Source organism: Bradyrhizobium sp. SBR1B, assembly GCF_014198205.1.
Taxonomy (GTDB): domain Bacteria; phylum Pseudomonadota; class Alphaproteobacteria; order Rhizobiales; family Xanthobacteraceae; genus Bradyrhizobium.
In genome coordinates, this window is record NZ_JACIHC010000012.1 from 27,529 (window position 1) to 142,871 (window position 115,343).

The following is a 115,343-nucleotide window of genomic DNA, read 5'->3' on the forward strand; positions in this document are numbered from 1 at the left end:
TTCTATGCCAGGGCACAATTTCGGCAACGACAACGAGCGTCATTTCCCGGCTTCGGACGCTTCGCCAGGTTCAGCGAAGACGGCTGAAGCAGATGGTGTGGAGCACGGCAATTCGGGGCAGTCAGCCTCTGCAAACGCGCCGGAAGCAGCCGACCCCGGTGAGCCAGGCCCCGGTAGCCAGGGCCGCGGTAACTCACAGCACAATTCGGAGCCAGGGTCTGCAAAGGCGGCAGTCACGGAGTTAGCCGAAGCTGGTTCTATGCCAGGGCACAATTTCGGCAACGACAACGAGCGTCATTTCCCGGCTTCGGACGCTTCGCCAGGTTCAGCGAAGACGGCTGAAGCAGATGGCGTGGAACGCGGCAATTCAAGGCACTCAAATTTTTCAGACGCACCTGGAGCAGCCGAGATGATCGAACCAAGCGTCGCAAATGGCAGTAACGCCGGAAACTGGCCGCAGGCTGCGCAACCTGCTGCAACCGCGTTGGAACCCGTACAGCCGGCTAAAGTTGCATCCGAGATTGGCGGCGCGGAATTGGCGTTTCGCTTCGATAGCTATGCGACTCCTCCCACATTCGGCGCGGTAGTCGAGCTTGGTGGCTCGCTCGGTCCGCACGTTTCGCCCGGTCAGGAAGAGGACCTCCACGTCATCGGCAAATCGATTCCCAATGCAATGGACGAACACGCGGTCGCCCACGTTCATAACGTTCCGCATCACGCCGCGCCTCATGACTTCCTGATTTGAAGCGCTCCATCGTTATTGATCGATGCAATCTTCGTGATTCACGCAACCGACCTTCTTTGAAAGCTCAGACCATTGCTCGAGAGCGGGCGCCGCCCCGTTGCGTGCTTCCGGCTCGGAAAGTGATCAGTGACATATCCTTGTCAAGAAACGTTCGTATATTGAGAACTTCTTGTGGCATCCAGGCAAGGGTTCGGGACGATCGTCATTCGCCTCTCGCGGTGCTGATGGCTTGCCGGAGCAATTGATCGGTGTCACGTCGCGTGCCGTATCTGGCTGTGTGTTTGATGTTTGCGGCCGTTGCAGCCGAAGCGGAGCCAAACGGTGCAACAATCGGGTCGCCGCGCGCGAGCTCGGAAATGTCCGCGCCTATGTCGTTCGACATTCCGGCCCAGCAGCTTGCCTCCGCACTCGAGCGATACGGCGATGCGACCGGTCGCGAAGTCCTCTACAGTCCGGCGCTTGCGCAGGGCCGCACCTCAGGAGCCGTCAAGGGCAGCTTTGAACCGGAGACGGCGCTGCAGCTGCTGCTTGCGGGCACCGGCCTTACCGCCCGCTTCCTGAAAGACGGCTCGTTCGTTCTAGCCCCGGCGCCCGAAGCCGCCGGACCGCCGGAAGGCAGTGCTGCTGCTCTCGCGCGCCAATACTATGGTGTCGTTCAGGCGCGGCTGCGCGATGCTCTGTGCCGGACCAACGGGGCGCGGCCTGGAAGCTATCGCATCGCGGCCCTGGTCTGGATCGCGCCGTCAGGGGCCGTAGCCAGGTTCGAACGACTTGGATCGGCCGGCACGGCCGAGCTGGACCGCGGCATCGACAGCGCGCTTCGACAGTTCAGTGTGGGTGCCCCGGTGCCCTCCGGCTTTGCACAGCCGGTATTGATCGTGGTCCTGCCGCAGACCTCGGGCGTCACAATGAGTTGTGGTGCGACGGTGTTGCCGCAGGCGGCCGGAGGCGTGCGGTGACTGAAGCCTCCGTGGCGATGCTGCGCCGGCTGCTGCTCGACCGATATGACGATCTCAAGCGGGGCTTGACCCGCCGCCTGGGTTCGTCCGAGATGGCGGGTGACGTCCTGCACGACACTTGGCTGCGCCTTGCCCGCACGGATACGACGATTGGCACCTTGCACAATCCGGTCAGCTATCTGCTGCGCATACTCTTCAACGTCGCACATGACCATCGTCGCGCTGAAAAGCGCCGTTTGACGAAGATCGACATCGAGCATCTGCTCGAGGTCGCCGACGAGACGCCTGGTCCCGCCGAAGTCGCGGAGGCACGGTCGGATCTGGATGCGATGGCCGCCATACTCGCTGAGCTGCCGCCGCGCCGTCGCACCATCCTGCTCGCGGCCAGGGTGGACAACATGGCGCGGCAGGAGATCGCGGATCGGCTTGGCGTATCCTTGCGCCTTGTCTCAAAGGAGCTGCAACTCGCCCATGAGTATTGTCTGGCGCGGCAAAGGCAAATGGGTGACGCGGATTGCGCACCGGACCCGCGAAATTCGTCATTGAACCGTGACCTGTCGCCGCCGCGCGGTGATCGCGACCATGACCAGGCTGAATGACTCCATGATTCAGGGACAGACGCAAAGGCTCGACCTGCTGCAACGCGAGGCGATCGCGTGGGTCCAGCGCATCGATTCCGGCCATGCGACGTCTGCTGATGCCGAGACCTTGCAACGATGGTGTGCCGCGAGCCCGGAGCATGCGGCTGCCTTCGCTGCGGCGAGCGGTGTATGGCGCGACATCCGCCGGGCCGGCGCGAGCATTCCGCGCAACCAAATCGAGGCGTTGCCGGTCCACCAGACGCCACGTCCGGTGCTCGATCGCCGGCTCCTTCTCGGTGGCGGGCTGGCCGCCGCAGCCGCCTATGTCGCTGTTACCAACCCGCCGCTGGGCCTGTGGCCGTCCCTCCGTGAACTGAATGCCGACTACAGAACGGCCGTTGGCGAGCAGCGGCAAGTCCGGCCGGCGGAGAACGTCGCGGTCCGGTTAAATACGCAGACCAGCATTGCGGTCCACCCCGCTGGCGGGGAGGGCGATCGCCTGGAACTGCTTGCAGGGCAGGCGCTCTTCGAGTCGGTCGAGAGCGTACGTCCGCTCGTCGTGTTGGCGGCGGATGGGCGTTCGATCGGCCGCCATGCACGCTTTGACGTGCGTTGCATGAGCGGTCCGGCCGGCACGGTGGTGAGCGTCGCCTGCTTCGACGGACAGGTGCGCATCGAGCGCAACGGCAGTTCTGCCGTCATCGGCCCGGCGCAGAGCTTGCGGTACGACGCCAGCGGGCTCGGTCGGGTTGCCGCGATTGACGCAGAGGCGGAATCCGCCTGGCAGCGCGGAATCGTCCTGTTCCGAGCTACCCCGCTCGCGGATGTGGTGGACGAGGTCAATCGTTATCGCGCCGGCCGAATTCTCCTTGTCAATCCAGGCCTCGCGCAGAGGCCGGTCAATGGCCGTTTCCGCATCGATCAGATGGATGAAATCCTCGTGCGCCTCGAACAGGCCTTCGATGTCAAGGCCCGAAAGCTGCCGGGCGGCCTGGTTCTGCTGGGCTGACGCCCCGCTGACAAGAAACTTTCACACAGAAACCGTGCGCGTTCGCCTACAGGCTTCCGTCTTAGAGCTAGATCGTTATCGCTCTGAATGACGAGGCACGACCCTTCATCGGGTTTAGCCGTGCTGCCAGAAGGAATGCCGTCTTGTCCCACCGCACCGTCCGTTTTCGCTCGTCCCGGTCCGTCAGACACGCGATGTTTCTCAGCGGTGCCAGTGTGGCTGCATTGCTGGTGGGGTCAGCTGCGGCCGATGCGCGCAACCTCGGCAGCGGCAGCGCGAGCCCGGTGGCAAACGTCGCCGTGACGACCAACACGGCGGGGCAGGCGGCATCGATCGCATCAGCGCAGGCGATGAGCCGGATCAACGCGTCGCTCCGTGCGATGCGCGACGTGCAGGCGGCGGCGAGAGCCGGCGCGTTGATCGGTCCGAATAATCTCGGCCTGAACAAAAATCATCCCGGAAATCTGCTTCCGAATGTGCCGAATGGTTTGGCTCCCGGAGGTCTCAATCCGACCAGCAATCCAACCGCGGTGATCGACGGCCAACCGGCCTGGACCGGCGCCGCTCAGCCGACCCAATCGACAGGCTCAAATGGGCGGGTCCAGGTCGAGGTCGTGCAGAACCAGCAGAAGGCGATCCTGACCTGGAACAAGTTCAATGTCGGACGCGAGACCGACTTGTACTTCAACCAGTCCGCCGGAGGCGGTGGCGCCGCCAACTGGATCGCGCTCAACCGTGTCCTCGACCCGAGCCTCGTTCCCAGCCAGATTCTCGGCACCATCAGGAGCGAAGGGCAGGTTTATATCATCAACAAGAACGGTATCATCTTCGGTGGCTCCAGCCAGGTGGATGTCGGCACCCTCGTGGCCACATCTCTCGCCTTGTCGAACGCGCAGTTCCTGGCTGGGATCAACACTTCCATAGTGCTCACCAACGACATACACCTGCCGACCTTCGGCGAATACAATCCGCGGCTGGCCAATTCGCAAAAGCCGGCCACCGATCCGAGCCAGCCTGCGCGCTTCACGCCGGATGGCGTGCCGGGTGACGTCACCATCCAGGCTGGAGCTCAAATCAGCGCGAAGACCGGCGGCAAGGCAATGCTGTTCGCGCCGATCGTTTCCAATGCCGGCCAAATCAGCGTCCCCGACGGCCAGATCATCATGGCTGCCGGCGAACAGGTCTATCTGAGAACCAATCCGAACGACGTACGCGGCGTGGACGTCGCCGTGACGGCCCCGATGCCCTGGCTGTTCAACTACAACCATTTGATGGGTGCGATCGCCGGCTGGGATCTCTTCACGGAGAAACCCTGGGGCGAAAGCGTTCGCGACATCCTGCTGCCCGAGATGTACGCGCGCGCGGCGTCGGTCGGCTACAAGGTCGTGAACACCGGCGTCGTGCAATCCGATCGCGGCAACATCACCGTGATGGGGCGCGAGATCTTCCAGGGCGGCGTGATGCTGGCGGCAACCGCGCTCAACAACCGCGAAGGATCGATCCGACTGGATGCCTACAGCAACGGCATGATGGCCTCGAGCGGCAGCCTCGACGCCCAGCTCGTGTATTGGAAGACGGGTGACCTGCATCTTTCGCCGGGCAGCGTCACCGCCGTTCTGCCTGATGCCACCGACACGAGTGAGATCGAGGAGACGGCGAAGGCCACGCGCTACAAGCCGGGGCGCGTCGAATTACGCGGTAACCTGATCGATATCGGGGCGCAGGCGAACATTCTGGTTCCCGCCGGCACCATCAGCATCGTGGCCAGCACCCTGCCCGCGCCCACCGAGGAGGCCCATCAACGGCGAGACGCCGGTCCGCGACGGTAGCCGGATCTATATCGGCGAGGATGCCTATGTCAGCGCCGCCGGCGTGCAGGACGTCCTGATCCCGATGTCGCGGAGATTTGTGCAGGCCGAATTGCGCATCAACGAGCTGCGTGATTCACCGCTGCTGCGGAATTCGTGGCTGCGGGGCCAGAAGATCACGGTCGATCGCAGCGCCAGCGGCGTCTTCGCCGATGGAGCTATGGCCGGCGTGAACTGGGGAGGGGCCGCGGGCGAATGGATCGGGACGCCGCTGGGCGACGTCTCGGCCTGGATCGGCAACAGCAAGACGAATCTCGCCGAGCTGTCGACCATTGGCGGCAACATCACCCTCAAATCGGCCGGCTCGATCATTACCCGTCAGGGCTCGTTGCTCGATGTCTCGGGCGGGTCGTTCCGCTATCAGGACGGAATGGTCAACTCGACGAAGTTGCTCGGCGCCGATGGAAAAATCTACGACATCGCCTCGGCGACGCCGGACAGGATCTATGTCGGTTTCGCCGGCGGGTTCAATCGCACGCACAACAATTGGGGTAAATCGGAGTCCTGGAGCACGCCGTGGTCGACGAGCCACTTCGAACGTGGCTTCACCGAGGGACGCGACGCCGGCGCCATCCAGTTCTATGCCACCGAAGGTGTTGCGCTGGAGGGCGGCTACTGGGGCGGCGTGATCGTCGGCGAGCGTCAAGCCGTAAGCGGCAAGACCGCCAAGGCCGGCTCGCTGACGTTCGGCGGCGACGGCGACGAAGATCGGCTCTGGCTGCTCGGCAAGCTCGTGATCTCCAAGGATCCCACACAGCTGCCGACGAATTTCACGGCCACGTCGCAGCTTCCGTCCACCTGGTATTCGGGCGCTCCCGGCAACCAGGATTCGTTCCGGTTGCGAACGACCTATCTCGACTCGGATGCGCTTGCAGATGCCGGACTGGGGAAGATCGAGCTCTACGTCTCCAATAACGTCACGATCGAGAAGGGCACGACGCTCGAGCTGACGCCGGGCAGCACGTTTTCGATCAAGGCCAATTCCACCGTTGCATATAGCCAGGATTTCAAGATCGACGGGGTGATCCACGCACCCGGCGGCAATGTCAACCTCTTGGGCGCGGAGAACGTATCATTCGGAGCCGGTGCGGCCATCGACGTCAGCGGCCAATGGGTCAACCAAGTGAAAGGCGGCGCTGCCTCCGCTCTGCCGCCGGTCGTCAATGGCGGCAGCATCACGCTCGACCAGGCCCACTATCAGCCGGGCGTCGTGCTCGACGTATCCGGCGGTGGCTGGTACAGGCTGCGCGGCGGCAAGCCGCAAGTGAAATTCGGCGATGCCGGCAAGATTACGCTGAACACGACCGAAGTGGCGGAATTGGCGAACGCCGATATGCGGGCCTATGCGGCTGGCTCCGGCGGCAGTATGGCCATGAATCTGACTACGGAGTCGCTGCAGATCGGAGGCGGTACGCCGACGTCCCCCAACACCGTTCGCCTGTCGGAAACCCTGTTCTCGGAGCGTGGTTTCCGTTCGCTCCAGATCTCCACGGGCGGCGATATCACGATCGCCGAAGGAGCAAGCGTCACGCAGCTCCCATACAACGTTGATCTCAGGGGCGTCGACGTCTCGGGCTTCAGCACGGGCACGTCGATCAGCGAGATGGGCCCGCTCGCCGTGTTGTCGCCGTCGCAGCGCCTGGCGCTCGAGCCGACGTCGCTCTCGCTCAGCGGCAGGTCCGTGACGGTCGGCGCGGGAGCGACGGTGCGGACGGACACCGGCGGCACGATCGCGCTGTCCCTGCTCGGTTCTTCGACCGGTACACTGTCTGTTGCCGGCAGGGTGGAGGCCCTGGCTGGCACGATCAATCTTGCTGCAAGCACGGGATCGATCGTTGTGGCAAATACTGGCGCAATCGTCGCGCGCGGTACGGCAGTCAGCGAAATCGACGTCAAGGGACACCGCAGCGGCGTCGTACGCAATGGCGGCTCGGTTGCGTTTGAGGCGGCCACGGTCGCACTCGAAGCCGGCTCGCTGGTCGACGTCGCGGGTGTCAGTGGCGAATTCGACATCGAGTCGAATGACCACCAGTTCGCGCCAGTCACCCTCGCCAGCAATGGCGGTTCGATCAGTGTCAAAGCCCAGCAGGGCTTGGTGCAGGGAGCCTGGCGCGGCCAGAGCGGGGGCAGTGGCGCACGTGGCGGCAAGGTGACGTTGGCGTCTGCGCTGTCGACCGTAATCCTGTCCGAAACGGCGGCTTCCCAGTCCGGTCTGGTCGTGCGCAGCTCGAGCCTGCAGGGGGCTGGCTTCGCCGATCTCGTTCTCCCGTCGACGACACGGCTGGATGGTGTCGACCTCGCCTTCAGCGGCTCGATTTCGATCACCGGATCCCTGATCAACGGCAACGGCGCCAGCTCGCGGTTCTTTGCGCCTTACATCTCGTTGTTCAGCCTGGCGCCGAGCAATCCGGTGCGCGCAGGCACGCTGACGCTGGCCGGGTCCGTGATCGACATCGTGCAGGCAAACATCCGTGGCTTCGAACGAACGGTGCTCGAGGCAAACGACATCCGGCTGACGCACAGCAATGTCAGCCAGCCCGCGTTCCTGGACGTCGACGGCACGCTGATCGTGAAGGCCGGTCAGATCTATCCCACCTCGCAGATCAACGCGACGATCATGGCCAGCGACAAACTCATCGTGCAGCAGAACGGAACTCCCGGTCTGGCACTGTCGGCCGGCGGGACCCTGACGCTCGAAGCGCCGACGATCGAGCAGAACGGCACCCTGCGCGCGCCGTTCGGCCAGATCACGCTCAAGGCCAGCCAGCGCCTCACCCTCGGCGCCGGCAGCGTCACCTCGGTGACCGGCGACGGCCTCGTGCTGCCTTACGGTGCTCTCAGCAACAACGAAAACTGGACGGTGACGACCGGGCCGTTGCCGACAACCATTGCCAGCCTGCCGGAAAAGCGCGTGACGCTCGAGGCGCCGACGGTCGAGCTCGCCCCCGGATCGGTGGTGAACATCAAGGGTGGCGGCGACTTGATGGCATGGGAGCACGTGCCGGGACCGGGCGGCTCGCACGACATGCTGGCGCTTCCGGGCCTGTTCGCGGTCATGCCGGCTTTCGCGGGTGCGACAGCGCCCAGCTCGGCGTCGATCCGCAGCGGAGATCGCATCTGGCTCGACGCCGGCAGCGGATTGCCGGCAGGCTGGTACACGCTGCTGCCGGCCTCCTACGCGATGCTTCCGGGCGCTTATGCGATCCAGGCAGTCGCCGGTTCGACAGGCCGGGCGACGACGTCCGCGGTAATGGCCGACGGCACGGCGGTCGTGTCCGGCTATCGCGCCAATGCGCTCGACGGCAGCCGCGACCAGCAGTCGTCCGCGTGGCGCGTGATGTCGGGCTCTGTGCTAAGGCAATACAGCGAGTACAATGAAGCCTTCGCCAACACCTTCTTCGCCTCCGATGCGTTCAAGCTGACGCAGTATCGGCTCACGGGTCAGCAGATCGTCACGCCGCGTCTGCCGGTCGACGGCGGCTCGGTTGTGTTCAAGGCGACACAGGACCTGATCTTGAAGGGCGAGTTGCATTCTCAGGCCGCAGCGGGTGCCCGCGGCGGCCTGGTCGATATCGCCGCCAACAAGATCGCAATCCTGGGTGCCGACCAGAGCGCCGGCACTTTGCGGGCCGATGGTTATCTGGTCATCGATGCCGCTGCTCTGTCCGGCTTCGGCGCCGGCAGCCTGCTGGTCGGTGGTTTCCGCAGCGGCGACGTCGGCGGTCTGCGTGTTGATGTGCAGGCTCACGACATCGTCGTGCGCAACAGTGCAAATTCGGCGTTGACGGGACCGGAGATCATCCTGGCCGCAAGCGACACGATCGATGTCTCCGCAGGCAGCGTCATCGTCGCGCGCGGCGAGGCGCCGACCGGCGCCGGCGATCTCGTGATGGCCCCGCAGGCGTCCGATCGCGACTGGGGTGCTTTGATCCGCCTGTCCAACGGCGACGCGGTTCGGGTCCGCCGCAAGAACGTCGATACGACCGTCGGCGGCCGGGTAACGATCGGTGCCGGTGCCACCCTCGACGGCGGCAAGAGTCTTCTGATCGACGCGACGGGGAACGCGCTCGTCACCCAGGCCAGCCTGACGGGCGCAGCGCTGTCCCTGGCTTCGGGCCGGATTGGCTTCGGCGGCGGCAGCGGGCTGGTGCTCGATGCCGCGGCACTGGCCGCGCTCAACAAAACCCAGCACCTGACCTTGCGCAGCTATTCAACCATCGATTTCCACAGCGCGGTGGACCTGTCGGGCCTCAAGGCCGTGACGCTCGATGCCGCAGGGCTGGTGGGCCGCGGCAACAGCGAGATCGCGGTGAACGGCAATCGGGTTGTGCTGGAAAATACGGCGAGCACGTTCAGCGAGCCGGTTGGCGCCGGTCATGGCAGTTTGAAGCTCACGGCAACCGAGCTGACCCTGGGTGAGGGCGCCAAGGCACTGCGTGGTTTCGACACCATCGTGCTGACGGGAACGACACGCATTACCGGCGAAGGCAAGGGCTCGCTCGATGTCGCCGGCGCGGCGGTGACTCTGTCAGCGCCGGTCATGACCGGCCGGAGCGGCAGCCAGCAGTCGGTCACCACGACCGGAATCGTCACGGTTGCCGCTTACGGGACGGCTAGCCCTGCGCGCGACCAGGACAGCCTTGGCTCCCGCTGGACGCTCACCGGCCGCGCCGTCGATTTCGCCGGACGGATCGACGCGCTGGGCGGAACAGTCAAGCTGAACGCCACCAATGGCAACGTCAATCTCGCGGCAGGTTCGCGGATCGACGTCGGGGGCTTCGAGAAGGAGTTCTTCGACGTGTCTCATCTCGCTGGGTGCCCGCGGCGGCTCGGTGCTGCTCGCGTCCGGCGCGACCCTCGATCTCGGCTCGGCCCGCGACTCCGAAGGACGTCCCATCGGTGGCGGTGCGGGCACGCTTGCGATCGAACAGGACAGCAGCCAGGTCACGCTGGAAGGCACGATCAATGCCAGGGCCGCGGCGGGCAAACGCGGCGGCTCCTTCTCGCTCGACATCGCCGCGTTGTCGGATTTCGGCGGGCTCAACCAGCGCCTGAATGGCGCCGGCTTCACCAAATCGCGCAGCTTCTGGATTCGTTCCGGCGACGTCACGCTCGACGGCGCGACCACGGCCGAGGAATTCGCGCTGGCTGCCGATCAGGGTACGGTGACCGTCGCAGGCTCGATCGACGCGCGTGCGACCTATGGCGGCTCGATCTCGATCTATGGCGGCCAGGGTCTGACCGTGACGAATGCGGCGCTGCTGCGGGCGGGTGCGACCGACACGGTGAATGGGCTCGGCTCCGGCCGGGTCACACTCGGAATCTCGAACGGCGTGCTGCGGGTACTGGGCGGCGTGATCGACGTGGCGGGCGGCGAAGGCGGCAAGGTCACCCTGCGTGCGCCCGTCATCGAGCAGCCAGGGGCCGACAAGGTGAATGTCAGCTTTGCCGGCACGATCAACGGCGCGCGCGAGATCGTGCTGGAGGGCTACAAACGCTTCGACCTTGCGACGCTTGCATCCGATCCGCGCTTCGTCGGCGTCACCGTCAATAGCGGCGGCCAGGCCGAACTCGATCTCACGAAGGCCGCGGCCGGCAAGCTCAACGTGCTGGCAGATTACGGCGCCGGCACGCTGGTCGAATTCGTGCGCGACTTCGACGTCAGTGCCGGCTATGCGGATCTTGGCTCACTGACGAGCCAGTCGAACTTCCACGCGCGCGCGGGCATAGAGCTCAATTTTTCCGGCGACATCGTGCTCAAGAGTAACTGGAATCTCGGCGCAGGCGTGGTCAATCAGGCCTCGGCGCTCGCGGCTGGCGTGATGGCGATCGAGCCGGTACTGGGCAAGGCCTATGTGGTTGCCGGCAAGGAAAGCGCTTTGCTCCGTGACCATACGACCATGGCTTATCGCACCGGCGGCAGCATTCTCGGAGAGCCGGGCGTCCTGACCATGCGCGCCGGAGGGAATATCGATCTGAAGGGCAGCGTGACGGACGGCTTCTTCCAGTTCGCCAACCCGCTGGATTCGACATACGTCGCCGCCAAAGGCACCATCTCGACGAACCTGAGCATGGTGTTCAACGTCGGTCGCACCAGTACCACGTCCAATCTCTCGCCCTACGACAGCGCGAGCACAACCAACCCTTCAGTCTATGCCGGTATCACCTTTGCGACGGTCGGCACGAGGAAAACCGAAACCGTGACGGCGCCGCCCACGCTGGTCGGTGTTCCCTATAGCGCAGAGGCCAACTCGCCGGGCGCAAGTGCGCCGAATGCGCTCGCTTATTCGGTCCTGTTCCCCTCCATCACCGAGCCGGACGGCTCGAGGGTGGCGGTGCCTTCCTGGAGCTTGGGGCTCGTCGCGGGCGCCACGCCGATGGGCGAAAGCGCCGACCCGACGCGCCTCGCCAGCGGCGCGACGGGCAAGATCACGCTCAGCGAGCAGGCGGGTTACACCTATGTCAGCGGCCTGAATTCCGTCGCCGCGACCGCTCTTGTCGACTCGGTTGCCAGCTTTGGCGCGGGCAGTGCGCCTGGTTCGACGACGATGAATCCCGCCGATTGGCCTGCGAGCCTGGAGTCCACCTCTGGCACCCGTCTCAACAGCAATTCCAGCGCGCAGATTTCTTTCGGTCTGCCGACGGATCCAGCCTACGGCTACGTGCTCGACCTCTGGAATGACTATGCCGCCGCGAAGGGCCTGAACACCAATCCGGCGCAACCGCAGGCCGACTTCAGATGGACCAGCACGGCCGCGAGCGGCGGTAGCCGCCTCAACGTCATCACGAAATACTCGACCTTCAAGGACTTCTACCTGACGAAGATCGTCCCCAATCTTGCGACCATCACTTCGCTCTATGCGACGACCAAGCCCGGGCCGACCACGACCACCGTCAATCCGATCACCATGGTTCGCACCGGCACCGGCGACGTCAGCATCGCGGCGCGTGGTGATCTGCAGCTCAAGGGCGGCGCCTCGATCTATACCGCTGGCCGGCGCGATCTCGCCACGTTCAACGATTTCACCACCGCGCCGGCGAACGCGACCTACGGAGTGGGCGGCGGCCATCTCGCCGTTGCGGTCGGCGGCAATATCGACGTGGCCCTGCCGGCGGACCGCTCGCAGATGCAGCACTATTCGGAGTGGCTAAACCGGCAGGGTGCGACGGATAACGCCTACGTCTTCGGTCCCTGGGCTCATTCCGCATACGGCCAGATGCCGGCTCAACAAAGCTCCTGGTGGATTGACTACGCCAACTTCCTGCGCGGGGTCGGCGCGCTGGGCGGCGGCAATGTCGAGGTCCGCGCCGATGGCGATCTCAACAATCTGACGGTCGCGCTGCCGACCAATGGCCGTGTGCGGGGCGGGCGCTCCACGACGGAGGCAAAGTTCCTGGAACTGCGCAACGGCGGCGCGATGACCGTTGAGGCGGGCGGCGCCGTTCGCGCCGGCTATTACTACATCGGGCGCGGCGCCGGAACGATTACCGCTGGTGAATTTGCGGTCGGGCGCGATGTCAAGGCGCTGGTAGGGACGCAAATCGTCACCTATCCGATCGCCCCGATCCTGTCGCTCGGTGACGCAACCCTGGACGTGCGAACCGCAGGCGACCTGCGGCTGCAAACGGTCCTCGATCCGCTTCTGGTCGGCAAGGGGATGTCCCACGAACTGACGTTCATGAGCAGTCAAAGCGAGCGCACCGCGCTCAACCTGACATCGACGGGCGGAGACGTGATCCTGGTCGGGCAGGCGACATATCTGTCCAAGGACATAACGACGCCGGCCTTGCAGGTGTTTGCGAATGTGAACTCGTTGGCCGCAAATATCTATCCGCCGAAAACGCGCGTCACGGCGCTGAACGGCTCCGTGCTGAACAGCACGCTGTACACGATGCCGAGCAGAAATCCGGAGCTGCGGCTTCTCGCCGCAAACGACGTCCTCGTCGGCGAGATCGTTATGTCCCGCGCTGCGCTCGAGATGATTCCGTCACCGTTCGAGCCTGTGGGAGGCACCGTTTCCTCTCCGGTCAACCTCGGCGGTTCCTCGCCGGACACCCTGAGCGGGCTCCACAACGTCTTGGTCAATCCCTTCTCCGCGCCGGCCAGCAATATCGCCGGCCACACGCTGCATCTGTACAACCTTCGCAATCCCGACCATCTGCCGAACGAGGCAGACTACGAGCCGAGCCGTGTCTATGCCTTGAACGGATCGATCGTTGGAACGCTAATAACCCAGAGCGGCTCGATCCTCACGGCCGGCGTCATGGCCAACGAGCAGACCTGGTTCCGTGCCGGCACGGATATCCGCAACATCAACTACTCACTGCGCAACGTTCATCCGACCGACGTGTCGTTACTCGAGGCTGGCAACGACATCATCGGCGGCCCGGTGCGAGGCTCGATCTTTGTCCAGGGACCGGGCGCAATGCAGGTGAGCGCGGGCCGTGACGTATACGCGCCGGAATTGGCGATCTTCAGCACAGGCAATCAGGAATATGATTCCAACAACCGGCCAAAGGATTTCACGCAGATCCTCGGCCTGCCTCAGCAGAGCGCGGCGATCACCGTGATGGCGGGCCTCAAGGGCAAGCAACCATCCTATGATGCGTTCCTGGCGGTCTATCTCGATCCGGCAAACATCGGGAAGATGCCCGATTATCTCAAGACCACGTTGGCGGACGGCACGGTGGTACCGCTCTATCTCACCGACGCATTCGAGCAACGTTCCTCCGGGCCGCACAGGACCCGCACCGGCATCGTCTCCTTCGTGGAGGACGTGACCGGCGAGAAGCTGTCTCCGCTTGATGCCTGGACCAAATTCCAGACCCTGCCGATGCTGGTGCGCGAACGCTTCGTTCGGCAGGTCTACATGCAGGAGCTACGGGCCGCAGGCGATGACCAGAACACACCCGACACGAGCGGTAAGCCACGCAATGGCGGTTATAATCGCGGTTATGCCGCGATCGAGACGCTGTTCCCGGGCAGCGACTGGGCGGGCGACGTCAGGACCGGAAATGCCAAGTTCCGCACCATGTCGGGCGGCAGCATCGAGGTCTTGACCCCCGGTGGCGGCCTGCAAGTTGCTGCGCTCGGCAAGCCGGCGCCGGTGGAGTTCGGCCTCGTCACACTGGGACCGGGCGACATCAACCTCTTTGCGCGCGACAGCGTCACCGTGAACCGCTCGCGTATCCTGACCTTTGCCGGCGGCAACGAGATCATCTGGTCGACGCAGGGCGACATCGACGCCGGCCGCGGCGCCAAGACCGCGCGCGTGCCCTCGGCGCCGGAGATCCTGACCGATATCGATGCCGTCACGCGCGTGCTCGAGAAGGCCGATATTTCCGGAAGCGGCATCGGAACGATCATCGGCTTCACCGGGGTGACGGAAGGTGACGTCAACCTGATCGCTCCCCAGGGTACCGTGAATGCCGGCGACGCCGGCATCCGCGTCAGCGGCGACATCCTCATTGCGGCGCGCTTCGTCGTCAACGTGGACAACATCCAGGTGTCGGGCCAGAGCAAAGGAGTGCCGAAGGCGGAGGTCAAAACTGCGCCGCTCGCGATCGATACCAAGGACAAGGCTGCAAATGACGCCGTGAAGGACGTGACCAAGCAGGGATCTTCGGATCGGCCGTCGGTGATCATCGTCGAAGTTCTCGGGTACGGCGGTGGCGGCGGCGGTCAGTTTCCTCAGCCCGATGCCGGCGACGATGAGAGGCGGCGGGCGCCCGACAAGCAGAGCTACGATCCGAACGGCATGTTCCGCGTGCTCGGCAATGGCGAGTTCACGGCCGAGCAGTTGAAGAACCTGACGGAGGACGAGCGAGCCGTGCTGTTGCAGCGGCTGGGGCGCAAGGCGTCGCTCTAGGGCAGGGCCCGGGCAGGCATCCGGGTCCGACGTCCGGTCGTGCCGGTTCGTATCGATCGGCCGGGTGGGGCCCCACCCGGCCGATTGCACCGGTTAGATCACTGTCATGCAAACGATATAGAGGAGGCATCGCCCGCGCTTCAACGATCCAAACAGCCGAAGTGCGGTTTCTGGTCGACAAGAGCAGCACGATGAAAGCAGTTACATTGCATGGCGTCGCGGCGTCGGATGCCGACGGTCCTCGAGGCGGTCGCCGCGCCGCGTTCCGCTTGCTGGTGCTATTGCCCGCCTGGCTGATGACGGTCATCCTCGGCGCCAATGCCGCTGAAGAAGACCGGGTGGCGCGTGCGGAAAGGCCGATCGCATTCCGCATTCCGGCACAGTCCCTGGCTGGTGCGCTGCAAGCCTATGGACAGATCACCGGCATTCAAGTGCTCTATGAAAGCAACTCCGCGGTCGGTCGAACGTCGGTCGCGGTTGAAGGAACGTATGCCGCCGATGAAGCGCTGAACCTGCTGCTCGCGGGCACGGAGCTGAAGGTGCGCTATATTCGTCCCGACGCCATCACGCTTGCTCTTCCCAGCGCAGAAGGTGTCGGCTATGCACCTCCGGCGGCTCCGCTCGCAACATCGGACCTGTTCCTGGGAAGATTGCGCGTGCGTCAGACCGGCGATGCCGACGACGCCGCCAGATTGCAGGATTATAGCCAAAGAGTGCAGATGGACATTCAGAATGCACTTCGAAAGAACGCAAGGACGCGCGATGGCAATTATCGCGCGGTGCTGGATATCTGGATCGATCCCGCGCGCACGATCGAACGCACCGAGTTATTCCGCTCGACCGGGGACCATGAACGGGATCTTGCGGTGTCGGCGGCGCTTCGGGGCTTGACGATCAGCAAGCCGGCGCCAGCGAATACGCCACAGCCGGTCCGCGTCGTCATCATGGTGAAGTCCCTGCAATGAGCGACAGCGATGTCCGCCCTGGAAACGAGAAGGGACGAGCGGCGGTCTTTGGACCCTATCGAGACGACGACCTGGATGCCGCCTCGCCATCGGGAGAGTTCTATCGCCTGCTGGGTATTCCCGCCCTGGCGGCCGTTCTTTTCGTTGGTGGCGTTTACTGGATCAGGATGCAAGTGCCAGCCGGCTCTCCGGGGCAACAGTCGGCTGCGATCGTGCAGGTTCAGCTGCTTCCGCGGCCCGATGCCGTTCCGATAGCAGTCGCTTCGGATTCTCAACCGGAAAAGGAGAATGTCGCCAGCAGCGCCGATACGCCATTGAAGGACCCAAATCCGACGCCATCCGACGATCCCGTTCCGGTCCCGAAAGCGAGAAGCTTCACGCCCGGAGACGCTCCGCCCTCAAATGTCATGTCGGCGCCGTCCGCCGTGAGCGGACCTGCCAGCAGTGCCGCCATCAAATTTCAGCAGTCGCTGCTTCGGCACGTTTCGCGCTATCAGCGCTATCCCAACGCGGCGCGCGCGATGCACCTTGAAGGAACGGTCGTCACGCAGTTCGCCATGGCCAGGGATGGTACGCTACTCGGCGTCTGGGTTCGGACGAGCTCGGGTCAATTGCTGCTCGACAAGGAGGCAATCGAGACCATCCGGCGAGCCCAGCCGCTGCCGCCGATTCCGCCCGAGCTGCCGGATCGGCTCAATATTCATCTGGAGCTCGAGTTTTGACCCGCCATGAAGTCCGTGCTTGGGCGATGGACAGGCATTCGTGCAGTGGCGGGCCGGACGCGATGTCGTCGCTCGCGCCTTGTGTCATAAATGTGTAGCCCGGCAACGCTACGACCTTCCGAACCTTTTGCAGTAGTTGCGTAGGCAATGTTTGCGCCGGAAATACCAGAGTATGTTGGGCACGTGAAACGTGGCTGATAGCAATCGAATACGGCTGCGGGGGCAGTTGGTCGAGAACTATGAAGGCCTGATCCGGAAGCTTACGCGCCGGTTAGGATCGGCCGATTTCGCCCACGAAGCCTTGCACGAAACGTTTCTGCGTCTCGACCGAGTCACGGATGCCGAGCCCGTACGCAGTCCTGCCGATTACATCTTTCGTACCGCCATCAATATCGCGAAGGATCGCCAGAAAGCGCAGAACTATCGTGTCAGCGCGTCGGAGATAGATGCGCTTCTCGATATATGTGATGACGAACCCGATCCGGCCAGAGTGGTCGAGGCGCGTTCGGAAATCGAGGCATTCAAGCGCGCGCTTGCCGAGTTGCCGCCACGGCCCCGCGAGGTTCTTCGGAGTATTTCGATCGAGGGGCAACCAGCGCACCAGGTCGCCGCGCGTCTCAATGTCAGCATCCGGACCGTCGAGAGCGATCTGAAGCTGGCGCTTGGCCATTGTGCCGACAGCCTCGAACATACATTGCGACGCCGTCTCGGCGGCCCGCGTCCGCGATCCTGAGCGCGTCGATATTGCAACCCGGCGCATCGGAGGGCTTTTTTCGCCTGGCGCAGGCAGAAGGTTTGATCGATAGGCTATCCTTGCATGGTTTTTCTTCGGGATAGCCGGGCGCCATTCGTCTATCGAATAGATGCACCGGCAGGCGTCTCAGGCCGCGAGCTAAACAGAGGACTTCCGGGGGGAATGACGCAGGTGACGGCAGTGACAGCGATTGCAAGGTGGGCTAAGCCGGCAGTCGCGGCCGCTCGCTTCCCCGACCGCGGATGTGTCTTGCCGTTGATTGCCGGGGCGTTGCGGCCGATGTCCCGGTCCGGAAGGCGCTGTTCGAAATTGAGGGGAATCGATAACATATCGCCTCTGACCGTCTTTGGCCCGGTGTGGGTACCGGTCTGGCGAGTGCGATAGATGGGCTAGGGATCTTGACCGCGACCAACGAAACAACTGAGCCGGATGCGCTTCTGCACGAAGCCCTGGACTTCGTCGTTCGCCTCAAGACGGGTGAACCGACCAGGGCAGACGTCGAGGCGCTGCAAGCGTGGCGTCAGCAAAGCGGCGCGCACGAAGCCGCCTTCAGGAACGCGGCTCGGGTCTTTCGTCATGCGGGCGTCGCTGCGCAGGAGTTGGCGGATCGGCCGGTGACAGGAGACGTCGCACGGCTGACACGAAGACCGGTGTCCCGGCCCATTGGACGGCGCGCCTTTCTGGGAGGTGCGGGCGCCGCGGCAGCGGCCGCGGTGGGGTACGCAATCGTTCGTCCGCCGCTTGGCCTTTGGCCGTCGCTCGGAGAACTCTCCGCCGATTACCGGACCGGAAAGGGCGAGTTGCGCAAAATCGCGGTCGCGCCGAACGTGTCTCTGGAGCTGAATACGCAGACCAGCATCGCGCTGCGTTCGGCGTCAAACGAAACCCGGATTGAACTGATATCGGGTGAAGCCTCTGTAGCGGCGACGTCCGCCGCCACCCCCTTTGTGCTGCTGGCGGCGAATGGTCAGATCTCCGCGGTGGAAGCGGATTTCAACGCGCGTTGCCTCGATGGCGCCGTGTCGGTGACCTGCCTGAGCGGCAGCGTTGATGTTGCGCAAGGCGAGAGAACGGTGCGACTTGGCAGGGCACAGCAGGTGTCCTACTCGCCGGGCGGCATCGAAGCCTCGGTGCAGGTCGACCCGGGGCAGGTGACAGCCTGGCAATCGGGGCTCCTGATCTTCCGCGATCGGCCGCTTGCGGACGTCGTGGAAGAGGTCAATCGTTATCGTTCCGGCAAGATCATTATCACCAATCCGGATCTCAAACGCCGCATGGTCAACGGCACGTTTCAGATCGACAAGCTCGGGGATTTCGTGCCCCAGGTTCAGCAGCTGTTCGGAGCCCAGGCGCGGTCGCTGCCGGGCGGAGTTGTGCTGCTCGGTTGAGCCTCATCCGGCCGGATGGGTAGGCCCATTCTCGTTACTGCGCGAGAATCGATGCTGGCACGTCACGCCAGATGCTGCTCGTAAAATAATCGCTAACGTTTCCCGATCTTGCAAAAAAGTTTTGCGGGTTGGGCGAGGCCCAGTCGTCTTTAGAGCGAGGGGACGTGATCACGGTGTCCGGCCGTGACCTCGTTTAGCTGGTTCGGGAGTCGGGCGGGGCATCTGTGAAAAGTAGAATTGATTGCGAGCACCGCCGGCATGCGTCGGCGGGCACGGCGTTGTTTTGTCTGACGGCGGGCATGTTGGCCGGCGGCCTCGTTGCCGCGCTTCCAGCCCATGCGGCCAAGGTCTCCGCAACGGGCACGCCGAAGACGAACAACCCGTCCGCTCTCCCGGCAAGTGAAGCTGCTGCCGCGCAAAAGCCGGCCGCCGCCGTGCAGCGGTTCGACATCGACGATTTCGCGATCCAGGGCGCCGAGACGCTCCCGCAGATCGACATCGAAGAGGCGGTGTATCCATATCTCGGGCCGAACAAGAGTGCCGACGACGTCGAAAAGGCGCGGGCGGCACTCGAGAAGGCATATCACGACAGGGGTTATCAGACCGTCAGCGTCTCCGTTCCGCAGCAGAATGCGCAGGCCAGGATGATCACCCTCAAGGTGACGGAGCTGAAGGTCGGCCGTCTGCGGGTCAAGAACGCGCGCTATTTCCGGCTCGACAAGATCGCCGAGGGCGCGGGCTCTCTCAAGGAGGGGACGGTCCCGAACTTCAACGAAGTTACCAAGGATATCGTCGCGCTCAACCAATGGCCCGATCGACGCGTAACTCCCGCCCTGCGCGCCGGTGTGACGCCGGGCACGGTCGACGTCGACCTGAATGTCGAGGACAAGGTCCCGATACATGCCAACGTCGAAGTGAATAACCGCAAGTCCCCCAATACGACGGCGCTGCGCGTCAGCAGCACGGTGCACTACGACAATCTCTGGCAGCTCGGCCACTCCGTCAATTTCAGCTATCAGGTCGCGCCGGAACGTCCGGGCGACGCGGAGGTGTTTTCCGGCTCCTATCTGGCGCGGGTGCAGAACGTCGATTGGCTGAGCGTCCTGTTCTATGGCGTGAAATCGAGCAGCGATGTCGCGACCGTGGGCGGCACGAACGTGATCGGGCCCGGAGAGATCATCGGCAGTCGCGCGGTGATGACGCTGCCGACGCGGGAAAACCTGTTCCATACGCTTTCGGCCGGGGTCGACTACAAGCATTTCGATCAGACCGTGAAGCTCGGCGGTGTCGGCTTCTCGTCTCCGGTCACCTATTATCCGTTTGTCGCAAGTTATGGCGCGACATTCCAGGACGAGGGGTTCACGACCCAGTTCAATGCCGCCGTCACCTACAATCTGCGGCCGCTGGGCGATGGCGTGGTGCCGTTCGACAACAAGCGCTACGCGGCTTCCCCCAGTTTCACCCATTTCAACGTCGATGTCGCGCATACCCAGGAATTGCCGGAAGGCTTCCAGCTCTACGGCAAGGTGCAGGGACAGGTCGCGGACGGACCGCTGGTCTCGAGCGAGCAGTTCAGCGTCGGCGGCCTCGACACCGTGCGCGGCTATCTCGAGTCGGAGACGCTCGGCGACAACGGCGTTGTCGGCAATCTCGAGCTGCGCAGCCCCAATGTGGGCGAGATGCTGCAAAGCCGGATGAAGGACGAGACCGGGCAGAGCAAGGCGCGCTTCACGATCTTCAACGAATGGCGGGCGTTCGCATTTGCGGACGCCGGCATGGCGACCATGCTGAACGCACTTCCCGACCAGCAATCGCAGTTCAATCTGTGGAGCTACGGCGTCGGCAGCCGATTCAAGATGTTCGACTACCTGAACGGCACGCTGGTTTATTCGGTGCCGATGGTCAGTCAGACCTACTCGAGCGCGAGGAGTCCGCGCGTCAATTTCCGAATCTGGGGTGAATTCTGATGACTGCGGGATGGGATCATATGGCTGGCGTGTGCCGATCGGCGCTTCGGCGAGCTCTGACAGGACTGGTGCCAGCGTTGGTTGCGGCCGCAATGTTGTGTCCGTCGCCTGCCAGGGCGTGGTGGAACGACGAGTGGCAGCTCCGCAAGAAGATCACGATCGACGCCAGCGCATCGGGTGCCGGCATTACCGATCCGATCGGGACTGCGCCCGTCCTGGTTCGGCTGCATGTCGGAAATTTCCGCTTTGCATCCGAAGGATGACGGCAGCGACCTGCGCTTCGTGGCCGGCGACGACAAGACACCGCTGAAGCACCACATCGAGAAATACGACTCGCTGCTCGGCGAGGCGCTGCTCTGGGTGGCCGTGCCCAACCTTCAGCCCGGCGCCAAGACCGACATCTGGCTCTATTCGGGCAACAAGAAGGCGGTCGCGACCAGCGATCCGAAGGGGACTTACGATCCGGATACGCTGCTGGTCTATCACTTCAACGAACGAGGCACGCCGGCGCTGGACGCGTCGGTCTGGGCCAACAATGCGCAAAGCGTCGGCCAGCCCGCAGACGGCTCGCTGATCGGCACCGGCTTGCGCTTCGACGGTCGCGGCGTGCTGACTCTGCCGGCTGCATCGTCGCTCGCCTTGAGCGACAACGCTGCATTCACATGGTCTGCCTGGATCAAGCCAGGAGCGATGCAGCCCAACGCAGCCCTGTATAGCCGCCGTGACGGCGCCAACGGTCTCGTTATCGGGCTGGATAATGGCGTGCCGTTCGTGGAGGTCACGAACGCGGAGTCCGCGCAACGCAGCGGCACCGCTGCGCCGCTGGCGCCGAATGGCTGGCATCATGTCGCCGTCGTCGCGAACGGCGGCCACGTCGTGCTCTATCTTGATGGTTCACCCTATGCGTCGCTCGCGGCAACGCTGCCGGCGCTTAGCACGAATGCCACGGTCGGGGGCGATGCAGCGCCTGCGTCACCCGTGGCCAGTGCCGCGGCGGCACAGCCATCGTCTGCAGCGGACGGTGCGGCAGCTCCGGATGCGTCAGCCCCGGCACCGGAGGCCGCAACTGTTGCCGCCGCGGCCATGGCCGGCTTCGTCGGCGACATCGACGAACTGCAGCTCGCAAAGGTTGCGCGGTCGCCGGGTTTCATCAAGTTCGTCGCCACCGGGCAGGGACCGAATCAGGCCAAGCTCGTGAGTTTCAGCGTCGACGAGGAGACCGCGAGCTGGCTGTCGGGTTACTTCGCAGTGATCCTGAAATCGGTGACGCTCGACGGCTGGATCGTGATCGGCATCCTGTTGATCCTCGCGGTCGTCAGCTGGGTCGTGATGTACGACAGGGCTTCCTACCTGAACAAGCAAGCCAAGGCCAACGCGCGCTTCATGAAGAGCTTCCGCGAGCTCGCGGCCGATCTCACCATGCTCGATCGCGGCGACGCCGACGAGATCTGGACCCTGGGTGGCCGGATCGACGAAGTCGATGCCAAGATGATGCAGGCGTCGTCGCTCTATCGCATCTACCATATCGGGGCATCGGAGATCCGCCATCGCTTCGCCGGAAAGGGCGAGCGTATCCCGGTGCTCTCGGCCGCGTCGATTGCCGCCATCCGCGCCGCGCTGGACGGCGGCTCGGTGAAGGAGACGCAACGGCTCAACCGGCTCATGGTGGTGCTGACCATCGCGATCTCGGGCGGACCGTTCCTCGGCCTGCTCGGCACCGTCGTTGGCGTCATGATCACCTTCGCCGCCATCGCAGCCAGCGGAGACGTCAACGTCAATGCGATCGCCCCGGGCATCGCCGCCGCGTTGGTCGCGACGGTCGCCGGCCTGGGCGTCGCGATCCCGGCGCTGTTCGGCTACAACTACCTGATCTCCCGCATCAAGGATCTGACCACCGACATCCAGGTCTTCGTCGACGAGTTCGTGACGAAAATGGCGGAGTTCTACTCCGCCGACCAGATCGAACGCAGCATCGCCGCGGAGTAACGACGATGCAGGTCCAGAACGACTCCAAGCCGTATGACGACATCAACATCACTCCGATGCTGGATCTCGCCTACGTGCTGCTGGTGATTTTCATCATCATGACGACGGCGACTGTGCAGGGCCAGAAGGTCAATCTGCCGAAAGCGTCAGCTGCGCCGAGCCTCGCTACCCAGACCACCAAGGCGATCACGGTTGCCAACGACGGCAAGATCTTTCTCGATACGATCCCGGTGACGCTGCCGGAGCTCGAGCAGCGCCTGGTGCAGCAGAAGGCCCTGACGCCGGAATTCCCCGTGGTGCTGCGCGGCGATGCGCAAGCCCAATATCAGAGCGTGATGGACGTGCTCGACCTGCTTGGCCGTGTCGGCCTGACGCAGGTCGGGCTCGCGACCAAGCCGCTTGTGAAGTGACGGAACGAATGGGCACCTCCATGGTTATGCGCGCCGATCCACGAAGGGGAGCCAGGGCCTTGTGGGCATGGCTTCGCGGGATATCGTCCGGTGCGGACCGGGCCGCCGTCGACGTGCCATCGACCCTCGTAAGCGCGCATTCGCTCGAGCCGCGGGCACCGACTGCTGGAATGCGGGAGGTCGAGCAAGCCGGCGTCGGACGAAGCGCGCCCGATATCGGCACGGTGCTTCATTTCCCGATCCGCGGTGAAGCCCTGCTGGTCAAGCTTGCGGACCTGCTGCGCAAGCAAGTCGCGAGCCGCGCGCCCGAGCGCGATCCGCTGCTTCTGGCGATGTCGCGCTGCCCAGGCTCGCGCCTGTCGATCGATCGCGTTGCCTATGTCGACTTCCTGCCCGATCAGGCCACCTATCACGTCGTCATCGAGGCGGCTCCCGATGCCACGATCACGCTGGATACGACCGATTTCGATACGGTCGTGAATTTCGTCGTGCAGTACGTCACCGGCAGGAATTCCGAACCGGTAGCGCTCGAGGCGGTGTCATGACGACACCGAATGAGAAGGGCGGTCCGCGACCGCCAACCTTGCCGCGAGCGAAATCATGGCTGCGTTACGGTGCTGCCCTGGCCATCATCGGCGTCCTTGGCGTCATGATATTCCTGCTCGTCGGCCACGACGACATGCCGCCGCCGCGCCAGGTGCGCGAGCTGACCGTCGTCACGATCACGCCGCCGCCGCCTCCGCCGCCACCTCCACCGCCGCCCGAGCCGAAGATGGTCGAGCAGCCGAAGATGGCGGAGCCCGAATTCAAGGAAGACAAGCCGGTCGAGAAGCCGAAGGACGAGCCGATCAAGGACGCCAAGAACGAAGAGCCGCCGGGTCCGCTGGCACTCGACGCCAAGGCCGTCGGGCCCGGCGACCTGTTCAATCTCGGCAGCAAGGTGGGCGGCAGCCCCTATGGCGGCGGAGGAGGCGGCGGCAGTCGTTGGGGCTGGTATGCCTCCATCGTGCAGTCGCAGATCGAGGCGGCGCTCCGCGCCAACGGCAAGACGCGTAATGCGACGATGCAGGTGCAAATCCGGCTGTGGGCCGATGCGACTGGCCGCGTCAGTCGCATTCAGCTGGTCTCGTCGACCGGCGACGCCGAGCTCGACGCCGCTATCCGCAACGACGTGCTTGGCAGTCTCGTGTTGAGGGAGCCGCCACCCAGGGACATGCCGATGCCGATGGTGACGCGCGTCACGGCGCGCCGGCCAAGCTGATCCGCCGCAACCAATTCGTTCGAGTCGAGTGACTAGCAGAGGACTGGGGACTTATGTTCAAGAAGAAACGCGACGTACGCCGCCTGACGTCGTCGACCGCCATATCGCTGTGTGCGCTTGCCGTCGCGGCGCCCGCTTTTGGCCAGGCCGCACCGGATCAGAGCCCGATGGCGGCGAAGAAGTCCGAAGCCAAGCGTCCCACCGTGTCCGACGCAAAGCCGCTGTCGTCGAACACGACGATCAATCTGGTCAACTTGCTGGTGAAGCAAGGCGTGATCAAGGAGGAGCAGGCCCAGGCGCTGATCAAGCAGGCCGACGACGAAGCCTATGTGTCGCGCCAGGCCACGAAGGACGCCGCCGCCAAGGCCGATGAAGCGGCAAAGGCCGCGACCGCAGCAACTGCGGCTGCCTCGCCGCCCGGCACCCGGCACGTCACGTACGTGCCGGAGGTGGTCAAACGGCAGCTGCGCGAGGAGATCAAGAAGGAAGTGATGGCCAAGGCGCAAAAGGAAAACTGGGCTTCGCCCGGCGCCTATCCGGAGTGGGCGCAGCGGATCCGATTCACGGGCGATATACGCTCGCGCTATCAAGGCAGCTTCTTTCCGGAAGGCAACGATCAGTTTCACGCTTATAATTTCAACGCGATCAATACGGGCTCGCCGTACGATCTCAATAGCAACAGCTTCGCGCCGACCTACAACGCCACGCAGGACCGGCACCAGGCCCGGCTTCGCGCCCGCCTGGGCATGGAGGCCGACATCTTCAATGGGTTTACCGCGGGCATACGCATCGCGACGGGAGAGAACAGTTCGCCGGTCTCCACCAATCAGTCGCTTGGCGCGAACGGCGGCAACTTCTCGAAATACGCGCTGTGGCTCGATCGGGGCTATCTCAAGCATCAATCCTGGGATGGAAACCTGTCGGTGTCCGTCGGCCGCTTCGACAATCCGTTCTGGTCGCCGACCGATCTCGTCTGGCACAAGGATCTCGGCTTCGACGGCCTCGCCGTGCAAGGAAAGTATGAGATCGCCAAGGACGTCACGCCGTTCGCGGTAGCCGGTGCGTTCCCGATCTACAATACCGACTTCAACATCGGTACCAATTTCGATGCGAACACCGGCGGGGTCACGAAGTTCGCCAGCCACGACAAATGGCTGTTCGGCGGCCAGGCGGGCGTGGCGGCGCGCCTCAGCTCCGAAACCTCGATGCGCGTCGCCGCCGCCTATTACGATTTCTCCAATGTCCAGGGACGCTTCTCCAGCCCTTGTCTGGTGCAGTCATCGTCGGATCTGTGCGACAGCGATGTGACCCGGCCGTCGTTCGCCCAGAAGGGCAACACCTATACGACGCTGCGCAATATCGTCTCCGACCCGGCGGTGGCCGTGCCGCCGCTCTTTCAATATTTTGGTCTGGTCGGGCAGTATCGGCCTGTCGTCGGCAGCGTACAGTTCGATCTCGGCCATTTCCACCCGGTGCATATCGTGCTCGACGGCGAGTACGTCTGGAACAGCGCGTTTGACCGCAATCTGATGAATCGATATGCCGTCAACAACCGCGGGCCCGATGTCGCGGCCGGTGTGCCAGGTGCCTTCAACGGCGGAAATCAGGGATGGCTCGGCCGCGTCACCGTCGGCCATAGGCAGATCAAGCATCTCTGGGATTGGAACGTGCATGCGGGTTACAAATATCTGCAATCCGACGCCACCATCGACGCGTTCGTCGATTCTGATTTCGGGCTCGGCGGCACCAATCTCAAGGGTTACTTCGTCGGTGGCAATGTCGGACTCAGCGATGACGTGTGGGCCAGCGTCCGCTGGCTGAGCGCGAACAACATCGCAGGCGTGCCTTACGCCGTCGATGTCCTGCAAGTCGATCTGAACGCGAGGTTCTGATCATGCTTTCCCGGATTACCGGTCTCGTGGCGGCCGTAATCGCGACCGCGATGTTCTGTGGCGAGGTTCATGCCGAAAGCGAGACCGACCGCTTGCGCGAGGCGCTGCGCAGCGCCATCGCGCAGGCGCGGCAGATGGAGGACCAGCGCACGGCGCTGCAGGCGAAGATCGCGGACGCAGACCGCGAGAAGGCGGCCCTGAAGGCGCAGATCGATGCGGCCAAGGCGGAAGCGAAGCAACTTCAGAAGCAGCATCGCGAAGCAGTCGACGAATTCAATCAGCGTCTGGAGGAGCGCAACCAGACGCTGGAGAAGTGGAAGGTCGCTTACGAGGAGGCCGCCACCGTCGCCCGCACCAAGGACGCAGAGCGTGCCAAGTTCGAAGGCGAGGCGGCGGCGTTCAAGGCCAGCACCAAGAGCTGCCAGGCCAAGAACGTGCAACTCGTCAATGTCGGCCGCGACATTCTCAATCGATATCGCAGCCTGACACTGGGCGACGCCGCAGTCGCGAGCGAGCCGCTGACGGGTCTAGGCCGCGTCGGCGCGCAGAATTTCGTCCAGGAAAGTGTCGACAAGCTGCTTGACCAGAAGGCAACACCATGAACCGTCCCAACGTCATCCGATCGTCGAGATCGACCCTTGTTGTCGGAGCTGCCGTGGCGATCTTGAGCCTGTCGGTGGAGACGGCATTTGCCCAGACCGCGCCGGCGCCTCAACGTCCGGCTCAACCCGCGGTGAAGCCGAAGCCGGCGGCTCCCGCCGCGACAGCGCCGATGTCGGCGACCCCCGCACCGTCGACCCAGGGGCTTGCTTCCGCCAGGACGACCGGCGGCGACGATGTCATCGCCCGGGTCGGCGATGCCAATATTTCGGCGGAGGAGCTCCGCGCTTACGTCGGCGCGCTGGGAGCGCGCGAGCAAGCGGCGCTCGCGAAGGACCCGGCGCTGCTGAGCCAGGCGGTTCGCATGCTGCTCGCCAACCGGCTGGTCTTGCAGGAGGTGATCACCAAGAAGTGGGATCAGCAGCCCAAAGTCGCGGCGCAGCTCGATCGCGTGCGCGAGAACGCCGTGGTCGAGATCTATCTGCAATCGGTGTCGACGCCTCCAGAGAGTTTCCCGAGCGAGGACGAGGTCCAAAAGGTCTACGACGCCAACCGCGGCGCCTTGCTGGTGCCTCGTCAGTTCCACCTCGCGCAGATTTTCGTCGCAGCGACCGAGGGCGACAAAGCGGCTGACGACAAAGCGAAGAAGGCGATCGAGGCAATCCAGGCGAAGCTGAAGGCGCCAGGCGCCGATTTCGGCGCGATTGCACAGGCGGAGAGCGATTCAAAAGGCGGCGGCGATCTCGGCTGGGTGGCCGACAACCAGATCCGGCCGGAGATCAAGGCGCAGGTGCAGGGACTGGCCAGGAATACGATCTCAGAGCCCGTCCGGCTCGACGATGGCTGGCACATCATCAAGCTGATCGACACCAAGGCGGCGTACACCCGGACCTTGCCCGAAGTGCGCGATCAGCTGGTGCAGCAGATGCGCAGCGAGCGGGCCACCGCGCTGCGGCGGGCCTATCTCGCTGAATTGCTCAAGCAGAACCCGCCCATTCTCAACGAGCTTGCCCTTTCGGGTTTGCTCGACAATTCCCGGAAATGAGTCGCAGTGGAGTTAGCAATGTCCAATACAATTATCGTCAAGCTCACCCTCAATGATCTGCGTTCAGCACTGCAACAGGTCGGCTACCGCGTGGAGGAGCTCACCGATCCCGTGGTCAATCTGACCTATCTCCGCTCGGCGACTGGCGGTCTGACCTTCGACATTCGTCCGGGGAATTGGCTCGCGGACGCGGAGAGTTTCGTCGATGCAGCCCTTACTGCGGTGCTCCAGGTTCAGGGCGAGCTTCCACCCGATCTGGTCAATCGCTGGAACGCGACGCGCCGGTTTGCGCGTCTTCAACTCAGCCAGCAGTTCCTCGTGCTTTCCCTGGATGTCTCGGTCGCGGGCGGCGTGACCGCGGACCATCTGCGCGCGCAGATCGACATCTGGGATCGCCTGGTCCAGGAGCTGATCGTTTATTTGCGCGATGAACTTCGCGAGCTGCCGGCCAGGAAGGGAACGACGGCGCCGGTCGAACAGGCAGCCAAATATGAGAACGCCGACGTCGGCGGCCCGGCGGCCGCTCTTCAGTAGCTCGTTGCGATGTCCCCGAGGCGTTCGGAAAGAGTTCGCTCGCAAGTCCAGCGAGACATGTTGACGATGGCCGACCGTGAATCCCGCGCAACGTGGTGGAATAGAATCGCCGGTTCGCTGGCTGCGGCGGCCGGTTTGCTTGCCGCCGCAGCTGGCGTCGACGCATCGCCCGTTGCCGCGGACAGGAGCGACTACCGTGCGGCCGATGCAGCTCCGCCGGCTTGGCAGGCCTTCGCAGGGCGATTGAAGGAGAAGATCGAGCAGCGACTGGCGTCCGACGACAAAAGGGCACGACATTTCCAGGAGTACCTGGACCGCCGCGTCACAGGCGGCGATGCGGCGCCTGTGACATTCGTTCTGCGAGCTTGGGTATCGTCGGACGGTCGGCTGCATCGCGTCGAGTTTGACGGACTCGATGACCCCAAGGCTTCCGTCGAGCTTCGGGCCTTGCTGACCGGAGGAAATGTTGGTGTGCCACCGCCCGAGATGCTGCAACCGCTGCACTTGCGGTTCTCGCTGCGGGCGACGGATCGATTGCAGCAGGAGAAATAGGAAATGTCGGCCCGCAACGGGAGCGCTGGCTTGGCGCGGTCAATGATGTCGTTGCCGTCGACTGCTTTGGTCCCGGGATTGCTTCTGCTTGCCCAATTGTTGCCGGCAGGCGCTCGCGCCGAGACGACCTCGGCACCGAAAACGGTCGACGCTGGTCACGCTGCGGTCGAAGCGCTGCCACCGCGAGCCCCCGATGCGGGTTCGCGTTATCGCGCCCTGATTGAAAAGGAGGCCGCGCAGGCCGGTCTCGCGCCCGAGATCGCCGAGGCGGTGATGGCTGTGGAGAGCGGATATGATCCTCGGGCCGTCGGCGGGGTCGGCGAAGTCGGCTTGATGCAAATCCTGCCCTCGACGGCACGCATGCTCGGTTTCTCCGGCACGCTGGCCGATCTGGCCGTGCCCGAGATCAACATCCATTACGGTGTCGTCTATCTTGCGAAGGCTTGGCGCCTCGCCGGCGGCGACCTCTGTACCGCCGCAATGAAATATCGCGCCGGCCATGGCGAAACGCGCTTCTCATTCCTTTCGGTGAACTACTGCATGGCGGTGCGTTCCAAGCTCACCGCTCGCGGCTTTCGCGTGACCGGCAGTGTTCCGGTGCCGACGTTTGGCGAGCCGGCTCCATCGGGCCGCGGCTGCGGGCGGAAATGTCTGGGCCTATCGCGAACGGGCACGGTGAATATTGTTGCGCTCAACACCCAGCTCAGCGCGCTCGTTGCGCAGGTGCGGGCAGGGCGATAGGGGCCGTGCGCACGAACGGATTGTCCGGGTGAGCCAGTTCGCGCCCACTCTTTGGAAGAGGAGATCGCGATGCGGCTGGTAGCGCCTTCGTTCGTTCTGACAGCCTGTCTCCTGTCACAAGCCGTGGCCGAAGAGCAGATCAACATTCTTCCGCCGATCGTAATCGGAAGCAGCGCACCCAGGATCGCCCCTGATGGCCGCATGTCGGCCCCGCCCAATGGCAGCCGCGCGCCGGCCTTGCCCGACAGATGCGTAGAGGTAGAAATCGGTTCCAGCCGATCGATGGACTGTCTCAACCAGAAGCTCAGGAGGGAGGTCGATCGAGTCAATCCGAGCATCAATCTGCCGCCCATCGATGCCAGATCGCCTGACCCCAAGCTCGGGGTCGTCAACATCCCCGGTGTTCAGCAGCAATATGGCCGGAACTTCGGAGTTTCCGTCACTCCCTACCGGCCGCCGCCGCCGGTGTTCTCCTCGCCGATCGGGCATCGATGAAGGGATCCAAGGCCTGTTAGCGGCATCGTGCTCCGAGAGCGTCTCAGCTCTCGCGACGGTTTGCTGACGAAGCAATCAGATTCCCACGGCGGAGCTGCTTTGGATGCTTCGCGAAGCTGTCACCGGGGCCCGGCGCAGTCATGAAATCTGCTATTCCCGGGGTGGACTTGAACGACTATAGGGTCCGCATGTTATCTCACCGCTTTTCCGTGGCCCCCATGATGCGATCCACCATTGACGTGGATCAATCGCGACGCTTGCCGGCGGCGCCCAGCTACGCATGGCCGAGCAGCTGACCTGATGCAGCTGTGGCGACGCAGTCGTTTCGGAACTCGGTGATCGAAGACCAGGACCAGCCAGTTGCAATGCGGTGGGCGCTATGTTGCTTCAGTTTCTCGTCGGCACGCTTGTTAGCCTGGTCGGTATCGGGCTGCACGCACTGGTGACCGTCGTCGCGGTCGGTATAGCCCGCAGCGCAGGTTTGCGTCACACGACGCGGCCGGGATCGCACTTGATGGGCGTGATGATGGCCACCGCCGTGGTGCTGATGGTCGCGCACACACTCGAAGTCCTCGTGTGGGCCGCGACTTACGGCATTGTCGGCGCGGCAAGTGTCGAGAACGGATTGCTCTATTTTGCCTTCGTCAATTATACAACTCTCGGCTACGGTGATGTCACGCCCGTTCGCGAGTGGCGGCTCATTGGCCCACTGACAGCTATGAACGGGGTGCTGCTGTTTGGATGGTCGGCGGCCGTGCTGTTCGAGGTCCTGCGCAAGACGCTCGACCATCTCGAAGCCGTCAAGGCATCTGGACCGGTTCGGGGGTAATCCGAGCACCGCAACGGAGCGGCGTGGATGATGTGACGGGATCGGGACTCATCGCCGATTTCCTGTTCGGCTTGGGCGATCTGTTCGCGATCATCAACCCGTACGGGCTCGCTTTCATGGCGCGGCTGTTCGGCGAGGAAGCACCGGTAACGAAACTGTCAGCATTCCTGCTGCTTTGCATGGGCGTTCAAATCATCGTCACCGGCGTATTGAGGTCGCGCGATCTCTATCGACGACGCGTCACGCGCCGTCTAGTAGACGCTGATCCGGGTGCAAGTCGAACCAAGATCAAGGCTGCAGATCGAGGCTGGCGAGCTGGTTCCGGTCGAGCAACACGATCTGCCGTTGGGTGTTGCCGATGAAGCCGAGGATGCCGAGCTCGTGCAGGCGCGACAGCGCACGTGAGACGGTCTCCAGCGTCAGGCCGAGATAGTCGGCAATATCGCGTCGCGACATCGGGAGCGCAATGACGCCCGCCGCCGTCAGCCGCTTGTCCATTTCGAGCAGGAACGCCGCGACCCGCTCCAGCGAGGTCTTGCGGCCGAGCAACAGCATGTGGTCTTCCGCATGCTGGAGGTTGTTCGTGGTCATGCTGAGCAGGTTTCTGGCTACCATGGCATCGCTTTCGGCCACCGTTTCAAGACTTTGCCGCTTGATCAGGCGCACCGTGGTGTCGACGACCGCTTCCGTCGTGAATCGATGCTCCCCACCGTTCTCGAGCCCAAAGATGTCGCCGATGAGGTGGAATGCGCCGATCTGCCGGCGACCATCGGACAACAGCTTGTAGCTTCGCACCGCGCCCGCCTTGACCTGATAGACATATTCGGCGGGCTCTTTTTCACCGTAAATCTCGGTGCCTTTTCTGTACGAAAATTCGCTTAAACTGACGAGCGCATTTGAATCGCTGGTCATGCCGAGGTCACGGAGGGAATTGGGACGCAGTGCGGAATCGGTTGTGATGCGAACAAACATAGGCCAAGTCCTCAGCTCATCGCCGAATTTGGTCCGTTCGACGAGTATTTTCGCTGCTGGGAATGCGCCGCGCTGTCCCGCTCCCGCCGGGTTGATTTACGCCCAAGGCAGTATTTCAATCCATTGTCCCTAGGTTCATTGTACCAAGGGACAGCTTCTGGCGCTTGGTGCGCAGAATGAGAAAGCGCTGCCGCTGCGGGGATTTGGCTCATTGCAAGCAGATATTTCGGTTCTCAAACTGTTGAAGCTGACTTTGTCGAGCGAGAGGACGTCAATGGTCCTCGCTGGAACTGGGCGAGAGGTTGAAGGTGCCGGGTTTCGTTCACGTGGTTGATGACGACGAGTCCTTTCGGACTGCGATAGCACGGCGTCTGAAGCTCGCGGGCTATGAGGTCGCGACCTATGCGTCGGCGCTGGAGTTGGAGGAGTCTGCGCTGGATCCCGAGCAGGCCGGATGCATTCTGCTCGACGTGCGCATACCAGGATTGAGCGGCCCCGATTTGCAGGCGCGATTGATCGCGTCCGGCTCGACGCTGCCGATCATCTTCCTGACGGGGCATGCAGACACGCCGACCACCGTGCGGGCGATCAAGGCAGGTGCGGAAGACTTCCTGACCAAGCCGATATCCTCCGAGCAGTTGATCGATGCGATCGAACGCGCTCTGGCGGGTCAGCGGACGGCGCGCGCCCAGCGCAGCAAGCTGGAGACGTTTCGGGCTCATCTGGCCACGCTGACGCAACGCGAGGGGCAGGTGTTCAATCTCATCGTGCGCGGCCGGATCAACAAGCAGATTGCGCATGAACTCGGGACGACCGAACGCACCGTGAAAGCTCACCGCCATCAGGTGATGGAGAAGATGCAGGTTCATTCGCTTGCGGAACTCGTTTCGATCGCGGAACGGCTCGGAATGCTCGGTACGAACGAGCATTAGCTGCTTCGTCACCGCAAGCCCGGTTCCCACGGTGTGATTGCCCCAAAGGACAATATCGAGGCGTGTTGACAGTGCACGGCGAGTCGTGCGCAATGATGCACAGGCGCCGGGTCGGCAACGCAAAGCAAGCGTGTGCAGTATCCCACCGCCGTCACAGCCCTCGCAGTTCGTTCATCTCCCGAAAGGCAGATCGCCTTGCCGCTATGCCCGTCCGTTTTTGTCGTCGATGACGATCAGTCCATGCGGACCAGCCTGAGCAGGTTGCTGCGTGGGCACGGTTTCGACGCCACGCTGTTCGACTCCGCGAGGGCCTTGCTCCAGCACGGCAAATTCTACACCGCGATCTGCATCGTCCTCGACATCGATCTTGGTGGAAAATCCGGCATCGACGTCCGGCGAAGACTGGCTGAGCAGGGCGTCACCGCACCGGTTATCTACATCACCGGCAACGACAGCCCCGCGAACCGCGCTGCGGCGCTTGGGTCCGGCTGCATCGCCTATCTGATCAAGCCCTTTACGGGCAAGTCACTGATCGAGTCCGTCGAACGCGCCGGCACCTCGTAAGATCGACTCCGGCCGTTATTCGTCGATCTGCTGCTCGAGCGTCCTGGCTGGCGTTCCCTTGTGGACTGAGGCGAATTGCGCCAGCGGAATCGAAGTCGTCAGGGCCAGGAGGTTCGAATCGACGAGTTCGAGCGTCAGGGTCTTGCCGGATTCCATTTCCCTGATGATCTTCGGCGCCGCCACATCGGCGGCGATGCACAGATTGGTGAGACACCAGGTGTAGGGCAGGCGGAAGGGCGCGCCCTGGTCGACGCTCAACCTGGGTGCATGTTGCAGGTACATGCCGACAGGCACGAACAGTTGCAGCCGGGCCGTGGTGGCGTCTTCGCGCTCGATCAGATCGACGCGCACCGCCGTCTGTCCGGTCGCGAATTGGCCGGTGATCGAGGTCCGGCACAGTGTGGGCGCGCCTCCCGCCTTGAAGCAGAGCTTCTGCCAACCGCCGTAGCTGATGTCCTTTGCTTCACGCTGACCACGTGTGGCGGCTTCGGGCGGCGTCTCGGCCTGGGTGCCCTTCGGTGCGGCATGGCCGGGCGCCGCCGTGGCGCCGGCGATGGCGATAAGCAGGAGACTGGCAAGGCAGTCACGGGCATTGGGCATGATTTCACCTACGGATCCGGCATCTATTTCAGCTATTTCAGCGCGTCGAGGAACGTCGTTACCAGCGGCGACCACAGCGGGATGGCATCCCTCGAGCCGATGAAGAAATGGCCCTCATTCCCGAACGGTGGCATCAGGTGGTACTCGGCCCGGCCGCCGGCGGCGGTGAAAGCCGTATGCATGCGCTTCGACAGTTCGGGGCCGAAGAAAGTGTCGTTCTCGATATAGATCCACAGCATCGGCACACGCGATGTGCGGCCGAAATCCGCGGTGGCCTCAACCAGCCTGTCGGGGCCGCAGTTGTTGTTCGGCTTGCCGCCGACGCGTCCACCACGACCCGCAGCGAAGGTGATGATGGCTTTCACCTGCGGCGGGTTCATGCTCGACAAGGCGATCGAGGCCCAGCCACCGGCGGACTGCCCGATCACGATCACGTCCTTGGGGATGATGCGCTTCTCGGCGGCCAGATAGTCGATGATATCGAGGTCGACCTTGGCGACCGCGAGCCCGGCGTCGCGGAAATTGGGATTGCTGCACTTGCCGATCTTGGAGAAGAACGGTCCGTAGACCGCGCGCTCGGGAATGTCGATGGCGGCTGCGCCATAGCCGGAGCCGACCGGCGCCACCACGAGGTAGCCGCGCCGTGCGAACCATTGGGCGGCGTCGCGGAATTCGACCAGCGGAAAGAAGCTGCGGTCGGTCGGGTTGAGCGAGACGCCGTGATTCATGATCACGAGCGGGAAGGGGCCGTCGCCGACTGGACGCACCAGATAGGCAAACATCGGAAGCGGCAGTGGCAACGCCCAGATCTCTTCCTGGATGCGGACGTCATCCGCCGCGCGCGCGGCCGCGGCGAAGGCGACCCACGCGAACAATACGGCCGCGAAACACCCCAGCACCGATCTGGCCGGTCGCCGCATCATGGGTCTCCGTCATCCGCTGTAGGTTGCCGCTACGATGATCGGCCCGAGCACGGTGAGCACTACGTTTCCGACCGCATAGGGCACGGCGACGCCGAGGACCGGGGTCTGGCTTTCGGCCACCTCGCACGCGCCGGTCACCGCGGCATCGACGGTCATGGCGCCCGCCAGTGCGCCGCAGGTCACGACCGGGTTCATGCGCAGCACATAGAATGCAAACAGCGTCGCGACGATCAGCGGCACGAGCGTGATGACGAGACCCATGCCGACCAGAAGCAGCCCGTGGGCCTGGATCGCGGCCCAGGCCGCGGCGCCATTGCCGAGCCCGATCGCCGCGATGAAGCCGCCGAGTCCGAGATCGCTCAGGGTCTGTTGCGCCGCCGGCGGCAATGCGCCCATGGTCGGCTTGCGCGACCGCAGCCAGCCGCAGACGAGGCCCGCGATCAGCGCGCCGCCGCCACCGCCAAGCGTGAGCGCGACGCCGCCGATCCTGAAGCTGACGAGCCCGGCGAGCAGGCCAGCCGCAATGCCGGCGGCAAGAAAGGCAATGTCGGCGCGATCACCCGATCGCAGGATCTGGCCGATGGCCTTTGCTGCCCGTTCGATATTGCGCGTGCTGCCGACCAGCGTCATGACGTCGCCGACATAGATCCGAGTGTCCGCGCTCAAGGGAACCTCGCGGCCCATGCGGGTGACGGCGCGTAGAAAGACGCCCCGGGCGTCGGTGCCGACGCGCGCGGCGATCTCCTGGATCGAGCGGCCATGGAGATGGCGATTGTCCACGAGCACCTCCAGCACGTTGCCCGGGACGGCCTTCAAGATTTCGTCGGCATCGATCTCCGTGCCGATGATCGGCTTGGCGGCGACGATGACCGCAGTGCGGCCGGCGATGACGATGTCGTCGCCGGCCTCGAGCACGGTCTCCAAACGTGGCTCAATGTCCGCGCCTTGGCGGACGATGCGCTCGACGACCGTGCGGCTGCCAAGTTCCTCCTCGATCGACTTGACGGTGCGTCCGGCGCCCGCGGTCACGCGATAGGCGCGGGCCTGGAACTTGCGATAAGAGAGATTTTCGGTTTTGGGCGGTTCGCCGCCGGCAAGCTCCGCCTCGAGCTTCTTCGCCTCAGCCTTCAGGTCGATCCGCATCAATTTCGGCGCGACGAAGGGGACGAACAGCAGCGTCAGGATATAGCCGAGCACGTAAGTCACCGCGTAGCCCGCCGCGATGTTCGCCTCCTGCTGGCTCAGCACATCCTTGGGCAGGCCGAGCTGGGCCAATGCGCCTGAGGCGGTCCCGATGACCGACGATTGCGTCAAGGCTCCAGCCGCAATCCCCGAAGCGGTGCCAGGATCGAGCCGGAAGCCGTGGGCAAACAACAGGACTACGACCAGACCGGTGCCGCCCAGCACCAGCGCCATGGCGACCTGCGCGAGCGTGCGGACGCTCAAGGAGGCGAAGAACTCGGGCCCGGACCGGTAGCCGATGGTGAACACGAACAGGCTGAACAGGATGACGCGGAGCAGCGGCGGGAACGCAAAACTGCCGAGCTGTCCGAGCAGCACGGAAACGATCAGGATGCAGGCTGTGGTCCCGACGGCAAAGCCGCGGATCCGGACTCGGCCGAGGATCGTGCCGATGGCGACGGCCAGCAGCAGAAAGATTTCGGGAGCGGTGGAGATGATCCACCTGACGGTATCCATGTCGCATCTCCCCCGGCGCTTTGCCGAGATCTCAGTCGGGAAATCGCGGGCATTGCTTGATCCAGATCAAGCCCTGCGAGCGGCAAGGCACCGCCTATCGGATGATGCGGAATTCGCGACAGCCGGCATCATCAACATGAGCGCTCTCGACCTCGCGGCCGGCGCCATCCGCCGCGACGAAACCGTGGAGATCGTCCTGCTGCTCGCCTTCGTCGGCGGCTATATCGACGCCTATACCTGGATCGTCCACGGCGTCATGGCGAATGCCCAGACGGCTAACCTGATCTTCCTCTGGGTTTATGCGACGGCCGGCGACTGGACGAAGGCGTTTCACTTCGTGCCGCCGCTTCTCGCCTTTGCCGCCGGTATCGTGATTGCCGCATGGCTGCGCCGCGCTGCGGGCGAGCGGGCCAGCGCAATCAGCACCCTGCTCGAGATATTGCTGCTGATCGCGATCAGCATCCTGCACAACAGGCTGCCGGATCTGGCTGGAACGCTCGGCATCTCGTTCGTCGCCGCGATGCAGACCGCGATCTTCACCAGGGTCGAGGGCGTTGTTTGCAGCACGGTGATGATCACGGGCAACATGCGCCAGGCGATCGAGGCTGTCTTTTTGGCCGCCTCCGGAGGCGCGCCGCTGGGGACGCTGCGTCGGTCGGGCATCTTCTTCGCCTTGTGCGCCGTGTTCGGCTTGGGCGCCGCGCTGGGCGCCTTCGCCACCAAGGCGATTCCGGACCTCGCGCTCGGCATTCCCGTGGTCGCGCTGTTGGTCGTCTTGCTGCGCTGCGAAGCGTCGCATCAGAGGGCGGTCCAATGAGTGCGCCGTCCGAACCTGGATGGATACGGTTCTTCCCGCCGGCCGGCTGGCTTGGCGCCTACCGGCGAGAGTGGTTTTCCTCCGACGCCGTCGCTGGCGTCACGCTGGCTGCTTACGCCATCCCGGTCTCGCTCGCCTATGCCGCGCTGGCCGGCCTGCCGCCTCAGATCGGCGTTTACGGCTATATGCTCGGCGGCATCGGCTATGCGTTGCTCGGTTCGTCCCGGCAACTTGCGATCGGGCCGACCTCGGCGATCTCCCTGATGATCGCGGGCACCGTCGGGGCGCTGGCCGGAGGCGATGCGATCCGCTATGCGCAGATCGCGAGCCTTGCGGCCTTTGCAGTGGCGGTGCTGTGCTTCATCGCGTGGTTGTTCAAGCTGAGCGTGCTGGTCCGCCTCGTCAGCGACAGCATCCTGGTCGGCTTCAAGGCCGGTGCCGGGCTCACGATCATCATGAGCCAGCTGCCGAGCCTGCTCGGCGTTGCCGGCGGCGGCCACAATTTCTTTGACCGCGCCATCACGCTGGCCGGCCAGCTCGGGACCGTCAACCTGCTTGTGCTCGCGGTTGGCGCTGTCGCGCTCTTGCTGCTTCTGTTTGGCGAGCGGCTCCTTCCGGGAAAGCCGGTCGGCATCACCATCGTCGCGCTCGCGATCGGGACGGCGACGCTGCTCGGCCTGCCGGCGCTCGGCGTGCCTGTCACCGGGAAGATACCGGAAGGTTTGCCGGCCCTGGGCATTCCGACGCTCGGCCTGCTGGACTTCGACGATCTCTTCCCGCTCGCCGCAGGGTGTATCCTGCTGGCCTATATCGAGGGCGTTTCGGCCGCCCGCAGCTTCGCCGCCAAGCACGGCTATCCCCTCGACGTCCGGCAGGAGTTCCTGGGGCTGGGCGCCGCGAACCTCGTCGTCGCCTTCGGGCATGGCTATCCGGTTGCCGGCGGGCTGTCGCAATCGGCCGTCAATGACAGCGCCGGCGCACGGACGCCGCTCGCTTTGGTGATCTGCTCGGTGACGCTCGGGCTGTGCCTTCTGTTCTTCACGGGACTCTTGACCAACCTGCCCAAGGCCGTGCTTGCAGCCATCGTCTTTGCCGCCGTCTACAAGCTCGTCGACGTTCGCGCGCTGGTGCGGATGTGGCAGGTCAGCCGGATCGACTTCTACGCCGCAACAATTGCGCTGGTCTCCGTGCTATTGCTCGGAATCCTGCAAGGCGTGCTGCTGGCGTCGATCGCTTCGATCCTTTTGCTGCTGGCCCGTGCCTCGCGGCCAAACGTCGCGTTTCTCGGCCGCTTGCCCGGCAGCGGCCGTTATTCGGACAGTTCAAGGCACGCGGACGTCGAGCCCTTGATCGGCGTCATCGCGTTCCGGCCCGAAGCCTCGCTGCTCTACATCAACGCCGAGACGATCCTGGAAACCGTCCTGATCGCGCTTCGGCGCGCGCCCGAGGTCCGGCTGGTGGTCTGCGACCTCTCGGCTTCGCCCTATATCGACCTGGCCGGCGCGGGCATGCTGCACGACCTCTATGACGAGCTCGCCGCGCGAAAGGTCATTTTCTCCATCGTCGGCGCGCACGCGCAGCTCCGCGATCTCTTGCGGGCGGAAGGGCTGGCGGAGAGGACGGATAGCAGCCAGTGGCTGCGATCGCTCGACAGCGTTCTCGGCGACGAGCAGGCCGTGACGGCGCAGCGGACGGCCTGAGCGGGCGTGTTGCAATGCGAATGACCGCTGCGGCCGACGGTCTCGCCAGAATGCGTCCGACCGTTGACTTGGATCAATGGAGCCAGCGGCGCCGAACTCACGATCACGCTCAGCTTCGCCCCAACTGGCATCAAATGACCATCGAGTGACCATCAAGGCACCGCCGAGGATCGGGAGAGACACATGTCCAAGGACACCAAGCCGGCGCAAAAGCGGATCGATCAGTTCTTTTCCGGGCCGGGCGCGCGGGCGGATGACTGGCGCGACCTCGTGGAGGCCGCGAAGGCGTGGGCTCGCGTCGGCAATCGGGCGGTCTACGATGCGGCACTGGCCGATCTCTCGGTGACGGAGGAGTTCTACGGCTATCCCGGGCTGCAGCTGATGGCGGCACTGCGGGAAGCGGCCTCCGCAGGCGATGGGGCAACGACGCTCGCCCTTGCGACGCGGATTACCCAGGCCCTGACGACACGATCCTTCCGCCAGCATGCCGGCGACTGGAGCGCGAAGGATGATGGTAATGGCGACGCGCCCGAGCTGGTGCCACCGACGTTCGGTGCGCATACGGCACGCCGGCCCTATTTCGAAACCCTGATCGTGACTGGCGTATCATCAAGTCAGTGGCCGGCGCTCGCCGCCGAATGGCGCAAGTTGCGGCGCCCAGTCGATGGCTTCATCTATGAGCCTGTCATCGTCGGCAGCCTGGAAGATGCATTCTGCGCGACCATGCTCAATCCCAATATCGCGGCCGTCATCATCAACGAAGGCTTCGGGCTGCGCTCGCGCCACAATGCACCCGTGCTGCGCTCGATCACGGCTTCGGCCGGCCTCAACGACGAGTCCGACGCCTCTGCGCTCCGGCTCGCCCAGATCATCAAGCGCGTCCGTCCCGAGCTCGACCTCTACATGATCTCGAACCGCGACGTCGAGGAGTTGGCTGGAAACCCTGAAGCCAACGCCGTTCGCCGCATCTTCTACTCCGTCGAGGAGCTTCTCGAGCTGCATCTGTCCATCCTCGAAGGCATTCAGGATCGCTACGACACCCCGTTCTTCGACAATCTGAAGAAATATGCGCAGCGTCCGATCGGCACGTTCCATGCTTTGCCGATCGCCCGTGGAAAGTCGATCTTCAAGTCCGACTGGATTCGCGACATGGGCGAATTCTACGGGCCGAACCTGTTCCTGGCCGAGAGCAGCGCCACCACGGGCGGCCTCGACAGCATGCTGGAGCCGACCGGCAACATCAAGAAGGCGCAGGAGAAAGCGGCGAGGGCGCTCGGCGCTGACCGCGTCTTCTTCGTCACCAACGGCACGTCGACATCGAACAAGATGGCGGTGCAGGCGCTGCTCGCGCCGGGCGACATCGCGATCGTCGATCGCAACTGCCACAAGTCGCACCACTATGGAATGGTTCTGGCGGGTGCGCAGCCGCTTTATGTCGAAGCCTTCCCGATGACGGAATACTCGATGTACGGCGCGGTGCCGCTGAAGACGATCAAGCAGGCGCTGCTCGGCGCCAGGGCCGACGGCCGGCTCGACCGCGTCAAGATGATCGACCTCACCAACTGCACCTTCGACGGCCACATCTACAACACCCGCCGGGTGATGGAGGAATGTCTCGCTATCAAGCCGGACCTGATCTTCCTCTGGGACGAGGCCTGGTTCGGCTTCGCGCGTTTCTCGCCGTTCCTGCGCCGCCGCACCGCCATGGGGGCGGCCAACGAGATCGAGGCGTGGATGCACGACCCGAAGTCGGTCGCGGCCTATGAGAAGCAGCAGGCCGAGCTCGGCAAGAACCCGTCGGACGAGATGCTGCTCAAGACCCGGCTGATTCCCGATCCCAGGCAGATCCGCCTGCGCGTCTACCAGACCAACTCGACCCACAAGTCGATGTCGGCGATCCGGCAAGGCTCCATGCTCTCGGTCAAGGACGTCGAATTCCACACGGTCGAGCAGCAGTTCAAGGAGGCCGTGTTCACCCACGCTTCCACCAGCCCGAACCAGCAACTCATCGCCAGCCTCGATATCTCCAGGCGGCAGATGGAGCTGGAAGGTTACGGCCTCGTGGCCAATGCGATGGAGATCGCGCTTGCCATTCGCCAGGCGGTCAACAACAACCCGCTGATCTCGAAATATTTCCGCATCCTCGGCGCCGACACCATGGTGCCTGCCCAGTATCGCCAGAGCGGCTTTACCGATTATCTCGCCGCGGGCGTGAATTGGGTCAACACCCTCAAGAGCCTGGACGAAGACGAGTTCTGCCTCGATCCGACCCGTATGACATTGGTATGCGGCATGGCTGGTTATGACGGCACCCAGTTCAAGGGTATCCTCGCCAACGAGTATAACATCCAGGTCAACAAGACCTCGCGCAACTCGGTCCTGGTCCAGTCCAACATCAACAACACCCGCAGCGACGTCGCGCATCTCATCCGCGTCCTCGCCGAGATCGCGGGCGAGGTCGATCGCGGGTTGGCGCAGGGCGGCGTCAATGCGAAGAAGACCTTCGAGGCACGGGTCAAGAGCCTGATGACCGACGTACCTGATCTGCCCAACTTCTCGCATTTCCACCCGAGCTTCCGCGGCGATGCCGGCAGCAAGACCAATGAAGGCGACATTCGCAGCGGCTTTTACGCTGCCTACGACGTGGCGGGTTGCGAGCACATCCGCCTCAACGATCCCGAGATCGATCGCCGGCTCAAGTCGGGACCAGAGCTCGTCTCGGCCAATTTCGTGATCCCGTATCCGCCGGGCTTCCCGATCATGGTGCCCGGTCAGGTCATCACGCAGGAGACCATCGACTTCATGCGCAAGCTCGATGTGAAGGAGATCCATGGCTACGACGCCAAGGAAGGGCTGAAGCTCGTCCGCTCCGAAGCCTTGGCGAAGATCGGCAAGCCCAGGCCCGCCGCGACGCCGAAGTTGAAAGCGGCATCTTAGAGGGGATCGAACATGCAGGGCTTTTTCACGTTCCTGCAGCAGAATCCGTACCTGCTGCTGTTCTTCGTCGTCGGCCTCGCCGTCTATATCGGCCGGGCCAGCATCAAGGGGTATGGCCTCGGCATGGTTGCCGGCGCCATCGTGGTCGGCGCCGGCGTCTCGGTGTGGTCGTCGACCTACGGCGTGAAGCTCGAGCTGAACAATTTCGCCAAGAGCCTGTTCTACTATCTCTTCATGTATGGCGTCGGGTTGCGTGTCGGGCCGTCCTTCATCAACAGCCTGAAGGGCGACGGCCTGAAGTTCTGCATCCTGGCGGTGATATCGAGCGTCATCGGACTGGCGCTGGTGGTGATCGGCGCCAAGATGTTCTCTCTCCCGCCAGGCGCAGCCGGCGGCATGTTGGCGGGATCGCAGACCATGTCGGCGGCGATCGGCTCGGCCGAGCAGGCCGTCACGTCGGGCGTCGTCAAGCTGCCCGAGGGAATGAAGCCTGAGGATGCCTCAGGCATGATCGCGCTGTCCTACGGTATCACCTACATCTGGGGCACCGTCGGCATCATCCTGATCTGCAAATACCTGCCGCGCTGGTGGGGCGTCGACGCCAGGGCCGCCGCGAAGCAGTACGAGCGGGAATTCGGCGTCAAGGATCTCGAAGGCGGCGGCCTGACCGGCTATCGTCAGTTCGGTCTGCGGGCCTACCGGCTGGAGAACCCGGCGACGGTCGGTATGAGCATCGCGAAGTTCCGCGCGATAAATCCGGAATACCGGATCGTCAATGTCGGGCGGAACGGCGAGCCGCAAGGCGCGGATGCCGACCTCGTGCTGCAGAAGGGCGACATCGTCGCCCTCGGCGGCTCGACCGAGCACCTCACCGAGAAGATGGGCCTCATCGGTCCGGAGGTCTCGGATGCCAAGACGCTCGGCATTCCCATGGACCAGGCGGACATCCTCATCACCAACAAGGAGATGGTGGGGCGCACCTTCGAGTCCTTCCGTGACACCGCGATCGCCGGCCAGCTGCAGGTCACCAAGGTCGAGCGCGGCGGCGTGCAGATTCCGGCCGGTCTCAAGACCAAGCTGGAGCGGATGGACATCGTTTCCGTGGTCGGCTTGAAGTCTGCCGTCAACGAGCTCGGCGAGATGTGGGGCCGCATCGCCAGGTCCAACACCTCGACCGATCTGCTGACGCTGGCTGTCGGCATGATCATCGGCTTCCTGATCGGCAAGATCGAATTCCCGGCATTCGGCGCCAAGGTCGGCCTCGGCAACGCCGGCGGTCTGTTGCTGTCGGGTGTGATCGTGTCGTCGGTCGTGTCGCGTCTGCGCTTCTTCGGCAACACGCCGAACGCGGCGCGCAACGTGCTGGAGGATCTCGGCCTCGTGGTCTTCGTCGCCATCGTCGGCGTCAATGCCGGCGCGGGACTGCTGTCGCAGCTCACGGGTGCGGTTGCCTTGAAGATATTCCTGGTCGGCTTCATTGCGTGCACGATCCCGCCGTTCATCGTCTGGGCGATCGGCTACCACGTCTTCAAGATCAACCCGGCCGTACTGATGGGCGGCGTTGCCGGCGCGCGGTCGCACTCCGGCCCGGCCCGCGAGGCCGCGGTCGAGATCCAGAGCTCCGTGCCCTGGATCGGATTCCCGGTCGGTTATGCCGTCTCGGGCATCCTGCTCACCGTGTTCGGCTACTTCGCAATGATCCTTGCGCAATGATCAAGAGGGGGAAGAAAGTCATGAAGAAACTTGCCGTTGGCGTCGCCCTGGTTGCCTCGATTGCGGCCCTGACCGGTCTCAGCACGCCGTCGCGTGCCGAGACCGGCGAGGTCGCCGTCGTCTTCACCAAGGGCGGCTTCATCGTCGGTGTCGGGGGCGGTGAGGGCGTTCTGCTCCTCAGGGGCAAGAAATATCCCTTCACCGTCTCCGGCATGAGCGTCGGCCTCACCGTCGGGGCCTCGACCACGAAGTTCGTCGGTCGGGCGCTCAATCTGAAGGGGCCAGCATCCATCGAAGGCTCCTATGCGGTGGGAGGAGCGGGCGGAGCCGTGGCCGCAGGCGCCGGCGCCGTTCAGCTGCAGAACGCCAATGGCGTGATCCTTCAGCTCAGCGGTCCGAGGGTTGGCGCGGAAGTGTCGGCTGCCGTCGGCGGTGTCACGATCCGCCTGAAGTGATCCGGAGGGCAATCAGGGCAATCGGGCTGCCTCACCGGCAGCCCTTTTCGCGTCTCAATACCGCTCGGCGACGAAGTTCATCCCCTTCAGGCCGGCCTGGTCGTTGTAGCGGCCCTTCTCGGAGCGCTTCGGCAGCTTGATTTTGTCCTTCTTGATGCGCTTGTAGGGAATCGCGCCGAGGAGATGTGCGATGCAGTTCAGCCGCGCCTTGCGCTTGTCATCGGAGCGGATGATGTACCACGGCGCTTCCTTCGTACTGGTCTGCTTGAGCATCAGATCGCGAGCTCGCGAATAGTCGTACCAGCGCCGGTAGGACTCCAGGTCCATCGGGCTCAGCTTCCATTGCCGCACGGGATCATCGATCCGGGCGTGGAAGCGACGCTCCTGCTCGTCCATTCCGACCTCGAGCCAGATCTTGATCAGGATGATACCGCCGTCGATGACGTATCTCTCCATCTGCGGGCAGAGGGAGAGGAAGCGCTGGTGCTCGGCGGGCGTAGCAAAGCCCATGACATATTCGACGCCGGCGCGGTTGTACCAGCTCCGGTCGAAGATCACGATCTCGCCGCCCGCCGGAAACTGCTCCATGTAGCGCTGGAAGAAGAGCTGTGTCTTTTCGCGGTCCGACGGCGCCGGCAGCGCCACGACGCGGAACACGCGCGGGCTGACCTTCTCGGTGATCGCCTTGATCGTGCCGCCTTTGCCGGCAGCGTCACGGCCTTCGAACACGATGATCACCCGGAGCTTGTTCGCCCGCACGTAGTCCTGGAGGTGACAGAGCTCGACCTGGAGCTTTTCCAGCTCCTTCTCATAGTCCTTCCGCTTCATTCGCTCCGCGGGCGCATCCTTGGCCATGCCGGTCCTCTCGCTGCTGAGCTTGTCAATCGCCCCAGAACTAATCGTCCCAGGAGATGGTCACGCCGATATCGCCGGGCACGCCGCCCGGGAATTCGATGATCTGGTAGGCGATGCGATAGCCACGCGGCTTCAGATAATCGGTCCAGAGCTGGAAGATTTCCTTGGGGATGCCGGTCAGCGTGGTCTCCCAACCCTTTTCCATCTGGTTGATGGCGCGCCCCCTGTCGGTGCAAAGCGAGTTGGGGAAGCGATAGACCAGCACCTCCGTCAGGCCGTTTCGCACCGCACGCTGGATGATGGTCGAGGCGAGTTTGATCTTCTCCTCCTCGCTCTTGCCGGAGGGTTTGCTGAGCCGCTCGATCAGCGCGCGCTTCTCGGCTTCGACCGCTGCGGCGAGGCGGACATACTCCTCGGCTTTCTCGGCCTCCTTGAGGGCGGCTTCCTTCCGAATCTGGGCGGCGTTGGGGATGAGATCGTCGAGGCCGGGCATGGCTTGCGGCTCCTGATGGTTGTCCAATCAGCATCCAGGAAACGCTAGGGTCGGGCGGAGGGTGTTCCCTTGATTCAAATCAAGCAAACCGCGGCCTGCCGAACACAATATCGCACATGCGCATTTGATCGGGAGAGACGCTTTGAGCGACCAGCTTCATCCGATGGCTCCGCACCATTTGCCGTTTTATCTGGCGCCGGGGAGCGGGACCGATACGCTGATGGTTGTGATGGGGCTGTTCCTGATCGGCACCGTGCTCTGGGTCGGTACGCTCTATTGGAAGCTGCACAGCCTGCCCGAGCGGATGGCGCACAAATCACAAAAATTGCAGTTCGAGCTCGTCGCGGTGCTCGGCCTGATCTCGTTGTTCACGCACATGCATATTTTCTGGGTCGCCGGCCTCCTGCTCGCGTTGATCGATCTTCCCGATTTCGGCACCCCGCTGCGTAGCATCGCCGGGTCGGTCGAGAAGATTGCAGAGGCAGCGCCAGCCGCCGGTGGCGAAGAGATCCGGACGGAGGCCGCGATGCCTCCCGCACAGAAGCCGGAAGCCGCAAAGAAGGAGCACAGCCATGTTTGAGCTGATGTTCTGCTCGCTGCTGACGATCCTGCCGGACTATCTCTATCGCCGCTACGCCCAGGGCAAGCGTTTCGGCAAGGAGATCACCTTCTTCTCGGTCTGGTACGAGCTGCGCTGGGGCATCACCGGCTGCCTGATGCTTACGGTGTCGCTGATCACTATGATCTTCTACTTCCATCCTTCGACGTCATCGGCGACGCTCTATTTTCGCACCGTGCCGATCCTGCCCGAAGGCTCCGGCCGCGTTGCCGAGGTCAAGGTTGGCTTCAGCGCGCCGGTGAAGAAGGGCGACGTGCTGTTCACGCTCGACGACTCGAAGCAGCAGGCCGCGCTCGAAACCGCCAGGCGGAAGGTTGCGGAGGTCGATGCCGCCATGCAGACCGCGCAGGCCGACGTGGTCAAGGCCGAGGCGCAGATCGGGGAGGCGAAGGCGAACTATCAGCAGGCCAAGGACGAGCTCGAGGTCAAGACCGAGCTCCAGCGCCGCAATCCCGGCATCGTTCCGCAGCGTGATATCGACAAGCTCCAGGTTTTGGTCGATCAACGTCAGTCCGGGATCGATGCCGCGACCGCCGCGAAGCAATCCGTATCAATGCAGGTCTCCATCCTGCTGCCGGCGCAGAAGGCCAGCGCGGAGGCCGCGCTCGACCAGGCCCAGGTGGATATCGACAAGACCTTGGTCCGCGCCGGTGTCGATGGGCGCGTCGAGCAATTCCTGATCCGTCCCGGCGACGTCGTCAATCAACTCATGCGGCCTGCAGGCGTTCTCATCCCGGAGGGGGCCGGCCGCAAGATGCTGCAGGCCGGGTTCGGCCAGATCGAGGCACAGGTGATGAAAGAGGGCATGGTGGCGGAAGCGACCTGCATCTCCAGGCCATGGGTGATCATCCCCATGGTGATCACGACAGTCCAGGACTACATCGCGGCCGGACAATTCCGATCCGGGGAGCAATTGGTCGATCCGCAGAACGCCGTCCGCCCCGGCACCATCCTGGTGTTCCTGGAGCCGCTTTACAAAGGTGGCCTCGAAGGCGTGACGCCGGGCAGCAGCTGCGTCGTCAATGCCTATACCAGCAACCACGAGGAGATCTCGGCCAAGGGGACTTCGACCAGCAGGAAGATCGCCTTGCACGTGGTCGACGGTGTCGGCCTGGTGCACGCGCTGCTGCTGCGCATCCAGGCGCTGCTGCTGCCGATCCAGACGCTGGTGCTGAGCGGGCATTGAGCTGTGAAGCCGCCCCCGGGGCCTGTCGCAGCGGTGCAATTCCCGCTAGAATTTCCGCGACAGCAGTTGCTGGAGCTGCAAGGATGGAGCATGAGCGGGCGCACGTCCATCTCCAAGGTCAGGCCAGGGGCCGTGACGGCGCTATACTGTCTCGCGCTGCTTTTCGCCGTGTGCCTGTCCGCCGGGCGAGTTGGTGCAGTCGAGCGGAGTCTCCGCGGCGAGCTGAAGCGCGTCCTGGTATTGCATTCATTCGGCCGTGATTTTCGGCCGTGGAGCGAGTATGCGCGCGACATCAAGGCCAAGCTCGAACGGCAATCGCCCTGGCCACTCGATATACAGGAGCACGCGCTGCTCACCGCGCGCTTCAACAATCCCGGTCCTGAGGCACCTTTCGTCGACTATCTGCAATCGCTGTACCAGGGAGCGATGCCCGACATCGTGTTGAGCATCGGCGCGCCTGCGGCCCGGTTTGCGCAGAAATACCGCGGAAGATTATTCCCTGATGTGCCATTGATTCTCTCCGCGGTCGAGCATCGGCTGATCAATCGCGCCGATCTCAGCGACAACGACGTCGTCGTGGCGATCCGCAACGATTTCATGGTCGCGTTCCGCAACGTTCTCCAGATTTTGCCTGACACAAAGTCGATTGTGGTCGTGATCGGCGCCTCGCCGCTCGAGAAGTTCTGGGTGGAGGAGGTCAAGCGGGAACTGCAACCCTTGGGCGAGGAGGTCGAGCTGGTCTGGTACTCGGACTTGTCATTCGACGAAATCCTGAAGCGCGCTTCAAAGCTGCCGCCGCACACCGCGCTGTTCTGGGGGCTGATGTCGGTCGATGCGGCTGGGGTCGTCCACGAGAGCGACATCGCCTTGCGCAGCCTGTACGCGGCCGCGAATGCCCCGATCTTCTCCTACCAGGAGCCGTTCTTCGGTGACGGCACTGTCGGGGGACCGATGCATATGATCGCGGAAACGAGTTCCAGGACCGTCAGTGCGGCGATTGGCATTCTCGGCGGCGCGAAACCAGCGAGCATCAGTTACGAGCCGATCGGATTCGCCGCGCCGAGATATGATTGGCGCCAATTGCAGCATTGGGGCATCAGCGAGAGCCGTTTGCCTCCCGGCAGCGAAATCATGTTTCGCGAACAGAGCATCTGGGAGCGCTATCGTTGGCAGATGCTGCTGATCGCGTCCGTCATTCTGGTGCAGGCCGGCCTGATCAGCGGGATGCTGCATGAGCGCCGTCGGCGCCAGATCGCCGAAGTCGAGTCACGCCAGCGTCTGGCCGAGCTCGCTCACGCCAACCGCTATTCGGCCGTTGGCGAGTTGACCACGTCGATCGCCCATGAACTGAACCAGCCGCTCGGCTCCATCCTGACCAACGCCGAGACTGCGGAGCTGATGCTGAAGGCCGCTTCGCCCGACATCGACGAGATCCGGCAGATCCTCGCCGACATCCGGCGTGACGATCAGCGGGCCAGCGAAGTCATCCGCAGGCTACGCAGTATTCTGAAAAAGACGCCGTTCGAGGTCAAGGACATCGAGCTCAACGATATGGTCCGCGAAGCGATCGGCCTTGTGCGCGCCGTCGCCGATGGACGCCGGATCACATTGATCTACACGCCTGTCCTGGCCGACCTGCATGTCCGAGGCGATCCGATCCAGCTTCAGCAGGTCGTTCTCAACCTGATCATCAATGCGATGGATGCGATCTTCGACGCAGATCCCGGAAAACGCCAGGTCAGCGTCTCGACCCTGCGCGTCGGCAACGAAGCGGAGATCCGGGTCTCCGATACTGGTCCCGGGATTGCCGCTTCCGACCTTGCGAACGTGTTCAATCCGTTCTTCACGACCAAGCCCCAGGGTATGGGCATGGGGCTCGCGATCGCCAAAACCATCATCGAGGCCCATCACGGCACGATCTCTGCCGAAAACCAGGCCGCGGGCGGCGCGCTCTTCACGATCCGTCTTCCGATCCTTCACTGATCGCCGGTGTCTTGATTTTGATCAAGCTCACGGGATCGGCGAAGCCGTTTCCTTCTCGCAATTGCGCGATGACCGGGATGGGGGCGCATGTGGGGAGTGTCGGTGGCCATGAGACGCCGTGAGTTCATGTCGCTGGTTGGTGCCGCGGCGGCGTTCCCGGTCTTGGCGCGCGCCCAGGACAGAGCGCCGTTCGTGGGCGTGCTGACCGGCAATGTCGCCGGCGATCCCGGCGCGCAGATGCGCGTCGATGCCTTTCAGCAGGGGCTCACCGATCGTGGCTGGATCGCCAACCAGAACTATCGCCTGGAGGTGCGCTGGCCGGGTCCCAGTCCGGCACGCCAGCAATTGGAGGCGCTCGAGCTCATTGCCGCCGGGCCGGACGTACTGCTTTCGACCAGCACGGGCACGACCCGGACGCTGCGCGATGCCACGCAGCGAATTCCGATCGTCTTCGTCGGGCTCTCCGATCCCGTCGGGACCGGCCTCGTCGCCAATCTGGCGCGGCCGACCGGCAATCTCACCGGCTTCTCGCTCTATGAGCACTCGATGAGCGGGAAATGGCTCGGTCTGCTGAAGGATATGGTGCCGGGGATGAGCCACGCGGCGCTGCTGTTCAATCCGGAATCGTCGCCCTATGCGCCGTTCTATCTTCAGGCGGCGCACCAGATGGAAAACCGGCTCGGTCTCAAGGTCACCGGTGCCAGCGTCCGGAGTGGGGCCGAGATCGCGGCGGCCATCGAGAGCGCGACACGCGACGGCGGCGGCCTCGTCGTGCTCCCTGATGGCGGCTTCTTCGGGACCCAGAGCGCGATGACGATCGCACTGCTGGCGCAGCGCCGCGTGCCCGCGATCTTCGCGGTCCGCTTCTACGCGGTGAACGGTGGGCTGATGTCCTATGGCGCCGATCTCACCCAGCAATTTCGCGACGGCGCCGGCTACGTCGATCGCGTCCTGCGCGGCGCCGAGATTCGATCGCTTCCGGTGCAGTTCGCCACCAGGTTCGAGCTCGTCATCAACATGAAGACGGCCCATGCCCTCGGCCTGACGGTGCCGAGCCGGCTTCTGATGGACGCCGAACTGATCGAATGACGCATGGCTCTCGCGCTGCAGCAGCCACGAGGGCCTCGTTTCGTTGATCTCGATCAACAAACGTCTGCGTCCCGGCCCGATCGTCCCACGCTGGAAGTGCAAGGGAGGATGCAATGTTCCGCTGCGGCAAGACCCTGATGGCGCTTGCGGTCGTCATGGCGACATCGTTCGCCGCAACGGCGCAAACCAACACGACGCCTGCGGCCCCGTCTCCGCAAGCGCAGCCGGCTCCTCCGCCTGCGCCGACGGCCGAGCTTCTGAAGCCGGAGCAGCTCGAGGCCTTGGTGGCGCCGATCGCACTGTATCCAGACGAGCTCCTTGCCAATGTGCTTGCCGCCTCAACCTATCCGTTGGAGGTGGTGCAGGCCGACCGCTGGCTGAAGGAGCGCAAGACCCTGAAGGGCGATGCGCTGAAGACGGAGGTCGAGAAGCAGGCCTGGGACGACAGCATCAAGGCGCTGGCCAGCACCGCCGATGTCCTGACCATGATGAGCGATCAGCTCGACTGGACCAAGAAGCTCGGCGATGCCTTTCTCGCCCAGCAGCCTGACGTGATGGATGCGATCCAGCGCTTGCGCAACAAGGCCTATGACAACAAGAAGCTGGTCACGACCAAGCAGCAGAAGGTCAGTGTCCAGTCGCAGGAAGGCAAGCAGGTCGTTGTGATCCAGCAGGCCAATCCCGCGGAGATGTACGTGCCGTATTACGATCCGGCGACGGTCTATGGCAGCTGGCCCTATGCGGAGTATCCGCCGTATTATTGGGGCTACCCGTCCTATATCGGCGCCGGCGTGGTTGCGGCGGGCCTCGCTTTCGGCACGGCTTGGGCGATCGGGCGCTGGGGCAATTACTGGGGCGGCGGCTGCAATTGGGGCAACCGCAATGTCTACGTCAATCATCGCACCACCAACATCGGTAACGGCTGGCAGCATAATCCGGCGCATCGCGGTGGCGTGCGCTACAACAACAGCAACGTTCAGCAGCGTTTCGGCAACAACAACCTGAAGGCCGGCGTGTCGGACCGGATGGATTTCCGCGGCCGTGACGGCAACCAGGTGCTGCGTCCCAACCAAGGTGCTGGAGACCGGGCCGGCGATCGCGCCGGTGACCGTGCTGGTGATCGTGGTGGTCCCGGTGATCGCGCAGGCGATCGTGCGGGTGATCGTGCGGGCAACCGCGGCGATCGGCCCGGCGGGGGCGATCGCGCTGGAGCCGCGGATCGTGCCAAGGGCGGTGGTGACCGCGCCAAGGCTGCAAACAAGGGCGGCGGAGATCGCGCCAAGGCCGCCAACCGCGCCGGCGGCGGTGCGGCAGCCAACCGTGGTGGCGGCAATCGCGGCGGTGCCATGAACGTCTCCTCCGGCCGCTCGGCCGCGGCGGCGTCCGCGCGCGGACGATCCAGCATGGCAAGCATGCCGCGCGGTGGCGGCGGCGGACCGAGCATGGCCGGCCGCGGCGGCGGTGGCGGAATGGCAATGCGGGGCGGTGGCGGCGGTGGATTCCGCGGAGGCGGCGGTGGCGGCTTCCGTGGTGGCGGCGGCGGTGGCCGACGCTCCGACATCGCGTTGAAGCATGACATCGTCCTGCTCGGTCATCTCGCGAACGGCCTCGGCTATTATCGCTTCAGCTACATCGGCAACGACAAGGCCTATGTCGGCGTCATGGCGCAGGAGGTCGAACAGGTGATGCCTGCCGCCGTGACCCGCGGCAGCGATGGATATCTGCGGGTTCGCTACGAAAAACTCGGACTGACATTCCGCAGCTATGGTGACTGGCTCGCCGGCGGCGCGAAGATTCCTGCGGAGGTGACGCCATGACCGGCTTGAAATCATTCCGTCGCGCGATGTTGCCGGGACTCGTGGCGCTGGCGCTGCTCGGCTCAGCATCGCAGGCGCAGCAATCCTTCAAGACGCCGGAAGATGCAGCGGCCGCGCTTGCCGCCGCGGTCAAGAACGGACCAGACGATATCCTGAAAGTGCTGGGCCGCGCCGCAGACGACATCGTCTCGTCCGGCGACGAGATCGCCGACAACGACATCCGCCAGCGCTTCACGTCGATGTATGACGCCAAGCACGGCATCAAGGCGGAGGGCAACAAGACGGCGACCCTGATGCTGGGGCCCGATGACTTCCCGTTCCCGATTCCGCTGGTCAATACCAAGGCCGGCTGGGAGTTCGACACCGACGAGGGACGCATCGAGGTGCTGCGCCGTCGCATCGGCCGTAACGAGCTCGACGCGATCCAGACCGCGCTCGCCTTTGTCGACGCGCAGAACGAATACGCCGACAAGGACCGCGGTGAGGGCGCCGGCGTCTATGCGCAGCGCATCGTCTCATCGCCCGGCAAGAAGGACGGCTTGTTCTGGCGCGACGACAGCGACCCGAGCCCGCTTGGCGCGCTGGCGGCCGAGGCCTCGAAGGAGGGCTATCGCGCGGGCGACGTCGGACCTGCGCCCTATCACGGCTACTATTTCCGCATCCTCAAGGGGCAGGGGCGCGATGCGCCCGGCGGCGCGCTCGACTATGTGGTCAAGGGCAAGATGATTGGTGGTTTCGCCCTGATCGCGTGGCCCGCGGAGTACGGCAATTCGGGCATCATGACCTTCCTGGTCAATCACGCCGGCACCGTCTACCAGAAGGATCTCGGCAAGCGCACGGCGTTTGTCGCCGAGCGCACCACGCTGTTCGATCCCGATGAGACTTGGAAGAAGGTCGATGCCGCAAAACCCTGAATGGCGCATGTCCATGCGCCGGCGCAGGCTCGGCCTGATAGCGTTCCTCCTGTTGGCAATCGGACTGACCATGCCGGCGACGCCAGCCTTGGCGCAGGCGTCCGGTCACGTCAGAGCCAAGATCGTCAAGGCCGGCCTTCTGGTCGGCGGCGGCGCCGGAAATGGCGTGCTGACCTATCGTGGCAAGTCCTATCCGTTCAGGATCAGCGGCCTGAGTTTCGGCATCACGGTCGGCGCGACAGTCGGCCGGCTCGATGGCTGGGCCTCCGGGATCCGCGAGGTCGGCGACTTTGCCGGCACCTACAGTTCGGTCGGCGGTGGCTTTGCTCTGGTCGGCGGCGTCAGCGGCGCCCACCTCCGCAACGAAAAGGGCGTGACGATCGTGCTGCAGGGCCCCAAGGCGGGACTCGAGCTGGCGGCCAATATCAGTCAGATCACGATCTCTCTGCGATAGGACGACAATCGAGGAAGCCGGTTCTGCCGCAGCAACATCGTGGTAGCGGCGGCTCACAATCTGTTGAGGCATGGGACCATGTTCTCTGATGCTTGATCGTCCTTGGTCTCCCTCGATGACCAGTGACCGGACGCACGTTGTGGCGCCAGTTGGCAGCTCTACTGCGCAGTTGGCGCCTGTGCTTAGATATGAATCGCATGCCCTAGCGACTTCAGCGCAGCTTCGTGAAAGGCTTCGCTTTGGGTTGGATGCGCATGGATGGTCATGGCGATATCCTCCAGCCGCGCGCCCATCTCCAGCGCAAGTGTGAAGGCTGCCGAAAGCTCGGCGATGCCGGCGCCGACGCCCTGGATACCCAACAGGAGGTGGTTGTCGGCTCGCACGACCGTCCGGATGAAGCCGTCTTCCCGATCCAGCGTCAATGCGCGGCCGTTGGCCTTGAACGGGAAGAGGTCCGTCTTGACGTCGAATCCCCTGCTGCTCGCCTCGTTGGGTGACAGGCCGACCGTGACGAGCTCGGGGTCAGTGAAGCAGATCGCCGGGATCGAAACCCGGTCCCAGGCGCGACGGCGGCCGGCAACGATCTCGGCTACCATCTCGCCTTGCGCCATGGCGCGATGCGCCAGCATCGGCTCTCCCGTGACGTCTCCGATCGCGCAGATGCCATGCATCGAGGTGCGACATCGGTCGTCAATTCGAATGAATGGTCCGTCCATATCGAGATCGAGCTGCTCGAGGCCAAAGCCACTCGTCACGGGTCTGCGGCCGACCGTAACAAGAATCTTGTCGGCTGCGAGCGAAGCCTGCTCACCATTGGCGGTCTCGATCGCCAGCGCCGTGCCATTGGCTTCGAGTGCTTTCACCCTTGCGTCGGTCAGAACCGTGGCGCCGAGCGCAGTCAGGCGCCTTGCGACGGGCTCGCTCAAATCGCGATCATATTGCGGGAGAATGCGTGGCGCGGCCTCGACGACCGTGACGGCCGTGCCGATTTTCGCGAATGCAGTACCGAGCTCGAGACCGATGTACCCGCCGCCGACCACGACAAGCGTCTTCGGGATTTCGGTGAGCGCTAATGCCTCGGTCGAAGAGATCACCCGCCCGCCGAAGGGGAGAAACGGCAGGGCGACCGGCTCGGAGCCTGCCGCAATCACCACCGTTTCGGCATGGATCACCTGCCGGCCGGATTGCGTTTCGACCTCGACGGTCTTGCCGTCGCGGAAGCGAGCGTAGCCGGCCACGAGCCTGACACCGGCCCTTCTCAAGAGACCAGCCACACCGCCGTTCAGACGTCGGACGATATTGTCCTTCCAGGCGATGGTCTTGGCGAAGTCGAGAGACGGCTTCGCGGTGGTGATGCCCAGTGCGCTCTCGCCCGCCGCGGCGCGCGCAATGGTTTCATACTCACCGGCCGCATGGATCAAGGCCTTGGAAGGAATGCAGCCGACATTGAGGCAGGTTCCACCCGGCTTCTCGGCCTCGACGATGATCGTATCGATGCCGAGCTGGCCGGCACGGATCGCGCAGGTGTAGCCGCCGGGGCCCGCGCCGATGACAAGGAGCTTGCAGGTGATTTCGGTCATCATCCTACCCGTCAATGAAGATCATGGCGGGTGTCTCCAATTGTGTCTTGATCCGCTGCACGAACTGGGCTGCATCGAACCCATCGATGACCCGGTGGTCGAAGCTGGACGACAGGTTCATCATCTGACGCGGCACGAAGGCGGCGCCATCCCAATGCGGACGGATCGCGATACGGTTGACGCCGATGATCGCGACCTCCGGATGATTGATGATGGGCGTCGTCGCGAGCCCGCCCAGCGCGCCGAGCGATGTGATGGTGATGGTCGAGCCGGTGAGCTCGTCGCGGGTGGCGCTGCCGTTCCGAGCCGCTTCCGCGAGCCGTGCCACCTCGGCGGCGCAACTCCAGAGGTCGCGCGCTTCCGCATGCCGGACGACGGGGACCACGAGGCCGGCCGGCGTTTGCGTGGCGATCCCGATATGAACGCCTGCGTGCTGGTGAACGATCCCGGCCTCGTCGTCGAAATGGGCATTGAGATGCTGTTGCTCGGCGATCGCGCGCACCATGGCGCGCATCAGGAACGGCAACATTGTCAGTTTGAGTCTACCCGGCTGCTTCTGGCTGTTGAGCTTCGCGCGCAAATCCTCGAGCGCGGTGACATCGACCTCTTCGACATAAGTGATGTGCGGAATGCGCGAGCTCGCAACGGACATCTTCTCGGCGATCTTGCGTCGCAAGCCGACGATCTTGATGTCGGTGACCGCGGTTTGCGTTGGATACGGCGTCGCCGTCGTTCCGGTGCGGCCGCGCGCGAGATGGGCGTCGAGATCATCATGGGTGATCCGCCCGGCGGGACCCGTGCCGCGGATCTGACGCAAGTCGACGCCTGCCTCCCGCGCGCGGAGCCGAACCGCGGGGGCGGCGAGAGGCCGATCGCCTGCGTGGTGGGGTGGCGCCGCAGAGGGCTGCGACTTCAGCATGTTGGGCGGCTCGCGCGCTATGCGCGGGGCGCTTGCGGCAACGTCAGGCTTTTTGGCCAAAGTGCTTGCCGTGGACGAGGCCGACTTCACTGCCTCCGCCGCTGGCGCGCTTTTGCCGTCTACCTCCAGCCGAACAAAGTCCGAGCCGATGGCGAGAACGTCGCCCACACTGCCGGCGAGCCAGATGACCCGTCCGTCCGTCGGCGAGGGAATCTCCACCGTCGCCTTGTCGGTCATGACGGCACCGAGCACGGCGTCTTCGCGCACGATATCGCCGACCTTCACGTGCCATTCCACCAGCTCTGCTTCCGCAATGCCTTCGCCGACGTCGGGCAGCCTGACCACGCGCTCGGCCATCTCAAGCCTCCAGCGTTTCGATCAATGCGCGGCCGACACGCGCAGGGCCCGGAAAGTAGTCCCATTCCTGCGCATGCGGGTAGGGCGTGTCCCATCCGGCGACACGCACGATCGGGGATTCCAGATGATAGAAGCATCGTGTCTGGACCAATGCGCAGAGCTCAGCACCGAAGCCAGAGGTGAGCGTCGCCTCGTGCACGATGACGCAGCGTCCGGTCTTCTTGACCGAGGCTTCGATGGTGTCGAGATCGAGAGGCAGCAGCGAGCGAAGATCGATGATCTCGGCATCGATGCCGGATTCGGTCGCGGCGGTCTCGGCGACGTGCACCATCGTCCCGTAGGCGAGGATGGTGACGGCCTCACCCGGCCTGCGGATCGCGGCGCTGCCGAGCGGAATTGCAAAATGTCCGTCGTCGACTTCGCCGAGATCATGCTTCGACCACGGCGTTACCGGCCGGTCGTGATGACCGTCGAATGGACCGTTATAGAGCCGCTTCGGTTCGAGGAAGATCACGGGATCGGGATCCTCGATCGCAGAGATCAGTAAGCCCTTGGCGTCGCGTGGGTTCGACGGCACGACCGTCTTGATACCGCAGACATGCGTGAACAGAGCTTCCGGGCTCTGGCTGTGTGTCTGGCCGCCAAAAATGCCGCCGCCGGTCGGCATGCGCACCACGAGCGGGCAGGTGAATTGACCGTTGGAGCGATAGCGCAACCGCGCAGCCTCGGAGACGATCTGGTCGTAAGCCGGATACATGTAGTCGGCGAACTGTATTTCGACACAGGGTTTCAGGCCGTAAGCCGCCATGCCCACTGCGATGCCGACGATACCGAGCTCGCTGATCGGGGTATCGAAGCAACGGCTCGTTCCGTATTTCGCTTGCAGGCCCTGGCTGGCGCGAAACACGCCCCCGAAATAGCCGACGTCCTCGCCGAACACGACGACGTCGTCATCGCGCGACATCATCACATCCATGGCCTCGCGAATCGCCTCGATCATGGTTTTGCGCGGCATCGCTCAGACTCCCGCTTCCTGGCGTTGCCGTCGCAGGTGCGGCGGCATCTCCGAGAACACGCCTTCGAACATGTCACGCGCCGAGGCATGCTGAGGTGAATGCAGCGTGCCGTAGCCCTCGGCCTCCTTCTGCGCCGCGATCACTGTGTCCATGATCTCCGCCTCGGCCTGCTTGTGCCGTTCCTCCGACCAGGCCCCGCGCACGATCAAATGATTTTTCAGTCTGATCACGGGATCTCCGAGGGGCCACGCTTCGGACTCCGTCTTCGGCCGATAGCCCGCGGGATCGTCCGAGGTGGAGTGGGCGCCGACGCGATAGGTCACGTGCTCGATCAGGGTCGGGCCAAGATTGCGGCGTGCACGCTCGCACGCCCATTTCGCAACCGCGTGGACGGCGAGGTAGTCGTTGCCGTCGACGCGTAGAGCCGGAATGCCGAAGCCGAGGCCGCGCGCCGCGAACGTGCCGGAGCCACCTCGCGCGATGCCCTGGAAGGTCGAGATGGCCCATTGATTGTTGACGATGTTGAGTACGACCGGCGCGCGATAGGTCGAAGCGAACACGAGGGCCGCGTGGAAGTCGGATTCGGCCGTTGCGCCATCGCCGATCCAGGCGACCGCGATCTTCGTGTCGTTCTTGATTGCCGAGGCCATCGCCCAGCCGACCGCCTGAATGTATTGGGTGGCAAGATTTCCCGAGATCGTGAAGAAGCCGTGCTCCCTTGAGGAATACATCACGGGCAGCTGGCGCCCCTTCAGGGGATCGTGTGTGTTGGAATAGATCTGGCAGGCCATCTCGACCAGGGAGTAGCCGCCGGCGATCAAAAGCCCGGCCTGGCGATAGGTCGGAAAATTCATGTCCCCCGGATTGAGCGCCTTGCGGAAGGCGCAGCTCACGGCCTCTTCGCCCATGTGCTGCATATAGAACGAGGTCTTGCCCTGACGCTGCGCCATCTGCATGCGCGCATCGAACGCACGCAGCGTCATCATGTGACGCAGGCCCTCGAGCAGTTCGTTGTCGGAGAGCGCACCTGCCCAGGGACCGACGGCCTCGCCGTCGCGATTGAGCACGCGGATAACCGAGAAGGCGAGATCACGAATCGTCTCGGCATCCACGTCGACGTCGGGACGATTGACATGGCCTGCGCGCGGAATGCGGATGTTGGAGAAATCGGGCGTGCCACCCGGGCGAACCGCGGGCTCCGGCACGTGCAGCCTCAGTGGCGGATGCTCGGCGGATGGAGCCGCGCCGTCTTGCGGGATCATGTCACGGATGAGGTTGGGGTCGGGCATTGGCTTTCACCTCTCACCTCGATTGCATCGACGCAGAATAACGCACCAACGCGCCGAACGAGCCGGTCGATGACGTCGCGGTCATTGATGTCTATGGAAGCCGAGATGCGGCAGGCATTCGCATCCGCCCGCGCACTGAGAGCAGCAAGCGGCAGCCCTGCGACACGGGTCTGGTCGAGCAGGCGGCCGAGTGCGGCGTGCATATTGCTGGTCTGCAGTTCGAGAACAAACACCGCATGCGTCTCATTTTGGTAAGCACATCGTACTGGCAAAAGCCAGGATTGTCGTTCTTTTGAACTGGGTATAGTCTACAAATGCGGTAAGAATTTTCCAAATATGAATAGCAAAGCGAGAATAGGATTCTTGGTATGGCATCGACCGGACGTGCCAGAGGACCCGTCAAAGCTCCGCGCAAGGATGCACTTCGGCTCGACGAGGTCGACCGCAAGATCCTGCGTGCCTTGCAGCAGGATGCGCGCCTGACGACGGCGCAACTCGCCGACAGAATCGGGCTCTCCACCACGCCATGCTGGAACAGGCTGAAGCGTTTGGAGACGCAGGGCTATATCGATGGCTACGTCGCGCTGCTCAATCAGGACAAGCTTGGCCTGCCCGAAACGGTCATCATAGAGCTGACGCTCGACCGCCACGACGAGGAGATGCTCGAGCGCTTTGGCCAATTGCTTACGAATTTGCCGGAGGTGATCGAGGCCTATCTCACCACCGGCGATTACGATTACATCGTGAAGGTCGCGGTCGAAAGCACCGCCGGCTATGAACGCTTCCTGCGCGAAAAGCTCTATCGCATCCCTGGCATCCGCCACAGCCGGTCGTCGTTTGCGCTGCGCTGCCTGAAGAAGCTGACCTCGGTCCAGGTCTAGTAAGGGATCAGGCACTCCGTCGCGCCTAATCGCTTCTGACGTTGAGTCCCCCCATACCCCAAGTTGGGGCATGGGCCTCGCATTTGCTCCGGCGATGCTGGAAAGGCTTACCGCCCCGGCTCGGCGAACTCGTGCTTGCTCTCGTGCCCGCCGACGAAGACCAGGATGCCGGCGATCAAGGGCAGAATCGCGAGCACGAGCAGCCCTGTCGAGGTTTGCCCTGTCGCTTCCTTGACCCAGCCGATCAGATAAGGACCGCCAAAGCCGGCGAGATTGCCGATCGAGTTGATCAGTGCGATCGCGCCGGCCGCCGCCGTTCCCGAAAGCCAGGCTGTCGGCAGGGTCCAGAACACTCCAAAGCAGCAGAATACGCCGACAGCAGCCACCGTCAGCGCCACCATCGTCATGGTGGGATCGGTGAGATAGGAGGAAACGGCGAGCGCAATTGCGGTCAGGATCAGCGGCGCGCCGACATGCATCACGCGCTCACGGGTGGCATCCGAATGCCGCGCCCACAGGATCATCGCGATGGTGCCGAACAGATACGGGATCGCGGTGACGAAGCCGGTCTGGGCGTTGGTCAACCCGAACGCCTTGACGATCTGCGGCAGCCAGAACTGCATGCCGTAGAGAGCGCCGACGAAGCCGAAATAGATCGCGCTCAGCGCGATCACCTTTGGCGAGGACAGCGCTTCGCCGAGCGACAGGTGCTTGACCGCCTTCTTGGCCGCAACCTCAGAATCGAGCTTGGCCTTGAGCCAAGCCCTCTGTTCGACCGAGAGCCAATCCGCCTTCTCCGGCCGGTCGGTGAGATAGAACCAGGTGACGATGCCGAGCAGCACCGATGGAAGGCCCTCGATGATGAAGAGCCAATGCCAGCCCTTCAATCCCATGAGGCCGTCGAGCCCGAGCAGCAGGCCTGAGATCGGCGCGCCGATCACGGTGGACACGGGGACTGCGATGGCAAAAGCTGCGATGAAGCGGCCGCGGTACTCGGCCGGGTACCAATAGGTGAGATAGAGGATGATGCCCGGGAAGAAACCGGCCTCGGCGACCCCGAGCAGAAAGCGCAGAACATAGAAGCTGGTCTCGCCGCTGACCGTCGCCATCAGCGCCGAGATGATGCCCCAGGTCACCATGATACGGGCGATCCAGCGGCTGGCGCCGAACTTCTCCAGCGCGAGATTGCTCGGCACCTCGAAGATGAAATAGCCGATGAAGAAGATGCCGGCGCCCCAAGCGAACACCAGCGGCGAGAATTTCAGATCCGCATTCATGGTCAGCGCGGCAAAGCCGAGATTGACGCGGTCGAGATAGGAGAAGAAGTAGGCCAGCACCAGGAACGGGATCAAACGCCAAGAGATGGCGCGAATGGTCGAGGTCTCGATCTCCGACTTGGCGGCGCGGGCGGCACCGGCATAGGTGGTGGTCTGACTCATCGTAGTTTCCCCGTCTGTCCGCCAAGTCGACTTGGCTTCGTTATGATTGCTACGTGTGGATCTAATTCTCGGCGGAGTGCTGAAGCAATGCCGGCGTAGCGCAGTAATTCTGAACGGGGTGTCAGTTTTTCTCACGGGCCGATGTCCGGATGACACTGCGGCCCTCGTTGGATCGTCGACGCCCGTCGGCATGACGGAAGTAATCCCGTGGGGTTTTCTGGCCCCAGGGGTAACGCCGGCAGATCAGAAAAACCAAACGGGGGGTCAGAAAAAGCGCCTTGCATGGCACCGGGAGACGCCGCTCATCTTGCGCCACCAAAAAGGAAGCCTGTCGCAAGCGAGGAAACGATGGTTGCAAGCGGCCCATCCAGCGCAAGAGCACGGCTCGCACCGGTCTTCAGATCCGGTAACGCGCCATGGGGCGGTGCCCGCAACGTTGCGCCGAACAATGAGCCGTGCGGAGCATCTGCGGATGCGGGCTCGGCTGTTGTCGCCGTGATCCGCGCTCTTATCTGCCGGAAGTGCTCGCGCTCTCGGATCGGATCGCTGTCGCCAAGTGCGGGAAGACCGCCGAGGAGATCCAGGCGACCGAGCAGCAGATCATGCACGCCGCCGTTCACCAGAGGCCTGCATGTGCGATGAATGAGATGACCATGCTGAGAGTCGGAATTATCGGCGTCGGCCTGATGGGCCATGGAATCGCGAAGAACGTCCTGGTGCGGGGCGGCTTTCCTCTGGCCTTCCTCGACCATCCGGGCAATCAGCCGGTGGCCGATCTCATCGGGCTCGGGGCGTCGGCCTGCAAGTCTCCCGGCGACGTCGCGGACGCTTCGGATGTCATCATCCTCTGTGTGACGGGTTCCCCCCAGGTCGAAGCGATCCTCACCGGCACGACGGGCGTTCTATCTCGCCTCCGCAAAGGGACCATCATTGTCGACTGTTCGACGGCGCTGCCGGAATCGACGGTGCAAATGGCTGCCGCCGTCCGGGCCGCGGGTGGACACTTCCTCGATGCGCCCATGACGCGCACCGCCAGGCACGCGGAAGAGGGAACGCTGAACCTTCTGGTTGGCGGCGAGGAAGCCGATCTTCGCAGCGTCCGCGCAGTTCTTGCCTCTTTCACAGAGGGTGTGGAGCATGTCGGCCCGGTGGGTTTTGGCCATCGGCTCAAGCTGCTCCATAATTACGTGTCGATCGGATTCATGGCGCTGCTCGGCGAAGCTGCCGCACACGCTGCCGATGCGGGCATCGATCCGGCAATCTTCGTCGATGTTCTCGCCAAGGGCGGAGGGGCCGGCGTTGCGCTTCAGCGCATGGCCCCGGCAATTGCGATGGCCGACGCCGGCGCGGTCCCGTTCTTTATCGATAATGCGCTAAAGGATATCTCCTACTACCAGACGATGGCGAGCAATTCCGGAGCATCCAAAGCGATCGCAGACGGTGTCGGCACTGCCATTGCGGCCGTGGTCGAGAGCGGCCACGGTCAAGCCTACATTTCCGACCTGGCTCGGCTCCTTCGGAAGACGAAACCAGCGGCCTAGAGAGAATGAGTGTTGAGACAGGGAAGACTGACCCAATGACAAAGACTGATATCCGATTTCCCGTAGACGGTCGAACTCGCAAGATGTTCGTCGATGGCGCGTGGGTCGAGGCCCGCTCGGGGCAGGTCTTCGAGACGCGCAACCCTGCGACCGGTGAGGTGATCGGTCGTGTCCCGCGTGGAGATGCCGGCGACATCGACATCGCCGTCGCCGCTGCCCGTCGCGCCTTCGTGGGACCATGGAGCCGCTTCAAGCCGTTCGAGCGACAGGCTCTGCTTCTGCGTATTGCCGATCTGTTCGAGAAGCACTGGGAGGAGATCAGCCGGTCCGACACGGCCGACATGGGCATGCCGATCGTCAGGACGCGGGCGAACAAGCTTCGCGTGCTCGGCATGCTCAGGTACTACGCCGGCATGGCGACCGCGATTCATGGGCAGACGATCGACAATTCGCTTCCGGGCGACATCGTCTCGTTCACACGGAAGGAGCCCGTCGGCGTCGTCGGCGCGATCATTCCCTGGAACGCCCCAACGGCTGCGTCGGTCTGGAAGATCGGGCCTGCGCTCGCGACCGGATGCACCATCGTGCTCAAGCCTTCCGAAGAGGCACCGCTGACGCCGCTCTTGATCGCAGATCTGATGAATGAGGCAGGTGTACCTCCCGGCGTCGTCAACGTCGTAACCGGGACCGGCTCGGAGGCCGGTGCGCCTCTGGCCGAACATCCCGGTGTCGACAAGATTGTCTTCACCGGATCCACGGCCACCGGCCAGGCGATCATTCGCGCGTCGGCCGGCAACCTCAAGCGGGTGTCGCTCGAGCTTGGCGGAAAGTCGCCGGTCATCGTCTGCGCCGATGCCGACCTCGACAAGGCCGTGCCGATCGCCGCGATGGCCGCCTTTGCCAATTCGGGCCAGATCTGCATCGCGGGCTCCCGGCTGTTCGTCGAGCGGAAGATCCATGACGAGTTGGTCGAGCGGCTGGGGAAATTTGCCTCGGCCCTGAAAATCGGTGATGGAGCTGATCCCACGACGGAGATCGGACCTCTCGTTTCCGAGCGGCAGCTCGACAAGGTCGAAGGCTTCCTGAACAGCGGACGCGATGAAGGCGCCAAGGTCGTGACCGGAGGCCGGAGACTGAGAGAGGGGAGTTTCGCGAAGGGTAACTTCGTCGAGCCGACTGTCTTCGCCGGCGTCTCCGACAACATGCAGATTGCCCGCGACGAGATCTTTGGTCCCGTCATCTCCGCCCTGCCGTTCGATACGCTGGATGAGGCCGTGGACCGAGCCAATGCGACGCCGTACGGGCTTGCGGCGGGCGTCTTCACGCGCGACGTCAGCAAGGCGCACGTCCTCTCGCGGAGCCTGCGTGCTGGATCGGTTTGGGTGAACACCTATCACGCCATCGATCCCGCGTTGCCGTTCGGCGGCTACAAGATGAGCGGCTATGGCCGTGAGGGCGGTACCGAGCAGCTTGATGAATACCTGAACACGAAGGGGGTCTGGATCAAGCTGGACTGAGCCGGACATTCGTCCAGCTCGCGGCCGGTCGTGGCAATTGCTGTGCCGGCGGGGTGCGGCGAGGGAAGTGACGCTACCACCACAAGATTAAATCTATCGAGCGAGTATCATGAAGGACACATATAAGATTGCCGTCGTGCATGGCGACGGAATTGGACCCGAGGTTGGTCGTGCGGCGGTTGCGGTGCTGCAAACCGGTGTCCAGACCGGTACGCTCGAGTTCGTGGAATACCCGGCGGGCGCCACTCACTTTCTCGAAACGGGAGACTCCTTTCCGTTGGCCTCGTTCGAGGGCTGTCGCGCGGCGGACGCCATTCTCCACGGGGCGGCCGGCATTCCCGGTGTGGTTCACCGGGACGGCACCGAAGCCGGGCTGGATTTCACGTTGACGCTCCGCTTCAAGCTGGATCTGTTTGCCAACGTGCGGCCCATCAAGCTCTACAACGGGGTACCGTCTCCGCTCGGGCGTCCAGGGTCGATCGACTACGTCATCGTCAGGGAGAACAGCGAGGGACTGTACGCTGCGCGCGGTGCGGGTGCGCTGCTGCGAGAGGAAGTTGCGGTCGATACGCTGGTCCAGACCCGAAAAGGTATCGAGCGAATCGTCCGGTTCGCTTTCGAGCTTGCCAGGACGCGAAACGGTTCGCCGAAGGACGGACGGCGCCGCGTAACGTGCTGCGACAAGGCCAACGTGTTGCGCACCTATGCGTTCTTCCGCGCCGTCTTCGACGAAGTCGCCAAGGACTATCCCGACATCGAATCCGAGCACGTCCTCGTCGATGCGATGACGGTTCATCTCGTCAACAAGCCGTCGCACTTCGACGTGATCGTCACCGAGAACATGTTCGGCGACATCATTTCGGATCTCGGTGCGGCGACTGTCGGCGGCATGGGCATGGCGCCATCGGAAGAGGTTGGGGACGGGATCGGTTTCTTTCAGGCCTCGCATGGCTCGGCGCCGGACATCGCCGGGAAGGGACTTGCCAATCCCTATGGGACCATCCTGGCGTCGATTCTGATGCTGAGGCGTCTGGATCAGCGCTATCGGGACAGCCGGCTGCGGCTTGGGGCCGACAGGATCGAAGCTGCCGTACGCGCCGGGTTGGAAGACGCTACGCTGAGGACGCGCGACATCGGCGGCAATGCGACGACCAATCAAGTTGTCGATGCACTTCTGAAGTTGCTCTGAGTGCGGTCAGCGAAGCTGAGCCAGACTCGAACGGATCAATGATATCAGTTGCTCGGTGTTCGGACGCCGAGCTGGGCCGCGCGTGGTGATCAAGCCGATCCGGCGAAGCTTGACGTAATCGGAGATCGGGACTACCCGAAATTGCTGAACGCCGGCCTGAACCAGCGCGACCCGCGGTACGATTGCGATGCCGAGGCCGGACGCTGCGAGGGCGAGTGCCGTCGTGGCGGCCTGGACTTCGAACTGCACGTCGAGGCGGACGCCAAGCGTCTCCAGCGTCTCGTCGATCAATCCTCGAACCGCGGTCGTTTTCGACAACAGGATGACCGGCTTTTCGACCAGATCGGCGAAGCTGGTGCTCGATTGGCCCTCGTCGAACACTGCTGGTACGCAGGCAACAAGGGGATCCTCAAGGATTGGCTCGAACTCATAGTCTCCCATGTCGGGGACCTCCGGACCAATACCGAACTCGACATCCTGCCGCTTCAGCAGCTCAAGCATGGGCGCGGTGGAGATCTCCATGAGCTGCACCTGGCTTCGCGGATGACGGACCTTGAACGTTGCAAGGATGTTAGGAAGCCATCCGGACGCCAGCGTCGGAACGCAGGCCATTCGAATATGACGGCTGCGAGACTGAGCTGATTCCGTCAGCTGATCGAGCCCAGACTGGACTTCCTGAAGTGCGCGCTTTGCCTGTTCAAACAGGATTCGACCCTCGGCGGTGAGCAGCACCTTTTGCGGCGTTCTGCGAAACAGAAGAACGCCGATCTGCTCCTCCAGGTCGCGGACCTGCATGCTCACCGCAGAAGGAGACCGGTTGGACTCTTCTGCAGCCTTGCGGAAGCTCTCGTGCTCGGCGGCGAGGAGGAAGGTGTGGAGCAGCTTGAGATTGATGTTCGGCAAGTCCTAATACCTCGATGGGTTCTTGCGCGATTCTGGAATGTGGAACGAACCCAGCGCCGATCGACATGTATATCTGTCGGAATAGGCTGCCGTCTTCACGAAAACAAGGCGCCCTCGCGCTGCAGCATAGTTCCAGATTCATTGAGGCAGATGCTCGTAGCGCAAGCTAGGTGAACGAAGGACCGCGTTTGATCGGCTTGAATTGCTTTGGCTTTAGCTAGCTCAAATGGGCTCATGATGGATTGGAGTGAGAGTTCAAGTTTATCAATCGGTTAGAAGGCTGCGTGTGCACGACATGTGCACCGAGAGATCAACAAATATCTTGTGACGGCCAATGCGGTGAGGCGAGGGCCGCATCTCGAATGCCGGTGACCAACGCCCGCGAAATTAATTGCTTCTGCATTGCGGCGTCGCTCCCTAGGGTCGGTATGTGCTTGACGAATTCCAGCGTCTGCACGAGCGCGATCACCCGGAAGGAGGCGGCTAGGATCATGAGCAACGCGATCACTGCCACCGGAGAAAAGCCACTGACTCCAGCTATGCTGCGCGATTTGTCCGTGCGGTCCGATTGGCAAGGCCTGGTCCGTGCGGCCAGCCACTACGGTATCATTGTCGTTGTCGGCGCGTTGATCTGGCTGGCCTCGTCGCGATACGGAATAGTCTGGGCGTTGCCGCTGGTCGTCGTCCAAGGCTACTTTGTCGCATTCCTGTTCATGGTGGTACACGAGACCGCCCACAAGACGGCGTTTCGTAGCCGCGCACTTAATCTCGCCTTCGGTCATCTCTCCTCGTTCGCAGTCGGCTTGCCTTACGAATACTACTGCCTGTTCCACTGGGATCATCACCGCTATACGCAGGATCCAAACAGGGATCCGGAACTGCTGTCGGTTCCGACCCCGACCTCGGACGCGCAACTGGTGATCGTCTACAGCGGCTTGCGGCAGGTTGCCTTCCGGGTGCGGCTGATGCTTCGCCACGCGTTGACCGGAAACGCCACGTCGCCCTGGATTCCGGAAAGCAAGCGCCACATCGTCGTGACGGAAGCTCGCTTCCATCTGGCAGGCTACGTCGCGCTGCTGCTGGCATCGGTCGCGCTGCACACCTTGATCCTGTTGTGGGTCTGGGTCATTCCCGTGATCGTCGGTCAATTGTTTCTGCGTCCGTATCTTCTTGCCGAACACACCGGTTGCGATCGCACGCGCAGCGCCTTCCAGAATACCCGCACCACCTATACCGCCATGTTCGTGCGCTGGTTTGCATGGAACATGCCCTATCATGTCGAGCATCATGCTTATCCTTCGATTCCGTTCCATGCGCTGCCGAAACTGAACCGGATCGTCGCCGATCAGATCGTCTACCGGGGCCCAGGCTACATCGCAGTGACGCGGCAGACGTGGGCCTGGTTTCGCCGCGCACGCAACGGCATCGAAAGTCCCATCGGTTCTGATTGAACCGGGATCGCGGCTTCATGAAAAGGCAGCAGGGTGCCGTTGCCGCAGCCGGCGGCGCCGAAATGCCGCCCGCACTGCGAACACGGGTCCCACCAGGCGCCTTCTCCGCATCTCGGGAGGCGGCTCCGGGCCCGAACAGATCAGCCTCAGCCACGATGCGCCCAAGGTGTGGGCAGCGTGATGAATTTATTGTCCTGGCACAGTCGGGAGTTGGCCTACTTGCGGGAAAATTGGACAGCGTCGAGCCTTGTCGATTAATTGCTTCACGGTCTCCCGTCTTCAGACGACCCTGTCGTCACGGTCGATCACTCCGATCGCCGGCATCACAGAGGTTTGGCATGCGATCAACAACCGCTCTTCGCTTTGCCGCGTTTGTCCTATCTGCGTCCTTCCTGTTTGCGACGCCCGAGTGCGCGACAGCCGAAGAATTGCTGAAGGCGCGGCTCGCCCAGAATCTCGGGCCGATCTCGGGACTGGCGATCGTCGCGAATGCGAAAGGCATTTTTGCGAAGCAGGGGCTCGACATCTCGGTCTCCAATTTCACCAGCGGGAAGCAGTGCCTCGATACGGTGCTTGGGGGAGGGGCGGATATCGCGACAACCGCCGAGGCGCCGGTCACGGCGGCCGCGATGGCGCAACAGCCCATCGCCTTCGTGGCGGGGATGGAATATTCGGATCTTAAGACCATGACCGCGGCTTCTGCCGGCATCAAGACGAAGGCTGATTTGCGTGGAAAGCGAATTGCCTTTACGGCTGGAACCGGCAGCGAAGTTTACACGTCGGTTCTGTTGAAAGCGGCGGGCCTGACGTCGAAGGACGTGACACTCGTCAACCTGCGACCTCAGGAAATGGTTCCCGCCATGGCGGCCGGGAGCATCGATGCGTTCGATACCTGGGAGCCGCACGTCGCGAATGCGAAGAAGGCTCTTGGCGAAGGCGCGACCCCACTTGAGACCAAAGGTATCTACTCGGAGACCTTCAACATTGTCGTTACGCAATCTTACCTCGCGGCCAATCCGGCGATCGTCACTAAGTTCCTGGCGTCCCTCATCGAAGCCGAGGGCTGGCTCAAGGCGCATCCGGATGAAGCGATCGACGTCATCGCCGCAGCGACCGGGATGAAACGCGACGAGTTGGCTGCGATCTGGCCGGACTATGTTTACCGTGTGCGCCTCGACGACAAGCTTCTCGCGACTCTGAAAACCCATGCCACCTGGCGGCTCGAGACCGGCAATCATCCCCCTGGAGCGACTATGCCCGATTTCTCGAAAGTCTTGGTGACGGCGCCGCTCAAGGCGGTCGATCCAGCCCGCGTCACACTGGAGGCGCGCCCGTGAGCGTCGGCAGACGTAGCAGTGCGAGCGCGACTGCACGGCTGAGCGTACTGGTCGCCGTCCTCTCGGTGCCTATCTTCACAGGCGTGTGGGAGCTGGTTGCTCGCTCCGGCATTGTGAACACCGTGCTGTTTCCGCCGCCATCGACCGTCGCTGTCGCCATTCTCGAATGGATTCGCAGCGGACAATTCTTCGCCGACCTGATGGCGAGCCTCTCGCGCGTGGCCGCGGGATTTGCGATCGGGGCCGCGGGCGGGATCGTGCTCGGCGTCCTGACTGGCCGGTTCCAGCTGGTGTCCAGCCTGCTTTCACCCTTGTTCCACATCCTTCGCCCAATTCCTCCCATAGCTTTCGTGCCGATCGTCATCCTTTGGTTTGGCCTCTCGGAGACAGGCAAGCTTTTCCTGGTCGTTTGGGGCGTGTTCTTCACGGTATGGCTCGCGACCCACATAGGGGTGCAGAAAGTCGACCACGGCCTTATCCGTGCCGCCCAGATGCTCGGCACGCCGCAGCCGCAGATGCTGTGGGAGATCGTCCTTCTTGGCGCGCTGCCCTATATCACGGTCGGTCTTCGGACCGCGGTGAGCATCTCCTTCTACACACTGGTCGCCGCCGAGTTGGCGGGAGCGTTCGCCGGTATCGTTTATCGTATCGAAATTGCGCAACAGAACATGCAAACGGGTCAGGTCATGGGCGGGTTGGCGGCACTCGGCCTGCTCTCCTTCATCGCTGACCGTTCCTTTGCGACTCTTGCCGAACGTGCCGTGTGGTGGCGATGACCCCGAGCTTGCTTCGTCCGGACCAGCCGCTCAGGCTCGTGGATACGTACCCGCCATCCGCCCCGGCCCGTCAGGCGATCATCCGGGTCGAGGATTTGAGCATCGTCTTCGATGCGCCGAGCGGACAGGTCATCGCGGTCGACCGCGTATCCCTGGCGGTAGCCCAGGGAGAGTTCGTCTCGATCGTCGGTCCATCCGGCTGCGGCAAGTCCACGCTCCTGAATGCAATGGCCGGCCTCGAGCGGCCGTTCGAAGGCCAGGTGCTGATCGCCGGCGAAGCAATGCGCAAGCCACGGCCCGAGATTGGGATGGTCTTCCAGCAGCCACATCTGTTTCCGTGGAAATCGGTGCGCCGGAACATCGCGCATGGGCCCCGCGCCCTCGGCAAGCCGAAAGCGGAGGCGCTGCGGATTGCCGACGACCTCATCGAGATGATCGGACTGACCAGATTTGCGTCGGCATATCCGCACACGCTATCGGGAGGCATGCAGCAGCGGGTTGCGATTGCCCGTGCCCTCGCCAACCAGCCGCGCGTACTGTTGATGGACGAGCCGTTCGGAGCGCTGGATGCCCAGACCCGGGCGGTCATGCAGGACAATCTGCTCGAGCTCCGCGAGCGGATCAACGCAACCATCGTCTTCGTCACACACGACATCGATGAAGCGATCCTTCTCTCTGACCGTGTTCTGATCATGAGCGCGGGACCCGGCCGCATCCTCAAGGATCTTCAGGTAAGCCTGCCGCGACCGCGCTCCAGCGCCATCGTTGCGGAGGCTGCCTATCTCGCCCTCAAGCGGGATTGCCTTGACCTGATCCGCTCGGAAGGCCGCCGGGCTTTCGAGCAAATGGAAATCAGGATGTAAGCGCCTGACGACAGATCTGGCATGGCTCTTGAATGGTTTTCCCTTTCCAGCGACAAGGGAGCGAGCAGATGTCAGTAGCAAGTCTTAGGAATACGACAGGCATCATGCTGGCGGGATCGGATGCTCTGGTCGGGTCGCTGCCCGGCTTGTTGGATCCGTTGTGTGAGACTGACCGGCGTCGTGTCCTCGCCATCGGCCGTGAGGAGGTCCTGCCAGCAGGCAAGCACGTCTGGCGTCAGGGCGATCTGCAGAACGGCATTTATCTGATCGAAGAAGGTCGTATTCGCAGCTACTACGCGGCTCCTTCCGGACGCGAGGTGACGCTGGCCTACTGGTTCGCCGGCAATTTCGTCGGCGGCCCGGATCTGTTCGGTACTGGTGCCCACGTATGGTCTTCGGTTGCAGTGGAACGGAGTCGGGTGACGTTCTTACCCGGCCCAGCCTTGCGCGCGCTGGCGCATCAATCAGCAAGTATCGCGGTCGCGCTGTTGGATGCGCTCGCCTTCAAGGCACGGTGCTACTCGGCCATGGCGCAAATGCTAGGGACCCGCTCGGTGACCGAGCGGTTGCATCGCCTGCTGGTTTTTCTCTCGAATATCTACGGCTCGCAGCAAGGCCGTGAGATCGTGATCGGGATCCCGTTCACACATGGTGATCTCGCCAATCTGATCGGCTCAACTCGCCAATGGGTGACAGTGCAGCTTTCCCGTATGCAGGCAAGGGGCGTCATCCGTTATTACCGGGGCCTGATTGTGATCCTCAATATGCGCGCTCTCGATCTCGAAGTCGTCTAAAGCATGATCCGGAAAAGTGTGCAGCGGTTTTCCGAAAAGATCATGCTTAAACAACAACCTAAGGCGCGATGACGATTCATCCTAATCGCATCGCGCGTTAGGACGCGGCCTTCGGATATACTTTTAGATCGAACAGCGCAGCCTTCCCATCGGGCAGCCATCGCTCGGCAAGGTCGAGAAGAGCATGGTCACGCCACGCAGGCGCTAGCAAAGTGATGCCCATCGGCATGCCGTTGCCGAGCGTTGCGTTGGGAACTGCCACCGCGCACAAGTCCACGAGATTGGCAAAATAGGAGTAGTAACCGAGGCGGCTGTTGAGCGTGACGGGATCTTCCATCATCTCCGAGATCGTGAAGGGGCGTGGCGCGGTAGGTACCACCAGGACATCGATCTCCTCGAAAATCGATTGGATCTGGCGTCGCAGCTTCAAAAGTCGATGTAGCGCGGCGAACGCATCTATTGCGGAAAACCGGGCCGCTGCGCCCAGCACGTTGCGGATGACGTCAAGCAGGTCTCCATGATCGACGTCCAGGAGCTTGCTGATCGCCGCATGACGTTCGGCAATCCAAGGCCCTGAAAAGAGCATTTCACCGGCTTCGGCGAAAGGCGCGAAGTCAATTTGCCTGGCTTGGCCTCCCAGTCCCGAAAGTCTCGCGCAGGCCTGCCCGTACAGTTCATTGCATTCCGGCATGCCGAATGAATTCAGATGACCGACAGAGACCTGGCCGAATCGGAATTTGCGAGGTGATGGGGAGGACGAGGCAATCCGTTGGCGGCTAAAAGGATCGGTATCGTCGAATCCTTCGATCAACTCGAGCAGAAGTCGACCTTCGGCAATGGAATTGCAGAAGATCGAGGGACAGTCGAGCGTCGGACAGTTCGGCACGAGCCCCCGGGATGAGACGAGGCCGACGGTGGGCTTGATCCCGATGATCCCATTAAAGCCTGCGGGAATCCGGCCCGAGCCGCCGGTATCTGTGCCGAGAGCGAAGGCAACATGGCCGGATGCTACGGCCGCAGCCGAACCGGAACTCGAGCCGCCGGAGATATACAGATCGTTGGCCGCGCTGGAACAGGCGCCATAGGGGGAGCGGGTGCCGGACAGTCCGGTTGCGAACTGATCCAGGTTGGTCTTACCGAGACAGATCGCACCTGCGGCCGTCAAACTCTCGACGCATCTGGCCGATCGCGCAGCCACATACTCGAATGACGGACAGGCTGCTGTTGTTGGCATGTCCTCAACGTCAATATTGTCCTTGACGCCGAATGGCACGCCAAAAAGCGGCAGGACTTCACCCTTCTCCGCTCGCTGTACAAGGGCATCAGCCTCGGCCAGCGCTTCTTCTATGGGCCGCACATAGATCCAGCAGTTGCGGTGCCGGTCCCGTTCGATGCGCTCATAGACGGTTGTGATGATGGAGGATAGCTCGGCAGGCGAACGTAGAGGCCGACTCTGCGCGGATAAGATAGCTTGCGGCACGGAATAAAACTCCTGAGGGGCATGACCCCATAAATATGAAGCCGCTGCCCAGCAGTGAAAGCAACTAAGCGCCTCTGCCGCACCGGCGGCACTCGAACCTGCAACCACACAGTTATGAGCGGCGGGGTATGGATCAGATTCGTTGATTTTCCTGCGCTTTTCGTGGAATTCGACCACGTTCACTGCACTTCCCTTGCCCATTCGCCAACGCACCAATTGCGTCAGCTCGAAAAGAAGCCCTATCGGATAGAGGTGCCGAAATCCGATTCGTCACCATTCGACACTGCTCTTTCGTTTGCCGTTCCCCGATCATGGCGTCCGCGTGCAACATACGCGCTCAGCCCTGCTTGCGACCCTGATTACGGCCGGATTCATAACTTCACTCTCCGGACGCCGCCCTGCTGCGAGTGCTCGCCGCCTGGGGAAGTCGGACTCGTCCTATCGTGGAGAAGCACGGGCAGGCGATGATCAGGAAGAGTCTGCGGGATGGACCGGCACGGTGAAGTGAAAAGTCGCTCCGCGCGGCCGGTTAGGCGTCACCCACAAGCGCCCGGCATGAGCTTCGATAATCGAACGGCAGATGGACAATCCTACCCCGAGCCCGCTCGGCTTCGTCGTGTAAAAGGGGGTGAAGACGTGCTCGAGATTTTCCACTGCCAACCCCGGTCCCGAGTCCTGCACCTCGACAAGAACACGATCTGGGCCGGCCTCACCGGTGGTGATAAGCACCCTTCTCGCGTCGTCCGCCGTGGTGCCCATTGCCTGGACTGCATTGACAATCAAATTAAGGACCACTTGCTGCAATTGGACACGATCGCCCTCCACAAGCGGTAAGCTGTCTGCAAGTTCCGTTTGTACCGAGACGCCGTTCTTCATCGCTTCGCCGCGGGTAAGCTCAATCACGTCCCGGATCGCTTCGTTAATATCCAAATTATCCTTCCGGGGCGGTGCTTTCTTGATGAGATCGCGAATTCGCTGGATGATGTCGCTGGCGAGCGCAGTATCGTTAATGACCCAGTCTAGTGATTGCCTGACCCTCTCGAGATCGGGTGGGTCTCTATCAAGGAACCGCGCGGCCGCACCAGCATTCATGGAAGCTGCGGCGACCGGCTGGCTTACTTCGTGGGCGATCGAGGCCGTGAGTTCGCCCATGGTGGCGAGGCGGTTGGCATGCGCCAATTCCGTCTGCATCTCGCGCAGGGCCTCCGTGGCGAGCTTCTGTTCGGTGATGTGGCGTCCCACGCCGCGATAGCCGATGAATTGGCCGGACTTGTCGAAAACCGGCATCCCGGAGACGGAGACGTAGCGCTTGCGGCCGTCGGCCGTAGGGCGCGCGAGCTCGAAGTCACGGAACGGCAGGTGGGCATCGAGCGTCTCCCGATGCATGCGCCAAGCCTCCTCGTCGGGCTCCAAGTAGGGCACTTCCCAGCGCGTTTTACCAAGTTCAGAGCTCGATGTGGGGGCGTCAGCAACGGTTTCGGCGAACTCCTGGCGGATGAAGCGATGGTCCGCATCTGATTCCCAGTACACGTCGAAAGAGAACTGCACGAGAGTACGAAAACGCTCTTCGCTCTCCCGCAGAGCCTCTTCGGACCGCTTTCGCTCCGTCAGGTCGACGACAAAGGAGACACCTTGGTCCCGTTGGTCGTCGAACGCAGCCATTCCGATCAAGACCGGCACGCGGCTTCCGTCCTTACGGAAATACTCCTTCTCGAACGGCTGTACTCTCCCCATCTTCTTGAGTTCCGGGATCCACCATCGTTCGTGCCGGTCGAGCCATTCCGGCGGTGTCAGGGCAGTCCAGAGCAGGCGACCAGAGGCGAGATCCTCACGGTCATAGCCCACGATGCGCAGAAACGCGTCATTGGCCTCCAGAATGGGACCTTCAAGCTCCCAGATGATGATCCCAATGATGTTGGCGTCGACAAGGCGGCGGATCTTCGCTTCGCGTTCTCTGACATCGCGGTACAGAGCCGCATTTTCCAGCGCGATTGCCGCTTGTGAGGCGAGAAGTTTTAGAACAGCAAGTCTCGCGGGTGCGAAAACGTGGGGCGTCAGTGTATTCTCAAGGTAGAGCACCCCGATAAGCTTCCCATGGTGGATGAGAGGCAGGCAAAGAATGGAACGAGGCTTGCGCTGACTAAGGTAGGGGTCCGTAGCAAAAGGAGGTTGGCAGGCGGCATCCTCGAGAACAGCGCACTCTCTGGTCCGCATTACGTAATAGAGAACAGATTCCGGAACCAGAGCCTCGGTCACCGCTGCATCGCACAGTTCGACGGTCACTCTCTCGCCGGTTGTCGTGGCTTCCGCCTCGATGCGCGGCTCGTTGTTCTCGTGCGACAGGATCAACAGACCCCGTTCAGCGCCTGCTTGTTCAATGGCCGTGTGCATCAGCGTCTCGATGAGCTTTTCCAAGACCATCTCGCCTGATACCGCTTCAGACACCTTGATCACCGTAGTGAGGTCGAGATGCTCGACCGGCGCCCCGATGGTACTCATCGGGCCGGGCTCTGATCTCACCTCCTTGAGGTGCGGATGGATGTCCTCAAGTTGCCGCACCTTGCCGTCCGCCCCCCAACGAACATAGCAATCGCGCGCATTTTGCAGATAGATGCGAGCAAACTCTTCGAAGCCACGCGTGCCGTAAAAGCGGGCGGCCATTTCGTAAGCGAGTCCCTCGTGGTGGACGAAGCCGTTGCCGCGGGCGGAGCGGATGGCTTGTTCATAGAGACGCTCCGCGTCGAGCTCTCTGCCTTGGAGGCGGGCGATTTCTGCGCCGGCGAGGACAGCGCGACTCGCAAACTCTCAGGGCAATTTTGCGCCCACAATTCGAGTTGCTGCTGGTGGACCGTCAGCGCTTCAAAGTGCCTTTGCTGTTCTTCGGGGGCGGCCAAATCCCAGCATGCAGCGTGGGCCAATGCTGCATAGAACTCGTATTCCGCCGTTTCGAATAGCTGAGGTGGTGACCACGGTAGGCTCCGAGCCCTGGCTGCGGCGGCCGACACATAGTCGCCGGCAAAGAAGCACGCTTGCAGCTTGCGTATCCAGTACCAGCTCTCAGGTAATGCGAGCGCCCGATCACCAGCCAAATGCCGCTCGAACCGAAGCTCGTCGGACTGGTTGTCGTGAAGAGCGCCGAACCGCCGCGTCAGGCCACGCAGCATCCGGATGAGCCCGAGTTGCGGCTTTATGATGTCGCCGATCAGCGCAAATTTTGCCTTCTCGGTCAATCGCAATCCGTGCTCGGCTTCGCGTTGTGCGTCTGCAAGCGGATCGCCCGCAGCAAGGAAATTTGTATTCAGGCTGGCGCAGCTGAAGGCAGCGAACGTGATATCGCCACTGTTGCTCGCCGCCTCAAATGCGCGTCGAAACGCGTCTCGCGCGTGCCGGAGGGGCTTTGTCCATGAAAGGACAAGGTTGCCATAGTTCAGGTAGGTCCTCGCTTGAACAAGCGAAAATCCGCGCCGCTCGACCAGCTCAGTGCCGATACGGCTCAATCGAAGCCCCGCCTCATAGTCGTCGAAGCGCGCGCCGGCAATGGCGCCGAACATGACGTAGGGAACGCAGGAAGCATCGCTGTTCCCCCACTCCAGGCTGAAATCCACCGCTTTGATGACCACCAGCGAGCGAAGGTTCGTATCGGTGAAGAATGCAGGCGGCATGAGGGCCGTCAAAAGATCCAACATGGCCAGTGCCAGCGGGTCGGTCATCAGCGGCAGATCCAACACCTCCTCGATGGCTTGGTCTCCGAGGCGAGATCGGACGCGCTCGTATTCCTGTCGGACGCGATCATTGCTCGGGTGGGCCAGCCATCGAATCCCGAGTTGCTCCAAACAGCTAAGACCGGCGCCCACAGCGCGGTCCGGCTTGCTTAGCGCCGTATACAAATCCACCAGCCGGCGTGCGACGACTGCAAGGTCGGTTGCACTCGAGATTCGCGTCGTCAGTTCCTGTAGGCGCTGTTCCGCCTCAACGACAGCGCCGGTCACGAACTCGCATTCGGCGCGATGCAACTCGAGCGAAAAAGCAAGCCGCTGGAAGCTCTCCCAACGGTCGTGCGGTAACAATGCCGCACCAGTTACGGCGTAATTGAGCGATGCCGCGTAGGCCGCCGACGCCCGCGCGCGCAGGCTGGCCGTCAGATTGAGCTCCGCAAGCTGTACACGTTCATCTCGCGAGGTAATCAAGGCCGCGCCGCGGTTGAGCTGATTGACGATTGCGAAGATCGCCTTCTCGCGCTTCTCCCCGAATGTCTGCGCCAGCAATTGCCGCCCGATTCGCAGATGGAGCGCCGCGCGTTGATACTCCGGGATCAGCGAATAGCAGGCTTCCTGTACGCGGTCGTGGACAAACCTAAAGGCGTCAGCCTGTTGCTCGATCAATTCCTGGCGGACCGCCTCCCAGAGCGCCGCATGAACCTGCTGCTCGGAGAGCCCGAGGACGACCGAGAGTGTCGTGGTTTCGGCGAAATTTCCGAGACAGGCCAACTCTCGCAGCGTGTTCTGTGTGTCAGCCGGCAGCTGTGCCAGCTTTGCGATCATCAAATCCACGACGTTGTCGGCGTGCCCCTTAGCGTGAATGCGATCCAGATCCCAGCACCAGCACCTCGCATCATGATCAAAGCGGACGAGGCCTTCTGCCGCAAGTACGTGGAGGAACTGATTCACGAAGAATGGATTGCCGGCCGTTTTGTCGTGGATCAAATGCGCGAGCGGCGCCGCATGCAGCAAATCGCAGCCTAGAGCATCAGAAATCAGGTGCGAAGTGTGTTCGCCGGCAAGCGGCGCGAGGATGATCTGTTGTAGGTTTGCGCCAGCGTTCTGTATGGCTTCAAGCCGACGCCGTAACGGATGGGCGGCGGTGACCTCGTTGTCCCGAAAGGACCCGATCAGCATCAGGTATTGCAGATCGGTCCGGGTCAACAGATCCTCAATGAGATCCAACGTGGCGGCGTCGACCCATTGAAGATCGTCGAGGAAAAGTACCAACGGATGCTCGGAACGTGCGAATACCCCTATGAAGCGCCGCAGTACGTGATGAAAGCGGTTTTGTGCCTGCGGTGGCGGGAGATCAGGAACGGGAGGCTGCTCTCCTATGATCAGCCGCAATTCAGGAATCAGGTTGGCAACAAGCTGGCCATTTGCGCCCAGCGCATTTTGAAAGGCTTGGCGCCAGTTCGCGAGTTCGACGTCATTCTTGCTTAGAAGAGACCTCGCGAGGCTCCGAAATGCCTCGACCAGCATCGAATACGGAATATCGCGTTTGTACTGATCGAACTTGCCCGATGCGAACAGTCCGTGCGACGGAACAAGCCGATGATGGAGCTCATTGACCACCGAGGACTTGCCCACGCCGGAATAGCCGGAAACCAGCACCAATTCCGGAGCGCCGCTCTTGAGCATGCGGTCGAACGCGCCCAGCAAGATTTCAATCTCGCGGTCTCTTCCATAGAGCTTTTCGGGGATCAGCAGTCGGTCGGGCGTGTCATATTGCCCGAGTGCAAAGTTTTCGATCCGACGTCCGGTTTCCCATTCATGCAGGCAGCGGCGTAGATCATGCTCAAGGCCCGGCGCGCTCTGATAACGTTCCTCGGCGGACTTGGCGAGCAGCTTGAGTACTACGGCCGAAATTGCAGTCGGTACAGTGCCCAGGCGCTCGTTGGGCGGTACGGGCTTTCGCGCGATATGGCAATGTACCCACTCCATCGAATGTGCTGCGGTGAATGGCAGCGAGCCAGTCAGCATTTGATAGAGCGTCACACCAAGCGAGTAGAGGTCGCTACGGAAATCGATCGAGCGGTTCATCCAGCCGGTCTGTTCGGGTGCCATGTAAGGCAGCGTGCCCACGATGAACTCGGGCGGCCCGGGCGTGCGTCGCTCGCGGACCAGGCGCGAAGCGATACCGAAGCCGGTGAACCGGATCCGTTCGTCGTCGCAGTTTACCAGTATATGCGCCGGTTTAACGTCCTTGTGAACGAGGCCGCGCTGATGCACCTTGTTCAAGGCGCTCGCGATCTCGATTGCTAGTCGCAAAAAGGGCTCGATGTCCATGGGCGCACCAAGCAACTGCTCGAGCGGCTGGCCGCCACGATACTCAAGCAGCAGAACAGGGAGACCACCGTCGTACTCCAGCCCGAGCGGCCGCATTGCCCACGCGCCATCCAGCTGGTCCTTCAGTTCGAACTCGTGAGCGAGCCGATCGAGGATGCCGGACGAAGCGTGCTTCGCCTTGGGAAGTACCGCCAATACAGCTCTGCAGGTGGTATCGGAATCCGGACACAAAGCCCGGCAAAAGATGCGGGCATCGTCCTCCCACAGCACTTGGAACCTGTTGTCCATGCGCGTCGAACCGAAAACGATGGGGTTCAACCGGAAGCCTCCAAGTGACCCAATGCTGGGTGAGGAGGTGCTTTCCTAGGCTCTGAATCTGCCACAAACGCGTAGGTGTGCCCAGCCTAAGCTGGAGCTGCCAAAGCACCGCGAAGAAGCGGCGCGGATCGTCCGCAGACGTTTCTCGCAATCACTGGTTTATGCCCGCTCAGCGCTATCGGAAAGAGGTCTGGATCGCGCGGGGGCACGTCAGCCGCTGACATCACATCGCTTGTTGCATCTTCAATGCAACGTCGTGCCGAACTTCGCTTCGGTTTGACTGCGCAATGCTACCAGACCTGCCCACGACGAGCGCAACCGATCACAACGACTACGACGAGCGCTCGGCGTTTCTGATCAAGGTGGAAGCAGGGCGCTTCAGATTGACGAAGTAGCCTGGCAATCAGTCGATCGCATCCGGCGTCATCGGGTCGGCTCTGCTCCTTCCGCTTGTGCTCCTCCATCAACATGGCGACGACCGACGGCTGCGCGCGAGTTCGCGCGTATATACTGAGAGGTCAGAACGGGTAGAAACGTGTGCAATTTCGTCTAGTTTGGAGTGCACATTTTCGTGCTTCATCCCATTGAGCGATTAGGATAAATTATTGGAATCGCAGGACTATCGCTTTTCTGTTGCACCCAAGGGCCTCGGTTGTCGCAGCTCATTCCGAGGATTGAAGCGAGTGGTAACAGACAGCCCCAATCACCGGAATCCTTCCGCGCAATCGTGACCTGCTGTCCGTAACCGCCGTGCGTGCGCGAGACCGTACTTTCGAGAGCCGGTGTTGTGAGGCGCCGTTTCGTGGAGAGTGCGGACCCGGTTAGGGGGGCGCTGTATGCTGCACATCAAAAAAGTATCAGTTGCACATTGAAATCGTGGTGGCGGGCCCGGATACCGGTCGCTACGATCCCTAACGAGAGGAAGCGCTGAGCAAATTCAGCCGATAAGGGAACAGGGGCGGATCATCAAAAACCGCACCGGCCCGAAGGGAGCGGATATGGAACCGGACCTGGAAGTTGTCCAGATACGGCGCGGCGAATCGTTCAAGGCGTGGTCGCACGGCTACCCATTCCACACGGTCCGTTGGCATTTCCACCCTGAATACGAGCTGCACCAGGTCGTGGCGACCAGCGGTCGGTATTTCGTCGGCGACTTCATTGGCGAGTTCGAGCCGGGCAATCTCGTTCTTACCGGCCCCAACCTGCCGCACAATTGGGTGAGCGATCTGCCGCCGGGGAGCACCATCCCGCTGCGCGGACGTATCCTCCAGTTCAGCGAAGAATTCATCGGCGACCTCACTAAGGTCATGCCCGAGCTCTCGGGCCTTGCTGCGCTGCTGGAATTCTCGCGGCGCGGCGCGCTCTTCACCCGCAGCACCAGCGACAAGATCGCTCCACTGATGGAGGAGATCGCGTCGGCGAACGGTGTGCGCCGGATCGAGCTGTTCCTGATGATCCTGGGAACGCTCTCCCGCGCCCGAAGCGCGCGTCCGCTCTCCAGCCCGAACTATTTGCCTGACCCCTCGGGATACATGTCCGCGGGGATGAACAAGGCGCTCGCCTTCATCCGGCAGAACCTGACGCAGCCTTTCGGTGAAGCTGAGCTAGCGGCGATCGCAGGCCAGTCGCAAAGCGCATTTTCGCGTTCCTTCCGCCGGCACACCGGCATGTCGCTGGTGCAATACGTCAAGCGGCTGCGCATCAATCTCGCCTGCCAGATCTTGATGAGCGACGAGCAGGCGTCCATCACCGACATCTGCTTCGAGGTCGGCTTCAACAATCTCTCTAATTTCAACCGGCAGTTTTTGGCCGAGAAAGGCATGCCGCCTTCGCGCTTCAGGCGATTGCTCGCGCAGAACATCAATACGGCACGCGCGGCCTAGCCGGCGAAAAGCAAAGGAGGAGACCACCACGGGAAGAATGACGCGGGCATGCCGATGGCAGCCCGCGACAGGAATCGCTTGTCCAGGAATTCCGCGCGGCTTCGGAGCACCGGCACTCATCGCCGCCGGGGACGGGAGCCGCGACGGCCCATCTTCAAGGATCAACCACAGCACTCTAGTTCTGGAAAGGAAAGTCCGAATGAAAAGGTTCTCCCCGAAACATACGGGCACACTGGCCCTGGCCCTGTCGCTGCTCGGTACAACGGCCATGTTCTCGCAGGCCGCAGAGGTGAAGGACGCGACCGTTGCCTTCCTGATGCCGGATCAGGCGTCCACCCGCTACGAACAACATGACTATCCGGGCTTCGCTGCTGAGATGAAGAAGCTCTGCGCAAGTTGCAAGGTGATCTACCAGAACGCCGGCGCAGATGCGGCACGGCAGCAACAGCAATTCAACTCGGTGATCTCGCAGGGCGCCAAGGTCATTGTGCTCGACCCTGTCGACTCGACCGCTGCGGCCTCCCTGGTCAAGATGGCGCAGTCGCAGGGCATCAAGGTCATTGCCTACGACCGGCCGGTCCCCGACGCCAAGGTCGATTTCTACGTCTCCTTCGATAACGAAGCCATCGGCAAGGCCATCTCCGACTCGCTCATCAAGCATCTGAAGGCCGCCAACGTCACGGCGAAGGAAGGTGAGGGCGTGCTCGAAATCAATGGATCGCCGACCGATGCCGCTGCGGGGCTCATCAAGAAGGGCATCCACGCGGGCCTTGATAAGAGCGGCTATCCGATTCTCGCCGAATACGACACGCCGGACTGGGCGCCGCCGAAGGCGCAGCAATGGGCGAGCGGCCAGGTCACCCGCTTTGGCAAGAAGATCCTCGGCGTGGTGGCCGCCAACGACGGCACCGGCGGTGGTGCAATTGCCGCTTTCAAGGCCGCAGGCGTCGATCCGGTGCCGCCGGTGACGGGCAACGATGCGACGATCGCCGCGCTTCAGCTCGTCATCGCCGGCGATCAGTACAACACGATCTCCAAGCCCAGTGAGATCGTGGCCGCCGCGGCGGCCCAGGCCGCGGTGAAGTTCCTCTCCGGCGAGACACCCAAGGCGGAAACCACGCTCTTCAATGCGCCATCGAAGCTGTTCGTGCCGGCGGTCGTCACTCAGGAGAACCTGAAGGCGGAGATCATCGACAAGAAGATCCAGACGGCCGATCAACTCTGCACGGGCCGCTATGCCGCCGGCTGTAAGAAGCTCGGCATCACGCAGTAACTGCGTCCGTCCCGGCCGCTCGCGGCGGCCGGGACGAACGACGAGAGGACGGACTAGGACATGACCACGATCTCGGATGTCGATCACGCGCAGGGTGGACCGCGCAAGCCGGTCTTGAGTCTTCGCGGAATTTCCAAGCATTTCGGCGCCGTGTCCGCCCTGACCAATGTCGATCTCGACGTGCATGCCGGCGAGGTCGTGGCGCTCGTGGGCGATAACGGTGCTGGAAAATCCACGCTGGTGAAGATCCTTGCCGGCGTGCACCAGCCCAGCTCTGGAACGATCGCCTTCGGCGGCGAGCCGGTCGTCCTGTCCGATCCGTCCACTGCGCTCGGCCTCGGCATCGCCACCGTTTTCCAGGATCTGGCGCTCTGCGAAAACCTCGATGTGGTCGCAAATATCTTCCTCGGCCGCGAGCTCAATCCGATGCGGCTCGACGAGGTCTCCATGGAGCTCCGCGCCTGGACGCTGCTCAACGAATTGTCGGCGCGGATCCCGAGCGTGCGCGAGCCGGTTGCGTCGCTCTCCGGCGGACAGCGCCAGACCGTGGCGATCGCGCGTTCGCTGCTCACCGAGCCGAAGCTCATCCTGCTCGACGAGCCGACCGCCGCACTTGGCGTCGCCCAAACCGCCGAGGTGCTCGACCTCGTCGAGCGCGTTCGCGCCCGCGGCCTCGGCGTCATCATGATCAGTCACAACATGGAGGACGTCCGCGCGGTCGCCGACCGGATCGTGGTACTGCGCCTCGGCCGCAACAACGGCGAGTTCGAGCCCGACGCTTCCAACCAGGATCTCGTCACCGCGATCACCGGTGCGGACGAAAACTCGGTCTCGCGCCGCGCCAGCCGGCGCCACGCCCATCAGTCGCCGGGGCTTGGGCGATGACCGACGACACGCAACAGGTTTCGACCGCGCGCCTGCTCGACCGCAGTGATGAGAGGGTCAAGCACGCGGACACATTTGGGAACATGTTCAGCGCGTTTGTGGATCGCGTGCGGTCGGGCGACCTCGGTTCGCTGCCGGTGGTCGTCGGGCTCATTGTCATCTGCACGGCGTTCGAGAGTCTCAACCCTGTTTTCCTGGCGCCGAACAACCTTGTCAATTTGCTGTTCGATTGTTCGACGGTGGGGGTGATCTCGCTGGGCATCGTCTGTATCCTGATGGTCGGCGAGATCGACCTCTCGGTCGGTTCGGTGAGCGGGTTTGCTTCGGCGCTCGTCGGCGTGCTTTGGGTCGGTCAGGATTGGCCGGTCGGTGTGGCGATCGTCACGGCGTTGGTGCTGGGCGCTGCCATCGGCGCGCTCTACGCATTTCTGTTCAATCGGCTGGGGATGCCGAGCTTCGTCTCGACCCTGGCCGGCCTGCTGGGGTGGCTGGGCCTGCAGCTGTATCTGCTCGGCTCCTCGGGCTCGATCAATCTTCCGTACGGATCGCCGCTGGTCAATTTCGGGCAGATGCTCGTCATGCCGCCAATCGTGTCCTACGTACTGGCGGCGGTCGCGAGCCTTGTGATGTTCGTGACCAGCTACCGCACAGCGTTGCGCCGGCGGCAGGCAGGGCTATCGGCCAGTTCGCTCGGCCGCATGGTGCTGAAGGCGCTGCTGGTCACCGTCCTGCTCGAATTCGTCGTCTATTATCTCAATCTCGGCCGCGGCATTCCGTGGATGTTCGGACTGTTCGTCGGCCTGTGCGTGGTCATGAACTACGCGTTGACGCGGACCAAATGGGGCCGCTCGATGTCCGCCGTCGGCGGCAATCGCGAGGCGGCCCGCCGGGCCGGCATTAACGTTCGCCGGGTCTATCTGACCGCGTTCGTGCTGTGCTCCACGCTGGCGGCGGCCGGCGGCATTCTTGCCGCGGCGCGGCTGGCATCTTCCAGCCAGCAGGCCGGGACCGGGGATGTAAATCTCAATGCGATCGCCGCCGCGGTCATCGGCGGCACGAGCCTGTTCGGCGGTCGCGGGAGCGCCTATTCCGCACTGCTCGGCGTCATCGTCATCCAGTCCATCGCGAGCGGCCTGACGCTGCTCGATCTCTCCTCGTCGCTACGGTACATGATTACGGGCGCGGTCCTAGCCATTGCGGTCATCGTCGATTCGCTCGCGCGACGCTCGCGCCTCTCCCATGGCCGAGCTTGAATAACCCGCACAAGAAAAGGACAAGCCTTGGCCCAGGAACTTGCAGGAAAGGTTGCCGCGATCACCGGCGCCGCATCGGGCATCGGTCTCGAATGCGCCAGAGCTTTGATCGGCGCGGGCGCGCGGGTGGTGCTGATCGATCGGGCGGAGGAGGCGCTGAGCAAAGCCTGCGTCGAGCTGGGCGATCAGGCGATTCCGTTACGCATCGACCTCACCGATCCCGAGAGCATGCAAGCCATGATGCCGCTGCTGCTGGAGAAGGCGGGCCAGCTGGACATCTTCCATGCGAATGCAGGCGCCTATGTCGGCGGCGAGGTGCTCGGCGGCGATCCCGACGCCTGGGATCGCATGCTCAATTTGAACATCAATGCGCTCTTCCGGTCGATCCATGCGGTGCTGCCGCACATGGTCGAGCGCAGGAGCGGCGACATCATAGTCACCAGTTCGATCGCAGGTCTCGTCCCCGTCGTCTGGGAGCCGATCTATACCGCCTCCAAGCACGCGGTGCAGGCGTTCGTGCATACACTGCGCCGCCAGGTCGCCAAGCATGGATTGCGCGTCGGTGCCGTTGCACCTGGTCCCGTCGTGACCGCTCTCATCAAGGACTGGCCCAAGGAGAAGATCGAGGAAGAAATGGCGGCAGGTGGCTTGATGCAGCCGGTGGAGGTCGCAGAGGCGGTGCTTTTCATGTTGACGCGTCCGAGGAACGTCACCGTCCGCGACCTCGTCATTTTGCCGCAGAGCAACGATCTGTAGCATTCTCCAATTGGCGATCCAGATGACCAAACAATCCGATGACCGCCATTTCCTTGGCATCGATGTCGGCACCGGCAGCGCACGGGCCGGCGTGTTCAACCGCTCCGGCAGGCTGACGGCGAGTGACAGCGCCCCCATCGCACTTTGGCGGGAGTCCGGCGACGTCGTCGAGCACTCAAGCGAGGACATCTGGCGTGCCGTATGCCGCAGCGTGCGTGGCGCGGTGGCACAGGCCGGCATCGCGCCGGACAGCATTACCGGCATCGGCTTCGACGCGACCTGCTCGCTGGTGGTGCTGGGCGAAGGGGGCGCGCCGCTGCCCGTCGGGTCGTCCGGCGATCCTGCTCGTAACGTCATCGTCTGGATGGATCACCGCGCCGCCGATCAGGCGCGCCGGATCAACCAGACGGGCGAGACGGTTCTTGATTATGTCGGCGGAACGATCTCACCCGAGATGGAGACGCCGAAACTGTTGTGGCTCGCCGAAAACATGCCCGACACGTTTTCCCGTGCGTGGCAGTTCATGGACTTGACCGATTTTCTTACCTGGCGTGCGACGGGGAGCCTGTCTCGCTCCATCTGTACCGTGACCTGCAAGTGGACCTATCTGGCTCATGAAAACCGCTGGGACGATCAATTCTTCCGCAGGGTCGGCCTCGGCGTGCTCGCGGACGAGCAATTCCGCAGGATCGGCACCGAGATCGTGCCCGGCGGAACGAGGCTGGCGGCGGGCCTAACGGCGGAGGCTGCGGCCGATCTCGGACTCGCGACGGGTACGCCGGTCGCTGCCGGCCTCATCGATGCACATGCCGGCGGTGTTGGTACGGTGGGCGCGCGTGGCACGGCGGGCACGGTGCTGACGCGCATGGCCTATGTGTTCGGAACGTCCGCCTGTACCATGACGACCACGCCGGATCCGTCGTTCGTCCCCGGCGTGTGGGGACCCTATTTCTCCGCCATGGTGCCCGGGCTTTGGCTCAATGAAGGCGGGCAGTCGGCCGCCGGCGCTGCCATCGAGCATCTGTTGCAGATGCATCCGCATTCCGCGCAAGCGACGCAGGCTGCACGCCAGAAGCAGCAAACGCTTGCCGATTGGCTCGCTTCGGAAACCGAATCCCGCGGCGGTGACGGAATGATTCCGCAATTGGTCGGCGAGGTTCATGTCGTTCCCGAATTCCTCGGCAATCGCGCGCCGTTCGCGGACCCTGACGCGCGTGCGCTGATTGCCGGGCTCGATATGCGCTCGGATCTGGAGAGCCTGCTGGCGCTTTATCTTGCCGGGCTGTGCGGTCTCGGTTGCGGGGCCAGGCAGATCGTTCGCGCCCAGCAGGACAGGGGCATCGCGGTCGATACGATCGTGGTCAGCGGTGGCGCCGCAAAGAGCCGCCTTGTGCGGCAAGTCCTCGCCGATATGACGGGTTTGACGGTGGCTGCGTCGGCATCCCCGGAGGCCGTCCTGCTCGGCTCCGCGATGCTTGGATCAGTTGCTTCGGGCGACCATGCCAATCTCGGCGAGGCGATGCAGGCGATGTCGGTTCTGGGAGACATCTCTCGACCCCAGGCCGCTCTGGCGGATTGGGCCGATCGGCGCTTTGGAGCATTCGAAGCGCTACAGAAGGTCGGCCGGGCAATTCGAAGCGTTTCGTAGCCCCTTTGCCGACCGGATCCGGCGTCCCCAGGCACGGGTCGCCTTCTACGCCGGCACTGCCTGAAGGAGAGGGGACTCGACCCTCTTTCATCATCTCGACACATATGTCATGATAAAAATACAAATGTATATCCCGGGTCTTTATGCCCGGCGAGGGAGGGCTGCCCATGGGTAGGAAAGTCGCATTCATTGCGGCCTTGTTCGGCGCGTTGGCATTGGTTGGTCCGGCGCAGGCGCGGGTCGAAGTCCAGTGGTGGCACGCCATGAGTGGCGTCCTCGGCGACCGGCTCAATGAGCTGGTCGAGAAGTTCAACAAATCGCAGGACAAGTACACGGTCGTCGCGGTCGCCAAGGGGAACTATGACGAGGTGACCAACGGGGTGATCGCCGCCTATCGCGCCAAGCGGCCGCCGGAGATGGTGCAGATCGCCGAGCGCGGTTACATGACGATGCTGCTTTCAGGGGCCATTGTCCCCGTGCAGGATTTGGTGGAGCAGAAGGGTTACAAGATCGACTTCTCGGACTTCATCAAACCCGTCGCAAGCTTCTGGAGCTACAAGGGCCGGATGTCGGCGATGCCCTTCAACTCGTCGACGCCGATCTTCTGGTACAACAAGGATCACTTCCAGAAGGCCGGCTTCGACAAGCCGGCCGACACCTGGCAGGAGCTGGAGAAGCAGCTCTACACCATCAAGTCCAAGGGGAGCAGCGAGTGCGGTACGGTGCTGCCCGGCGATTTCTACTGGAGCCTGCTCGAGAACTACAGCGCCATCAACAACCAGCCCTACGGTACGCTCGCGAACGGCTTCGACGGGCTCGGCACCGAATTCGTCTACAACAAGACGAAGGTGGTCTCGCAAGTCGCGCGGCTCAAGAAATGGCTCGATGACGGCGTGATGCAGATCGCGGGCCAGGGCTTCAGTCCCGAACAATTGTTCACGTCGGGCCGATGCTCGACCTTCGTCAATTCGACCGCATCGCACGGCAACATCGAGCGCAATGCGACCATCAACTGGAGCGCCACCTTCCTGCCGCACGAGAGCGACATCAATCCGCCTCTCAACAGCACCATCGGGGGCGGGGCCATCTGGGTCATGAAGGGCCACACGCCGGAGCGATACGAGGCTGTCGCGGCCTTTCTGGATTTCGTCGCGCAGCCGGAAACCCAGGTCTGGTGGCACGGCGCAACCGGCTATGTTCCCGCGACCAACCGCGCCTATGCACTCGCGCGGGAGCGGGGCTATTACAAGGATCATCCGACCAGGGAGATCGCGGTGCTGCAGCTCTCGCGCGGCACGCCGAACGAGAACTCGCGCGGCTTCCGCTTTGGCAACTTCGTGCAGACGATGCTGGCCCAGCGCCAGGAGGTCGAGGCGGTGTTCGCCGGTCAGAAGCAGCCGCAGCAGGCTATGGATGACGCAGTCAAGCGGGGTAACGAGATCCTGCGGCAGTTCGAAAAGCTGAATGCCGGGAAGACTCCGGAAACCGAGCGTCCATGACGTTGCGCCTGTCCATCCCGTGGCGCGAGGCACGCGCACCCGTGCTTCAGGGAAGGCACGGGGGCGGAGGGTCGAAGGCCGTGCCGGCGGCTGCCGCCGGTAGATCGCGTCCGTCGGGGAGAACGCGGCCGCGTGAGGAGGCCGGACTGAAGCGGGCCAATTTCGGCGACAGTCCCGGCCTGCCGACTTTGCTGTTGCTGCCGCAATTTCTGATCCTGCTGTTCTTCTTCTTCATTCCGTCGCTGCGGGCCCTGATGCAGTCCGTTCTGCTCAGCGATCCGTTCGGGACCAACGTTCAGTTCGTGTGGCTCGACAATTTCAAGACGCTGCTTGCGAGCAGCAACTACCGCCAGTCGATCGCGGTGACGTTCTGGTTTACGGTGGCGCAGAACGTGCTCACATTAGGCAGCGCGCTCGTGCTGGCCTTTGCCACCGACAGGATCATACGCGGCCGTTCGGCTTATCGCACGATCATCCTGTTGCCCTATGCCATAGCGCCCGCGATCGCCGGCATCCTGTGGGCCTTCTTATTCAATCCCGCCGTCGGCCCGCTCGCGCAGGTGCTGCACGGGCTCGGTATTGCATGGGACCCCAACCTCAATCCGACCGATGCGCTGATCCTGGTGACGCTGGCCGCGTCATGGAAGCACATCTGCTACGACTATATCTTTCTGGTCGTGGGGTTGCTCGCGGTGCCCGTGTCGCTGATGGAGGCTGCCGCCGTGGATGGCGCGGGACCGATCCGCCGCTTCGTCTCGATCGCGCTGCCGATGCTCGGGCCCACCATCTTCTTCCTCACGGTGATGAACTTCATCTATGGCTTCTTCGAAACCTTCGCCATCATCGATGCCGTGACCAAGGGCGGCCCGGCCGGTGCAACCAACATTCTGGTCTACAAGGTCTTCGTCGACGGCTTCGTCAATCTCGATCTCGGCTCTTCCGCTGCACAGTCGGTTCTCCTGATGAGCTTTGCGCTGATTTGCACGCTGCTGCAATTCCGCTACTTCGACCGCAAGGTCAATTACGGGGTCTAGCCGCATGGTGGAACGCTCACCGGTCCTTGACATGCTCTGCCACGCGATCCTGATCGCCGGCGCGCTGATGGTCTGCGTACCGCTGTATTTCGCATTCGTGGCCGGCTCGCTCACGGTGGCCGAGGTGCAGAAGGTGCCGCTGCCATGGCTGCCGGGAAGCCAGTTTTTCGACAATCTTCAGCTGGCCTGGAGCAAGGGCAATTTCAGCCGCACCTTCGCGAATTCGATTATCGTGGCGCTCGGCATCACGGCCGGCAAGATCGCGGTATCGCTGCTCTCGGCCTTCGCCATCACCTACTTCCGATTCCGCTATCGAATGCTCGCATTCTGGCTGATCTTCACGTCGCTGATGTTGCCGATCGAGGTCCGGATCGTGCCGACCTTCGAAGCCGTGGCAAATGCGGCGCTGCCGCTGCAATGGCTCTTGGATACGCTCCATGTCGCCGATCTCTGGCGCTGGATCAGCGGGCACGAGGTCGCGATCGCGCTCGAATGGAACATGGTCAACACCTATCCGGGGCTGATCCTTCCGCTGATCGCCTCGGCCACCGCCACGTTCCTTTTTCGCCAATTCTTCCTGACGATCCCGGAGGAGCTGTGCGAGGCGGCGAGGCTGGATGGCGCCTCGCCGCTGCACTTCTTCTGGAGCATCCTGCTGCCGCTGTCCGTTCCGAACATGGTGGCGCTCGCCATCATCCTGTTCCTGTTCGGCTGGAATCAATATCTCTGGCCGTTGCTGTTCACGACCGACAAGGACATGGCAACGGCGGTCATTGCATTGAAGGGCCTGATCCCCCGCTCCGACAGCGAGCCGGCCTGGAACATCGCCATGAGTGGTGCGCTCCTCACGATGTTGCCGCCGGTGTTGGTCGTCCTGCTGTTGCAACGCTGGTTCATCAAGGGTCTTGTCGACAGCAGCAAATAGGGACTGATCATGGTTTTCATCGCCGGGCATCGCGGCGGACGCAATCTTTGGCCGGAGAACAGCCTGACGGGCTTCCGCAACGTGTGCAGGGAAGGGGTCGACGCAGTCGAGTTCGACGTCCATCAGAGCACGGACGGCGGGCTTGTCGTGATCCATGATCCGCTGCTCGACCGCACCACATTCGAGAGCGGGCCGGTGGGCGAGCGCAGCTTGCGGCAACTGACGGCAACGCGTCTTCGTGATGCCGGCGATGAATGCATTCCGACCTTGGACGAGGTGCTCGACGTGTTCAGCGAATCCACGCTCGAGCTCCACATCGAGATCAAGACGGATGCGCTTGGCAATTCCTATTCGGGCCTCGAGGCGCGGCTGATCAGCGAGATCAAGCGTCGGGGCCTGGAACGGCGTGCAATCATCACCTGCTTCGTGCCCGGCGTGATCGAGACCGCGCTCCGGCTGTGGCCGGAGGCGCGGGTGCTCGTTTCGCTCGACCGCCGTTCGGCGGAGATGATGGGCGGAATTGAGCCCGCGTTGACCCAATTGGCTGCCATTCCCGGCTGCATCGTCGCGGTCGAAAAATCGCTCCTGGGGCTCGCGTTGCCGCTCGCCCTCAAGATGCTCGGATCCGAGCGTCTCGGTGCATGGGTGACCAACGAGCCGGAGGATATCGCTTACTGGCTTGTCCAACCGGTGCGGCAGATCACGACCGATCGGCCGGATCTCGCCGCGAGCATTCGCCGCAGGCTCGAAACGATGCCGGCGCGCCCATGATTCCCCGTCGCCGCTTTCTCGTGGGATCGCTGGCGAGCGCCGCCTTGGCTGCGCCCGCCGGGTTCGTGCGGGGAGCGCCGGTTTCGCTCAGCGCAGATCCTTTCACGCTCGGCGTTGCGTCCGGATGCCCGCGGGAAGATCGCGTCATCCTGTGGACCCGCCTTGCTCCGCAGCCGCTCGAGGGCGGCGGCATGCGGGACGCGGCAGTGGACGTCGAATGGCAGGTTGCTGGCGACGAGGCCTTTGCGCGCATCGCCTCCCACGGCGTCGTGCGGACGACCGCGGAGCTTGCGCATTCCGTGCACGCCGAGGCGACGGGGCTGCGGCCGGATCGCGTTTACTGGTACCGCTTCCGCGCCGGCCCGGCGCTCAGCCCGGTCGGACGCACCCGAACCGCGCCCGCCAGGGCGGCGCGGCCTTTCCGCTTTGCTTTCGCATCCTGCCAGCAATACGAGCAAGGCTATTTTACCGCCTACCGCGACATGGCCGCGCGCGATCTCGACCTGGTCGTGCATCTCGGCGATTACATCTACGAGAAATCCTGGGGATCGCGCCACGTCCGCCAGCATGGCGTTGGAATTCCGACGACGCTCGAGGAATTCCGCAACCGCTACGCGCTCTACAAGAGCGATCCCGACCTGCGAGCGGCGCACGCTGCCTTTCCCTGGCTTTCGGTCTGGGACGACCATGAGGTGATGGACGATTATGCCAATGATCGCTCCTACACCGTGCGCGATGCCGCTCAGTTCCTGAAGATCCGTGCGGCAGCTTATCAGGCCTATTACGAGCACATGCCGCTGCCACCCACGGCGCGCCCGCGCGGCGCCGACGCCACGATCTATGAACACTATCGCTTCGGCGAGATGCTCGACGTGCTGCTGCTCGACGACCGGCAATATCGCTCGGCTTCGGCCTGCGTCGGAAGCGGGCGGCCGACCTGGGTGGCTGACTGTGTGAGCCGGACGGATGAAGCGCGGACGATGCTCGGCGAACTACAGGAACAATGGCTCGATGCGCGCCTGCGCGACTGTCGCGGCCGTTGGACAATCGTCGCGCAGCAGACATTGATGGCGCAGGACAAGCGGGAGGCGGACGATGGCGCGCATTTCTGGATGGACGGCTGGGACGGCTATCCCAACGCCCGCCGCCGGCTGCTTGATTCGCTTGTCGCGCAACGCCGGCGCAATCCGATCGTGATCGGCGGCGACCGCCACGCCTTCTTTACCGCCGATCTGAAGCATGATTTCGCCCGGCCGGACGGACCGACCATTGCGACCGAGTTCGTCGGTACGTCGATCACCTCAGACGGTCCGAGCGAAGCCAGCGTGCGCAAGACGCTGGCGGAGAATCCGCATCTGGTCTATGCGCGTGGCGACAAGCGCGGGTATGCGACCGTGGAGCTCGACGCCCGGCATTGCACTGTGGGATTCGAGGCGCTCGACGACGTCAAGGATGCCGCGAGCGCGGTGCGCCGGCTGACGAGCTTTGTGGTCGAGGATGGCGCGCCGGGCGCGAGGGTCGCATGACGAGATCCGCACGGCACAGATTTGACGACCAACGAAAGATCGCCTCAAATGCTCCGACATCTGACTGTGCCTTGAGGCCGCTGTGGGGGCTGCGCCGTGACTGACCAAACCATCCTGCGGGTCGCCTGGCTCTATTACATGGAGAACCTGACCCAGGCCGAGATCGGCGAGCGGCTGGGGCTGACCCGCGCCCGCGTCAATCGCATGCTGTCGGATGCCCGGCAGACCGGTATCGTCAACATCCGCCTCAACTCCGCCTTTGCGAGCTGCACGGAGCTGGAGCATCGCTTGCGCCGGGAATGCGGTCTCGAGGACGCGGTCGTCATCCCGAGCCCGGAGAATCCCGAGCAGGTCGGCAGCCTGATCGGGATGGCGGCGGGCGCGTATTTATCGAAATTCCTCGAACAGAAGCGGCCGCGCATCATCGGTATCGGCTGGGGCGCGACCTTGCGTGAGACCATCCGTTACGTCACGCCGGCGGACTATCCCGAACTCTCCATCGTCTCCATGATGGGGGGCCTGTCGCGTGGACTCGAGCTCAACACCTTCGAGATTGCGGGTGAGCTAGCGCACCGGCTGCACGCCCAGTGCAGCTATCTGGCCGCCCCGATCTTTGTCAGCAGCCGGCGCTCGCGCGACACCTTCCTGGCCCAGGAGGTCTATCAGGAGGTGCTGAACAGCGTTGAGAAGATCGATCTAGCGCTGTTGAGCATGGGAGATCTGACGCCGCGCTCGCTGCTGATGCGGCATGGGCTGCCGCCGGACGTTCGTGCCGAGCATCTGCGGGCGGCAGGCGCCGTCGGCGACGTCCTGGCGCAGTTTCTCGACAAGACCGGCCGGCCCATAGATCACGGCATCAACAGCCGCGCCATTGCGCTGCCGCTCGAGAAGCTGGCGCGCGTGCCGACGTCAATGCTGATCGCCGGGGGGCTCAACAAGGCGCCGATCATCGCCGCGGTGCTGCGCGGCCGGATCGGCAAGGTGCTGGTGACGGACGAGAACACCGCCGTCGCCGCGCTGAAACTGATCGACAAGCAAAAATAGCCGCATTCTCGCAACGGAGAGGGGCTCCGGCGCCTTCGGCACCGAGTGCGCGATAGCCCACGCGCGTGCCGAAAGGCGTGCAAAAGCATTTGTCATCTCGGTGTTACATATGTAATATAGGAGAGACAATTGCTCAGAAGGATGGCGTCGACATGCGCGCTGCGGTGCTCCAGGACATTCGTGACATCCGCGTCCTCGATATCCCCGAGCCGAAGCCGCTCGCGGAGGACGAGCTCATCATCCGCGTCAAGGCTGTCGGCGTTTGCGGCAGCGATTTGCATTCCTATCTCGAGGGCGGAACAACTGGCCCGACCCAAGTCAGGCCGTTCGTCCTGGGCCATGAGTTCTCGGGTGTCCTCACGCCGGACTCGGCGCGAAAAGCGGGGTTCTCGGCCGACGCGTTGGTGGCGGTCGATCCTTCCATTCCCTGCGGCCATTGCGAATGGTGTCACCGCGGTCACACCAATCTCTGCCCCAATGTGAAATTCCTGGGTTACGCGCCCCACAACGGGGCCATGGCCGAATTCGTCTGCGTGCCGAAATCCGCCGTGCATGTGGTGCCTGACAGCATCGATCCCGCCGGCGCGGCGATCCTGGAGACGCTCGGTGTCGCGATCCATGCCATGGATCTGGCGCGACCGCGGCTTCAGGAGACCGTGGCGGTGCTCGGCTGCGGGCCGGTGGGACTGCTGCTGGTGCAGCTGGCGCGGCTCGCGGGTAGCGGCAAGATCATCGCGATCGACCCTGTCGAGCAGCGCACGGCACTGGCGTGCGACCTCGGTGCGGATGTTGCCTGCCGCAGCTTCGCCGAGGTCGGTGAAGCCACCGAAGGCCGCGGCGTCGATCTCGTCATCGAAGCGACCGACTCCTCGCACGGCTTCGAGCATGCCGCACGCTGTGCGCGCATCGGCGGCCGGGTCGTTCTGGTCGGCATTCCCGAGAACAACCAGTATGTCCTCAGCGGCGCGGAGTCGCGCCGGAAGGGGTTGTCGATCAAGTTTTCACGCCGCATGCCTGAGGTCTATCCGCGCGCCATCGCCCTCGCGCAGTCTGGGCAGGTCAAGCTCGCGCCGCTGGCGACCCATAGCTTCTCGCTCGACCAGACGCCTGCCGCGTTCGAGCAGCAGGTCGCGCGGCGCGACGGAATCATCAAGGCGATCATCTGCCCGTAAGGCCATGGCGAAATCATCCAAACTGGTCGTCGCGAGAAAGGGCCGCGTCCTGATGGTGCGGCGCCGGCGCGACGGGCTCTGGATGTTTCCGGGGGGAAGACGGCGGGCAGGCGAGAGCGACAGGCGCTGCCTTCGCCGCGAGATCAAGGAGGAGTTGCCCAAGCTGAAGCTCGGGCCGTTGAAGCTCTGGAAGGAAGTGAAGGCGAAGAAGGGCGGAACCGGCCGGCGGATGAGCGATGCGATCTTCCTGGCCAAGAAGGTGTCGGGGCGCCTGAAGGTCGGCGACAAGAAGGAGATCGACCGCGCGGTTTGGCGGAAGCCGCGCGGCGCCAGATTGACCCCGACCTCGCGCTACATCCGCGACAAGCTGTTTCCGCGATAGCGTTCCGTCATTGCAGCGCCTGGCGCAGAAGCGCCAGCAACTCATCGTGGATCAATCCGTTGGAGGCGATCTTGTCGAGATCGTCGTTGCGGCACGGCCGTCCAGTCAGCGTCGTGACCTTGCCGCCGCCGGCCCACACCATCGGCATCGCGGCCGCGTGCGAGACGATGTCGGCCTTCAGCGAGACAAAGCCGTCGAGGCGGCCCGAGGCCACCATCGTCGTCTCAAAGGCGCCCGAAACGACGATACGCACGCCGCGCACCAGCTTGCCGAGCAGTTCGATGACACGCGCCGTCCGCTGGACTTCCTCGGGCGTGAAATGCGAGGTCAGGATCACGGAGATGACCGCATCCGACAGCGAACGCGTCGAGGAGACGCGGGCCGGCACGCCGTCGATCGTCGCGCCTTCCCCGGCGAGGTAGCGCGCCCTCAATCCAATCTTCGGCGCGTCGATCAGGCCAAGTTTCGTCTCGCCGCCGACCTCGTAGGCGACCGTGACGGAAAACCACGGCAGCCCGCGCGCGTAGTTGATCGTCCCGTCGAGCGGATCGATGATCCAGCGCGCGGCGTGATCTCCCGGGCTTGCGCCGCTCTCCTCGGCCAGGATGCCGGCATCCGGCGTCAGGGCCTTCAGGCCAGCGACGACGATCGCCTCGGAGGCGAGGTCCGCCTCGGTGACGATGTCGAGCCCTTCCTTGCGCTCGGTGTGCAGGGGCGAGAATTGCATCGCGACCAGCCTGGCTGCGGCCTCGTCGACGACCGTGTCCGCGCGGGCCAGCAGGGTCGAAAGGCCGTCACCTCGATCCGTCCTGAGCTGGCGATCGGATACGAATTCGAGCGAGCACCCGTAGTTTCCGATCGGGACCACGTGGCTGCTGACGCCCATGTCCGGCTGCCAGCAATGCAAGGCAAATCCGGGCGGCTCCATGATGAAGCGGTTGGCGTGCCCGGGTCGCAGGTCGAGCGCCACCTGATGTGCCGTGCCGGGGGCGACATAGCCCACGGTGCCCGCATAGCGCGTCGTGATCGAGCGATGGTAGTGGCCGCACAGCACGCGTTCGATTTCGGGATGGTCCTTGATGATTGCGTCGAGCGGATCGGCCCCGATGAGGCGCAGCTCGTCCATCCCGTCGGCTCCGACCAGGAACGGTGGGTGATGAATGATCACGAGCGTCGCCTTGCCGCCGCCGGCCGCCAGTGCGTCGCGCAACCATTGCTGTCGCGTCGCGCAGAAGGTCCCGTGGCCTTGTCCGGCTTCGACGCTGTCGAGGAACACCAGCCGCAGCGGGAAATCGTCCACGACGAAGTTGATGAAGCCATCGGGCGGCAGATAATGGTGGCGTGGCCGGAGCGAGCGGAGGAGCTGTTCGCGGTTATCGTGGTTGCCGGGAATGACGAACACCGGCATCGGCAGCCTGGCGAAGCCGGCGTCGACGATCCCGTATTCCTCCGCGAGCCCGCCATCCGTAAGGTCGCCGCTGACTACGATACAATCAGGCCGCGGGTCCAGCATCAGAACCGCGTCGATGGCGTCTTGAAACATCGCGTTGGTATCGACGTGGCCGTAAGCGAGCTTGCCGCGCGATCGCACATGGAGATCGCTCAGCTGGGCAATGATGAACACGTAATTCCGTCTCCTGAAGCGTTGCGGCCGGCACGTGGCCGTTGCCGCAATGGATGATCCAGTACTTAAGAGCTCTTCATCAACGCGTTGCTTTCCTTGACCATGCGATCGAGCCCGGCCTCGGGGGTGGTCTCGCCGCGCATCACGGCGTGGATGATCTCGCGCTGCGTGCGCCATATCTTCGCGGACTGTCCGCCGGGGTAACCCTGCCAAGGCTTCGCGCGCTCGATCTGCTGCGAAACGGTGCGGAAGTTCGAGTTCTTATCGTAGAACGGGGCCAGGAATTCGGGCCCCGAGGCGCGCAGATTGGTCGGCATGTAGCCCGTGGTCTCGACCACGATCGTCTGCGCTTCAGGTCCGCTCACGAACTTCAGGAACTCCCAGGCGGCCCGCTGCTTTGCGGCGTCCTTTGCCGTGATGATCGCCGCGTTGCCGCCGGTCGGCAGTCCGCCCTTCTGCTTGTCGTCGATCGGGAACGTGCAGGTTCGCAATGTGAACTTGTCGCCGATCAGGTCGGTGACCTGGCGCAGCCGGGCCGGCGTGTCCGCGAAGACGCCGATCTTCCCGGCGATGAACTGCTGGCGCGAGGAATCCCAATCGATCAATGGCATCTTGGCGTCAGCGACGAATCTGCGGCAATGGCTGAGCGCCTTGAGCCCGGCCTCGTTGCCGAAGCCGGCAGCGGTTTCCGATGCGTCGAGCATCTGGCCGCCGCCCTGCAGGATCAGGGAGCGGAACAGCCAGTCGTCCGGCCAATCGTGGATGTTGTAGGCGATGCCGGCGACATCGGTGCCCTTGGTCTTGATGTTGGCCGCGAGGTCGATCATGCCGGGCCAATTGTCGGGCATCTTGTCGGGATCGCCGCCGGCCGCTTTCACGAGCTGCGTGTTGAAATAGATGACCGGCAGGGATGCATTGAACGCGAGACCATAGATCTTGCCGTCGACCGCGCCGAGCGCCAGGATTCCGTCGGAGTAGTTGGCCTTGCGCCAGGCGGCATCCTCCTTCTGCAGCAAGGGCGCGACTTCCGTGATCTGGTTGCGTTTCACCAGTGTGCGCACGAGCTCCGCGAGCAGATGGTAACCCGAATAGTAGACGTCGGGGAGCTGGTTGGTGACGGCCTGCCGCAGCATGGTTTGATGACCTTCGTCATAGCTCGCCGCCGGGGCCCGGAACTGGATCTTGATGCCCGATTGCTGCTTCATGAATTCCTGGGCGATCGGCTCGTGGAATTTCGCGAAGGCGGGGAAGGCATAGAGGACGTCCAGCGTCACTTCCTGCGCCTGTGCGGAGCGCGACAGAAACGGGCTTGAAAGCGCGGTGCTCCCGACGGCGGCGGCGCTCTTCAGGAGGTCTCGGCGATGCAGCATGACAGTGTCTCCCCTGGCAGTGGTTGACGTCACTTGATTCCGGTCATCGTGATGCCGGCGATGAAATGCCGCCGCGCGATCAGGAACGCGATCACCAGCGGCGCGGTGATGATGGTGGCTCCGGCGGCCAGCGCGCCGTAATTCGAGCCCAGCTCGGAATCGGCGAAATACATCATGCCGAGCGGCGGTGTTGCGAGCTTGGTGTCGGAGACGACGATGAGCGGCCAATAGAGGTCGTTCCAGTGCGCCACGACCGAGAAGATCGAGAACGCCGCAATGGCAGGCCAGGCGCTCGGCACGACGATGCGCCAGACGATTTCGAATTCGCCGACGCCATCGAGCCGCGCGGCTTGGATGATCTCGTCCGGATAGGATTTGAAGAACTGCCGGAACAGGAAGATCGCGAAGACCGACAGGAAGAACGGCATCATCATCGAGAGGTAGGTGTTGAGAATGCCGAGCTCGGCGAACGCGATGTAGAGCGGGAGCGAGGGCGCCTGGACCGGAATGCAGAGCCCGAGCAGGACCAGCGAGAACAGGACCGGGCGTCCCGGAAAGTTCAGCTTGGCGAGCGCGTAGGCGCAGGGAATTGCGACCAGCAGCTGGACGATGAGAATTCCGCCGCAGACGATCAGTCCGTTGAGCAGGAAGCGCAGCAACGGCGCGGTGCTCAGGGCGGATTCGAAGTTCTGCCATCCATAGAACTGACGCGGCCAGAGCCGAAACGTCGCCTCGAAGATCTCGCCTGGCGGCTTGATCGCGCTCGTCAGCATGAAGACAAAGGGCAGCAGCATGAAGACGGCGCCGCCGATCAGCACCGCGTGCACGAGTGCGAGCGAGACGAGGCGGCGTATCCGGATCGCGACCGGTGCGGAAGGGCGGAGGATCGTGGCTGGCTGATGCATCAGTAGTGCACCCGGCGGTCGAGGACGAAGGTTTGCAGCACCGAGAACACCAGCGTGAACGCCAGGAAGACGAGTGTGAGCGTCGCCGCATAGCTCATGTGAAAGTACTGAAATCCCTCCAGATAGATGGCATACAGCAGCACCTCGGATGCGCCTCCGGGGCCACCCCGCGTCATTACCGCAACCGTGTCGAAGATCTTGAAGGCGGTGATGAAGGTGGTCACGGTCACGAACATCGTGGTCGGACCGAGCATCGGCCACGTCACTTTGAGGAAGCGGTCGACGGGATGGCTCGCGCCGTCGATGTCGACGGCCTCGTAGAGATCTCTGGGGATATCCGAGAGCCCGGCGAGGAATAGCACCATGTTGAAACCGATGAGCTGCCAGATGCCGATCGCGGCGAGGGTCGGGATGACGAGGCGCGGCTCGCTCAGGAAAGCCGTCTCCGCGAACCCCAGTACCTTGAGCGCCTGATTGATGAGCCCCAGGGTCGGGTGCAGCAGGAACTGCCACATCGTGGCCATTGCGATGAGCGTCGAGGTAACGGGGAGGAAATAGATCACTTCATAGAGGCTGCGCGTGCGCTTGCGCTGGTGGATCAGGATTGCGACCAGCAGCGAGATCAGGACGCCGCCGGGCACGACAATCGCCACGTAGAGCAGGGTATTGGTCACCGAGCGACGAATCGCGGGATCCTGCAGCGCCGCGCCGAAGTTCTTGAAGCCGACGAACGAGAAGTCGAGCGCACCCAGCTCGTAGTTGGTAAAACTCAGGAAGGCGAGAGCAGCCAGCGGCGCCAGATTCGTCAGGACCAGCAGGATGAAGGCCGGCGCGGCAAAGCCCAAGCCCGCGAACCGCTCGACCCATCGCTGGCGGCCGGCTGGCGGCGCCGCGACGAGCGGAGTGACTTGAGCCGCGACCGTGGTCATCGGGCCTCGCTCGTGCGGCGCACATCGCGGCCGGCGGCATTGCGGCTTTCCACCTCGATGCGGCGGCCGTTGTTGTCGAAGACGTGGCAATCCCGTGGCTCGAAGGCGAGCGGGACCTCGCCCTCGGGGATCGGGATGCTGTTGTCGACCCGGCAGAGCACCGCTACTTCCGGGGAGGCCACGAGATCGAAGTGAAGGATGCTTTCCGAGCCGAGATTTTCGCGGCGCCGGAACCTGCACGTGACGGCGCACGGTCCGCCTCCGATCCGCATCGCGTCCGGACGCACGCCGACCGTCAGTTCCGGCGTCGGCGCGTTGCGAACATCGATCGGCAGCGTCCGGCCGAGCAGCTCGACGTGACCGCTGGGCCCCACATGGGCCGGAAATAGATTGATCGCCGGACTGCCAATGAACTGCGCGACCGCGGTCGTGGCGGGCCGTTCATAGACCTCGGCGGGGGTGCCGAGCTGGAGTATGTTGCCGTGATCCATCACGGCAAGGCGATCGGACATCGTCATCGCCTCGATCTGGTCGTGTGTCACGTAGATCATCGTGGCGCCGAGACGCGCGTGCAGCTCGGTCAGCTCGCCACGCATGTGCACACGCAGCTTGGCGTCGAGGTTCGACAATGGCTCGTCCATCAGGAAAGCCTGCGGATGACGCACCATTGCGCGGCCGAGCGCGACGCGCTGCCGTTGCCCGCCCGAAAGCTGTCCGGGGCGGCGGTGAAAGAAGGATTCGATGCGAAGCTGCTCCGCGACGGCCCGCACCTCACGCGCGATCTCGTCCATGATGCGCCTGCGGCGAGGCGACAGATGACGCATCAAGGGCAGGCGCTCGAACAGGTTGAGGCGCGTCATGGTGAGGGGCAGCGCGATGTTGTCGAACACCGACATGTGGGGATAGAGCGCGTAATTCTGGAACACCATGGCGATCCTGCGCTCGTGAGGCCGCATATGGTCGACCGACGTCCCGCCGATCGACACCGAGCCGCGGTCCTGAGGTTCGAGGCCGGCGATGATGCGCAGGAGCGTCGACTTGCCACAGCCGGAGGGGCCAACTAACGTCAGAAATTCGCCGTCCGCAATATCGAGGTCGATGTCGTTGAGGACGGATGTGTCGCCGAAAGCTTTATGGATGCCGCGCAATGTGAGGCCGGCCATCGCAGATCACGCCCCAGCTTCGCGCGGTGGATAGACTTCGTGCACGACGTCGTCGATCCAGTAATCGGTGAGGCCGGGCACCGGACGAATGCTCACGTCGATATTTTCGCCGTCGATGTCGTAGACCACCGCCCCAAGCCGGGCAGCGCCGCCCATCGGCGGCGCCAGTTTCTCACCGACCAGAAAGCCGGCTGCCGGCCCCCAAATGTAGTGCGTGCCGTTCAGCCGGATTTCGTGCCAGCGATGCAGATGTCCACTGGCCACGATCTCCACCTGGTAGCGTTGCAGCAGATCGAGGAGGGCGCGGCGCGGCTCCGGCTTGACCGACCAGTAACCGGTGTCGGCCTCGGTCGGTGACTCGATGAACAGCGGCCGGTGCGTGAACCAGGCAAGGCGACGCCCCGCAGCATCGGCCATCGCGGCCTCGAGCCATTCGGTCTGCCGCGCCTCTTCGGGGCCGCCGCCGAAGATCATCGAATTGAGGCCTATCAGGCGCCAACCGTCCACATCGCGTAGCCAGCGGTCGTCGCCGAAGTGGCGGCGAAAGCGATCGAGCCGCTCGCCATTTACCGGCTGATGCGGATTGCCGACCTCGCCGACGTCATGATTTCCCGGAACCGCCACGACAGGGACGCCGAGCGAGGCCAGTTGGGTCGCGCAATATGCTGCGTCGGTTTCCTGATCGGCTGCATCGACCGTCACGTCGCCGGTATGTATGACGAGATCTGGCTTATGCTGCGCGATCCAACGGGCAAGTGGCGCCCAGTTCGCGTCGAAGTGCTGCTTGCTCGGGCTGAGATGCGTATCGGAAATCTGAATAACTCGGACCATGACGCCTCTGCTTTGGGTCGCGTGTCATGCCGTGCGTTGGGCGCGCAGCGGTCTGTCGCTCGAATCGAATGCGCTGCCCCGCGCCGCGCGGAGTGGTCATTGTAGTCGTGAAATCTGAAGCTTCCGGCGCTCTCCCTGGCTGACGATGCCGCTTAAGCGGCTTGTGTCATTTCAATCAACTATACATATGACCTGTCATTGTGACAAATGTAATTCACTACAAGACAAGCGGATCATGCGCGGACGTGAGCAACCGGGTGTGTCGTCTGACTAGGGCCGGAAATTTCGGTCTGCGCGGTCGCGATTGAATGGGCTCAGCGTCTGCGCAACCTGGATTCACATTGCCGACCGAATATGATCGAAGCCGATATCTCCCAGCTGAGTGCTCGAGGCCCTTTGCTGCGTGTCCTATGAGTGGCGTGTGCCCTCTCGCTGAGCGTTTGCGTGACGCGTGCACCGGGACTCCGAAGACGCGATTTCCACTTCCAATTCGTGCATATATGGTTCTAGAAGAGCCAGGTGGCGGAAGCCTCGTCACACCAGATTTCTCATCGGTCCAATCACATCAAGGGCCGGGCAGAGACGGAATATCTCAGTAGAATGAACGGGTTAGATCGGAAGTTTTCCATAGCTCCGATGATGGATTGGAGCGACCGGCACTGCCGGGTGTTCCACCGCCACCTGACGCGGCGGGCGCTGCTCTATACGGAAATGGTGACGACGGGCGCTGTGATTCATGGCGACCGTGAGCGGCTGCTCGGGTTCGATGCGAGCGAGCATCCGGTGGCGCTTCAGCTTGGCGGCTCGGATCCGCGCGAACTGGCGCAAGCTGCGCGGATCGGCGAGACGTTCGGCTACGACGAGATCAACCTCAATGTCGGCTGCCCGTCGGACCGCGTGAAGGATGGCCGCTTCGGCGCCTGCCTCATGGCGGAGCCGGAACTCGTGGCGAGGTGCGTCGAGGCGATGAAACGCGCTGTCGCGGTTCCCGTCACGGTGAAGTGCCGCATCGGCATCGACGACCAGGATCCGGAAGTCGCCCTTGATGCGCTTGCGCGCGCGGTGGTCGCCTCCGGCTGCGACGCACTGATCGTGCATGCCCGCAAGGCCTGGCTCAACGGGTTGTCTCCGAAGGAGAACCGCGACATCCCGCCGCTCGACTATGAGCGCGTCTATCGGCTCAAGCGCGCAATGCCTGACGTGCCTGTCATCATCAACGGCGGCATTCGAGGCCTCGACGAAGCGAGAGCGCATCTCGAACATGTCGATGGCGTGATGCTCGGCCGCGCCGCCTATCAGGACCCGTGGCGGCTGCTCGGCGTCGATCACGAAATCTTCGGCGAGGCGACGTCGCACGCGACCATGCAGGGCGCGCTCGAGGCGATGATGCCCTATATCGAGCAGCAGCTTGCGCGCGGCACGCGGCTGCATGCGATCACACGGCATTTCGTCGGCGCATTCCATGCCGTGCCCGGCGCGCGTGCCTTCCGCCGACATCTGGCCGAGCAGGGGGTGAAAGCAGGCGCCGGTCCCGAGGTGCTGCGCGATGCGATCGCGCGCGTCGGTGCGCGTGCTCCTGCGGAGGAAGCCGCGGCCTAGCCGCATTCCTGCGGGCCGATGCGATGTTTCAGAGGCCGATGAGTTGACGCACCACCGCTTGACGGACGGCCGGACCGACTCTGGCGGATTGCGCGATGTTGCCCTTCTGCCGGTGTTTTGCCCGACGTGTCACCAATATCCTTGCCCCGACGCATCCAATAACTCCGGGGAGGCGCCCATCGTTGTCCCGCGTAAGTCCTTGATCGGACAAGCATCGGCTACTGTGCATGGGGTTGTTTTCGCGTTTTCTGTTCGCCGCACCAACCGGCATCACGCACCGCGCAGGGATTAGGTCACGGCCCGTGTGAAGCGAGGTCGTTGGCGCCTGCGCGACGGTTCTTGCGGATGGTCTAGTCGAGCGCCGTACGCGAGCGGCGATGGCTGCTCTGAAGCTCGGGATAGCCGGTCAGCATCAGCTTGTCGGCGCGAACCCCCCAGCTCTCCAGGCGGTCGAGGAAGCTCATGCCAAGCAGATTGGTCTTCATCTGCCCGCGCTGGACGACGAGGGCCGGCACCGATTTTTCGACGAGATGGCCGACGGAGAGACGGTCGAGCGTGAGGCGGGCTGCCTTGGTATGGCCGCCCGCGGTTTCGAGGTCGACATCGTATTCGAGCATCTCGAGCGGCAGCCCGATGGCTTTCGCGGTTTCCCAGGTCAGCACCACCGAGGTTGCGCCGGTATCGATCACCATCGGCGCGGCGATGCCGTTGATCTTCGCACGCAGCGCGAATTCGCCGCCCTGGCCGCGCGGGATCTGCACGGCAGGCGCGGGCGTTGCCGTCTGCGCGCGAAAGATGTGGGAGACCTTGTGGCTGGCACGCGCGATCTGATCGGGATCGCCATAGGCGACGACCGCGCCTGCCGTGCCGGCAAGCATGACGAGAACGAGCAGGAAGCGGATCATCGCACGCCTCCGCAGGCGGGCAGGCCGGTCAGGTGCGTTTCGGCGACGCCGCGATCGGCGCCAGTCCGGCTTCCGTCATGCGTGCGGGCAACAGCGCCATGACCGCGAGCCGGTCCGCGCTTTCCATGGCGTGCCAGCGCGCGATCTCGGGCAAGGTCCGGCCGCAGCCGAAGCACAGCTTGGTCCTGGGATCGATCATGCAGACGGCGACGCACGGCGTTTCTTTGCTCATTCGGACATTGTGGGGGATTGTCGGGCATGTCTGCAAGCATCTGGTTTAAGAGCCCGTGCCTGCGCTCATGATCGGCTTGTGGCGCGGCCGGCGCTTCTCCTCGGGCAGTACGGAACTCTCGGGCTGGAGCGGCGGGGAATCATCCGACAGCGGCGCCAGCGCGCTCATCACGCGCTCCGGCGGGAAGGTGACGATCACCTCGGTGCCGATGCGCAACTTCGATTTCAGCGTGAACGTGCCGCCATGGAGGTCGATCAGATTCTTGGCGATCGGCAGGCCGAGACCGGCGCCCTGTTCGGCGGACTTGATCGAGTTGGAGCCCTGGCCGAACGAGGCGAGCACGACCGGGATCTCGTCCTCGGGAATGCCGGACCCGGAATCCCGCACCGAGAGATATTGTCCGCCCGAGGCGGTCCATCCGGCCTTGAGCCAGATCTCGCCGCCTTGCGGGGTGAACTTGATCGAGTTGGAGAGCAGGTTGAGCACGACCTGGCGGATCGCTCGCTCGTCGGCCCACAGCCGCGGCATGGCCTGCTCGAACACTTCGTGGATGGTGATGCCGCGGCTGGAGGCGCGCAGCTTCATCAGGTGATGGCAGTCGGCGACGATGCCGACCAGCGACACCGCTTCCTCGTTGAGCTCGTAGCGGCCGGCCTCGATCCGCGACAAGTCGAGGATCTCGTTGATGAGGTTGAGCAGGTGCACGCCGGAATTATGGATGTCCGCCGAGTACTCCTTGTAGACCGGCACGGCATGGGCGCCAAAAATCTCGCTCTTCATCACCTCGGAGAAGCCGAGGATGGCATTCAGCGGCGTGCGCAGCTCGTGGCTCATCTGCGCAAGGAAGCGCGACTTGGCGACGTTGGCGGATTCGGCGCGGTGGCGCGCCTCGTCCGAGATCGCCTTGGCCTGTTCGAGCTCGCCGATCAGCGCGTCCTTCTCGGCGCGCGCTTCCAGCGTGGCGAAGGTGGAGGAGTGCAGGCGGTGCGCCAGCAGCACGAAATAGCCTTCGGCGGCGAGCGCAAGCGCGGCCAGAATGTAATTGTCCAGCGAGCCGGTCATCACGAAGCTCAGCGCCATGGCGACGGCGACCGGTGCGGTGGCGGCGAGGGCTGCGATCGGCAGATTGGCGGCGAGCATACTCGACACTGCGATCACCAGCAGCATCAGGAACATCATCAGCGTTTCCGTGACCATGTCGAGCACGGGATGGATCAGGATCGCCATCCAGCACAGGCCATAGAGCAGGTCGAGCACGACGAAGCGCGTCCGCCAGGCGCGCGTCGCCGCGGGCGAGGCGGGCTCGGTCAGGAAGCGCCGGCAACTGCGGGTCATGGCGCTGTGGATGCAGAGCATGCCGGCGGTCCAGGCCGCGGCCGGGATCGGCTGCATCCACAGGCCGAACAGCACGCCGGTCGCGACCACCAGCAGCATCACGACATAGGAAGCCGACAGCCGCGTCTGAGCGTATTGACGCAGCATCTCGGCGTCGAAGGCCGGCCGGGTTCCGCTGGTCGACGTTAACTTGTCCCGCGCCTCGCGCACCCGCTGCGCCGCAGCCCTTCGGCTGCTCGCCGATGGAGCGCTCACCGGCTCGGCCGGAAGCTGCACAACCTCAGGCTTTTCAGCGGGGTTACTCATCAAGCAACAACGATTCCTGCCCACGCCGGACGCGGGCCTTCTGCATTGTCTATCTCTGGCAAGAAATCCTTAAGAGGTGACTTAAGGAGCTAAAGAATTACGTTAACCCGGCGTTAATTTTGGATCTCGCCTGCGCCGTCAATGCAGCGCCGCGTACTGCGCGATGTAGACCATCGCGCCCGCCAGATACCCCACCAGCGCGGGCCCTGCGATGCGGCGGGCGTACCAGAAGAATTCGATCTTCTCGAGTCCCATGGCGGCAACGCCCGCGGCCGAACCGATGATCAGGATCGAGCCGCCGGTGCCGGCGCAATAGGCGATGAACTCCCACAGGAAGCTGTCGGGCGGATGTTGCACCAGACTGTACATGCCCATCGTGGCCGCGACGAGCGGCACGTTGTCGATGATGGCGCTCAAGAGGCCGAGCAGGATGACGATGACGTCGAGACGCCCGACCGTGGCGTCGAGCCATTTGGCGAGCAGCTCGAGGACGCGGGCGTGCTCCAGGCACGCGACGGCCATGAGGATACCGACGAAGAACACAATGGAACTCATGTCGATGCGCGCCAGCGCGTGGACGAGGGTGAGGGGACGGCGCGCATCCTCGTCCTTGTGGCGGTGAACGACCTCGCCGACCAGCCAGAGGATGCCCAGCCCGAAAAGAATACCCATGAAGGGCGCAAGGTGCGTCACGGCCTTGAAAACCGGAACGGCAACCAGGGTGCCGAGGCCGAGATAAAACATCAGGTTGCGCTCGAACACCTCGACCCTGAGGGCCTGCTGCCGCCCTTGCAGCGGAGGGACGATCTCCTTTCCCTTGAGCGAGTAGCCGATGATGAGCAGCGGTATCAGCAGGTTGAGCAGCGACGGCAGGAACACCGACTTCATGATGTTGACGGGAGAGATCTGCCCTCCGATCCAGAGCATCGTCGTGGTGACGTCGCCGATCACGGTCCAGGCGCCGCCGGCATTGGCCGCGATGACGATGATGGAGGCGAACAGCAGGCGATCGCTCTTGTTGCCGATCAGCTTCTGGATCAGCGAGATCATCACGATGGTGGTGGTGAGATTGTCGAGGATCGCACTCAGGAAGAACGTCACGAAGCCGATGATCCACATCAGCGTGGTCTGCTTCGTGGTGCGGATGACCGAGGTGATGACCTCGAAGCCGTTATGGGCATCGATCACCTCGACGATCGTCATGGCACCGATCAGGAAGAAGACGATCTGCGCGGTCGAGGCGACGGATTCGTCGAGCTGATGGTTGACGAGCGAGGGGTCGCCGACGGACAGCGCGTAGATGGTCCAGAGCAGGCCGGCTCCCAGGAGAGCCGAAGCGCTTTTGTTGACGCCGAGCGGGTGTTCGAGCGCGATGGCAGCATACGCAACGATGAAAACGGCGGCTATCACGCTCAGCAAGTCAATTCCCCCCGGAATCCGTTCTTCGGCTCAATGCGAGCCTCGTCGCGACGGGCGCCGCGTCGAGACCCGCGAGGGCCGCAGCTGCCCCGGCTGCGGCCGTCAATGCGTTCCTCAGCGTTGCAGGCGCGCGAGCAGGCTCGACGTATCCCAGCGCTTGCCGCCCATCTTCTCGACCTCGGAATAGAACTGATCGACCAGCGCGGTGACCGGCAGGTTGGCGCCGTTGCGGCGGGCTTCAGCCAGCGAGATCGAGAGGTCCTTGCGCATCCATTCGACCGCGAAGCCGAAATCGTACTTGTCCTCGTTCATGGTCTTGTAGCGATTTTCCATCTGCCAGGACTGCGCCGCGCCCTTGGAGATGGTCTCGATCACTGCGGCGACGTCGAGGCCGCTCTTCTTGGCGAAGTGGATCCCCTCGGAGAGACCCTGCACCAGACCGGCGATGCAGATCTGGTTGACCATCTTCGTCAGCTGGCCGCTGCCGGCGGGCCCGAGCAGTTTGCACATCCGCGCATAGGCGCCTGTGATGATCGGCTCGGCGCCGGAATAGGCGTCCTGCGCGCCGCCGCACATCACCGTCAGAACGCCGTTCTCGGCGCCGGCCTGGCCGCCGGAGACCGGGCCGTCGATGAACTTGAAGCCGGCCTTGGTCGCGGCCGCATCCAGCTCACGTGCGACTTCGGCGGAGGCGGTGGTGTGGTCGACGAAGGTCGCACCCTTCTTCATGCCGGCGAAGGCGCCATCGGGGCCGATCGTGACCGCGCGCAGATCATTGTCGTTGCCGACGCAGCACATCACGAAATCCTGACCTTCGGCGGCCGCCTTCGGGGTCGGTGCGGTCTTGCCGCCGAACTTGTCCGCCCATTCCTTCGCCTTGGCCGCGGTGCGGTTGTAGACGGTGACCTCATGGCCCCCTTTTTTCACGAGGTGGCCGGCCATGGGGTAGCCCATGACGCCGAGACCGAGGAAAGCGACTTTAGCCATGTGTGGTACCTTGTCCGTAGCTTGAGTTTTACGGTTGCAGCCGGGCGAGGGCGCCAGGGCGGCGTCCTCGAGGTTCCGCCGCGAGGGCGGATCGGAGGCGCACCATAAACCGTTAAGGGCGGAGGGCAACGGCTTCGTTTGGCGGTCCCCTGTGCTAGGATGGCGGACCTAAGGACTTCAAAAAAGGGAGCGAAAGCATGGGCGGCGTGAGCGTTGGCGTCCTCGATCATTTCAACATCCGGACCCGGAATCTGGCCGAGACCGTCCGCTTCTACGAGGATGTGCTGGGCCTGGAAAAAGGTGCCCGGCCGAATTTCGCCTTCCCTGGCGCCTGGATGTACAGCGAGGGCAAGGCGGTGGTGCACCTCGTCGATATTTCTGCGACGGCCGAGCCACAAAAGCCGGATTCCGGCGTTGTCCATCATGTCGCCTTCGCCAGTCGCGGCTTCGCCGGCATGAAGCAGCGGCTGGCATCCAAGGACATGAAGTTCGAGTCCCGCCAGGTGCCCGGCGGCGACCTCTGGCAGATCTTCGTCAACGACCCCAACGGGGTCATGATCGAGCTGAATTACGAGGCCGCCAGGGAGCAGGGGGCGGCGCCCGCCGAGAAGGCTGACGATATCGGCAGGCAGTAGCCTTTTGGGCGTTTCCGCTCTAATGGGGCATCCTAAAGTCTCGAGCATGACCTTGCCGGAAAGCCGCGCCACGCTTGGCGCTGGTGCCATCCTCCAGGTCCGGATCATGCTCCGTTCAGGAGATGCGCTTTGAGCGTGACGCAGCAACAGGTTCTCGACAGCCTCGCCCGGATCAAATCCCCCCGCGGGGTCGCGCTCACCAATGCCAATGTGCTGAGCGCGATCAGCGCGTCCGACGGCAAGGTGTTCTTCTCGATCAATGTCGATGCCGCCGAGGCGAGGGCCTGGGAGTCCATCCGGGCCGAAGCAGAGGCCGCTGTGCGCACCATTCCCGGCGTCACCACCGTCATGGTGGCGCTGACCGCCGAGCGCAAGCCGGGCTCCGCGCCGCCGCCACCCCCGCAGCCCAGCCGCGGCGCGCCGGGCGTGCAGCCCGTCCATGCCCACAAGCCGCCGCCGCAGGGTGGCGCCCAATCGCCCATGGCGCGGCAGTCGGAAATCCCCGGCGTCGCCGCCGTGATCGCGGTCGCCTCCGGCAAGGGCGGCGTCGGCAAGTCGACCACCGCGCTGAACCTGGCGCTGGGCCTGCGCGACCTCGGCCTCAGGGTCGGGCTGCTCGATGCCGACATCTACGGCCCCTCGGTGCCGCGGCTGACCGGCCTGCACGACAAGCCGGAGCTGAACGACGAGCGAAAAATGATTCCGCTTCGGCGCTTCGGTCTCGCCATCATGTCGATCGGCTTCCTGGTCGAGGAAGAGACCGCGATGATCTGGCGCGGTCCCATGGTGATGTCGGCGGTGACGCAGATGCTGCGTGACGTCGAATGGGGCAAGCTCGACGTGCTGGTCGTCGACATGCCGCCGGGCACCGGCGATGCCCAGCTCACGCTGGCGCAGAACGTGCCGCTGAAGGGCGCCGTGATCGTCTCGACCCCGCAGGATCTGTCCCTGATCGACGCGCGGCGGGGGCTTGCCATGTTCAAGAAGGTCAACGTGCCCGTGCTCGGCATCGTCGAGAACATGAGCTACTTCCAGTGCCCGCATTGCGGCACGCGGTCGGACATTTTCGGCCATGGCGGGGCGCGGCACGAGGCCGAGAAGCTCGAGGTACCCTTCCTCGGTGAGATCCCGCTGCACATGGCGATTCGGGCCAGCTCGGATGCCGGCAATCCCGTCGTCGACAGCGAGCCGGACGGTCCTCATGCGGCGATCTACCGCGCCATTGCAGGGCAGGTGCGCGACCAGCTCAAGGGCGTCATCGCGGCCGCCTGAGCCGGCCGCCCCGCGGCCCGCCTTCTCGTCCTTTTGGGGGACATGCGACTTTCGTAGAGCCCCGTCATGCCATTGTCGCGTTCCGCAAGCGGGGCTTCCGTGGTAAAGGCCCACGGCAGTCAAGCCCCTTCGGTTCGACGCGGCCCTAACGCGTCGCCGGAATGAGCGGCGGCAAGAAGAGAAGCTAAGGGGAAACGCCCCAGCAAGGAGAGACCTGAAGATGAAGCGTCGTGATTTTCTGAAAGTGTCGGCAGCAGGCGCGGCGGCAACCGCTGTGGCCTCGCCGGCGATCGCACAGTCCTCGCCCGAGGTGAAGTGGCGCTTGACTTCGAGCTTCCCGAAGTCGCTCGATACCATCTATGGCGGTGCCGAGCAGCTGGCGAAGTACGTCGCCGAGATGACCGACAACAAATTCCAGATCCAGGTGTTCGCCGCCGGTGAACTCGTTCCCGGCCTGCAGGCGCTCGATGCGACCTCCAGCGGCACCGTCGAGATGTGCCATACGGTGTCCTATTACTACGTCGGCAAGGATCCGACCTTCGCGATCTTCGCCTCGGTGCCGTTCGGCCTCAATGCGCGCCAGCAGAATTCGTGGCTCTATCAGGGCGGCGGCAACGAGCTCGCCAACGAGTTCTTCAAGAAGTCGAACGTCGTCGGCTTCCCGTGCGGCAATACCGGCACCCAGATGGGCGGCTGGTTCCGCAAGGAGATCAAGACCGTTGCCGACCTCTCCGGCCTGAAGATGCGCATCGGCGGCATTGCCGGCCAGGTGCTCCAGAAGGTCGGCGTGGTGCCGCAGCAGCTCGCCGGCGGCGACATCTATCCGGCGCTGGAGAAGGGCACCATCGACGCCGCCGAGTGGGTCGGGCCTTACGATGACGAGAAGCTCGGCTTCGCCAAGGTCGCCAAGTACTACTACTACCCGGGCTTCTGGGAAGGTGGTCCGACCGTCCATGCCTTCACCAACCTGGAGAAGTGGAATGCGCTGCCGAAGAACTACCAGGCGATCCTCACCAACGCGACGGCCAACGCCAACGCCTGGATGGCCGCACGCTACGACATGCAGAACCCGGCGGCGCTGAAGCGCCTGGTTGCCGGCGGCACCCAGCTTCGTCCCTTCACCAACGAGGTGCTGGAAGCCTGCCTCAAGGCGACCAACGAGCTCTGGGCGGAGATCTCGGCCAAGAACCCCGACTTCAAGAAGTCGATCGACGCCATGCAGGCCTACCGCTCCGACGAATATCTGTGGTGGCAGGTGGCCGAATATACCTACGACAGCTTCATGATCCGCTCGCGCACGCGCGGCTGATCGCCTAGGCCTAAAGTCGCAAGACCGGAAAGCCCGGCCTCCAGTGGAGGCCGGGCTTTTTCTTTGCCGCAGTGCGATCGGGATGGAATTAGGCGGCGGCTTGCGTCATGGTGGTGCCAAGCCTCGGCAAGAAGGCCCACAATCACTGGTACATCAGGGCAGGAAATCATGAAGAGAAGAGACTTCATCAAGGTCACAGGACTTGGCGCGGCCGGCGCCGCCACGCTCGCGGCTCCCGCGATCGCGCAGTCGATGCCGGAAATCAAATGGCGCATGCCGACGAGCTGGCCGAAGTCGCTCGACACGCTGTTTGGCGGCGCCGAGATGATGTGCAAGATGGTCGCCGAGGCGACCGACAACAAATTCCAGATCCAGATCTTCGCGGCCGGCGAGATCGTGCCGGGCCTCCAGGTGCTCGACGCCGTCCAGAACGGCACCTGCGAAATCGGTCATACCGCGTCCTACTATTATTTCGGCAAGGATCCGACCTTCACCTTCGGTTCGGCCGTGCCGTTCGGCCCCAACATGCGCATCAACCAGGCCTGGTACATGCAGGGCGGCGGGCGCGATGTCCTCAACGAGTTCTACAAGAGCTACAACGTCACCTCGCTGCTCGCGGGCAACACCGGCTGCCAGATGGGCGGCTGGTTCAGGAAGGAGGTCAACACGCCCGACGATCTCAAGGGCATGAAATTCCGCATCGGCGGCTTCACCGGTCGCGTGCTCCAGAAGCTCGGCGTGGTGCCGCAGCAGCTCGCCGGCGGCGACATCTATCCCGCGCTGGAGAAGGGCACCATCGATGCGGCCGAATGGGTCGGCCCCTATGACGACGAGAAGCTCGGCTTCTACAAGATCGCGCCGCACTACTACTATCCCGGTTGGTGGGAAGGCGGGCCGATGCTGCTGGCCTTCGTCAACCTCGACAAGTGGAACGCGCTGCCGAAATATTACCAGAGCGTGCTGGAGCAGGCCGGCCACTACGCCAACAACTACATGATGGCTCGCTACGATACCGCCAATCCGCTGGCGCTGAAGAAGCTGCTGGCGGGCGGCACCAAGCTGCACGCCTTCTCGCCGTCGATCATGGATGCCTGCTACAAGGCCGCCAAGGAGCTGCATGCCGAAGTCGGCGCGACCAACGCCAATTTCAAGAAGGTGCACGACTCCCTCGCCAAGTTCACGAGCGACGGCTACGCCTGGTTCCAGGTCGCAGAGGTCGGCTACGACATCTTCATGGCGCGGCGCTCGCAGAGCTGAGCTCATCACCGGTTGGATGCAGCGCCCCGGAGCGAAAGCTCCGGGGCGTTTTCTTGTGCGTCCTGGCCGGAGCCCGACTCAAAATTGAAAAACAACCCCATGCACAGTGGCCAGCGGCTTAAAGCAGTGGCAAAATGTAAAAATCGAATAAACCGAATATAGCCGGCAGCCGTTGGACGTGACGATGAGTTTTGATCCCGAGGCCGTTCAAAGCGCGCTGCTCAAGGCGTGGTCGCGGTCGACCGCGAGCCAATGGACGGCGGACAATCCGGCCGCAGGACAATGCAAGGTCACGTCGCTGCTCGTTCATGAACTCTTCGGCGGCGACCTGCTGAAGACGCCACTGCCGGCCGGCGATCATTTTTACAATCGGATCGAAGGCAAGAGGTACGACTTCACGGCGAGCCAGTTCGACCAGCCGATCGCTTATGCGGACTTGCCTGCAGATGGGGCCGAAGCGTTGGTGGGAGCAACGAGCGATCAATTAACCGAACTCAGGGCGGCATTTCAGCAGAGCCATACCAAGTCAGGCTAGCGCCACCAGGTGGAAGACGAATGCGAGTCTGACAACGTGCATGCGTTGCTTTCCGTTGAGATTTGCCGGAGGTAACTGTTCGGAGCGTTCAATCCATAAGGCGGTTCTTCGCTGCGCTCTCTCCATCCTTCACGCTGAAGCGCCATTGCTTACACGAACCTGACGAGCGCGCCCTTCTCTGATGCCTGCTCACCAGCGGTGCGCCGGGAGCGACCATCGCGTTCTGACGCGAGAGATTTCGTGTCATTCAACGCCCACGCGCTGCGTAGTTTTTCGGTGTTCCTTTTACGGAACGGTCGAGTTATCGGAATCCGGCAATCGGGCTGAAGTCGCGGCGTGTCATCACGCCGGCCGCGCTTCACGGTACGGTATACCGGACTCAACCAGTCCCGACGGGAATGCAGCATTCACCGAACACGGCGGCTCTCGATCGTTGATCGAGATGCAAGGGCGGCCGTTTCCCGTGGGACTTCTCAAATGAAACTGGCAATTGAAATTCTACAACTCCTGGTCCAGTCGGCCGACAGCTGGCTTTTTGAAGGGAGCCTTGCGGGGCTGAGCGATCGGGAATGGATGGCCTTGCGCTTTCTCGCCCGCGCTAACAGGTTCTCGCGGACGCCCACGGCACTTGCCAGCTTTCTGGGCACGACCCGCAGCGTCGCATCGCAGATCGCCGCCGTGCTCGAGAGCAAGGGGTTGATGGTTCGCAAGCCATCTGCAGAAGACAAGCGCTCGATTGCACTCTGCATCACGGGCGAAGGCGAGAAGTTCCTCGAGCGCGATCCAATTAACGTCCTTCGAGATCAGCTCGTGACACTTGAGCTCCCCGATCGATCTCAGCTGCGCGATACGCTTCGCCGCGTCCTCGATGGGCTCGATGTTGCCAAGCGCCGTCACAATGCCGACGTCTGCGGCAGGTGCATGTTCCTGATCGAGAGCGGAGAGGGGAGGGATCGTCACTTCAAGTGCCGGCTGTTCCGGAAATCCTTAGCTCCAAAGGACACGACCCTGCTTTGCGCCTATTTCGAGGGACGAGGCTAGGATAGCTGCTACGAACGTCCGCAGGCCCCTGCCTTTGGGTCACCT

General features: G+C 63.2%; 93 protein-coding genes and 3 pseudogenes. 68 read left to right on the forward strand and 28 right to left on the reverse strand.

Annotation, left to right across the window (positions count from 1 at the left end; translation table 11 throughout):
* The 5 genes and pseudogenes from GGD61_RS40255 to GGD61_RS26060 form a co-directional block, all read left to right on the forward strand.
* Positions 1 to 745, forward strand: a pseudogene (locus tag GGD61_RS40255) (hypothetical protein); the annotation flags it as partial.
* Positions 746 to 1,101: 356 nt separating this feature from the next.
* Positions 1,102 to 1,704: an STN domain-containing protein gene (locus GGD61_RS26045; protein ID WP_177236893.1), complete on the forward strand. Its 603-nt coding sequence runs from the start codon at positions 1,102 to 1,104 to the stop codon at positions 1,702 to 1,704.
* A complete protein-coding gene (locus GGD61_RS26050; RefSeq protein WP_018319904.1) occupies positions 1,701 to 2,303 on the forward strand; it encodes an RNA polymerase sigma factor in 603 nt (200 codons plus the stop codon). Before GGD61_RS26045 ends, GGD61_RS26050 begins: the two co-directional genes overlap by 4 nt.
* Positions 2,287 to 3,294 carry a DUF4880 domain-containing protein gene (locus GGD61_RS26055; RefSeq protein ID WP_092252973.1) on the forward strand — a complete coding sequence of 336 codons (1,008 nt, stop codon included), beginning with the start codon at positions 2,287 to 2,289 and terminating at the stop codon, positions 3,292 to 3,294. The genes GGD61_RS26050 and GGD61_RS26055 overlap by 17 nt, the downstream gene beginning before the upstream one ends.
* Before the next feature lie 194 nt (positions 3,295 to 3,488).
* Positions 3,489 to 5,123: a filamentous hemagglutinin N-terminal domain-containing protein gene (locus tag GGD61_RS26060; RefSeq protein ID WP_183231530.1), complete on the forward strand. Its 1,635-nt coding sequence runs from the start codon at positions 3,489 to 3,491 to the stop codon at positions 5,121 to 5,123.
* A gap of 24 nt (positions 5,124 to 5,147) precedes the next feature.
* On the opposite strand, the gene GGD61_RS26065 is transcribed toward GGD61_RS26060, so the two are convergent.
* A complete protein-coding gene (locus GGD61_RS26065; protein WP_183231531.1) occupies positions 5,148 to 5,474 on the reverse strand; it encodes a hypothetical protein in 327 nt (108 codons plus the stop codon).
* A 76-nt stretch (positions 5,475 to 5,550) separates the two neighbouring features.
* On the opposite strand from GGD61_RS26065, the gene GGD61_RS40730 reads away from it, so the two are divergent.
* From GGD61_RS40730 to GGD61_RS26155, 19 genes and pseudogenes are all read left to right on the forward strand, one after another.
* Positions 5,551 to 10,716 (forward strand): hypothetical protein, encoded by a 5,166-nt coding sequence (locus GGD61_RS40730; protein ID WP_246786052.1) that lies wholly within the window; start codon positions 5,551 to 5,553, stop codon positions 10,714 to 10,716.
* 3,478 nt (positions 10,717 to 14,194) lie between these two features.
* Complete coding sequence (locus GGD61_RS40735; RefSeq protein WP_246786058.1) at positions 14,195 to 15,031, forward strand: filamentous haemagglutinin family protein; 837 nt, start codon at positions 14,195 to 14,197, stop codon at positions 15,029 to 15,031.
* Positions 15,032 to 15,222: 191 nt separating this feature from the next.
* The gene (locus tag GGD61_RS26075; protein WP_210286342.1) at positions 15,223 to 15,996 is read left to right on the forward strand and encodes an STN domain-containing protein; all 774 of its coding nucleotides are present in this window, start codon (positions 15,223 to 15,225) and stop codon (positions 15,994 to 15,996) included.
* Positions 15,993 to 16,718 (forward strand): energy transducer TonB, encoded by a 726-nt coding sequence (locus GGD61_RS26080; RefSeq protein WP_183231533.1) that lies wholly within the window; start codon positions 15,993 to 15,995, stop codon positions 16,716 to 16,718. The genes GGD61_RS26075 and GGD61_RS26080 overlap by 4 nt, the downstream gene beginning before the upstream one ends.
* Before the next feature lie 190 nt (positions 16,719 to 16,908).
* Entirely contained in the window at positions 16,909 to 17,451 is a 543-nt protein-coding gene (locus GGD61_RS26085; protein ID WP_092252027.1) for an RNA polymerase sigma factor, read from the forward strand.
* A gap of 419 nt (positions 17,452 to 17,870) precedes the next feature.
* Positions 17,871 to 18,860 carry a FecR domain-containing protein gene (locus tag GGD61_RS26090; protein WP_092252029.1) on the forward strand — a complete coding sequence of 330 codons (990 nt, stop codon included), beginning with the start codon at positions 17,871 to 17,873 and terminating at the stop codon, positions 18,858 to 18,860.
* A 299-nt stretch (positions 18,861 to 19,159) separates the two neighbouring features.
* Complete coding sequence (locus GGD61_RS26095; protein ID WP_092252975.1) at positions 19,160 to 20,827, forward strand: ShlB/FhaC/HecB family hemolysin secretion/activation protein; 1,668 nt, start codon at positions 19,160 to 19,162, stop codon at positions 20,825 to 20,827.
* Positions 20,827 to 22,813: pseudogene (locus GGD61_RS26100) on the forward strand (DUF2341 domain-containing protein). Before GGD61_RS26095 ends, GGD61_RS26100 begins: the two are co-directional and overlap by 1 nt.
* A gap of 5 nt (positions 22,814 to 22,818) precedes the next feature.
* Positions 22,819 to 23,223 (forward strand): biopolymer transporter ExbD, encoded by a 405-nt coding sequence (locus tag GGD61_RS26105; RefSeq protein ID WP_018319914.1) that lies wholly within the window; start codon positions 22,819 to 22,821, stop codon positions 23,221 to 23,223.
* Between the two features lie 59 nt (positions 23,224 to 23,282).
* Positions 23,283 to 23,768 (forward strand): hypothetical protein, encoded by a 486-nt coding sequence (locus GGD61_RS26110; RefSeq protein ID WP_244550576.1) that lies wholly within the window; start codon positions 23,283 to 23,285, stop codon positions 23,766 to 23,768.
* On the forward strand, positions 23,765 to 24,484 hold the full coding sequence (locus tag GGD61_RS26115; RefSeq protein WP_092252035.1) for a TonB C-terminal domain-containing protein: 720 nt from the start codon (positions 23,765 to 23,767) through the stop codon (positions 24,482 to 24,484). Before GGD61_RS26110 ends, GGD61_RS26115 begins: the two co-directional genes overlap by 4 nt.
* Before the next feature lie 53 nt (positions 24,485 to 24,537).
* Complete coding sequence (locus GGD61_RS26120; protein WP_092252037.1) at positions 24,538 to 26,376, forward strand: putative porin; 1,839 nt, start codon at positions 24,538 to 24,540, stop codon at positions 26,374 to 26,376.
* A gap of 2 nt (positions 26,377 to 26,378) precedes the next feature.
* Complete coding sequence (locus GGD61_RS26125; protein ID WP_244550577.1) at positions 26,379 to 26,978, forward strand: hypothetical protein; 600 nt, start codon at positions 26,379 to 26,381, stop codon at positions 26,976 to 26,978.
* A complete protein-coding gene (locus GGD61_RS26130) occupies positions 26,975 to 28,021 on the forward strand; it encodes a peptidylprolyl isomerase (RefSeq protein ID WP_210311194.1) in 1,047 nt (348 codons plus the stop codon). The genes GGD61_RS26125 and GGD61_RS26130 overlap by 4 nt, the downstream gene beginning before the upstream one ends.
* Before the next feature lie 18 nt (positions 28,022 to 28,039).
* Positions 28,040 to 28,555, forward strand: coding sequence for a YbjN domain-containing protein (locus GGD61_RS26135; protein ID WP_183231534.1), 516 nt, complete (start codon positions 28,040 to 28,042; stop codon positions 28,553 to 28,555).
* A gap of 66 nt (positions 28,556 to 28,621) precedes the next feature.
* Positions 28,622 to 29,107, forward strand: coding sequence for a hypothetical protein (locus GGD61_RS26140; RefSeq protein ID WP_183231535.1), 486 nt, complete (start codon positions 28,622 to 28,624; stop codon positions 29,105 to 29,107).
* 96 nt (positions 29,108 to 29,203) lie between these two features.
* Positions 29,204 to 29,848: a transglycosylase SLT domain-containing protein gene (locus GGD61_RS26145; RefSeq protein WP_183231587.1), complete on the forward strand. Its 645-nt coding sequence runs from the start codon at positions 29,204 to 29,206 to the stop codon at positions 29,846 to 29,848.
* A gap of 69 nt (positions 29,849 to 29,917) precedes the next feature.
* A complete protein-coding gene (locus tag GGD61_RS40740) occupies positions 29,918 to 30,343 on the forward strand; it encodes a hypothetical protein (RefSeq protein WP_246786053.1) in 426 nt (141 codons plus the stop codon).
* Positions 30,344 to 30,722: 379 nt separating this feature from the next.
* A complete protein-coding gene (locus GGD61_RS26155; protein WP_183231536.1) occupies positions 30,723 to 31,172 on the forward strand; it encodes a potassium channel family protein in 450 nt (149 codons plus the stop codon).
* Positions 31,173 to 31,460: 288 nt separating this feature from the next.
* Here GGD61_RS26155 and GGD61_RS26160 read toward each other — a convergent pair whose 3' ends face one another.
* Positions 31,461 to 32,144, reverse strand: a complete 684-nt coding sequence (locus GGD61_RS26160) for a helix-turn-helix domain-containing protein (RefSeq protein ID WP_092252051.1) — start codon at positions 32,142 to 32,144, stop codon at positions 31,461 to 31,463.
* A 308-nt stretch (positions 32,145 to 32,452) separates the two neighbouring features.
* Between GGD61_RS26160 and GGD61_RS26165 the strand changes: the two genes are divergently transcribed.
* Both GGD61_RS26165 and GGD61_RS26170 read left to right on the forward strand, forming a co-directional pair.
* A complete protein-coding gene (locus GGD61_RS26165; RefSeq protein WP_183231537.1) occupies positions 32,453 to 33,076 on the forward strand; it encodes a response regulator transcription factor in 624 nt (207 codons plus the stop codon).
* 195 nt (positions 33,077 to 33,271) lie between these two features.
* Entirely contained in the window at positions 33,272 to 33,640 is a 369-nt protein-coding gene (locus tag GGD61_RS26170) for a response regulator (RefSeq protein ID WP_283806118.1), read from the forward strand.
* A gap of 15 nt (positions 33,641 to 33,655) precedes the next feature.
* Here GGD61_RS26170 and GGD61_RS26175 read toward each other — a convergent pair whose 3' ends face one another.
* The 3 genes from GGD61_RS26175 to GGD61_RS26185 are packed head-to-tail and all read right to left on the reverse strand — an operon-like array spanning position 33,656 to position 36,861.
* Positions 33,656 to 34,240 carry an invasion associated locus B family protein gene (locus tag GGD61_RS26175; protein WP_183231538.1) on the reverse strand — a complete coding sequence of 195 codons (585 nt, stop codon included), beginning with the start codon at positions 34,238 to 34,240 and terminating at the stop codon, positions 33,656 to 33,658.
* Positions 34,241 to 34,272: 32 nt separating this feature from the next.
* On the reverse strand, positions 34,273 to 35,160 hold the full coding sequence (locus tag GGD61_RS26180) for a S9 family peptidase (RefSeq protein ID WP_183231588.1): 888 nt from the start codon (positions 35,158 to 35,160) through the stop codon (positions 34,273 to 34,275).
* A gap of 12 nt (positions 35,161 to 35,172) precedes the next feature.
* Positions 35,173 to 36,861 (reverse strand): aspartate:alanine exchanger family transporter, encoded by a 1,689-nt coding sequence (locus tag GGD61_RS26185; protein ID WP_183231539.1) that lies wholly within the window; start codon positions 36,859 to 36,861, stop codon positions 35,173 to 35,175.
* A gap of 136 nt (positions 36,862 to 36,997) precedes the next feature.
* Between GGD61_RS26185 and GGD61_RS26190 the strand changes: the two genes are divergently transcribed.
* The 5 genes from GGD61_RS26190 (at position 36,998) to GGD61_RS26210 (ending at position 44,483) form a co-directional block, all read left to right on the forward strand.
* Positions 36,998 to 37,678, forward strand: coding sequence for a YoaK family protein (locus GGD61_RS26190; protein WP_183231540.1), 681 nt, complete (start codon positions 36,998 to 37,000; stop codon positions 37,676 to 37,678).
* Positions 37,675 to 39,378 carry a SulP family inorganic anion transporter gene (locus GGD61_RS26195; RefSeq protein WP_183231541.1) on the forward strand — a complete coding sequence of 568 codons (1,704 nt, stop codon included), beginning with the start codon at positions 37,675 to 37,677 and terminating at the stop codon, positions 39,376 to 39,378. Before GGD61_RS26190 ends, GGD61_RS26195 begins: the two co-directional genes overlap by 4 nt.
* Before the next feature lie 183 nt (positions 39,379 to 39,561).
* A complete protein-coding gene (locus tag GGD61_RS26200) occupies positions 39,562 to 42,315 on the forward strand; it encodes a decarboxylase (RefSeq protein WP_183231542.1) in 2,754 nt (917 codons plus the stop codon).
* Positions 42,316 to 42,327: 12 nt separating this feature from the next.
* The gene (locus GGD61_RS26205) at positions 42,328 to 44,028 is read left to right on the forward strand and encodes an aspartate:alanine exchanger family transporter (protein WP_092252061.1); all 1,701 of its coding nucleotides are present in this window, start codon (positions 42,328 to 42,330) and stop codon (positions 44,026 to 44,028) included.
* A gap of 20 nt (positions 44,029 to 44,048) precedes the next feature.
* Positions 44,049 to 44,483 (forward strand): hypothetical protein, encoded by a 435-nt coding sequence (locus GGD61_RS26210; RefSeq protein ID WP_026202281.1) that lies wholly within the window; start codon positions 44,049 to 44,051, stop codon positions 44,481 to 44,483.
* A 54-nt stretch (positions 44,484 to 44,537) separates the two neighbouring features.
* Here GGD61_RS26210 and ppk2 read toward each other — a convergent pair whose 3' ends face one another.
* On the reverse strand, positions 44,538 to 45,338 hold the full coding sequence (gene ppk2 / locus GGD61_RS26215) for a polyphosphate kinase 2 (RefSeq protein WP_018319936.1): 801 nt from the start codon (positions 45,336 to 45,338) through the stop codon (positions 44,538 to 44,540).
* Between the two features lie 40 nt (positions 45,339 to 45,378).
* Positions 45,379 to 45,831: a hypothetical protein gene (locus GGD61_RS26220; protein ID WP_018319937.1), complete on the reverse strand. Its 453-nt coding sequence runs from the start codon at positions 45,829 to 45,831 to the stop codon at positions 45,379 to 45,381.
* A 163-nt stretch (positions 45,832 to 45,994) separates the two neighbouring features.
* On the opposite strand from GGD61_RS26220, the gene GGD61_RS26225 reads away from it, so the two are divergent.
* The 7 genes from GGD61_RS26225 to GGD61_RS26255 all read left to right on the forward strand — a co-directional run bounded on the left by GGD61_RS26225 (position 45,995) and on the right by GGD61_RS26255 (position 53,893).
* Positions 45,995 to 46,411 (forward strand): hypothetical protein, encoded by a 417-nt coding sequence (locus GGD61_RS26225; protein WP_092252987.1) that lies wholly within the window; start codon positions 45,995 to 45,997, stop codon positions 46,409 to 46,411.
* Positions 46,404 to 47,636 carry an HlyD family secretion protein gene (locus tag GGD61_RS26230; RefSeq protein ID WP_092252063.1) on the forward strand — a complete coding sequence of 411 codons (1,233 nt, stop codon included), beginning with the start codon at positions 46,404 to 46,406 and terminating at the stop codon, positions 47,634 to 47,636. Before GGD61_RS26225 ends, GGD61_RS26230 begins: the two co-directional genes overlap by 8 nt.
* 90 nt (positions 47,637 to 47,726) lie before the next feature.
* Positions 47,727 to 49,619: a HAMP domain-containing sensor histidine kinase gene (locus tag GGD61_RS26235; RefSeq protein ID WP_092252989.1), complete on the forward strand. Its 1,893-nt coding sequence runs from the start codon at positions 47,727 to 47,729 to the stop codon at positions 49,617 to 49,619.
* Between the two features lie 108 nt (positions 49,620 to 49,727).
* Positions 49,728 to 50,708, forward strand: coding sequence for an ABC transporter substrate-binding protein (locus tag GGD61_RS26240; protein WP_092252991.1), 981 nt, complete (start codon positions 49,728 to 49,730; stop codon positions 50,706 to 50,708).
* A 113-nt stretch (positions 50,709 to 50,821) separates the two neighbouring features.
* Positions 50,822 to 52,525: a DUF3300 domain-containing protein gene (locus GGD61_RS26245; protein ID WP_092252065.1), complete on the forward strand. Its 1,704-nt coding sequence runs from the start codon at positions 50,822 to 50,824 to the stop codon at positions 52,523 to 52,525.
* Positions 52,522 to 53,439, forward strand: coding sequence for a DUF2950 domain-containing protein (locus GGD61_RS26250; RefSeq protein WP_092252067.1), 918 nt, complete (start codon positions 52,522 to 52,524; stop codon positions 53,437 to 53,439). The genes GGD61_RS26245 and GGD61_RS26250 overlap by 4 nt, the downstream gene beginning before the upstream one ends.
* Before the next feature lie 7 nt (positions 53,440 to 53,446).
* Complete coding sequence (locus GGD61_RS26255; protein WP_244550579.1) at positions 53,447 to 53,893, forward strand: hypothetical protein; 447 nt, start codon at positions 53,447 to 53,449, stop codon at positions 53,891 to 53,893.
* 182 nt (positions 53,894 to 54,075) lie between these two features.
* Here GGD61_RS26255 and lpdA read toward each other — a convergent pair whose 3' ends face one another.
* The 5 genes from lpdA to GGD61_RS26280 are packed head-to-tail and all read right to left on the reverse strand — an operon-like array spanning position 54,076 to position 59,287.
* The gene (gene lpdA, locus GGD61_RS26260; protein WP_092252993.1) at positions 54,076 to 55,473 is read right to left on the reverse strand and encodes a dihydrolipoyl dehydrogenase; all 1,398 of its coding nucleotides are present in this window, start codon (positions 55,471 to 55,473) and stop codon (positions 54,076 to 54,078) included.
* A gap of 4 nt (positions 55,474 to 55,477) precedes the next feature.
* Complete coding sequence (locus GGD61_RS26265; protein WP_092252069.1) at positions 55,478 to 56,749, reverse strand: dihydrolipoamide acetyltransferase family protein; 1,272 nt, start codon at positions 56,747 to 56,749, stop codon at positions 55,478 to 55,480.
* A 1-nt stretch (position 56,750) separates the two neighbouring features.
* Positions 56,751 to 57,764, reverse strand: a complete 1,014-nt coding sequence (locus GGD61_RS26270) for an alpha-ketoacid dehydrogenase subunit beta (RefSeq protein ID WP_092252071.1) — start codon at positions 57,762 to 57,764, stop codon at positions 56,751 to 56,753.
* A 3-nt stretch (positions 57,765 to 57,767) separates the two neighbouring features.
* Positions 57,768 to 59,027, reverse strand: a complete 1,260-nt coding sequence (locus GGD61_RS26275) for a 3-methyl-2-oxobutanoate dehydrogenase (2-methylpropanoyl-transferring) subunit alpha (RefSeq protein ID WP_092252995.1) — start codon at positions 59,025 to 59,027, stop codon at positions 57,768 to 57,770.
* Complete coding sequence (locus GGD61_RS26280; RefSeq protein ID WP_143109001.1) at positions 59,024 to 59,287, reverse strand: hypothetical protein; 264 nt, start codon at positions 59,285 to 59,287, stop codon at positions 59,024 to 59,026. Before GGD61_RS26280 ends, GGD61_RS26275 begins: the two co-directional genes overlap by 4 nt.
* Before the next feature lie 135 nt (positions 59,288 to 59,422).
* Between GGD61_RS26280 and GGD61_RS26285 the strand changes: the two genes are divergently transcribed.
* Complete coding sequence (locus GGD61_RS26285; protein ID WP_092252073.1) at positions 59,423 to 59,935, forward strand: Lrp/AsnC family transcriptional regulator; 513 nt, start codon at positions 59,423 to 59,425, stop codon at positions 59,933 to 59,935.
* Positions 59,936 to 60,042: 107 nt separating this feature from the next.
* On the opposite strand, the gene GGD61_RS26290 is transcribed toward GGD61_RS26285, so the two are convergent.
* Entirely contained in the window at positions 60,043 to 61,374 is a 1,332-nt protein-coding gene (locus tag GGD61_RS26290; protein ID WP_092252075.1) for an MFS transporter, read from the reverse strand.
* Between the two features lie 302 nt (positions 61,375 to 61,676).
* Complete coding sequence (locus GGD61_RS26295) at positions 61,677 to 61,994, reverse strand: hypothetical protein (protein WP_177236892.1); 318 nt, start codon at positions 61,992 to 61,994, stop codon at positions 61,677 to 61,679.
* Between GGD61_RS26295 and GGD61_RS26300 the strand changes: the two genes are divergently transcribed.
* From GGD61_RS26300 to GGD61_RS26310, 3 genes are all read left to right on the forward strand, one after another.
* Entirely contained in the window at positions 61,977 to 62,915 is a 939-nt protein-coding gene (locus tag GGD61_RS26300; protein ID WP_092252997.1) for an NAD(P)-dependent oxidoreductase, read from the forward strand. The genes GGD61_RS26295 and GGD61_RS26300 overlap by 18 nt on opposite strands.
* A 35-nt stretch (positions 62,916 to 62,950) precedes the next feature.
* The gene (locus tag GGD61_RS26305) at positions 62,951 to 64,432 is read left to right on the forward strand and encodes an aldehyde dehydrogenase (RefSeq protein WP_092252077.1); all 1,482 of its coding nucleotides are present in this window, start codon (positions 62,951 to 62,953) and stop codon (positions 64,430 to 64,432) included.
* Between the two features lie 109 nt (positions 64,433 to 64,541).
* The gene (locus GGD61_RS26310) at positions 64,542 to 65,621 is read left to right on the forward strand and encodes an isocitrate/isopropylmalate dehydrogenase family protein (RefSeq protein ID WP_092252079.1); all 1,080 of its coding nucleotides are present in this window, start codon (positions 64,542 to 64,544) and stop codon (positions 65,619 to 65,621) included.
* A 6-nt stretch (positions 65,622 to 65,627) separates the two neighbouring features.
* Here the strand turns inward: GGD61_RS26310 and GGD61_RS26315 are convergent, their stop codons facing one another.
* Positions 65,628 to 66,524 (reverse strand): LysR family transcriptional regulator, encoded by an 897-nt coding sequence (locus GGD61_RS26315; protein ID WP_092252081.1) that lies wholly within the window; start codon positions 66,522 to 66,524, stop codon positions 65,628 to 65,630.
* A gap of 491 nt (positions 66,525 to 67,015) precedes the next feature.
* Here GGD61_RS26315 and GGD61_RS26320 point away from each other — a divergent pair, with 491 nt between their 5' ends.
* The 5 genes from GGD61_RS26320 (at position 67,016) to GGD61_RS26340 (ending at position 71,745) form a co-directional block, all read left to right on the forward strand.
* Complete coding sequence (locus tag GGD61_RS26320) at positions 67,016 to 67,975, forward strand: fatty acid desaturase (protein WP_183231543.1); 960 nt, start codon at positions 67,016 to 67,018, stop codon at positions 67,973 to 67,975.
* Positions 67,976 to 68,313: 338 nt separating this feature from the next.
* Positions 68,314 to 69,312 carry an ABC transporter substrate-binding protein gene (locus tag GGD61_RS26325; protein ID WP_183231544.1) on the forward strand — a complete coding sequence of 333 codons (999 nt, stop codon included), beginning with the start codon at positions 68,314 to 68,316 and terminating at the stop codon, positions 69,310 to 69,312.
* Entirely contained in the window at positions 69,309 to 70,088 is a 780-nt protein-coding gene (locus GGD61_RS26330) for an ABC transporter permease (protein ID WP_245323115.1), read from the forward strand. The genes GGD61_RS26325 and GGD61_RS26330 overlap by 4 nt, the downstream gene beginning before the upstream one ends.
* Positions 70,076 to 70,951 carry an ABC transporter ATP-binding protein gene (locus GGD61_RS26335; RefSeq protein WP_104462102.1) on the forward strand — a complete coding sequence of 292 codons (876 nt, stop codon included), beginning with the start codon at positions 70,076 to 70,078 and terminating at the stop codon, positions 70,949 to 70,951. Before GGD61_RS26330 ends, GGD61_RS26335 begins: the two co-directional genes overlap by 13 nt.
* 104 nt (positions 70,952 to 71,055) lie before the next feature.
* Positions 71,056 to 71,745 carry a Crp/Fnr family transcriptional regulator gene (locus GGD61_RS26340; protein WP_246786054.1) on the forward strand — a complete coding sequence of 230 codons (690 nt, stop codon included), beginning with the start codon at positions 71,056 to 71,058 and terminating at the stop codon, positions 71,743 to 71,745.
* 97 nt (positions 71,746 to 71,842) lie between these two features.
* On the opposite strand, the gene atzF is transcribed toward GGD61_RS26340, so the two are convergent.
* Positions 71,843 to 73,408, reverse strand: a complete 1,566-nt coding sequence (gene atzF / locus GGD61_RS26345; protein ID WP_312012738.1) for an allophanate hydrolase — start codon at positions 73,406 to 73,408, stop codon at positions 71,843 to 71,845.
* A 285-nt stretch (positions 73,409 to 73,693) separates the two neighbouring features.
* Positions 73,694 to 79,563 (reverse strand): annotated as a pseudogene (locus tag GGD61_RS26350) (AAA family ATPase).
* Positions 79,564 to 80,591: 1,028 nt separating this feature from the next.
* Here GGD61_RS26350 and GGD61_RS26355 point away from each other — a divergent pair.
* From GGD61_RS26355 to GGD61_RS26420, 14 genes are all read left to right on the forward strand, one after another.
* On the forward strand, positions 80,592 to 81,476 hold the full coding sequence (locus GGD61_RS26355; protein ID WP_183231546.1) for an AraC family transcriptional regulator: 885 nt from the start codon (positions 80,592 to 80,594) through the stop codon (positions 81,474 to 81,476).
* Positions 81,477 to 81,675: 199 nt separating this feature from the next.
* The gene (locus tag GGD61_RS26360) at positions 81,676 to 82,749 is read left to right on the forward strand and encodes a sugar ABC transporter substrate-binding protein (protein WP_183231547.1); all 1,074 of its coding nucleotides are present in this window, start codon (positions 81,676 to 81,678) and stop codon (positions 82,747 to 82,749) included.
* 60 nt (positions 82,750 to 82,809) lie between these two features.
* A complete protein-coding gene (locus GGD61_RS26365) occupies positions 82,810 to 83,634 on the forward strand; it encodes an ATP-binding cassette domain-containing protein (RefSeq protein ID WP_183231548.1) in 825 nt (274 codons plus the stop codon).
* Positions 83,631 to 84,887 (forward strand): sugar ABC transporter permease, encoded by a 1,257-nt coding sequence (locus GGD61_RS26370; protein WP_183231549.1) that lies wholly within the window; start codon positions 83,631 to 83,633, stop codon positions 84,885 to 84,887. Before GGD61_RS26365 ends, GGD61_RS26370 begins: the two co-directional genes overlap by 4 nt.
* 27 nt (positions 84,888 to 84,914) lie before the next feature.
* Positions 84,915 to 85,643 carry an SDR family oxidoreductase gene (locus GGD61_RS26375; protein ID WP_183231550.1) on the forward strand — a complete coding sequence of 243 codons (729 nt, stop codon included), beginning with the start codon at positions 84,915 to 84,917 and terminating at the stop codon, positions 85,641 to 85,643.
* 22 nt (positions 85,644 to 85,665) lie between these two features.
* The gene (locus GGD61_RS26380; protein WP_183231551.1) at positions 85,666 to 87,291 is read left to right on the forward strand and encodes an FGGY-family carbohydrate kinase; all 1,626 of its coding nucleotides are present in this window, start codon (positions 85,666 to 85,668) and stop codon (positions 87,289 to 87,291) included.
* Positions 87,292 to 87,458: 167 nt separating this feature from the next.
* Positions 87,459 to 88,790, forward strand: a complete 1,332-nt coding sequence (locus tag GGD61_RS26385; RefSeq protein WP_183231552.1) for an extracellular solute-binding protein — start codon at positions 87,459 to 87,461, stop codon at positions 88,788 to 88,790.
* 80 nt (positions 88,791 to 88,870) lie between these two features.
* Positions 88,871 to 89,824, forward strand: coding sequence for an ABC transporter permease subunit (locus GGD61_RS26390; RefSeq protein ID WP_312012739.1), 954 nt, complete (start codon positions 88,871 to 88,873; stop codon positions 89,822 to 89,824).
* Between the two features lie 4 nt (positions 89,825 to 89,828).
* Positions 89,829 to 90,749 (forward strand): ABC transporter permease subunit, encoded by a 921-nt coding sequence (locus GGD61_RS26395; protein ID WP_183231554.1) that lies wholly within the window; start codon positions 89,829 to 89,831, stop codon positions 90,747 to 90,749.
* Between the two features lie 9 nt (positions 90,750 to 90,758).
* Positions 90,759 to 91,520: a glycerophosphodiester phosphodiesterase family protein gene (locus GGD61_RS26400; protein ID WP_183231555.1), complete on the forward strand. Its 762-nt coding sequence runs from the start codon at positions 90,759 to 90,761 to the stop codon at positions 91,518 to 91,520.
* On the forward strand, positions 91,517 to 93,046 hold the full coding sequence (locus GGD61_RS26405) for an alkaline phosphatase (protein WP_183231556.1): 1,530 nt from the start codon (positions 91,517 to 91,519) through the stop codon (positions 93,044 to 93,046). The genes GGD61_RS26400 and GGD61_RS26405 overlap by 4 nt, the downstream gene beginning before the upstream one ends.
* Positions 93,047 to 93,142: 96 nt before the next feature.
* The gene (locus GGD61_RS26410) at positions 93,143 to 94,090 is read left to right on the forward strand and encodes a sugar-binding transcriptional regulator (RefSeq protein ID WP_197742265.1); all 948 of its coding nucleotides are present in this window, start codon (positions 93,143 to 93,145) and stop codon (positions 94,088 to 94,090) included.
* Positions 94,091 to 94,242: 152 nt separating this feature from the next.
* A complete protein-coding gene (locus GGD61_RS26415; protein ID WP_183231557.1) occupies positions 94,243 to 95,262 on the forward strand; it encodes a zinc-binding dehydrogenase in 1,020 nt (339 codons plus the stop codon).
* Between the two features lie 4 nt (positions 95,263 to 95,266).
* Positions 95,267 to 95,644, forward strand: coding sequence for an NUDIX hydrolase (locus GGD61_RS26420; RefSeq protein ID WP_128966907.1), 378 nt, complete (start codon positions 95,267 to 95,269; stop codon positions 95,642 to 95,644).
* Positions 95,645 to 95,651: 7 nt separating this feature from the next.
* On the opposite strand, the gene GGD61_RS26425 is transcribed toward GGD61_RS26420, so the two are convergent.
* The 6 genes from GGD61_RS26425 to GGD61_RS26450 form a co-directional block, all read right to left on the reverse strand.
* Positions 95,652 to 97,268, reverse strand: a complete 1,617-nt coding sequence (locus GGD61_RS26425) for an inositol monophosphatase family protein (protein ID WP_312012740.1) — start codon at positions 97,266 to 97,268, stop codon at positions 95,652 to 95,654.
* 65 nt (positions 97,269 to 97,333) lie between these two features.
* Positions 97,334 to 98,638 carry an ABC transporter substrate-binding protein gene (locus GGD61_RS26430; protein WP_183231559.1) on the reverse strand — a complete coding sequence of 435 codons (1,305 nt, stop codon included), beginning with the start codon at positions 98,636 to 98,638 and terminating at the stop codon, positions 97,334 to 97,336.
* 29 nt (positions 98,639 to 98,667) lie between these two features.
* The gene (locus tag GGD61_RS26435; RefSeq protein ID WP_183231560.1) at positions 98,668 to 99,543 is read right to left on the reverse strand and encodes a carbohydrate ABC transporter permease; all 876 of its coding nucleotides are present in this window, start codon (positions 99,541 to 99,543) and stop codon (positions 98,668 to 98,670) included.
* Entirely contained in the window at positions 99,543 to 100,472 is a 930-nt protein-coding gene (locus tag GGD61_RS26440; protein ID WP_183231561.1) for a carbohydrate ABC transporter permease, read from the reverse strand. Before GGD61_RS26440 ends, GGD61_RS26435 begins: the two co-directional genes overlap by 1 nt.
* Positions 100,469 to 101,635, reverse strand: a complete 1,167-nt coding sequence (locus GGD61_RS26445; RefSeq protein WP_183231562.1) for an ABC transporter ATP-binding protein — start codon at positions 101,633 to 101,635, stop codon at positions 100,469 to 100,471. The genes GGD61_RS26440 and GGD61_RS26445 overlap by 4 nt, the downstream gene beginning before the upstream one ends.
* Positions 101,636 to 101,641: 6 nt before the next feature.
* Positions 101,642 to 102,466: a metallophosphoesterase gene (locus GGD61_RS26450; RefSeq protein WP_183231563.1), complete on the reverse strand. Its 825-nt coding sequence runs from the start codon at positions 102,464 to 102,466 to the stop codon at positions 101,642 to 101,644.
* 600 nt (positions 102,467 to 103,066) lie between these two features.
* Here GGD61_RS26450 and dusA point away from each other — a divergent pair.
* Positions 103,067 to 104,065 carry a tRNA dihydrouridine(20/20a) synthase DusA gene (gene dusA / locus GGD61_RS26455; RefSeq protein WP_183231564.1) on the forward strand — a complete coding sequence of 333 codons (999 nt, stop codon included), beginning with the start codon at positions 103,067 to 103,069 and terminating at the stop codon, positions 104,063 to 104,065.
* A gap of 350 nt (positions 104,066 to 104,415) precedes the next feature.
* Here dusA and GGD61_RS26460 read toward each other — a convergent pair whose 3' ends face one another.
* From GGD61_RS26460 to GGD61_RS26480, 5 genes are all read right to left on the reverse strand, one after another.
* Positions 104,416 to 104,970: a TIGR02281 family clan AA aspartic protease gene (locus GGD61_RS26460; RefSeq protein ID WP_091952184.1), complete on the reverse strand. Its 555-nt coding sequence runs from the start codon at positions 104,968 to 104,970 to the stop codon at positions 104,416 to 104,418.
* Positions 104,971 to 104,998: 28 nt separating this feature from the next.
* Positions 104,999 to 105,202, reverse strand: a complete 204-nt coding sequence (locus GGD61_RS26465) for a DUF1289 domain-containing protein (RefSeq protein WP_026202286.1) — start codon at positions 105,200 to 105,202, stop codon at positions 104,999 to 105,001.
* 45 nt (positions 105,203 to 105,247) lie between these two features.
* Complete coding sequence (locus GGD61_RS26470; RefSeq protein WP_026202287.1) at positions 105,248 to 106,843, reverse strand: HAMP domain-containing sensor histidine kinase; 1,596 nt, start codon at positions 106,841 to 106,843, stop codon at positions 105,248 to 105,250.
* A 138-nt stretch (positions 106,844 to 106,981) separates the two neighbouring features.
* Positions 106,982 to 108,262: a sodium:proton antiporter NhaD gene (nhaD, locus tag GGD61_RS26475; protein ID WP_092252357.1), complete on the reverse strand. Its 1,281-nt coding sequence runs from the start codon at positions 108,260 to 108,262 to the stop codon at positions 106,982 to 106,984.
* Between the two features lie 114 nt (positions 108,263 to 108,376).
* Positions 108,377 to 109,249 (reverse strand): NAD(P)-dependent oxidoreductase, encoded by an 873-nt coding sequence (locus GGD61_RS26480; RefSeq protein ID WP_092252359.1) that lies wholly within the window; start codon positions 109,247 to 109,249, stop codon positions 108,377 to 108,379.
* A gap of 197 nt (positions 109,250 to 109,446) precedes the next feature.
* Between GGD61_RS26480 and GGD61_RS26485 the strand changes: the two genes are divergently transcribed.
* The 6 genes from GGD61_RS26485 (at position 109,447) to GGD61_RS26510 (ending at position 115,298) form a co-directional block, all read left to right on the forward strand.
* The gene (locus tag GGD61_RS26485; RefSeq protein WP_018319974.1) at positions 109,447 to 109,884 is read left to right on the forward strand and encodes a VOC family protein; all 438 of its coding nucleotides are present in this window, start codon (positions 109,447 to 109,449) and stop codon (positions 109,882 to 109,884) included.
* A 129-nt stretch (positions 109,885 to 110,013) separates the two neighbouring features.
* On the forward strand, positions 110,014 to 111,156 hold the full coding sequence (locus GGD61_RS26490; protein WP_092252361.1) for an Mrp/NBP35 family ATP-binding protein: 1,143 nt from the start codon (positions 110,014 to 110,016) through the stop codon (positions 111,154 to 111,156).
* 220 nt (positions 111,157 to 111,376) lie between these two features.
* Positions 111,377 to 112,465, forward strand: a complete 1,089-nt coding sequence (locus GGD61_RS26495; RefSeq protein ID WP_092252363.1) for a TRAP transporter substrate-binding protein — start codon at positions 111,377 to 111,379, stop codon at positions 112,463 to 112,465.
* 168 nt (positions 112,466 to 112,633) lie between these two features.
* Positions 112,634 to 113,722 (forward strand): TRAP transporter substrate-binding protein, encoded by a 1,089-nt coding sequence (locus tag GGD61_RS26500; RefSeq protein ID WP_018319977.1) that lies wholly within the window; start codon positions 112,634 to 112,636, stop codon positions 113,720 to 113,722.
* Positions 113,723 to 113,906: 184 nt separating this feature from the next.
* Positions 113,907 to 114,257, forward strand: coding sequence for a hypothetical protein (locus GGD61_RS26505; RefSeq protein WP_092253036.1), 351 nt, complete (start codon positions 113,907 to 113,909; stop codon positions 114,255 to 114,257).
* Between the two features lie 477 nt (positions 114,258 to 114,734).
* Entirely contained in the window at positions 114,735 to 115,298 is a 564-nt protein-coding gene (locus tag GGD61_RS26510; protein WP_092252365.1) for a MarR family winged helix-turn-helix transcriptional regulator, read from the forward strand.
* The last annotated feature ends 45 nt before the right edge of the window (positions 115,299 to 115,343 follow it).

Coding starts and splice junctions, on each gene's coding strand:
- GGD61_RS26220 (WP_018319937.1), bottom strand. CDS start 45,831: ATGCCCGGCCTCGACGATCTCATCCCCAACGCCGCCCAGATTCGGAAG.
- GGD61_RS26430 (WP_183231559.1), bottom strand. CDS start 98,638: ATGCTGCATCGCCGAGACCTCCTGAAGAGCGCCGCCGCCGTCGGGAGC.
- GGD61_RS26500 (WP_018319977.1), top strand. CDS start 112,634: ATGAAGAGAAGAGACTTCATCAAGGTCACAGGACTTGGCGCGGCCGGC.
- GGD61_RS26460 (WP_091952184.1), bottom strand. CDS start 104,970: ATGATCCGCTTCCTGCTCGTTCTCGTCATGCTTGCCGGCACGGCAGGC.
- GGD61_RS26180 (WP_183231588.1), bottom strand. CDS start 35,160: ATGCGGCGACCGGCCAGATCGGTGCTGGGGTGTTTCGCGGCCGTATTG.
- GGD61_RS26270 (WP_092252071.1), bottom strand. CDS start 57,764: ATGCCGCGCAAAACCATGATCGAGGCGATTCGCGAGGCCATGGATGTG.
- GGD61_RS26290 (WP_092252075.1), bottom strand. CDS start 61,374: ATGAGTCAGACCACCACCTATGCCGGTGCCGCCCGCGCCGCCAAGTCG.
- GGD61_RS26505 (WP_092253036.1), top strand. CDS start 113,907: ATGAGTTTTGATCCCGAGGCCGTTCAAAGCGCGCTGCTCAAGGCGTGG.
- GGD61_RS26480 (WP_092252359.1), bottom strand. CDS start 109,249: ATGGCTAAAGTCGCTTTCCTCGGTCTCGGCGTCATGGGCTACCCCATG.
- GGD61_RS26310 (WP_092252079.1), top strand. CDS start 64,542: ATGAAGGACACATATAAGATTGCCGTCGTGCATGGCGACGGAATTGGA.
- GGD61_RS26470 (WP_026202287.1), bottom strand. CDS start 106,843: ATGAGTAACCCCGCTGAAAAGCCTGAGGTTGTGCAGCTTCCGGCCGAG.
- GGD61_RS26255 (WP_244550579.1), top strand. CDS start 53,447: ATGTCCATGCGCCGGCGCAGGCTCGGCCTGATAGCGTTCCTCCTGTTG.
- GGD61_RS26055 (WP_092252973.1), top strand. CDS start 2,287: ATGACCAGGCTGAATGACTCCATGATTCAGGGACAGACGCAAAGGCTC.
- GGD61_RS26465 (WP_026202286.1), bottom strand. CDS start 105,202: ATGAGCAAAGAAACGCCGTGCGTCGCCGTCTGCATGATCGATCCCAGG.
- dusA (WP_183231564.1), top strand. CDS start 103,067: ATGAACGGGTTAGATCGGAAGTTTTCCATAGCTCCGATGATGGATTGG.
- GGD61_RS26045 (WP_177236893.1), top strand. CDS start 1,102: ATGTCCGCGCCTATGTCGTTCGACATTCCGGCCCAGCAGCTTGCCTCC.
- GGD61_RS26445 (WP_183231562.1), bottom strand. CDS start 101,635: ATGGCCGGCCTCACATTGCGCGGCATCCATAAAGCTTTCGGCGACACA.
- GGD61_RS40740 (WP_246786053.1), top strand. CDS start 29,918: ATGCGGCTGGTAGCGCCTTCGTTCGTTCTGACAGCCTGTCTCCTGTCA.
- GGD61_RS26230 (WP_092252063.1), top strand. CDS start 46,404: ATGTTTGAGCTGATGTTCTGCTCGCTGCTGACGATCCTGCCGGACTAT.
- GGD61_RS26385 (WP_183231552.1), top strand. CDS start 87,459: ATGGGTAGGAAAGTCGCATTCATTGCGGCCTTGTTCGGCGCGTTGGCA.
- GGD61_RS26135 (WP_183231534.1), top strand. CDS start 28,040: ATGTCCAATACAATTATCGTCAAGCTCACCCTCAATGATCTGCGTTCA.
- GGD61_RS26510 (WP_092252365.1), top strand. CDS start 114,735: ATGAAACTGGCAATTGAAATTCTACAACTCCTGGTCCAGTCGGCCGAC.
- GGD61_RS26285 (WP_092252073.1), top strand. CDS start 59,423: ATGGCATCGACCGGACGTGCCAGAGGACCCGTCAAAGCTCCGCGCAAG.
- GGD61_RS26435 (WP_183231560.1), bottom strand. CDS start 99,543: ATGCATCAGCCAGCCACGATCCTCCGCCCTTCCGCACCGGTCGCGATC.
- GGD61_RS26205 (WP_092252061.1), top strand. CDS start 42,328: ATGCAGGGCTTTTTCACGTTCCTGCAGCAGAATCCGTACCTGCTGCTG.
- GGD61_RS26175 (WP_183231538.1), bottom strand. CDS start 34,240: ATGCCCAATGCCCGTGACTGCCTTGCCAGTCTCCTGCTTATCGCCATC.
- GGD61_RS26325 (WP_183231544.1), top strand. CDS start 68,314: ATGCGATCAACAACCGCTCTTCGCTTTGCCGCGTTTGTCCTATCTGCG.
- GGD61_RS26360 (WP_183231547.1), top strand. CDS start 81,676: ATGAAAAGGTTCTCCCCGAAACATACGGGCACACTGGCCCTGGCCCTG.
- GGD61_RS26080 (WP_183231533.1), top strand. CDS start 15,993: ATGAGCGACAGCGATGTCCGCCCTGGAAACGAGAAGGGACGAGCGGCG.
- GGD61_RS26415 (WP_183231557.1), top strand. CDS start 94,243: ATGCGCGCTGCGGTGCTCCAGGACATTCGTGACATCCGCGTCCTCGAT.
- GGD61_RS26155 (WP_183231536.1), top strand. CDS start 30,723: ATGTTGCTTCAGTTTCTCGTCGGCACGCTTGTTAGCCTGGTCGGTATC.
- GGD61_RS26185 (WP_183231539.1), bottom strand. CDS start 36,861: ATGGATACCGTCAGGTGGATCATCTCCACCGCTCCCGAAATCTTTCTG.
- GGD61_RS26140 (WP_183231535.1), top strand. CDS start 28,622: ATGGCCGACCGTGAATCCCGCGCAACGTGGTGGAATAGAATCGCCGGT.
- GGD61_RS26300 (WP_092252997.1), top strand. CDS start 61,977: ATGCACGCCGCCGTTCACCAGAGGCCTGCATGTGCGATGAATGAGATG.
- GGD61_RS26440 (WP_183231561.1), bottom strand. CDS start 100,472: ATGACCACGGTCGCGGCTCAAGTCACTCCGCTCGTCGCGGCGCCGCCA.
- GGD61_RS26095 (WP_092252975.1), top strand. CDS start 19,160: ATGTTGGCCGGCGGCCTCGTTGCCGCGCTTCCAGCCCATGCGGCCAAG.
- GGD61_RS26275 (WP_092252995.1), bottom strand. CDS start 59,027: ATGATCCCGCAAGACGGCGCGGCTCCATCCGCCGAGCATCCGCCACTG.
- GGD61_RS26485 (WP_018319974.1), top strand. CDS start 109,447: ATGGGCGGCGTGAGCGTTGGCGTCCTCGATCATTTCAACATCCGGACC.
- GGD61_RS26380 (WP_183231551.1), top strand. CDS start 85,666: ATGACCAAACAATCCGATGACCGCCATTTCCTTGGCATCGATGTCGGC.
- GGD61_RS26450 (WP_183231563.1), bottom strand. CDS start 102,466: ATGGTCCGAGTTATTCAGATTTCCGATACGCATCTCAGCCCGAGCAAG.
- GGD61_RS26195 (WP_183231541.1), top strand. CDS start 37,675: ATGAGTGCGCCGTCCGAACCTGGATGGATACGGTTCTTCCCGCCGGCC.
- GGD61_RS26250 (WP_092252067.1), top strand. CDS start 52,522: ATGACCGGCTTGAAATCATTCCGTCGCGCGATGTTGCCGGGACTCGTG.
- GGD61_RS26075 (WP_210286342.1), top strand. CDS start 15,223: ATGAAAGCAGTTACATTGCATGGCGTCGCGGCGTCGGATGCCGACGGT.
- GGD61_RS26240 (WP_092252991.1), top strand. CDS start 49,728: ATGAGACGCCGTGAGTTCATGTCGCTGGTTGGTGCCGCGGCGGCGTTC.
- GGD61_RS26115 (WP_092252035.1), top strand. CDS start 23,765: ATGACGACACCGAATGAGAAGGGCGGTCCGCGACCGCCAACCTTGCCG.
- GGD61_RS26105 (WP_018319914.1), top strand. CDS start 22,819: ATGCAGGTCCAGAACGACTCCAAGCCGTATGACGACATCAACATCACT.
- GGD61_RS26225 (WP_092252987.1), top strand. CDS start 45,995: ATGGCTCCGCACCATTTGCCGTTTTATCTGGCGCCGGGGAGCGGGACC.
- GGD61_RS26130 (WP_210311194.1), top strand. CDS start 26,975: ATGAACCGTCCCAACGTCATCCGATCGTCGAGATCGACCCTTGTTGTC.
- GGD61_RS26395 (WP_183231554.1), top strand. CDS start 89,829: ATGGTGGAACGCTCACCGGTCCTTGACATGCTCTGCCACGCGATCCTG.
- GGD61_RS26065 (WP_183231531.1), bottom strand. CDS start 5,474: ATGATCGAGCCGGCCGATTTGAGGGTGATGTTGCCGCCAATGGTCGAC.
- GGD61_RS26210 (WP_026202281.1), top strand. CDS start 44,049: ATGAAGAAACTTGCCGTTGGCGTCGCCCTGGTTGCCTCGATTGCGGCC.
- GGD61_RS26125 (WP_244550577.1), top strand. CDS start 26,379: ATGCTTTCCCGGATTACCGGTCTCGTGGCGGCCGTAATCGCGACCGCG.
- GGD61_RS26495 (WP_092252363.1), top strand. CDS start 111,377: ATGAAGCGTCGTGATTTTCTGAAAGTGTCGGCAGCAGGCGCGGCGGCA.
- GGD61_RS26370 (WP_183231549.1), top strand. CDS start 83,631: ATGACCGACGACACGCAACAGGTTTCGACCGCGCGCCTGCTCGACCGC.
- ppk2 (WP_018319936.1), bottom strand. CDS start 45,338: ATGGCCAAGGATGCGCCCGCGGAGCGAATGAAGCGGAAGGACTATGAG.
- GGD61_RS26120 (WP_092252037.1), top strand. CDS start 24,538: ATGTTCAAGAAGAAACGCGACGTACGCCGCCTGACGTCGTCGACCGCC.
- GGD61_RS26420 (WP_128966907.1), top strand. CDS start 95,267: ATGGCGAAATCATCCAAACTGGTCGTCGCGAGAAAGGGCCGCGTCCTG.
- GGD61_RS26355 (WP_183231546.1), top strand. CDS start 80,592: ATGGAACCGGACCTGGAAGTTGTCCAGATACGGCGCGGCGAATCGTTC.
- GGD61_RS26320 (WP_183231543.1), top strand. CDS start 67,016: ATGAGCAACGCGATCACTGCCACCGGAGAAAAGCCACTGACTCCAGCT.
- GGD61_RS26060 (WP_183231530.1), top strand. CDS start 3,489: ATGTTTCTCAGCGGTGCCAGTGTGGCTGCATTGCTGGTGGGGTCAGCT.
- GGD61_RS40735 (WP_246786058.1), top strand. CDS start 14,195: ATGTCGGGCGGCAGCATCGAGGTCTTGACCCCCGGTGGCGGCCTGCAA.
- GGD61_RS26365 (WP_183231548.1), top strand. CDS start 82,810: ATGACCACGATCTCGGATGTCGATCACGCGCAGGGTGGACCGCGCAAG.
- GGD61_RS26305 (WP_092252077.1), top strand. CDS start 62,951: ATGACAAAGACTGATATCCGATTTCCCGTAGACGGTCGAACTCGCAAG.
- GGD61_RS26160 (WP_092252051.1), bottom strand. CDS start 32,144: ATGTTTGTTCGCATCACAACCGATTCCGCACTGCGTCCCAATTCCCTC.
- GGD61_RS26405 (WP_183231556.1), top strand. CDS start 91,517: ATGATTCCCCGTCGCCGCTTTCTCGTGGGATCGCTGGCGAGCGCCGCC.
- GGD61_RS26265 (WP_092252069.1), bottom strand. CDS start 56,749: ATGGCCGAGCGCGTGGTCAGGCTGCCCGACGTCGGCGAAGGCATTGCG.
- GGD61_RS26400 (WP_183231555.1), top strand. CDS start 90,759: ATGGTTTTCATCGCCGGGCATCGCGGCGGACGCAATCTTTGGCCGGAG.
- GGD61_RS26235 (WP_092252989.1), top strand. CDS start 47,727: ATGAGCGGGCGCACGTCCATCTCCAAGGTCAGGCCAGGGGCCGTGACG.
- GGD61_RS26245 (WP_092252065.1), top strand. CDS start 50,822: ATGTTCCGCTGCGGCAAGACCCTGATGGCGCTTGCGGTCGTCATGGCG.
- lpdA (WP_092252993.1), bottom strand. CDS start 55,473: ATGACCGAAATCACCTGCAAGCTCCTTGTCATCGGCGCGGGCCCCGGC.
- GGD61_RS26340 (WP_246786054.1), top strand. CDS start 71,056: ATGCTGGCGGGATCGGATGCTCTGGTCGGGTCGCTGCCCGGCTTGTTG.
- GGD61_RS26190 (WP_183231540.1), top strand. CDS start 36,998: ATGAGCGCTCTCGACCTCGCGGCCGGCGCCATCCGCCGCGACGAAACC.
- GGD61_RS26200 (WP_183231542.1), top strand. CDS start 39,562: ATGTCCAAGGACACCAAGCCGGCGCAAAAGCGGATCGATCAGTTCTTT.